This window comes from Asticcacaulis sp. P4_H10 (assembly GCF_056400965.1).
Window position 1 is genome coordinate 225,855 of record NZ_JBFUKH010000002.1, and the last position, 112,897, is coordinate 338,751.

Here is a 112,897-nt window from a genome sequence, read left to right on the forward strand (position 1 = left end):
AAGGGTTCTTGCGCACGTTCGAGGATTTGATGTCGAACAGGCTCAAGATCTCGCACAGCTCCGGCTGAAGACCGAAGGTCTGGCGGATAGCGTTGATTTCGGCGTGGCCATGCGAGGGCGGCAATGGCACCGGATGCGGCATGATGCGCAGGCGCGCATTGAGATCATCGCGCCCGGCGACGGTAAAGGTTCGGGCTACGGCGTCATGGACAAAGCGGCTGGGGACCCAGATTTCGTGGAGGTAATCGGCTGCGAACACCCAGCTTTTCGGCGCTTTCGGCGTCTCCCACGCCCAAAAGCCGATGCGATAGCGATCAGCCCAGCTTTTAGGGTCGTGCGCCAGAAAGGCAACAAGCGCTTCGGCGGGGTTGGCGTGAATGTACCAGACGCCGCCCTGGCCCGGCAGCGCCATGCCCCCCTGGACAAAGCGCTTAAAGGCCGGGCGCAAGTCATATTCGCTGAATGTGTAACCGGCTGCCTTAAACGCCGTCGCCGATAGCCGTCCTGCCCGTCCTATGCCCAGGCTGTCGTTCAGAAAGCCCGAGATGACGAAATCACCGGAATGGATGGTCGCGTTCCCGGCCTTGATCCACGAGCGGCTGCGCCATTTGGCCAAGTGCTCAAGGGCGCCGTGGATAAGGGGCAGTCGAATGCGAAGGGGAAGGCGCCTGAGGCTCATGCGAGGTCCGGATCAGTTTGCGCCGAACCTATAGCAAAAAGAGTGCAGCTTTAAAGCCCCAGCCACTTGCGGCGTTGCGTCCAGTAAGATTGAAAACGGTCAGCCTGAATGTCGTTTTCAAACGTCACGACCTTGACCTGCTCCGCGCCGCGCGTATCGGCCCGAACGGAAATGGCATCGGCTTCGCTTAACGCAGAGGCTTCAACGAATTTGAAAAAGGCTCCGAAGAAAGCTTCCTGCTCCGACGCCGAGTTTACGTTGAATTCTACACTGACCACGCTACACCTCTTTAATTTCCCAGCGACCTTAAGGCCCGATAGCCCTGGCGGTCGATGTGAAGCCCGCGTCGATAATGTCAAGTTTTGACAAAAGTGTGCACTGCACCATGGGAAGTGAAGCGCAAATCCAGGCGCGAGTCAAAAGATTAAACGATTTTATGGTGTCCAGCCTCAACCGGTGTGACGTGATTGTCGCAAAAATGCAAAAATCACCCGCATTCCGGTAACGGCCGGAGCTTTTTTGCCATTATGAAACAGGTGCTTAAGACCCTGTGCCAGAGGCCGTAAAACGGCGTCAATTCGCGCTAAGCAACCTTCACGGGGCTGTTCGATTCGACTTTGGCGTCCGGTTGTAACAATTTTTTGATGTTGCGGGCGGCCTGGCGGATGCGGTGTTCATTCTCAACCAGGCCGATACGGACATAGCCTTCGCCATATTCGCCGAAACCGAGACCGGGTGCGACGGCGACGTGCGCCTCCTCGATCAGCAGCTTGGCGAATTCGATTGAGCCCATGTGCTCGAACTTCGGCGGAATCTTGGCCCACGCGAACATCGACGCCGGTGGTGGCGGAATGTCCCAGCCGGCACGCTTCATCGACTCGATCAGCACGTCGCGGCGCGACTTGTAGGTGGCGCGGATGTCATCGACATTGTCCTGCGGACCGTTGAGCGCGGCGGCGGCGGCGACCTGGATCGGCGCGAAGCCACCATAGTCGAGATAAGACTTTACGCGCGCCAGTGCGGCGCAGATTTGGGCATTGCCTACAACCATGCCAATACGCCAGCCGGCCATGGCGTAGGTCTTGGACAGCGAATTGATCTCGACCGAGCGCTCAATGGCGCCTTCGACCTGCAGAATGGAGGGCGGCGGGTTGTTGTCGAAATAAATCTCTGAATAGGCAATGTCGGAGAGCACGAGAAGATCGTGCTTTTTCGCCAGCTTGATGACCTCCTTGTAGAAGTTGAGATCGACCCACTGCGCGGTCGGGTTCGACGGATAGGAGACGATCATGATCGACGGCGTAGGCACGGAATGCTTCACGGCCTTGTCGATGCCCGACAGGTATTGCTCGGGGGACAGGGCCGGGACATGGCGGATAACGCCGCCGGCCATCAGGAAGCCGAAGGCGTGGATAGGATAGGCCGGGTTCGGGCAGATGACCGTGTCGCCCGGCGCCGTGATCGCCATGGCGAGATTGGCGAAGCCCTCCTTGGAGCCGAGCGTGGCGACGACTTCGGTGTCGGGGTTCAGTTTGACGCCGTAGCGGCGATCATAATAGCCGGCCATGGCCTTGCGCAGGCCCTGGACGCCTTTTGACACCGAATAGCCGTGCGTCTTGGGCTTCTGGACTGTCTCGATCAGCTTGTCGACGATGTGCGGTGCCGTCGCCATATCGGGATTGCCCATGCCGAAGTCGATCACGTCAACGCCTTCGCCACGCAGGCGGGCCTTGACCTTGTTGACCTCTTCGAAAACGTAGGGGGGCAGGCGGCGGATACGGTAAAAGTCGCGCATGGGATGGCTGTCTGGGAATGATGAACAAAACAGGAGTTGCTGGCATATTGCCTATGTTTTGTCGTTTGTCATCCCGAGAAGTTTATTTTTTTCGGAAATTTTTGCGCCAATCGGTAAAAATTCTAATCTTCGACCAGATTGCGAAGTCGCGCCAGACGGGCATCCCAATGGCGCGACAGTGCATCGAGGCTGCGCCGGGCACGGTCAAGCGTCGACGCTTCCAGTTGCCACAGTGTCGTCCGGCCGATGCGCTGACGCCTTGCCAGGCCGGCCTTTTCAAGGACCTGGAGATGTTTGGTCACAGCCTGACGCGTCATCGCCGTGCCGGTGCTGAGGTGCACGATGGGTGACGGTCCTTCGGCGATCAGACGTGCGATCAGCGTCAGGCGCGTTTCGTCGCCAAGGGCGGCGAAGACTTCGGCGGGTTCAGCGGGCAAGCCACGCCTCCACCATATGGATTTGGGCCTCCCAGCCGCCTTCATTGGCCGTAAAGGCCTGGGCCTGGCGCTCCGGCGGCAACTGGCTGAAACCGGACTCGGTTATGGTCAACCGCGTGCCGCCGTCTGCAGGTTCGACGGCAAAGGTCACCAGGGTCTCGGCCTCTCCCGAATAGTCCTTGCCTTCATCGACGGCATAAGGGTGCCAGCGGAAAGAAAACAGGATTTGCGGCTCTATCCGTTCGATGACGATGTTAAAGGGAAAGCCCTCATATGGTTTTTGCATCTCGGCAATTTCGTCGTTAACGACGGTCGGTGTCATCTTGCCGGCGATCGGCTGGCCCGTGACGAACGGGCCGTCGAAACGGCAGCCGAACCACTGGCCAAACTCCGATGAATCCGCGATCGCTCGCCAGACGCGGTCCTGGGAAGCCTTAAGATTTATGGTTTTGACAATAGCATCGGGTATCTGATCCATGGCAACCTCCAAGTTGCATAATGTGCCAATCGCCCACAAAAAGCAACTAAAAAGTTGCTAAAAATTGCGAGTCTAGGAAATGGTAGGCGAACGGCCTATGGTGTTGTCATCGTTCGCCAATGAGATTCGCACCTGACATGAAACTGCTGCCGCCCGTGCTTGTTGGCATACTTGCCGTTGCCATGTTCGCCAGCCGCGTCTGGTTTCCGGGCGTTGTCCTGTTCGGGCCGCCGTGGGTCAATATCGGCCTGCTGGGCATTGTCGGTGGCCTTTACATGTCCGTGACAGCCGCCAGCCAGTTCCGGCAAGCTCATACCAACCTTATGGCGTTCAATGACCCGGATGTGCTGGTGACGGATGGATGGTTCAAGATAAGCCGCAACCCGATATATCTTGGCTTTGCGCTGTTCCTGACAGGCATTGCGATCGGCACAGGCGGGCTTATCCCGCTGATCCTGGCGGCGCTCTTTATTGTTATTGCCGACCGCTGGTATATCCGACAGGAAGAAGCGGCCATGCAGCGCGTTTTCGGTGCGGCCTATGAGGACTACTGCCGCACGACGAGACGCTGGCTCTAAAGCTACTCCACCGTCACCGACTTGGCGAGGTTACGCGGCTGATCGACATCGGTGCCCTTGTGGACGGCGGTGTGGTAGGCCAGAAGCTGGATCGGCACCGAATAGATCAGCGGCGCAATAAACGGATCGCAGGCCGGATTGCGGATGACCTTCAATGTCTTGGCAGCGTCACCCGACAGGGCGGGCACTTTTTCAGGGATGTCGGTGATCATGATGACGCGGCCGCCGCGCGCGGCGACTTCCTGGACATTCGACGCCGTCTTCTCAAACAGCTCATCATCGGGTGCGATGACCACGACTGGCGTGTTTTCGTCGATCAAGGCGATCGGCCCGTGCTTCAGCTCGCCGGCGGCATAGCCTTCGGCGTGGATATAGCTGATTTCCTTGAGCTTCAGTGCACCTTCCAGCGCCAGCGGATACATGGCCCCGCGACCGAGATAGATGACGTCACGCGCCTTGGACAGGTCATAGGTCATGCGCGTGATTTCAGAATCCATCTTCAGCGCTTCAGCGATCAGGCCTGGCGCTTCCAGAAGCGTGCGCACCAGATGCGCCTCTTCGTGCGCGGTGATCTTGCCGCGCTGACGGGCGGCGGAGATGCAAAGCGCCAGAAGCGCCGACAGTTGCGAGGTAAAGGCCTTGGTCGAGGCGACGCCGATTTCGGGTCCGGCGTGGGTTGGCCACAGGATATCGGCTTCACGCGCCATGGTCGAGGAGTGGACGTTGACGAGTGCGGCCGTCTTCAGGCCTTGCGACTGGCACCAGCGCAGCGCCGCCAGGGTGTCGGCGGTTTCGCCCGACTGCGACACGGCAACGGCCAGCGTGCCGGGCGTGACGGCCGGGCTGCGATAGCGGAATTCGGACGCGACTTCGACGTCGACTGGCAAACCCGCCAGCTTTTCAAAGGCATAGCGCGCGATTGAGCCGGCATAGTAGGCGGTGCCGCAAGCGATAATCTGGATGCGGGCGACCTGACCAAAGTCGATGACCGCCTTGATGTCCTCGCGCACGCTGGCGGCAACGGGATCGAGATAGGCTGACAGGGTTCGCTGGCAGCTTTCCGGCTGTTCATGGACTTCCTTTTCCATGAAGTGGCGATAGGCGCCTTTTTCGACCAATGCCGCAGACGCTGATACGTGGGTCAGGGGGCGGTTGACCAGCGCGCCCTTGGCGTCAAACACCTGGGCGCCGCCGCGTGTAACGAGGGTCCAGTCACCTTCTTCGAGATAGGTGACGCGCTGGGTGAACGGGCCGACCGCAAGCGCATCACTCCCCAGGAACATCTCCCCGTCGTCACCCCAGCCGACGACCAGCGGCGAGCCGCGCCGCGCGCCCAACAAGAGTTCATCCTCGCCCTTGATCAGGATGGCCAGGGCGTAGGCGCCGTGCAGGCGATCGAGTACCCTTTTGAAAGCGTCCTTGGGGGCTGCGCCGGGGTCGAGCGCCTCATCGAGCAGATGTGCGATGACTTCGGTATCGGTATCCGAGGCGAATTCGCGGCCCTTGGCCTTCAATTCGCTTTTCAGCTCGGCGAAGTTTTCGATGATTCCGTTGTGGACGACAGCGACGCGGCCTGCGCTGTGGGGGTGGGCATTGCGTACGCTCGGTGCACCGTGGGTCGCCCAGCGCGTATGGCCGATGCCGACGTGACCGGCGATCGGTTCCTTGTCGATAACGGCTTCGAGGTTACGGATCTTGCCTTCGGCGCGGCGGCGTTCTGGACCACTTGGCGTCTGAACAGCGATGCCGGCGGAGTCATAGCCGCGGTACTCCAGACGCCGTAGCGATTCCAGCAGGCGAGGCGCAGCGTCCGAATTGCCGATAATGCCGATAATGCCGCACATATGGTCTTGTCCCCGCAGTCTTCAAAAAAAGCGTATCCTCCATAACAGAGAACCCGTGAGGGAGGCGTAAATTGCCGTGACAAAAGATTACATAGCGGCGGTTAAAACCTTATGGAAAATCGCTTGTTAAGACTTGCGCCGTAACATTGGGAACGAAGATGTGAGTGGCGGGGGCAGGGCGCGGGTTTATAACCGGGCGGCACGGTTTTCGCATCGAAACCGCTAATACCAATTTCACCAGCAGAGTGCGAATGAGCTCAAGAAAGTACTTCGGCACCGACGGCATCCGTGGCCGCGCCAATGCCTTCCCCATGACCGCCGAAGTCGCCTATCGCGTCGGCATGGCTGCCGGCAAGATGTTCATGTCCGAGACCGATCGCCGCCACCTGGTCGTCATCGGCAAGGATACGCGCCTGTCAGGCTATATGATCGAGCCGGCGCTTGTGGCAGGTTTCACCAGTGTTGGTATGGATGTGCGCCTGTTCGGGCCGCTGCCGACGCCGGGTGTCGCCATGATGACGCGGTCGATGCGCGCTGATCTGGGCGTGATGATCTCGGCCTCGCACAACCCCTATGCCGACAACGGCATCAAGCTGTTCGGCCCCGATGGCTACAAGCTGTCGGACGAGGTCGAGCTGGCCATCGAGGCGCGCATGGACGGCAATATCCTGGAAGGCGTTGCCGAAGCGCACAAGCTGGGCCGTGTCCAGCGTTTGGATGACGCCCAGGCGCGCTATATCGAAATCGCCAAGGCCAGCTTCCCGCGTACCCTGACGCTCAACGGCCTGCGCATCGTGCTCGATTGCGCCAATGGCGCCGCCTATAAGGTCGCGCCGCTGGCGCTTTACGAACTGGGCGCCGAGGTTTTTTCGCTGGGTGTCACGCCTGACGGCATAAACATCAACGAAAAGTGTGGATCGACCCAGCCCCAGGCCATGGCCGAGAAGGTCAAGGAACTGCGCGCCGATATCGGCATCGCGCTGGATGGCGACGCCGACCGCGTGGTGATCTGCGATGAAAACGGCCAGATTGTCGATGGCGACCAGATCATGGCGATCATCGCTGGTAACCTGGCCAAGAAGGGCTTGCTCAAGGGCGGCGGGGTCGTCGCAACCGTGATGTCAAATCTCGGACTTGAACGCTTTCTTAACGGTATTAAATTGAAATTGGAGCGTACCAAGGTTGGCGACCGTTACGTCATGGAGCGCATGCGCGAAGGCGGCTTCAACCTGGGTGGCGAACAGTCCGGACACGTCATATTGATGGACCACGCCACGACTGGAGATGGCCTTATGGCCGCTTTACAGGTATTGGCGGTTCTGGTCGAATCCGGTAAGACTATGTCGCAGCTGGGCCGTCAATTCGAGACGGTTCCGCAGATACTTAAAAACGTCCGTTTCACCGGCGCAAGTCCTCTGGACACTGACGCTGTGAAGCAGGCGATACGGGAGGGCGAAGAGATGCTCAAAGGGTCCGGCCGCGTGCTGGTCCGGCCTTCGGGTACCGAGCCTCTCATCCGGGTCATGGCCGAAGGCGATGACGAAAAACAGGTCAAGGCGGTTGTGAACCAGATTGCCGAAGCCATGAAAGCCTAAAAGCCCGCCAACCGACGTCGGGCCAGCGTAGACGGACCAAGCGTATGAGTTTCGAGCCCCAAAAGCCGGTGTCACTGTCGCGGCGCGCTGCCGTGGGTGTACTCCTGGCAGGTCTGACCGGAAGCGCCGCCACGCATCATATGATGACCAGTGGCGGCCGCAAATATGCAACCTTCGCGCCCCAGTCCAAACCTGAGGTTCATCTTACGCCTCGTCATGAGTGGCCGTCGGTCGACGCCCTGGCGCAGAACATCGTCGATCAAAAGGTGTCGCCTGCCGTCAGCGTCTCGGTGATGCGCGCCGGCGAACTGCTTTATTCCAAGGGGTTCGGCGTCACGGATTTTGACTCCGGCAACCCGGCCAGTGGCCGCAGCGGCTTCCGCATCGCCTCGATCTCCAAGCAATTTACGGCCGCCGCCGTCATGGTGCTGGCCGAAGCTGGCGCGCTATCGGTCGATGATCCGCTGTCGCGTTTCCTGCCGGCATTTCCGCGCGCCGCCGATATCACCCTGCGCCAGATGATGAGCCATACTGCCGGTCTGGGCGACTATATCAATGGCAAGTCCGAAGACCAGCTGGTCGAGGCGCGCATGCGCGACTTCTCGTCCGACGAACTGCTGCGCATTATCGAAACGACCAGCCGCCCGCTGTACAAGGCGCAACCCGGCGCACGTTGGGCCTATTCCAACAGCGGTTTCGCGCTGCTGGGCATCGTGGTCGAGCGCTTATCGGGGCAGTCACTCGGCAACTTCTCGAAAAAGCACCTGTTCGATCGCGCCGGCATGACCCAGACGGCGATTGATGCGACCTGCCAGGCGTCCGAAGGCTGCCACGGCTACCGCAACAACTTCCGCAGCCCGCATGGCTTCGACCGGGCGCAGGCCCTGGCGCCCAGCTTTATCGGCGGTGCAGGCGCAATCCGTTCGACGACGGAGGACCTGGTGCTGTGGCACGATGCGCTTCTGAGCGGCAAGGTGCTGAAGCCTGAGAGCGTGCAGGCCATGCTGACCCCGGCGGTGTTGAAGAACGGCCAGCCGGCGCTGGAGCGCGGCGGATCCGAGCCGTTGGAATACGGGTTCGGGCTCGGTCTGGGCCGTTATGAGAATTCACCGTTCGCGGCCCATGGCGGGCGGGTCAATGGCTTTACCGGCCACCTGCGCAGCCTGACGGGTGAGAAGCTGAGCGTGGCCATCCTGTACAATTGCGACTGCACGGGTGCCGCCACCTTTACCGGCATGCATAAGCGGCTGCGGGCCGAAGCGTTCAAGCAGGGTATCCTGGCGTAAAGTGGGGTCGCGAACCATTATAGTTTAAAGGTAGCTATGCCACCACGTCTTGTGCGCTGCGCGGTGTTTCGCGTAGGCGCTGGATATCGGGTAGAGAATAGCCAGTGCCGTCAGCCACACCAGATAGGTTTGCCAGAGGGTCAGGCCCCAACCGTCCTTGATCAGGCGGCTCGGATCGCTGAGATGTCCAAAGAAGTGTTCGGCCGGAAAACCCATGGCGATACCGATGATCAGCCCCAGGCCGTGCGCGACATAGACATGCAGCAGATAGGTCAGGAGCGGTGTCCGTCCGAAAGCCAGCAGCGGCGTCATAATGATTTTGGATGCGTGTTGCAGAGCCAGCCCGATCAGAGTTGAAATCCCAAGCGTGATCAGCACGTAATGTAGCGACGGCGGATATTTGGTCACGTCCATGATCGCCATCCAGGTCCGGTCCGGATTGGCCGGAACTGCCCACAGGCTGCCATTGCCATAGAAATTCGGCAGGCGCAGAACAAGGAACAGGGCAATGAAGGCAACGGCGCCAACGGCTAAGGTTCGCGTACGCCTTTCCGCTGGCAGGAGATAGATCCAGCCCAGCCCATATCCCAGGCACATGACGCCGAACCACGGAATGACGGGGTAGGGGATAAAACCGCCAGGTACCTGGCCCGGCTGCATCATCAGCGTCCACACAAGTCCCCAGTCACCAAGCCCAGACGCCTGGATGCCGTCGAGCAGGTTATGGCCGGCGACGATCGCGACGCCGGTCAGAAGGACGGCCGGTCGCGGCAACCAGACCATGCCGGCCATAAAAATCATGCTGACGCCGATGGCCCAGATGACCTGGAGGAAGATGCCGGGGGCGAAGTCGAAGCCGAAATTGACGACCGTCAGTTCAAGGAAGACGAGCCACAGGCCGCGCGTCAGCAGAAAACGCGACAGCGGCCAGCCGGTCTTTCCCTTAGTTGACTGCAGGAAGATCGACACACCCGACAGGAAGACGAAGGTAGGTGCACACAGATGGGTGATCCAGCGCGTGGCGTAAAGCGCCGGCGTCGTGGTTTTCGGATCGAGCGGATTGCCCGTCATGCCTGTCAGGTGGACGAAATCGCGTGTGTGGTCGAGCACCATCAGCACGATGACCAACCCCCGCAGGGCATCGACGAAATCAAGCCGCGCGGCTGTCGTGCTTAGCGGTGTGTCGGCTGATGGTGTTGTCATGACGCGCTCCCCGAATGGGCGAGCGTAATACGTTGTTATCCGAGTTGTAAAGCTTCTGGGGTGTGGGGCCTGTGGCCCCGCAAACCTTTATTTCAAAGAAAAACCCTCGCCTTTTTAGGGCGAGGGTTTTTCTTTGAAGGGAAGACTTGGGGTCCCAGACCCCAAACACCATAAGTTTTACGCCTGGGTATTCACGGTCTCGCCAGCGGCTTCACCGGCATCGCCGTCGTAGCCGTTCTTCGCCGGTTGCGCGCCAGCGGACTTTGCCGCAACCGCCACCATTGCCGGGCGGATAACGCGGCCGAACAGCTCGTAGCCGGCCTGCATGACCATGATGATACCGCCGCCCTGAACGTCCTCCGAGGGCTGTTCCATAACGGCCTGATGCAGGTTCGGGTCGAACTTGTCGCCCTTCATCGGCGCGATCTTCTTGACGCCGTTCTTTTCGAACGCACCGGCCAGTTCCTTTTCGGTCATGTCGATGCCTGCGACGAAGTTCTTGAAAGCCGGATCGGTGATCTCATTCGGCGCCGACGCCAGGGCACGTTGCAGCACGTCGGCGACGTTGAGCAGGCTGGTGGCGAAACGCTGGATGCCGAAAGCGCGGGCGTCGTTGGACTCACGCTCGGCGCGGCGCTTGGTGTTCTCGGCTTCGGCCGCGTATCGCAGGGCCTGCTCCTTGAGCGCGACGTTTTCCGCCTGCAGCTCTTCGAGCGCCTTGTTGAGAAGCTCCGTGGCGTCCGCTTCCAGGTCGCCGGTTTCAGGAGTTTCCGTCTGTTCACTCATATCGCATAGGTCCTTAAACGTTCAGCCGCCTTAGTCGAGCAGGCGGCCCAGAATCTTGGCTGTGTAGTCCACAAGTGGGATGATGCGTGCATAATTCAACCGGGCCGGGCCGATGATGCCGATAGCGCCGACCACCTTGGGCCCGCTGCCACGACCGTCACTCATCATGTAGGGCGCTGCAATAACAGCCGAACCCGACAAAGAAAACAGTTTCGACTCGGCGCCGATGAAAATTCTTACCCCCTGAGCGTCACGAACGTCATCGAGCAGGTCGATCAGCTCTTCTTTTTGCTCGAGATCGTCGAAAAGCAGGCGAACGCGTTCCAGGTCTTCCTGAGTTTCAGCACCGCCCAGCAGATTGGCACGGCCGCGGACGATCAAAGAGCGCTTTTCCTTGTCACCGCCTGACCAGACGGCCAAACCCGCCTCGATCAGCGTCGCGGCGGCTTCGTCGAGCATCTGGCGTTCCTGGTCGAGCTCGGTCTTCAGCGTTACACGCGCCTCTGCGAGGGTGCGGCCTTTCAGATGGACATTCAGATAGTTGGACGCCTGTTGCAGCACGGACGGGGTCATCCCGCCCTGCAGAGGCATCAGGCGGTTTTCGACCCGGCCGTCGTCATAGACTATGACCGCAAGGGCCTGATCCGAGCTTAAACTGATGAATTCGACGTGCTTGACGCCAGCCTCAAACACCGGGGTCATGACCAGGCCGGCACCTCCGGCCAAACCCGACAACAGATTTCCGGCCTGGTGCAGCGCTGCGTCGAAGGTATTACCTTTTGCCGTCAGGCGGGTTTCGATGTCACGCTTGGCCTCTTCGCTAAGATCGCCGATTTCCAGCAGGCCGTCGACAAACAGGCGCAGGCCCTGGTGGGTTGGCAACCGCCCGGCCGAGGTGTGTGGCGCGGAGAGAAGACCCAGCGCCGACAGGTCCTGCATGGTATTGCGGATGGAGGCCGGCGACAGATGGACGCCGCCCTTGGACAGGGTGCGCGAGCCGACGGGTTCACCGGTCTCCAGGTAGGTTTCCACCACGTGGCGGAAGATGTCGCGTGCCCGCGCGTCGAGCTCGCTCAACGGCGCGGTCGAATTCATCAGGCCGGACATGTGGGGAGAAAGTGTCATTGCGGCGATTGTAGCAAATCAACGGCCACAGCCAAGGGGGATGTGCGATTATGAAAAATCGGGGGCGCCTTTGGCTTAGCGCTGCAACATAAACACCAGCGGAATATCCAGCCGTTTGCGCCAGTCGGTTTCGGAGTGCTTGGTGTTCTCAAAAATCTCGGCCTTGAAGTCGCGGCCTTTAGTCCAGCCCGCCGCCGGAAAGATGGGCGTGATCGCCGCTTCGTAAGGCGTGAATTCGGCGTCGAGCTCCAGCGTCCCCTGGTCGGTATAGATGCGGTCGCGGCCGGGCTTCAGCTTCGAGGTCTTTAGCCACATGGCCCAGGCCGTGCGCAGGACAGCGGTATCGGCCTTGATGTGCGCATCGTCCATGGCCCACGACGCCATCAGCCACGGCATGGACAAGGATGCCGATGCTCCGAATACGGACGGATATTCGCCGTGGGCATAGAGCGCGATATGCCCGCCCATGCTCGATCCCATGATGGCGGTATGTGCCGCGTCGGTCAGGGTCGGGTACTTGCCATCGACAAAAGGCTTCAGCTCGGTGACGACGAACTGCAGGAAGTTATCGGAGTTCGGTTCCTTGCCGTCCTCGAATGCGCGCACGCGGGCCTGGTAGTCCTTGGGCAGCAGGCGATAGACGCGCTCTGGCATATATTCGCGCGTGCGCTCATTTATATTGTCGATCCCAACAACGATGGTCGGTGGTATGCGCCCGTCCTTAATCAGCTTCGGCACGGTGTCGGCCACACCCCAGTCGGCGCCGCTATAGGGGCTGGGCGTATAGAGGTTCTGGCCATCCAGCATGTAGAGGACGGCGCAGCGCGTCGCCTCCTGGCATTCGTCGGGCACAAACACCGTCACATCGCGTGGTTCGACGTGCTTTGACGCAAAGGCCGGAAGCTTGTCGAGCCGCGGCTCTGCCGCTGCCGGGAAGGCGAGCAGCAGGGCCACGAACAGGATGCGCTTCATCATTATTTCTTGGCCTTGCCGGCGACGAAACGGATCGCCATGCCGCCGCCGGGCGCCAGGCGGATCTTCAGCGTTTCGCCAGCCATGACCGTCTTGCTTTCGATGACGATATCGAAGCGGGCGTCGCCGGTCATGCCGGCATTGGGACCGTCGCGATAGATCTGCGCTGTATAGCTGCGGTTGGCGTCGAGGAAGTTCAACGGCACTTCGACGTCACGCGCATTTTCATCGGTGACCGCGCCGACATACCAGTTGTCGGAGGCGCGGTCCTTGCGCGCGATCGTCGCGAAATCACCGACCTCGCCATTGAGCATGATCGACTGTTCCCAGTCGACTGGCACGTCCTTGATGAACTGGAAGGGCTTCGGATACTTGGCGTAGTTGCTGGGCAGGTCGGCCGCCATCTGGATCGGCGAATAGATGACGACGTAGAGCGCGAGTTGCTTGGCCTGGGTCGAGGCGATCGGTCGGCCCTGCCCTTGCAGTGACAGGATGCCCGGCGTGAAGTCCATCGGTCCGGTCAGCATGCGCGTGAAGACCAGGTTCGCTTCGTGCTCGGGCGGGTTCTGCGGATCGCCCCAGGCATTATACTCCATACCGCGCTGGCCTTCGCGCGATACCCAGTTCGGATAGGTGCGGCGCAGGCCCGTGTCCTTGATCGGCTCGTGGGTGTCGATGGCGATGTGATATTTGGCTGCCGTCTGCACGTTGAGCAGGTAGTGGCGGACCATTTCCTGGCTGTCGTTCCAGGCAAAGCGGATGCTGCCGTCGGGCGCCTTGACCTTGGCGCCGCCGGCATCGGCGACGTAACCGGTCTTGACCGAGTCGACACCGTATTTTTCGTACAGCTTGAAGCCGTCTTCCATCTGCGGTTCGTAGACGACGGTATTGCCCGAGGTCTCGTGGTGGCCGACCAGATGGACGCCCTTTTTCAGACCATAGGCCGACAGGGCGGCCAGGTCGAAATCGGGATAGGACTGGGTGAACGAGAAGTCGTCGCCGCGCGCGAACCAGTCTTCCCAGCCCTTGTTCCAGCCTTCGACCAGAACGCCGCGGAAGCCGTTCTTGGCGGCGAAGTCCATGTGCATCCTGGTGTTGTCGTTATTAGCGGCGTGGCGCGGGCCGTATTCCCAGGTGCCGGTGTTCAGGTGCATCTGCCACCAGATGCCGACATATTTGTACGGCTTGACCCACGACACGTCGCCCAGCTTGTTGGGCTCGTTGAGGTTCAGGATCAGGTCGGACGAATTGTAGAGCTTGGCCGCCGAATCCGTGATCTGGATGGTCCGCCACGGCGTCGGGAAGGGCGCGTCGCGCACGACCGGTGCGCCGAGGGCCGACGGCGCCAGGCGGGTTTTCAGGCGCTGGCCGTCGACGCGGCGCAGCCAGTAGGCGGCGTAGTCGACAAGAGCCGCTTCGTGGAAGGAGATATAAAGACCCTTATCCGTCTTTAGCGTCATCGGCGACTGGGCCTCGGCGACCTGGTTCAGCGGCGTCTTCTGGTAGACATATTCCTCGCGGTTCCACTCACCGGCGACGTTCCACCAGGCGGTCGCGGGATCGGCGACGGCGAACTCGGTCAGCTCGTCCATGATCTCGAGCTTTTTCAGCTGCGGCTGGTCGGGGAATTCGTAGCGAAAGCCGACACCATCGTCATAGATGCGGAAGACGACCGTCATCTTGCGGTCCTGCCACTTCTTCTGCACGACATCGACGCGTAGTTCTGTGTAGCGGTTCTTGACGATGCGGCGCTCGCCCCAGGGCAGCTCCCAGGTCTCATCATGCGAAGTGATGGCGCTGGTCTCATAGCTGAAATAGCGGTCGAGCTTGGGGGCATTGGCCAGGATCAGGCCCAGGCGCGACGGCTCGATGACCATGTGGCCGTTGCGCGTCACCTGATAGGACAGGTTGCCGTCGCCGCTCAGCAGCATATCGACGTGCAGGACCTTGTCGGGCGAGTCCGCACCGGCGATCGACTGGTATTTTGGCGCCGCCTGCGAACTTTGCGAAACGTCGGCGGCGGCGGCATCCTGCGCCAGCGCGCCACCGGCGCTTAAGCTCAGGGCAAGCGAGATGGCGATCGCCGAGGGACGAATAAGGGCCTGCATGGTGTTTCCTCTGGGTGTGTGTGCACACGCTTGATGTCAGGCTTAAGTTGGGTTCCCGTGCCGCTTAAGCTGGACGTGAATGTAACGCCGCGACGACTGGCTGGAAACAGGCTGAATACGTATTCACGCCACCCAGCCCCCAATTTTTGCAAAGCCATGTCCAGTAAATTAAAGGATTTGAAGGCCATTTTTTGCACCGGCTGCAAAAAAATCCATCTCAAGAATACGTATACCGTGAGACTCGGTGCCCGGCTTGCGTCATGATGCTGTCAACGAAGTGTTAAGCCTCGAGGCGGCGCCAAAAGCGGCCGGAGGTCAGGGAATTGGTGTGAGGAAGACCGTGTCCATGCTGCGCACAAAATCTGGCGTTATCGGTGTGTCGTGTGCGGCGCTGGCCTTCGCCTTGTCTATGCCTGCAGTGGCGGCCGAAGAGTTCTTCGGCGATCACAATCCGACCATCGCCTCCACTGGACCCGCGACCAATGGGCCTGCCGTGGCGTCGCCATGGTCGAACGCCATGAAGCAAGGTATTGGCGCGTCCTACGAGGCTTACAAGGATTACAAGTATTCGGACACGGCTACGACCGGCACGGTGTCGAAGGTGTGGTTCTCGCTGGCCGAGGGTATCATCACCGAAACCATGTTCGGCCGCATCGACCAGGCGCAAATCCGCGAGTTGAAGTTTGCGGTTACGGGTAAGGGTTGGACCGCCTTTGAGGGCGCTGACACGACCTCGCACATCGCCTATATCCATACCGATGCCGCCGGCCGGCCTTTGTCGCCCGCCTATCGCGTAACGACGACCGACAAACAGGGCCGTTTTGTCATTATCAAGGACGTGCTGACCGATCCGGATCATCAGTCGCTGGTCCTGCGCGTAACGGTCAAGGCGCTCAAGGGCCCGGTCACGCCGTATCTCATTCTCGACCCGTCGGTCGCCAATACCTCGGGCGACGACGAAGGCGCCGCCAATGTCGATGCCCTGACCGCCTGGCAAGGCAAGGCCGCGATCGTGCTGCGCAGCAATCTGCCGTTCAAAAAAGCCAGCGTCGGCTACACCGGCGTGTCGGACAATATCGCGGAACTGACCAAGGGCCAGGCCCTGGGGAAGCTCAACAGCAGCCTGAAGGACGGTAAGGGTAATATCCTGATGGTCGCCCAGCTGGCGACCGTCATCAAGGCTGCCACGCAGGATTTCGCCCTTGGTTTTGGTGCGTCTTCGCAGGCCGCCGGGGCCGAAGCCTCGGCCACGCTGAAGACCGGCTACGCCAAGGTCCTGGCGAAGTTCAATGCCGACTGGCAGGGCTATCTCAACGGTTTGGGCGACCTCAAGAGCCTGGTGCCGCTGACCGGCGACAATGGCAAGCTGCTGTATGCCAGTGCCATTGCCCTGAAGGTCCAGGAAGACCGCACCTATGCCGGCGCGTTGATCGCCTCGCTGTCCAATCCGTGGGGCGATGCGCTGAAGACCGACGTGTCGCACACTGGCTACAAGGCGGTCTGGCCGCGCGACTTCTATCAGGTCGCCATGGCGCTGGCCGCCTTGGGCGACAAGCAGACTCCGGTCGCCGCCTATCGCTACCTGCCGACCGTTCAGGTCACGGCTAAGATGAAGGGCAATACCGGTGTCACCGGCTGGTTCCTGCAAAAGACTCACGTCGACGGCACGCTGGAATGGGTCGGCGTTCAGCTCGACCAGACCGCCATGCCGATCCTGTTGGGCGCGCGCCTGGAAGCCATGGGCCTGATCCAAAAGGGCGAACTGCTGTCGTCCTACACCACCATGCTCAAACCGGCCGCCGACTTCCTGTCGAACGGCGGCAAGATCGGGCTCGACTGGAACAGCGCGACGATTGCCCCGCCCTACGCCCAGCAGGAACGCTGGGAAGAGCAGGAGGGCCATTCGCCTTCGACGACCGCCGCGATCATCGCCGGTCTGGTTGCTGCGTCCGATATCGCCACCCAGGCCGGTGACAGCGCCAGCGCCCAGCTCTACGCCGCCAAGGCCGACGAATATTCGCAGAGGCTGGACCAGCGCCTGCTGACCACGACCGGCAAGGTGCGCGGCGAGGACAAGCCGGCGACCTATTACCTGCGCATTTCGCGCTCGGAAGACGCCAATAATCCGGGTGTGCTCGATGAACGCAACGGCCTGAAGGGCCTGCGCGCCGACCTGATGGTCGATGGCGGCTTCCTCGAACTGGTGCGCTATGGCGTACGACCGGCCAATGACAGCAAGATCACCGGCTCGCTGGCCGTGCTCGATGACCAGACCCTGCCGGACAATCTGCGTGTCCGTTACGATTTCAAGTTCGGCGACCTGACAGTCCCCGGTTTCCGCCGTTATGGCAATGATGGCTACGGCGACAAGACCTCGGGCGGAGACTATGGCGACATGACCCCGGACCAGCGCGGCCGGGTGTGGCCGATTTTTACCGGTGAGCGCGGCCACTACGAGCTGGCGGCCGATGCCCTCAAGCCCGGCGGCGCCACCGATGCCGACGTCCAGGCGATCCGCGCCACCTATGTGCGCGGCATGGAGGCCTTCGCCAATGAAGGCCTGATGCTGCCGGAACAGGTCTTCGACGCTGTGGGCTCGCCGGGGCCGCACGACTATGTCGTCGGTGAAGGCACGGATAGCGCCACGCCGCTGGCATGGAGCCACGCCGAATATGTGAAACTCTTGCGCAGTTTGCGTGACAAGGCGGTCTGGGACAGGAACCCGGAAACCTTCGCGCGTTTCGTTCAGGTCAAGGAATAGGTCTCAACCCTTTGACCCAACTAAGCCCTCGCCGTGTCTCCCGCGGCGAGGGCTTTTTCTTGTCAGATTATACTAAAGCATTTGATTCATGAATTAAACAAAAGAGCACTTCAGATTGTAGAGGCGTTGCGATCCTATTTTCAAATTATTCAAAATTATGGTAAATGCCGACGTACGTTCTGCTCGCGATTCTTTCGTTAAGCACAGTTAGGCCCAACGGGGGCAATACCGCCCTTAATGGAGAAGTCCAATGACTGAACGTAAAATCGGACGAGACGCTGGCAATGGCCAGTTTATCCCCGTGAAGGAAGCTCAACGCCGCCAAAAAACAGCGGTCGTTGAGACAATAAAGGTTCCTGCTAAGCGCAAGCGTAAGTAGGTCTTGGGGCGTTGTTGTGGTGTCGAGCCTGGCAACGCCTTTCCTTCTATTAAAGTTAATGATCTCAAAATATTAAAAATTGCTTAATGCGAATTTTGCTATCTCATTTTGAAAAGCACAAAGGCGCAGAAGGCACGGCGGTCTTTTGTATCTGCAGATTCAAAATTACGGATTGCATTTACAACAGTGGTTATATCGTTAATCACTTCCGATTTAGTGAATTTCGAGTGTGGGTCATAGTCGGCGGAATGACGCTTTGCTTGCATGGTAACAAAGGTATTTGCAAAGTCTTCAATAGGTTTTGGAAATTTTGAAATCATCTTTTGATTTCGGCAGGCGTCATTGGCCGAGAGATGAGCTAAAGCTCTGTAGGTTTGCTGCCACGCCTTTTTACTTTTGGTCGCGTTCTCTCCGCCGATCATTAGATCAGCACAAGATCGAGCTAATCTATGGAACATTGCATAGTAAGCAGTGCTTAGAGCGCGCCTTAAGTTGGCCTGAGAGGGTTTGACCTTGCCACTAGATACTAGCAGATTGGCTGTGGCGATTAAATCAAGCGGCCGCAATGCCGATTTTCTTTGCATCGGATTGAGAAACAAACCGGAAAATGGGAAACCCACTTTCGTTAGTTTCAGCCAAACGTGACCTAGTGTGTCTTACTATGCCAAGCGTTTTGTCAGGGTCCAAAATGCCCTTCGGTGCTTCGTATATGACCGTAACGCTGTATATCGCCTGATCGAAATCATCGAAGTCATCCGATACAGTGACATCCAATATGTGTACCGTCTCGCTTGCGAAGCGGTCTCTTACAGTGCTCTCAATAATGCGCTTAATGGCATCGTTCATAACATTCATCGTGCCAGCCCCCGGTTAACGCTCCTTTAATATAGCATTAACGACTCGTTTATGGGACTCCGTTCCTGCATATTGTCAACATAAATTGATAAATAAACACTACGGAAGATAACCTCCCTATAACGCCCTGCTCTGTCCCAAGAATGGCCCTCCAGCAAAATTTGCATTTATCCGAATCGTCTATTATAATGGATAAATGAGCAATTCTATAGACGGCACAAGCGAGCGCATCGCGCGGCGTATCCGGCTGGAGCGCGAAGCGCGCGGTTGGTCGCTGGCCGATCTGGCGACGCGCTCGGGCGTTGCCAAGGCAAGCATTTCTAAAATAGAGCGCGGCGAAATGAGTCCTACCGCCGTCCTGCTGGTCAAGCTGTCGGCGGCCTTTGATCTGACCCTGGCCGGGCTGCTGCTGCGCGCTGAAGGCAACGGCGGGCGGGTGTCGCGCGCCGCTGATCAGCCTTTGTGGACCGACCCCGAAACCGGCTATGTCCGCCGCCAGGTTTTTGTCCGTCCCGACCATCCGGTCGAAGTCGTGCGCGTCGAAATGCCGGCGGGCAAAAGCGTAACGCTGCCAGCCTCCTCCTACGCCCGGATTCGCCAGGCCGTGTGGGTCATGGAAGGCGAAATGGTCATTACCGAAGGCGGTGAGCGTTTCGAGCTGAAGTCCGGCGATTGCCTGGGTTTTGGAACACCTGCCGACACCACCTTCGCCAACGAAAGCGATAGTGTCTGCGCCTATGCCGTCGTGCTGGCGCGAAGCTAGGGAGAGGACCATGGATATTCGCACCCTCGGGACCACGCTTCCTATCCGCGAAGCCTTAAGCGAAATCCTCGTCGAAGTCGTGGCGGACGGCGGTTCGGTCAGCTTCATGCACCCGCTGGCGGTTGACGCGGCGGCGCGCTTCTGGAACCTGTCGCTAGCGGCGGCGGAACGCGGCGAGCGTATTGTTCTGGGCCTTTTCGAGGATGAGGTCCTGGCGGGGACGGTGACGCTGCTGCTTGATTGTCCGCCCAATCAGCCGCACCGGGCCGAAATCGCAAAGCTGATGGTCCGACCCAGCCATCGCGGACGTGGTTACGCACGGGCCTTGCTGATCGAAGCCGAGGCGCGCGCGATTGCCGCCGACCGGACGTTATTGGTGCTCGATACTGCCACCGATGGCGGCGCCATGGGGCTTTATGAAAGTCTGGGCTTTGTTCCGGCGGGCGTCATTCCCGATTACGCATTGAAACCGCACGGCGGTTTCACGGGTACGATGATCTACTGGAAACGTATCGGCGTATAAGCTTCTTCGGCATTTCAGAGTCTTATTGGTTTTTTATTCCGATCCATGTCAATTCTGCCTTCCGCGGGTACCAGTCAGGTAACGACTACTCGCACTACGGGGACCGGACGTCCAATATGGATTTTGTAACTCAGGACGATGCGCAGACAGCCAGGCGTTACTTGGCGGCCATCGTCGATTCTTCCGATGATGCCATTATTTCGAAGACGCTCGACGGTGTCATCACCTCCTGGAACTCTGCAGCAGAGCGGATATTCGGCTATTCGGCAGAAGAGGCGGTCGGCAGAAACATCTCGCTGATCATCCCGAAGAACCGGCGAGACGAGGAATATGTTATAATCGGCAAGGTCCGCGCCGGCGAGCGCATCGATCACTTCGAAACGGTCCGTTGCGCCCGGAACGGCACGCAGGTCGATGTCTCGCTGACGATCTCGCCGATCCGCGATGATGATGGCAATGTTATCGGCGCGTCGAACGTCGCCCGCGATATCCGTCTCTCGAAATCCGCCGAGCGAACCAGCGCCTACCTCGCCGCCATCGTCGAGTCGTCGGACGACGTCATCGTTTCCAAGAATCTCGACGGCGTCATCACCTCGTGGAATGCCGCCGCCGAGCGCGTTTTTGGCTACACGCCGGAAGAGGCGATCGGCAAGCACATCACGCTGATTATCCCGCCCGACAAGATCGAGGAAGAATACGGCATCCTCGCCAAGGTCAAGTCGGGCCAGCGCGTCGAACACTTCGAGACCGTGCGCCGCGCCAAGGACGGCGACCTGGTCGACATATCTGTGACTGTATCGCCGATCCTCGACTCGAGGGGCCGGATCATCGGCGCTTCCAAGGTTGCCCGCGATATCGGCGAACGCAAGCGCACCCAGGCCTTGCTTGAGGACAGCAATCGCCGGCGCGACGAGTTCATGGCCAATATGAGCCACGAACTGCGCACGCCGCTGAATGCGGTTATCGGCCTGGCGCACATCCTGTCGAAGTCGGAGCGGCTGAACCCGCGGGAACAGCAGTGCGTCAGCATGATCCGCCAAAGCGGTGACACGCTGCTGGCGCTGATCAACAACCTGCTTGACTATTCCAAGGCCGAAACCGGTTCGCTGCAACTCGAAGCCATAGAGTTTAACCTGCCGGAAGCCGTCGAAAAGACCGTGATGATGCTCGACGCCGAGGTGAAGTCGAAAGGGCTGGAGCTAGGTCTGTCCTACGACGGGCCGTTGCGCGAATACTACATCGGCGATCCCTTGCGCTTGCAGCAGATCGTGACCAACCTCGTCGCCAATGCCATCAAGTTCACGGAAAAGGGCCGCATCGACGTCACCGTAGCCCTGAAGGCCGAGGAGGCGGACCAGTCGTGCCTGGCCTTGTCGGTGGGGGATACCGGTGTCGGCATTGCGCCCGATAAGGTCGATCTCATCTTCGACAAGTTCATGCAGGCCGACGCGTCCGTGGCACGCTCGCACGGTGGGTCGGGGCTGGGCCTGTCGATCTGCAAGGCGCTGGCCGAAGCCATGGGCGGGACCATATCGGTTGAAAGCACACCGGGCCTGGGCTCGACCTTTACCGTCAATATCTGCCTGGCCCACAGCGGACGCGATGAACGGATAAATGAAGATACGGACGCGTATGATGGCCATCGCAATGTGCTGGTGGTCGAGGATTTCGAGCCGAACGTGCTGGTGGTGTCGAGCGTGCTCGACGAGCTGGGCTACAGTTACGACGTGGCGACCAATGGCATGGAAGGCGTGCGTCGGGTCGAACGCGGCGCTTATGATCTGATCCTGATGGACGTCCAGATGCCGGGTATGGACGGGTTCGAAAGCACCCGCCGTATTCGCCAGATGGAGTCGGAGCGCGGCACCCACCGCACGCCGATCGTCGCCATGACTGCCCACGTCTTCGACCGCGACAAGCACAAGTGCCTTGAAGCCGGGATGGACGATTTTATCCCAAAGCCGTTCGATCCGAAACAGCTCGAAAGTGTACTGTCGCGGCTGATCACGCAGTTGCATTAGGGTCTTTCCGACCTAGTGCAGGGTAAATTCGCCATCCACGGCCCGCCACTCGCCGGGCTTGATCAGCTTTTGGTGAGCGTAACGCACCGAATGCAGCGGGCCGTCGAGATTGGTATGCCAATAATCAAGGAACTTCTTCAGCGCCGGAAAATCCGGGGCGATATCATAGTCCTGCCAGACATAGGTCTGAAGCACGGACCGGAAATCGGGCATGTGGTATAGGATATGAGCGGTGGTAAGTCCGTAGCCCATCATCTGGAGCTGGAATTCTGGAGAAACACGCATTTTGACTTGACTCCTTATAGACAAAAAGCGTACCGCGTTTCAGCCGATTTTCAATAAAATTATATGTAAATACAATATATTAGCAGCAATGCGCGATGAGTGCTGCCAAGGGCTGACAAACCTAATTGCGCCGTTCCTATTATCATTCTATTCCTTTTGAAACGATCTCGAAGAGGGCCACCATGTCACGCTTCCATTTTGCCGCAACCCTGCTTGCCGGCGTCCTGTCTGTGAATCCCGCTTTCGCCGCCACCAAGACCGATGCCGATGTTGACGCCCTGCTGAAGGCGCTGCCGCTGGCCGAAGCCTCGGCAACCGCGATCGCGGCGCGCTGCGACGGCATCTACACGCTCTCGAATCGCGCCAAGACCGAGCTTGAGGCGCGTAAAGGGGCCGCGACCCTGAAGGACGACTTTGCCGCCTTTGACACCCTGCTGCTGGGCCTGGGCGACGGCTTCAACGAGATGTACCTGATCTCGCAGACTTCGACCTCGAAAGAGGCGCGTGATGCTGCCGAAGCCTGCATTCCGAAACTGTCGGACCTGTCGACCGCCATTTCGCTGTCGCGGCCGATCTATGATCGCCTGGCCGGCATCCCGACCAAGGGGCTCGACGACAAGACGGCCTTCACGCTCAAGAAGATGCTGACCAACTACAAGCTGTCGGGCGTCGACAAGGACGATGCGACGCGGGCCAAGGTCACGGCTTTGCAGACCGAGATCACCCAGATCGGCCTGAAGTTCGCCGCCAATATCCGTGACGACAAGGGTGACATCAAGCTTAAGCCGGAAGACCTGGCCGGATTGCCGCAAGACTATATCGACGCGCACAAGCCGGCCGCCGATGGCTTTGTCCATCTGACCTACGACTATCCGGACGTCTTCCCGGTTCTTGATTTTGCCAGCAAGCGCGACACGCGCAAAACCGTCCTGACCGGCTTCCGCAACCGCGCCTGGCCCGCCAATGAGACGGTGCTGAAGTCCTTGCTCGAAAAGCGTTATGAACTGGCGCAAACCCTCGGCTATCCGGACTATTCGACGCTGATCACCGCCGACAAGATGATCGGCAACCCTGGGCGTGCCGCCCAGTTCCTTGATGACGTCAATGTCGCTGCCAAGCCCGGCGCCGAGGCCGATTATGCCGAGCTGCTGGCCTTCGCCAAGACGGTCGATCCGTCGATCACCAGCCTGCAATCCTACGACAATGCCTATCTGTCGAACCTGTTGCGCAAGCAGAAATATGCGGTCGATGCCGCCGAAGTCCGCCAGTTCTTTACCTACGACAAGGCGCGCGCCGGTATTTTTGGCCTGATCAGCGACCTGTTCGGTGCGGAGTTCAAGCCGTGGGATACGCCGGTGTGGGACAAGAGCGTTTCGGCCTGGGAGCTGTACGATAAGAAAACCGGCAAGCTGGTCGGCCGCTTCTATCTCGACATGCACCCGCGTGAGGGCAAGTACAACCACGCCGCCCAGTTCCCGATCCGCACCGGCATCGAGGGCCGTCAGGTGCCGGTTGGCGCGCTGATCTGCAACTTCCCGGGCACGGGCCCAATGGACCACGACGACGTCGTGACCTTCCTGCATGAGTTTGGCCACCTGATTCACGCGCTGTATTCCGGCCATACCCAATATGGCGCGCAGTCTATGGGCAACCTGCAATGGGACTTCATCGAGGCGCCGTCGCAGCTGCTCGAAGAATGGACCTGGGACTACGACACGCTGAAGACGTTCGCGTCCAACCCGAAGGGTGAGGCGATCCCGCAGGACCTGGTTGCCAAGATGAACGCCGGCCGCCGCTTCGGCGAACCCGGCATGTGGAAGCGCCAGCTCGGCCTCGCCGCTGTGTCGCTCAACTACTATAACCGCAAGCCCGACTTCGATCTCGACAGCATGTACGACCAGCAGACGGCGCGCTATTCGCAGTTCCCGCCGCTGGAAGGCGCGCACGACTATGCCAGCTTCGGTCACCTCGATGGCTATTCCTCGATCTACTATACCTACGTCTGGTCTAAGGCGATCGCGCTCGATCTCTTCACCGAGTTCGACAAGGCGGGCATGCGTAATCCGGAGGTTGCCGGCCGCTATCGCAAGCTGGTGCTGGAACCCGGCGGTTCGCAGGACGCCAATGTGCTGATCCAGAACTTCCTGGGCCGGCCCTTGAGCCTCGACGCCTTCAAGACAGAATTGCAGAAGAAATAAACTGTCCTTCTCACTGAAAACTTACGATAAATCTGGGCACATGGCGGCATCCGGCAACGCGCAAAGGATGCCCGCCATGCCCCTTCTCATCATCGTTCGTTTCTGGCTGTCACTGCTGTCCTGGGCTATCCTCGGCGCCGTGGCCTATCTCCTGTGGACCTGGTATCAGGGTGACGAGGTCCTGAGACCCGACGGTCTCCTGGCAACCGTCCGCGAAGACTGGCGGCTATGGACGGGCCTCGGTCTTCTGGCCTGGTCGTTCCTGGGTGGCTTCATCGTCCGGCCGTTTCTGGCTAAGTCTGACCGCAAGCCGCTTGAGCCCCACCGCGGTGAGGGTGAGATTATCGACGGCGAGGGTGGTGCGAAGCTCTATGTCGAGCAGATTGGCCCCAAGGACGCGCCTTGTTTGGTCCTGACCCATGGGTGGGGCCTCGACAGCACCATTTGGGCCTATGCCAAGCGCGAGCTGTCGGAGACCTTCCGCATTGTTGTCTGGGACCTGCCCGGCATGGGGCGTTCGCGCGCGGGACCGGATGGTGTTCATCTGTCGGCCTTTGCCGAGGATCTGGCACGTGTCATCGACTATGCAGGTGCGCGCAAGGTCGTGGTGGCGGGCCACAGCATCGGCGGCATGACGGTCCAGACCCTGGCGCGCGATAACCCGGCCTTTTTCAAGGATCGCGTTGCCGGCGTCGTGCTGATCAACACCACCTATACCAATCCGTTGAAGACCATGATTTTAAGTGGGCTGATGCAGGCCCTGCGTCCGCTGATCGTCGCACAGCTGCACCTGACCGCATGGCTTGAGCCGCTGGCCTTTATCGGCGCCTGGCAGAGCTATCTCAATGGAACGTCTCACATTGCCAACCGCCTGGGCTTTGGCCCGCACGTCACCCACAGCCAGCTTGAGTATGTCACGCTGCTGATTACACGCAATTCGCAGCGTGCCCAGGCCCTGGGCAACCTTTCGATGATTCACTGGGACGCCACGGGCGCGCTGAAAGGCATCGATGCACCTGTGCTGGTGCTGGGCGGTGAGGACGATATTGTTACCAAGTCCGAAGCCAGCCGTGCGATTGCCGCGACAACGCCCAATGCCGGCCTCGAAATCATCGGGGAGGTCAATCATATGGGCTTTATCGAACGGTCCGAAGCCTATAACCGCGCGATCGCTGCCTTCGCGGCCGTGGTACTCAAGCCTTCGGCTGGCCCAAAGGCACAGAATGACCTGCCCCAGCGCCATCCGGTAACGGTCTGAATGGTCTTGACGCCGCGACCGAGAGGTGCGGCTTCAGATGAAGGGCGGCGGCCGGCGACGTATCGGCTGCGCCTTGACGATCGAGGTACTCGTTTCCGCTTTTTCGGCCAGCCCGTCCAGAATTGTATCCAGGTGCGCCATGGAGCGGACGTAGAGCCGAGCGACAAAGCAGTCATCGCCCGTCACCTTGTCGCACTCGCCGAATTCAGCGATGTCGGTGATGGCTTGTTGCACGACATAAAGCTTGCCCGGCAATGGACGAATGCGCACGATGGCCTGGAGGGGATAGCCGAGGATTTCCGGGTCAATCTCAAGCGTAAAGCCGCGAATGACGCCGCGTTCCTCCAGCCGTCGGACGCGTTCCGATACGCTGGGCGCAGAAAGGCCGACCTGTGCCGCCAATTCTTTCATCGGCAGCCGGGAGTCATTGGTAAGCGCCGTCAGGATGCGCCGGTCGTAATCATCAAGCATTTTTAAAACAATGGGTATGAGCCATATTGCCTTACATATGAAGGCAAATACAAGGTATAGCCTTTTTCATATCATGGATTGGCCACTGAGGCCATGGCATTATAAGTCTCTAAACCCCGGAGCTTATGATGGACGAGAGATCACGCGGCGCGGTCGAAATGACGGCGGCCATGGCCATTTCAGGGACGATCGGCTGGTTTGTGCTGGAAACCGGCCGGCCCGTCATGGAGGTTGTTTTCTGGCGTTGCCTTTTTGGAGCCGTCGTCCTGACTGCGGCCTGCGCCATGCTGGGGCTGTTTCGCGGCCTGACCTGGCGGACATTTGGACTGTCGATCTTGGGCGGACTGGCTCTGGTGGCGAACTGGCTGTTGCTGTTCGAGTCTTACAAACATGCGTCCATCGCCGTGGCCACGGCCTTGTATAATACCCAGCCCTTCATGCTGATCGCGCTGGGCGCAGTTGTCTTCGCTGAAAAACTGACCGTTAACAAGGTGGCGTGGCTGGCCATCGCATTTGCCGGTGTGGTGCTGATTGCCCAGTCGAAGGCGGGCGGCGGCGCGGGGGACCAATACGGGCCGGGTATCGCCATGGCGCTAGGCGCTGCCTTCTTCTACGCCATTGCCAGCATCACCACCAAGCTGCTGAAGGGCACGCCGCCACACCTGATCGCACTCATCCAGGTGGGGGTCGGCCTTGTCGCCATGGCGCCGTTCATGCAGTCGAACGCATTGCCCACGGATGGCCGGACGTGGAGCCTGCTGATTGCCATTGGGGTCATCCATACCGGATTTGTCTATATTCTTCTCTACGGCGCGATCCAGAAGCTGCCGACACACATTACCGGTGCCTTGTCCTTCATTTATCCGGTGGTCGCGATCGCCGTGGATTTTCTGGCCTATGGCCGCAGGCTGGAGGTGGCACAGATCATAGGCGGCGCCGCCATCCTGACGGCTGCGGCCGGCATGACGCTGGGCTGGCGGCTGTGGAAGACCCGTCAGCCGCTTAACGACACGATTTGAAATCTTTTCATTTTCATCCAGCCCACGGCGATTCCTTTTCAGAGATAGGAAGATGGCCATACCCCTGGTGTCCCTGCAATTTTTAGGGACATTACCCCTTGCGGGGCCGTGTGGCTTACCCATATCCGCTGTGGTCCGGAAGACGCCGCCAAGGCAGCGCATCTGGAAAAAGTGCAACTTTTCATCTCAACGGGGATGGACAAGGGCGGTGCTTTCTTAATAAGGCTGCCCAACGAGTCTCGGTAACGAGACATATCGACGTCCATTCGCCTTAAACGGAGTAGATTTAAGACCCATGGCTAAAATCATCGGCATCGACCTTGGTACGACCAATTCCTGCGTCGCCGTCATGGACGGCAAGAACCCGAAGGTCATCGAAAACGCCGAGGGCGTTCGCACCACGCCTTCGGTTGTCGCCATCGCCAGCGATTCAGAACGCCTGATCGGTCAGCCGGCCAAGCGCCAGGCTGTGACCAATCCTTCCAATACCTTCTTCGCCATCAAGCGCCTGATCGGCCGCACGTACAATGATCCGATGGTCCAGAAGGACAAGGGCATGGTCCCTTACGAAATCTCCAAGGGTCCCTCGGGCGACGCCTGGGTCAAGTCCCACGGCAAGGACTACTCGCCGCAGCAGATTTCGGCCTTCATCCTGCAAAAGCTGAAGGAAGACGCCGAAGCCTATCTCGGTGAAACCGTCACGCAGGCCGTCATCACGGTTCCGGCCTACTTCAACGACGCCCAGCGTCAGGCGACCAAGGACGCCGGCAAGATCGCCGGTCTGGAAGTCCTGCGCATCATCAACGAGCCAACTGCGGCTGCCCTGGCCTATGGCCTCGACAAGAACGACGGCAAGAAGATCGCCGTCTACGACCTCGGCGGCGGCACCTTCGACGTCTCGGTCCTGGAAATCGGCGACGGCGTCTTCGAAGTGAAGTCGACCAACGGCGACACCTTCCTGGGCGGTGAAGACTTCGACATGCGCATCGTCGATTACCTCGCCGATGAGTTCAAGAAGGAAAACGGTGTCGATCTGCGCTCCGACAAGCTGGCCCTGCAACGCCTTCGCGAAGAAGCAGAAAAGGCCAAGAAGGAACTGTCGACGACGGCTCAGTACGACCTGAACCTGCCGTTCATCTCGATGAATGCCTCGGGCCCACTGCACCTGAACCTCAAGCTGACCCGCGCCAAGCTGGAAAGCCTGGTCGAAGACCTGATCGCCAAGACGATCGGCCCCTGCCAGCAGGCACTCAAGGACGCCGGCCTCAAGGCTTCGGACATCGATGAAGTCGTCCTGGTCGGCGGCATGACGCGTATGCCCAAGGTCGCTGACGCCGTGAAAACCTTCTTCGGCCGCGAACCGCACAAGGGCGTCAACCCGGATGAAGTCGTGGCGCTGGGCGCCGCCATCCAGGCCGGCGTTCTGCAAGGCGACGTCAAGGACGTCCTGTTGCTCGACGTCACCCCTCTGACGCTCGGCATCGAAACGCTGGGTGGCGTGTTCACCCCGCTGATCGAACGCAACACCACCATCCCGACCAAGAAGTCGCAGGTCTTCTCGACCGCCGATGACAACCAGTCGGCCGTGACGATTCGCTGCTTCCAGGGCGAGCGCCCGATGGCCAGTGACAACAAGCTGCTGGGTCAGTTCGACCTGGTCGGTATCCCGCCGGCGCCGCGTGGCGTGCCGCAGATCGAAGTCACCTTCGACATCGACGCCAACGGCATCGTCAACGTCCACGCCAAGGACAAGGCGACCAACAAGGAACACTCGATCCGTATCCAGGCCAATGGCGGCCTGTCGGACGCCGACATCGAACAAATGGTCAAGGACGCCGAAGCCAATAAGGGCGAAGACGAGAAGCGCAAGGCGCTGATCGAAGCCCGCAACCAGGCCGACGCTATGATCCACTCGACCGAAAAGTCGCTGAAGGAATTCGGTGACAAGGTCTCGGCAGCGGACAAGACCGCGATCGAAACCGCCCTTGCTGACCTTAAGGCAGCCAAGGACGGCGAGGACGCCGATGACATCCGCGCCAAGTCCCAGACCCTGATCCAGGCTTCGATGAAGCTCGGTGAGGCCATGTACGGCCAGGGCGGCGACGATGCTGACGGCGGCGCTGAGGACTCGAAGGCCGAGGACGACAACGTCGTCGACGCCGAGTTCGAAGAAGTCGACGACGGCCCCAAGAAGAGCGCCTAAGAGGCCTCGTCATGAACGCCAGGAATTCCTCTTCGGAGATGTATCGGGCGTTCGCACATGATGCCAATGCGGCGGCAAGGTTTGACTCCTTGTCGCCGCTGCATCAAAACCTATATCCGACATTGAAAACGACCACGACACCAGGGCGCGCGAAACCCTTTGCGGCCGCAGTGGGAATGTCATCGGGGCGAGTAGCATGAACAAGCGTTGTTATTACGAAGTGCTGGAAGTCGAGCGTAGCGCCGACGACGCAGTCCTGAAATCGGCCTTCCGCAAGAAGGCGATGCAGCATCACCCCGACCGCAACCAGGGTGACGATCAGGCCGAGACGCGTTTCAAGGAAGTCAACGAAGCCTATGGCGTCCTTTCGGACCCGCAAAAGCGCGCGGCCTATGACCGCTTCGGTCATGCCGGCATGAACGGCCAGTCGGCCGGCGGCGGCTTTGGCGGCGGGGCGCAAGGCTTCTCCAACGTCGAAGACATCTTCTCCGAAATGTTCGGCGACATCTTTGGCCAGCAGCGCCGGCCAAACGGGCCGCAACGCGGCGCCGATGTCCGCTTCGATTATGAAATCACGCTGGAACAGGCCTATAAGGGCGCCGACGTCGAAATCACCGTCCCCACCACCCTGACCTGCGAAGCCTGTAGCGGTACCGGCGCCAAGCCCGGCACCCGTCCCCAGGCGTGCGGCACCTGCGCCGGCCATGGCCGCGTGCGCACCTCCAACGGCTTCTTTGCCGTCGAGCGCACCTGCCCGACCTGTAATGGCCAGGGCCAGATCATCAAGGACGTCTGCGACAGCTGTAAGGGCCACGGCCAGATTCGTAAGAACAAGACGCTCAATGTCCGCATCCCCGCTGGTGTCGATGATGGTGCGCGCATCCTGCTCAAGGGCGAAGGCCAGGCCGGTGCCAAGGGTGGACCCAAGGGCGATCTCTATATCTTCCTCGGTGTCGCCGAACACGACATCTTCGAGCGCGATGGCCTTGACCTGCATTGCTCTATCCCCGTGCCGATGTCGACGGCCGTGCTGGGCGGCGACATGGAAGTGCCGTGCCTGATGGGCGGTGACAATTGCGATGGTCAGTGCAAGCTGGACGTTGCCATTCCCGAAGGCGCCCAGACCGGCCACAAGGTCAAGATCAAGGGCCGCGGCATGCCGGGTCTCAATTCGCGGCAGAAGGGCGACCTGATCGTCGAGCTGTTCGTCGAGACGCCCAGGCACCTGACGGCGCGCCAGAAGGAGCTGATGAAGGAATTCTCGGCCATCTGTGAAGAAAAGTCCTACGCCCAGAGCCAGGGCTTCGTTCACAAGGCCAAGCGCTTCTGGGACGATATCACCGGCGCCGCTGCTCAGTAGCAGGCAGGGTCGGCAGGGCCACGGGCCCTGCACCCGGAATCGCTACGGAGCAATGTGCGAAAAGTGTGCAGCGGTTTTCGCTTAACATTGCGACCAAGCAAATATGGTTACAACACCCGCCGGTACCTCACCGGCGGGTGTTGTTTTGTTTGACCTGAGGGCGTTCACATCCTATCGGACTACGAAACTTCGTAAGGACTGACTATGACCGCGCCGACGCTTCGCTTTGCCGTCAATGGATACAAGGGCCGTATGGGCCAGGCCATCCTGCGTGTGCTGGAAGAAGGCAAACACGCCGTCGCGTCGAAGTTCGACAAGGGCGAGCATCCCAACCTGATCAAGGCCGACTGCGTCATCGATTTCTCGACTCCTGAGGCCTCGCTTGCCCTGCTGGAAGCCTGCGCCAATGAAGGCCTGAGCCGTCCGCGTCCGCTGGTCCATGTCATCGGCTCGACCGGCTTTACGAACGAACAGCTGGCGCGCATTCCGCAATATGCCGACCAGGTCATCATCATCCGTTCGGGCAACTTTTCGCTGGGCATCAACCTGTTGGCGGGCCTCCTGAAGCAGGCCAGCGCCCGTCTGGCGGCCGAAGACTGGGATATCGAAATCCTGGAAGGCCATCACAAGCGCAAGGTGGATGCGCCGTCCGGCACCGCCCTGATGCTGGGGGAGGCGGCTGCCTATGGCCGGGGCATCAAGCTCGACGACGCCAAGGTCGTGGCGCGCGACGGCATCACCGGTGCGCGCGAGACTGGCACGATCGGCTTTTCGGTGATCCGCGCCGGCGGCATTGTCGGCGAACACTCGGCCATACTGGCGTCGGAAGACGAGATTCTGACCCTGTCGCATTCGGCACGCGATCGCACCCTGTTCGCCCGCGGTGCCGTCCAGGCGGCGATCTGGGGCCGCAAGCAGACGGCGGGGCTCTATGACATGCAGGACGTGCTAGGCTTCTGACACAGAAAAGCCGCCTGCAATGCAAGCGGCTTTTTAAATACAGATATTTAGACTCTAGGCTTTCTTGGCCTGGAATTTCATGGCGGTCTTCGTCGTGCCAACGACACCGACGACGCCGTAGGCAAACACGTACATCATGATGACCTGAACGATGGCCGACAGATGGCGGAAGTCGGGAATGTGCAACGGGTCACCGGTCAGGCGCGGCAGGAAGATGCTTACGGCATAGGCGCCCAAGACGGTCAGCAATGCTTTCAGTGCCAGACTGTCGTTCTTCTGCTGAAACAGCCCGATGATCAGGCCGATGATCAGGACCAGTAAGAGATTTACTGCCGCCAGTGCGTCTTGAAGGCCGTCGCCAAGCGACAGGATGAAATTCCAGATATCGTTCATGAGCTACCCTCTCAAGGTTCATGTCAATTCGCGGATCGGATCGAACCGCCTGGCTCGCTCCACAGATTAATTCCTATTCACCATAAATAATGATTCAATGCGGTTGTCTATGTTCGCCGAACGCAGTTATGGCGCGTGGCGGGTCAGACCACGCGCCAGGCGCGATAGCCGCATTGAAAAGGTTCAGGATTTCGAAGCGATGATAACGGGAATGAGCGGACGGCTCAGGTTCACCGGCATGAACAGCGCCTTGATCTTTTCGCACAGCCAGATGAGGGCCCAAGCGACGGCGAACAGGACAACGATCTGGATCTCGGTTTCCATCTGCATGAGGTCGGGCCAGATCGGCTCGGCGCCGTAGATGGTAGGCCACACGGCAACAATCAGCATGGCGGGGATAACGGCGAATAGCGCCTTCAGCCAGCTCAATCCTCGCGGCAGGGCAAAGCCGATAAACAGACTCAATAGCAGCGCGGGCACAAGGTTGAGGCCGATCAACGCCGCAGCGGTGGAATCCACGATAGCCCAGAGAAATTGTACAAACTCGCCCATAATAAAAATCTTTCAAAAGCGCCGCTGCTTATTGATATCTTTGGTGCAGGCGACGGTAAGCAAACCCGACATCTCCATTTACGTCCGGTTACCTGAATTCCCCTTTAGGCTGATGTTCATTCCATGTTCATCTTGGGGGCCGGGTTCGGCCATCAGGGGAATTTCACGATAAGAAATCGATATGGATAGGTCAGATTGAAAGACTGGGGCGCTTCGGTGTTGCCGTAAATTGAAATAATGTGGTTATGTGATCACAGATGCGTGTGGCGCGCGAGCTCTATTCGCTCATTAGGCGAGCGAGTTGGTATAAATAAACCGCTTCGGCTCTGACAAACGGAAGCGGCCTAAGGAATTTAAAACGAAAAAGGATCAGCGGCCCGTTGAGCCGAATCCGCCGTCGCCGCGCCCGGTTTCATCGAGCAACTCCTCTGCCTTCCAGGCAATACGAGCATGACGCGCGACGACCATCTGAGCAATCCGGTCACCGCGATTGATGACGAAGTCTTCCGAACCCAGATTGATCAGGATGACGCCAACCTCACCGCGATAGTCGGAGTCGATCGTGCCCGGCGAATTGAGGCAGGTGATGCCGAATTTCAACGCCAGGCCCGAGCGTGGGCGAACCTGGACTTCATAGCCTTGCGGCACGGCGATCTTCAGGCCGGTTGGCACGAGCGCGCGGCCCAGCGGCTTCAGCGTCAGGGTTTCACCCTCGGGGATCGCCGCGCGCAGGTCCAGACCGGCAGAACCCTCGGTCTCATAGGCAGGCAGGGCCAGACCGGCTGCGTGCGGCAATTGCACGACGTGGGCGGTGACTTCGGGTTCGGCGGTCGGGATGACATGGGCGTTCATTGGCAAAGCTCGCGGCTATTCGGCTGTTCGGGATTCGCCCTCCCCATTCATGGGAGGGGGGACCGCCGTCAGGCGGTGGGCGGGGCCAACACGATCAGCCACAACTCCGAATGTTGGAGTTTGAAACGCCCGGCGGTCACCCCGCCCACCATTTGCTTCGCAAATGGTCCCCCCTCCCCGCAAGCAGGGAGGGCGTAGTTTGGCGATATCATTCCATGAAATGGCGCGCCGCTACAGCGCCCATTGGAAAAGTTAACAGCTAACTGAGGCGCCTGTGGATATAGTCGGCCAGGAAGCTCGCGACATCCGCCTTGGTCTCGCCGGATACGGGCGTAAAGCCATCGAGATCGACCAAGGTCACCGAATTGCGCGCTGAGCCGAACACGCCTTCGGATACATCGTTGGCGATAATGGCGTCGCAACCCTTCGACGCCAGCTTGGCCTTGGCGTAATCTTCAAGCGTGTTGGTCTCGGCCGCGAAACCGATAACCAGACGCGGGCGCATCTCAAGGTGTTTGGATACGGATTCGAGAATGTCAGGGTTCTTAACGAAGGTGACCGACAGCTCGGGTTCAGCCGTCTTCTTCTGCTTTTCGGCAGCCGCCTCCTTGGGCCGCCAGTCGGCGACGGCCGCCACAGCCACAAAGACATCGCATGGCAGGGCAGCATGGACGGCATCGAACATCTGCTGGGCGGTCTCGACATCGATGCGCTTGACGCCCGGCGGCACAGGCAGGGCAACCGGTCCCGACACCAAAGTCACGTCGGCGCCTTCGCGCGCCAGCCGGTCAGCAATGGCATAGCCCTGCTTGCCCGACGAGCGGTTGGTCAGGCCACGCACGGGATCGAGCGGCTCGAATGTCGGCCCGGCGGTGAGCACAATCTTCTTGCCCTTGAGGCGCTGATTGGCGGCCAGATGTTCCTGAATGGCTGCGAAAATGGATTCCGGCTCGCTCATCCGCCCGAGACCGAATTCACCGCAAGCCATGTCGCCCTCATCTGGGCCGACAAACAATACGCCGTCGGCGGTCAGCTGGGCCAGGTTGCGCTGGGTCGCGGCGTGGTGCCACATGCGGACATTCATCGCCGGTGCCATCAGCACAGGCTTGTCGGTCGCCAGAAGAAGGGTCGTGGCGAGGTCATTTGCCTGACCGTGCGCGGCCTTGGCCATCAGGTCGGCGGTGGCGGGCGCAACCACGACCAGGTCGGCCTGGCGCGACAGCATGATGTGGCCCATCTCGGCCTCGACGGTCAGATCGAACAGGTCGGAATAGACGGTATCGCCGGACAGGGCCGCGGCAGTCAGCGGCGTGACAAAGGCTTCTGCCGCCTTGGTCAGGACGACGCGGACATTCAGGCCGGCCTTTTTGATCAGGCGGATCAGCTCCAGCGATTTGTAGGCCGCGATGCCGCCGCCGATGATCAGGAGAATGCGCTTGGGCTCGGTCATACCATGTCTTTCTCTTGGCCTTTCCGCTTAGGGCGGTGTGTGCCATAGATAAGGCGTAGGGGGCAAGGATGACAGGCGGTTACAAAAGGTTCTTATTGATCGCCGCACTGTTGGGCCTGGCGGCCTGCGATGCCGGACCGTCAGCCGTGCTCAAGGACGGCGAAGGCAAGGCGGCCTCATCGCCTGTCGCGGCAGCACCCGTTGAGGTCGAAGCCCCTCAGTCCGTATCGGCGCCGGAACAGTCGACGGAACCTGAGTCTACACACCAAAATGCCGGCGCGCCCAATTTCGGCAAGTCCCTGCCGATCGCAGCCGACCATGCGGTCGTCACGGCGACGCATTACGGTGACTGGCCGCTATGGTCGTCAAACCGCAAATATTCGACCGAAGAAAACGCCCGCTATCACTTCGAACGCCACGGGGCGGAATTCGGCTCGAAATCGTTCGAAGACCACATGGCCATGGTCCATGGCTTTATCCATGCGCCGCCGCCGGGCACGCAAACACTCAAGCGCAACAATGGCGACACGCTGTTCTACGATCCGAAGGGTAATGTTTTTGCGGTCATGACGAAAAAGGGCGCGCCGCGCACCATGTTCCGGCCGGATGACGGCGTGGCCTATTGGAACCGGCAGAAGATCATCGAGTCCGAGCGCCGGACGACCCGCGACGATTGACTACCGGACCGCCAGCCAGATCATCATCGCCAGCGACAGGATCGACGTCGCCAGCGCAATATAGCCGATGGTGCGGCTGTGGCGCAGCTCTGCGCGCATATTGTCATTACCGGTCGTAATCACCGTCTCGGTCGCGGGCTCATCCAGCTTGCGAATCAGTTTTTCCAGCAGGCGCCTGGCCTCGGTGATCGGCGACAGTTCGCGCGAAATCCAGGCACGGACCACAGGACGGGCAGCTTCCCACAGATTGTGTTCGGGATAGATGCGGCGCGCCACGCCCTCGACGCTGACCATGGTCTTTTGCAGCAGCACCAGTTCTGGCCGCAGGTGCATATCGAACTGAGCGGTAATTTCGAAAAGCTGGGTCAGAAGCCGGCCCATCGACACCTCGGTTGCCTTTTGCCCAAGGACCGGCTCACCGACGGCGCGCAAGGCCTGGGCGAAGCTATCGACATTGTGCGTGCGCGGCACATAGCCGGCTTCGAAATGGACCTCGGCGACGCGTTTGTAATCGCGCTGCAGGAAGCCCCACAGCATTTCGGCGAGGTAGCGCCGCTCCTGCGGACGCAGGCGGCCGATAATGCCGAAGTCGATGGCGATCAAACGCGCGGGCGCCGCAACGAACAGGTTGCCTTCGTGCAGGTCGGCGTGGAAGACCCCGTGGTCGAGCGCCTGCGACAGGAAGGCGCGGATCAGGTTATCGGCCGTTTCCTTGTGGTCCAGCCCCGGCAAGGCCAGGGCTTCCGGCTTGGACAGGGGCGTGCCGTCTGCCCATTCGAGCACGATCACCCGGCGCGACACCTGATGCCAGACGACCTTGGGGGCGCGCATATAGGGCGTGGCGTTGATGATCTTGCCGATCTCGTCACACGCCGAGGCTTCGAGGCGCAGGTCGAGTTCGAGCATCAGCGACTGCGCCACCGTCGCGACAAAGGCCTCGGGCTCCAGCCGCCGCGTCATGCTGACGAAGCGGTGGATCAGGCTGGCCGACAAGGTCAGCATGGCGATGTCGGCCGCGATGACCTCTTCGATGCCGGGGCGCAGGATCTTGACCGCGACCTTGCGGCCGTCGCGCAGGACGGCGCGATGAGCCTGGGCGATCGACGCAGCGCCCAGCACTTCGCCAAACTCGCTGAAGATCTCGCCCAAGGGCTTGCCTAGCGCCTCTTCGACCGACTCTACCGCAACCTTGTGCGAGAAGGCCGGCAGGCGGTCCTTGAGGTGGCTCAGGTCCTCGATAAAGGTCTTGCCGAAGATGTCACCACGCGTCGACAACACCTGGCCGAGCTTGATAAAGGCCGGTCCCAGTTCCTGAAGCGCCAGGGCATAACGCTCGCCCGGCCTTAGACTGCTGCGGCGGCTGAACAATGCACGTAGGAGCCCGGCGAAGAAGCGCGGAAATGGTGGCAGGAGCGGTGACAGTTCCTTGGGCACAAGGGCGTCATGGCGCAGCAGGACAAGGCCCGTGCGGAACATGCGCATCCATGAAGCGAAACTGGCCATCCGATCTTGCGAGCGCTTTACGCCCAGCCCTCATGCAGGGCGCAGATGCCCCCGGAGAAGTTGGTGTAACGGGCGTTGCGGAAGCCGGCCGTGGTCATCATGTCCTTCAGCGTCTCCTGATTGGGGAAGCGCTGGATGCTTTCGACCAGGTACTGATAGCTGTCGCGGTCGCCGGCGACCAGCTCGCCCATCCACGGGATGACCTTGAAGCTGTAGGTCTCGTAGATCTTGGCGATGGGCGTCGTGGTCGGGTGCGAGAATTCGAGGCAGAAGAAGCGGCCGCCCGGCTTGAGGACGCGGCGGGCTTCGTTGAGCGCCACCTGGACGTCGGCGACATTGCGGATGCCGAAGCTGATGATATAGGCGTCAACAGAGCCATCGTCGATGGCGAGGTTCATAGCGTCGCCGACCGACCAGCTCAATTCCGGCTCCGTGCCCTTTTCGCGGCCGGCCAGGATCATTTGTTCGTTATAGTCGATGACGCGGATTTCGACGTCCTTGGCATCATAGCCGCGGCCTTGACGGCGGGCCTTGGCGGCGCGCGCCATCTTCGCCAGGCGACGAGCGATGTCACCCGTGCCGCCGGCAACGTCGAGGATCACTTCGCCCGGCTGTGGATTGAGCCGCGCGCAGGCGGCGTCCTTCCAGACGTGGTGGACGCCCAGCGACATGACGTCATTCATCAGGTCGTATTTGGGGGCAACGCGCGCGAAGACCTCGGCGACGCGCGACACCTTTTCGCGCGGGTCGAGGTCCCGGAAACCGAAGGGGGAGGTTGCGGTATCGGACATGGCCGTTGTTCTAACGGCAAAAGGTTTAGAATGGAATACGTTTCGCGCACTGCGTCATGTGACCCAGCGTCGCGCCACCTGTTCCTAATCCGCCTTGTCCGAAGCGCGGCGGAACGGCCCGCGGTATTCGGGGTTGTTCCTGCGGCGCCTATCGGGACCGATATAGGTGCTCGATTTCACCCAGCCACGCTCGTTATTGATGACGCTGCGCATGCGGTCGATCAAAGCCTTGGCGGTGAGCGGCTTGGCGATGATCTCATTGACCCCGGCGTCGCGTGCCTCAAGCACGTGGCGGCGGTCGGTGTGACCGGTCATCATGATGATGGGCACGTAAGGGTGCGGGCTGTCCGAACCCTTGCGCAGCAGTTTGGTGAATTCGAGGCCGTCGAGCTGTTCCATCATCAGGTCGAGGATGATGACATCCGGGCGCCAGTCGCGCACGATTTCGAGCGCCTCGATGCCATCCGAAGCTTCGCGGATCAGGGTAATACCCATGGAACGCAGCATGGTACAGACGATCACCCGCATATAGTGATTATCGTCGACCACGAGCACCATGACGCGTGCGAACTTGCTCAAGAGGCTTCCCAGCTCCGGCGGAGAAAATGGCTTTAAATTATAGGGGATGAGACCCATCCCCGCCTATTTAATGCGACCCTTCTATCTTATTTGCCACAAACGTAAAACAAAGATTGATTCTCAATCCATTCCGCGCTTCTCTCAAAGAAGTTAAGGCGTTGAGGGGCGGCTTGACCCGTGCCCTACAGGCAGGGACATTTTCCATGATCGACTGGCAAAACAGAACGCTCATCGCGAGCGCGGCGGCGGTGCTGATTTCGGGCTTCTGTGTCGGTTTTCTCGCGGCGAAAGCCACCGATGGCATATCGGGCAAGACCGAGTCTGCCGCCGTCGCCGAGGCCCCAGGCAAGCCGGCGACAGGTTTGTTCGGCAAGGTGCGTGACAAGAATGCCCGCCGCGCCGGCCGTCGTGACTATGAATTCAGCACCTGGCAACAGTCGATCGATACGTCGGGCCCGACGCCGAAAGCCTGCGTCCAGTTCACCCAGGCGCTCGATCCGTCCAAGTCGTATGGCGATTATGTCGTTGTCAGCCCGGCTCTGCCGTCGGCGCCGGCCGTTTCGGTCAAGGACGACACCCTGTGTGTCGCGGGCATAGGCTTTGTCGATCGCCGCATTACGCTGCTTAAAGGCCTGCCAGGCAAGGGTTCGGAAAAGCTGAAGGCCAATGAGGACTTCGATTTCGATTTCGGCGAAAAGCCACCCTATGTCGGCTTCAAGGGCAATGGCGTCATCCTGCCACGCGAGGAAGCCGACGGCGTCGCGATCGAAACCGTCAATGTGTCGGCGTTGAGTGTCGAAGTCTGGCATGTCTCCGACCGCAATCTGGTGCGCAAGAGCGTGTCCGCGCCTGATCCGACGCCTGAAGGCGATTACGACTATTCATGGGGCGAGGACTCCGCCGACGATATCGGCGTCAAGATCTGGACCGGCAAGATGGCGGTCAAGACGGGCAATGGCGAACGCGTCACAACCGTCTTCCCGCTGGGCGCCGTGCTGAAAACGATGAAGCCCGGTGCTTACGTCGTCAAGGTGCGCGATGGCTCGGGCGGCCGCGACAAGAAGGTCGACGACCAGCCAGCCCAGGCGCGGCGCTGGATTCTCTATACCGACATGGCGATGACGACCTACAAGAGCCCGAACGGGCTGGATGTCGTGGTGCGGTCGCTGAAATCCGCCAAAGCTATCAGCGGCGTCAAGGTCGACCTGGTGGCGTCGAACGGCGACATCCTGGCCGAAACGCGCTCCGGCGTTGACGGCCGCGCCAGCTTCGGCGGCGCGCTGCTGAAGGGCACTGACGCCCTGACGGCCAAGATGATCATGGCCTATGGACCGAACGACGATTACACGGCGGTCGATGTCCAGCGCACGCCGATGGACCTGACGCAACATGGCGTCGGTGGCCGTCAGGACGAGGCCGAAGTGACCGATGGCCGGGCCAATGCCCAGGGCGTCGATGGCTTCATGTACACCGATCGTGGCATCTATCGTCCCGGCGAAACCGTGCGCCTGGTCGCCCTGATGCGCGACAATGAAGGCAAGGCCGTCAAGGACCGAAAGGGCGCCCTGATCGTCACACGGCCGTCGGGCGTCGAGGCCTTCCGCTTCCGCTTCGACAAGACGCAGGACGGCTTTGCCGGCGCCAGCATCGTGCTGCCGAAGACCGCACCGCGCGGCCAGTGGCAGGCCCGACTGGAGATGGACGGCCTGGAAGGCGCTGCCGGTTCAGCCAGCTTCGCCGTCGAGGACTTCGCACCTCAGCGTCTTGGTGTTGATGTCACGGCCGACAGCCAAAGACCGCTGCTGTCGCTGACCGAACAGCGTCCGGTGCGCGTCAATGCGCGTTACCTCTATGGTGCAGTCGGTTCGGACCTGCAGGTGACCGGCGAGGCCCGTATCAGCCAGGACGCCGAGCCCTTCCCGGCCTTCAAGGACTTTACCTTCGGCGATTCCGCCAAGCCCTACGAAGAAAAGTACGTCGATCTGCCGTCGGCGACGACGGACGGCCAGGGCAATGCCCTGTTCCCGTTCAACGCCGCCCTGGCCGGCGAAACCTCGCAGCCCCTGATCGTCCAGTTGACCGCTTCGGTCTTCGAACCTGGTGGCCGTCCGGTCAAGGAAGGCCAGACGCTGAAGATCAAGCCGGCGCCGCTCTATCTCGGTGTCAAGGTCGACCAGAAGGAGGCCCGGTCGTGGCGCGATACGCCACAGGTCGCGCTCAATGTCATCGGCGTGACGCCGCAGGGCCAGAAGACGGCCGTCAAGGGCGCGGTGGTCAAGCTGATCGCCGAGCACTGGGATTATGACTGGTATATCGCCAATGGCCGCTGGCAGTGGCGCTCGACGCACCGCGATGCCGTCGTCCTGACCAAGACCGTCGATCTCAATGCCAATACCGGCTTTACCCTGCAACGCGGGCTGGACTGGGGTGATTACCGTCTTGAGGTCGAGGTGCCGGGCAAGGCGCGCAGTTCGGTGCGCTTCGCTTCGGGCTGGGGCACGTCGCAAAAAGGGTCTGACGCACCGGATATGGTGCGTCTGTCAACCGGCGGCCGCAAGTTCAATCAGGGCGACACGGTCGAACTGACGCTGAAGGCGCCCTATAAGGGCGAGGCGCAGATCGCCGTCGCCACCGACCGCATCATCGAGATGAAGACGGTCAGCATCGGCGAAAACGGCACCAGCGTCCGCCTGAAGACGTCGGCGGCTTGGGGTGGGGGCGCCTATGTGCTGGTGTCGGTCATCCAGCCGCGCGATCCAGTCGAGTCGTCGAAGCCGCGCCGCGCTGTCGGTCTGATTTACGTGCCGCTCGACGCCAAGTCGCGCAAGCTCGAGATCCAGCTGCCGGGCGGCGATACGCCGTTCAAGCCGCAGGTCGGCAAGGATGGCAAGCCATTCATCGAAGTGCCGGTGCATATCAAGGGCGCCAAGCTGGGCGACAGCGCCAAGGTGTCTCTGGCCGTCGTAGATCAGGGCATCCTCAACCTGACCAAGTTCAAGACGCCGGACCCGGTCGGCTGGTACTTCGGCAAGCGTGCCCTGGGCGTGGACTATAATGACGACTATGGCCGCCTGCTCGATCCGAATCTGGCCGCGGCCGCCGACACTTTCGGCGCTGACTCGATCGGTGGCGAAGGCCTGACGACGACGCCGATCCGGACCGTCGCCCTGTGGTCGGGTGTCATCGACACCGGCCTCGACGGCCGGGCCGTGGTGCGCCTGCCGATCTCGAAGTTCAACGGCGAGCTGCGCGTCATGGCGGTGGCCTGGACGGATGAGGCTGTCGGCTCCAGCCAGCAGAAGCTGGTGGTGCGCGAACCCGTCGTCATGGACCTGGCCCTGCCGCGCTTCCTCAATCCGGGCGACAAGGCGTTTGCGACCCTGGAACTGAACAATGTCGATGGCAAGCCCGGCATCTACAAGGCCATCATCAAGGGCCTGCAAGGGCTAGCGCTGGCATTCGAAAAGGCCTTCAACCTCGGCAAGGGCCAGAAGGTCATCGAAGCCGTGGCGATGAACGCGCCGAACACGACCGGCATTTCGACGGTTAATATCGCGCTCAATGGCCAGGGCTACGACTTCCAGGATTCGTTCCAGATCCAGACCCGCAACGGCTGGGGTCCGCAGACGCGGGTGTCGGTCGAACAGCAAGCGGTCAATGCCGTCTACACACCGAACACATCGCTGCTGGCCGGCCTGCAGCCTGGCTCGGCGACGGTCGAGGTCAGCTATTCGCCCTTCCGCAATGTCGATCCGGGTCCGATCGCGGCCGCGCTCAACAAATATCCTTACGGCTGCACCGAGCAGGTGACGTCGGCGGCGATGCCGTGGCTCTATGCCGACGAATCGATGGTCGGCAAGGCCCGCGCGCGGCCGTCCGCAGGAGCGCTCAAGATCGCCGTGCAGAAGCTGCTGGACCGTCAGGCTCAGGACGGCGCGTTTGGCCTGTGGCGCGTCGGTGACGGCGATGCCGACGGCTTTATCGGCGCCTATGCCACCGATTTTCTGCTGGAGGCCCGCGCGCGCGGCGCCTATGTGCCGCAGGAGGCGATCGACAAGGCCATGAACGCCATGCGCGACCTGTCGAAGCCGCAGGGCTACACCTCGGTCAATTACCGCCTGAGCGTGCCGGACTACTGGTACTATAGCGGCATATCGGGTGAGCAACTGACCAAGCAGATGCGCAGCCGGGCGTCGGCCTATGCGCTGTACGTCATGGCCAAGGGCAAGTCGGGCGACCTGGCCCGCCTGCGCTGGTACCGTGACGTCCAGTTCAATGAGGAACAGTCGCCGCTGGCGCGTGCCCAGGTGGCGGCCGCCCTCGGCATGATGGGCGATCGCGCCCGGTCCCGTCAGGCCTTCCGCCAGGCGATCGAAAAGATCGGCTATACGGATCACTACGACTGGTATCAGTCGCCGCTGCGTGACCTGGCCGGTATCATCGCGCTCGCCTATGAATCGGGTAATGGCGACATTGGCGCCACGCTGATCCCGCGTCTCGAAACCTCTATGAAGAGCCCGGCCCAACTCAACACGATCGAGCAGGCTTACATCCTCAAGGCGGCGTCCTACATGCTGAAATCGGCTGGCAAGACCCGGATCGACGCCAATGGCGTGTCGACCCTGCCGGGCAGTGCGAACGTCCAGCGCTTCGGCGTGACCAGGTTCGCCGGTGCGCAATTCAAGAACACTGGCTCGGGTCCGATCTGGCGGACGGTGACGGTCATAGGTACGCCAGTGGCGCCTCCGGGCGCGGTATCCAGTGGCCTCAGCCTGTCGAAGACTTTCTTCACGTTGGGGGGGCAGCGTATCGACCCGTCGCAGCTGCGTCAGGGCGACCGCGTCATTGTGGTGATTTCGGGCGGTAGTGACAAAGCGGAAACGCGGCCGATCGTGATCGACGATCCGCTGCCGGCCGGCTTTGAGATCGACTCGACCCTGACCAGCGAAGACACCGCCAACGGACCGTTCAGCTTTGTCGGCCAGCTGTCCGGAGCCAAGGCCCAGGAAGCCCGCGATGACCGTTATGTCGCGGCGCTGGATGTGTCGTCAGACCACAGTTTCAACGTAGCCTATATCGCGCGCGCCGTGACGCCGGGGGACTATTACCTGCCGGGCGCGGAAGCGAAAGACTTCTACCGGACGGACACGTTCGGCAGGACGAATGGTGGTCGCGTAGTGATTTCGGGAAGGTAAGACGTGGGGCCTCAGGCCCCACACCCCGGTACTTGACTGAGTGTGAACAGTCTTATTAGCCAATAGAAAAGGGCCCGCTTCGGAGGCCCCTTTTTATTGGCTATCAGGATTATTCGTACCCGGACAAACATATGGGGTGCGGGGTCTGCGACCCCGCGACTTAACCCGCCCAAGGCATGGCGATGCCAGCTCAAACGCAAAACGGACGGGAGAGCCGGGCACAATGGTCTCTGACCATAGCCAGAACGCAAAACGGAGACCATTGGGGGGCAATGGTCTCCGTCGCATGCCACCGGTTTCGAGGGGGGGGATGATCCCGGTGACGAACTTGTAGGCCCAGTCTACGTCGAAGTAGAAAACGACTCGTTAATACGAGTCACCGCCTTGACCCTCTAAGTAAACCTTTCTGTTCGTAAGGCAAGTGTGCAGTGCAAAAAAATTGATCACACTTACTTGAACAGCTTAGCCCAGTTGGGCTTGGTGCGGTTTTTCCACGCGCCGCGGTGGTAGGCATCGGAGCCGATCAGCGGCACAACAGTTGTCGCTTCAGCGAAAACCATCTGCTCGTAGGTGGTCGAAACCTTGCCCCACGACGCCGCTTCCTTGAGCGTTGATGACGAACACGCACCATCGCGCACATCTGCGACGGTGATCTGTACGGCGTACTTGTGCATGTCGGCTTCGACACCAAGGATTTCGGCGCAAACGACCGTGTCCTGGGCGAAGTTCTTGGGCACACCGCCGCCGACCATGAACAGTCCGGTGGTGCCGGCAGCGATCTTGATATCCGTCAGTTCACGGAAGTCCGCCACGGCGTCGATCATCAGGTAGGGCTTGCCTTCCTTGATGCGTTCCTTCTGGTGCTTGACCAGGCCGAAACCGGCCGACGAGTCGACAAAGGCCGGGCAGAAGATCGGCACGCCTTCCTCAAAGGCGGTCTGGATCAGCGAGCCAGGCTTCTTGGCATTGCCTTCCGACAGCCACTTGCCCATTTCCCAGATGAATTCGCGCGAGGAATAGCCGCGCGGCTCAAGACGGTTGCAGATCTCGAGGATCGTGTGGTCGCACGCCTGCAGCTCTTCTTCGTCGATATAGGTGTCGTAGATGCGGTCGATATAGTTGTCGCGCAGGACGTTGTCATCGACGGGGCCGGCAGCCTGGTAGTGCTTGAAGCCGAGCGCTTCGAAGAAGTCCATGTCGACGATCGAAGCGCCGGTAGCGACGACGGCGTCGATCATGCCGAACTTCACCATGTCACGATAGACGTGCATGCAGCCGCCAGCCGAGGTCGAACCGGCCAGGATGAGCCATGGCGAGCAGGTTGTGTCTTCCAGCGCCATGTTGAAGATGTCGGCGGCGCGGGCGGTGTCGCGCGACGAGAACGACATCTTGCGCATCGAATCGATGATCGGACGGGCGTCGTAGGAGGTGATGTCAACGTGCTCGACGGTTTCGGCGAGCAGGCTGGCCTTCATGTTGGATTGCGGCTTGGTTTCAGCGTTCATCTCTTGATCCTTTGAGAAGAGGAAAAGGTGGACGCCCGTCATTTCCCCTTGACCCCCCAGACGGTGCGATGGGGAGGGTATTGGTGTGTCCCGAGGCTTAGCCGCCGGAAATCGCGGCTCCTATAGCGGATAGGGGCCGCCTTGGCAAACAAAGGTTTTGTAAAGGGGGTCAGGCTTTCGCCTTGACCCGCTTCTTACCGCGCTTGCCGCCCTTGGGACGGTTCAGGCGCACGACCTTGTTGTCGTCGGCTTCCATAAGGCCGCGCGGATTGTTGATCGAGCGCGGACCCAGGCCGAACAGCGACGCCATCGGCGCATCGTCCAGGAAGACGGTTTCCGTCTCGCCATAGCCGTTGAAACGCGTGCCCATGGTGACGCCATAGGCGCCCAGCATGCCGATTTCGACGTAATCGCCTTCTTCAACGTCGGCCGGCAGCCAGAACGGGCCGGGCATCGAGTCGATCGAGTCGCAGGTCGGACCATAGAAGCGGAAGGGCTTCAACGTGTCCGACTCAGCGTCGTCCTGGCGGTGCAGGCGCACGGGGAAGGGCCACTTGGCGTGGGTCGCGTCGAACAGGTTACCGTAGGAGCCGTCATTGAGGTACAGGGCGTCACCCTTGCGCAGCTCGACCTTGGTCAGGACCGAGGTCGATTCCGCCACAAGTGCGCGGCCGGGCTCGGCCCAAAGCTGGGTTTCCTCATGCACCTTCATTTCGTCAAAGGCGCGGTTGATGACGTCCATATATTCGGACAGGGCCGGCGGGACCATGCCCGGATAGACTGACGGGAAGCCGCCGCCGACATCGACGACGTCGGCAAAGACGCCGGCGCGGACGAGCGAACGCGAAGCTGCGGCCATGGCGGCAGCATAGGCGGTCGGGCGCATGCACTGCGAACCGACGTGGAAGGACACGCCCATCAGGCCCGATGTAGCCTGACGCGTCGCCATCAGCAGCGACGGGGCTTCGTGGCTCTGGGCGCCGAACTTGTTGGTCAGGGGCAGGTTGGAGCCTTCGCCCGAAGTCGCCAGGCGCACGATCAGGTTCAGGTCCTTGGCATTGCCGGTGGCTTGCAGAATCTTGGCCAGCTCTTCGTGTGTATCGAGGCTGAAGGTGCGGACGCCATAATCGAAATAGGCCTGGGCGATGGCGACACGGCTCTTGACCGGGTGCATAAAGGCCAGTCGTGCCGAAGGCAGGGTCGAACGGACCAGTTGGACTTCGTTGAGCGATGCGACGTCGAACGAGCGCACGCCAGCGGCCCAAAGCGTTTCAAGCACCCACGGCGAAGGGTTCGCCTTGACTGCGTAGAACAAATCGCCTTTGAAATTGGCCTGGAACCATTGCGCCGCAACAGTTACGGGCGCACGACGCACGAGGGCGACGGGACGTTCCGGTGGCTGCTTGCGGACCAGGTCCAGGGCGGAAGTGTATTGATCCACTTCGGTACCCCGATTGATAGTGTTAAACCCAGACCGGCGTTAGCAGCGTTGCATAAGCCTCATGCCAAAAAGTGGACACCACTTTTTGGGTGAACATGAGGCGAACTTTTGGAACTCTAGGGGTCCGCCGGAAGAAGGCCACATATAGGACTATTATCTTCCATGTAAAGAGCCAATTTGCGCCTGTAACTATCGTTGATTTTCAATTGTCAGACATAAGGGTTGAGGCGCGCAGCTATCTGGCCTAGTCTCCCGGAAAAACAGGGAGAACGAGACATGCGTACGGTATTGACGGCTGTGATGGCGGGGCTGATGCTGGCGGGAGCGGCCGTGGCGGCTGAACCGGGCAAGACATGGCCAAAGACGTGGACTGCCGATAATGGCAATGGCACCTTCACCAATCCCTTGTTCTACGACGAATTTTCCGATCCCGACATAATCCGTGTCGGCGATGACTACTACATGGCCGGCACGACCATGCACGCCATGCCGGGCGTGCCGCTCTTGCATTCAAAAGACTTGGTCAACTGGACCTTCATGTCCTACGCGCTCGACAAGCTGGATCTGGGACCGCAGTTCCGGCTGGAGGATGGCAAGTCGATCTACGGCCAGGGCATCTGGGCGCCATGCCTCCGCTATCACAACGGCACCTTCTATATCTTCAGCAATGTCAACGGCCAGAAGACGCAGCTGTTTACCGCCACGGATCCCAAGGGGCCATGGACGCGGCAGGAGATGAAGCAGTCTTTCCACGATCTCTCCGTGCTGTTCGAGGATGACGGCAAGGCCTATGCCATCTGGGGCTATCAGGGCATCAAGATGGTGCAGTTGACCGACGACCTGCTGGACGCCGTGCCCGGTACCGAGCGCGAGATTATCCCCGCCAGCGCCGGCATGGGCGAGGGCCTGCATTTCTACAAGTTCAATGGCAAGTACTTCATCACCTCGGCCTGGTACGAAGGCCGGATGCGCATGCCAGCGGCCCGCGCCGACAGCATCAACGGTCCTTACGAGGTCAACAAGGCGATCAGCATCGATGAGGATTTCGGTTTGATGCAAGGCAATCGCCTGGCCGACATCTGGGGCCGAAGCGATACAGGGCCATTTAAGATCAACCCGCCCAATCCCGCTCCCGACGGCCGCATGTCCCTGCACCAGGGCGGTCTCGTCCAGGGCCAAAACGGCGAGTGGTGGGGCTTTTCGATGATGGACTATAACTCCGTCGGGCGTCTGACCAGCCTGTCACCGATCACCTGGAAGGACGGCTGGCCTTATTTCGGCCTGCCGGGCAATCTGGGCCGGACGCCGCGCACCTGGGTCAAGCCCGCGTCGAAAACACCGCAGGCGCCGCACGCTCCCTATGAACGCAGTGATGACTTTTCAGGCAGCAGCCTGAAGGCGGTCTGGCAATGGAACCACGTGCCGGTTAATGAACAATGGTCGCTGACGGCGCGGCCGGGCTATCTGCGGCTGAATACCCTGCCGTCGGATAATTTCTGGCAGGCGCGTAACACGCTGACCCAGCGCGCCATCGGCCCGCAGTCGCAGCCGACCGTGGTGCTAGATGTATCGGGTCTGAAGGACGGCGATGTGGCGGGTTTGGCGCTGCTGAACCGGCCCTATACCTGGATTGGCGTCGAGAAAACGGCGAAGGGGCTTTCGGTCACGCAGTTCGATCAGACGAGCGGCAAGACGCTACGCGCGCCGTTGAAAGGTACGCGCGTGTGGCTGCGCGCCGACGCCGATTTCCTGAAAGAAAAGGCGCAGCTGTCGTGGTCCAATAATGGGAAGATCTTTACCCCGATGGGGCCGGAATTCACGATGGCCTTCCAGCTCAAGACCTTCCAGGGCGTGCGCTACAGCCTGTTTGCCTATAACGCTTCGGGCGCAACGGGCGGCCATGCCGATTTCGACGCCATTACGGTCCATGAAGCACATCCGAACGGACTGATGCGGCCGATTCCGCTCGGCAAGACGATCACCCTGACCTCCTATGGCGCCAAGACCGGCCTGTCGGCGGCAGCGACCAAGGGTACGCCTGGAACCTATGCGATCGAAGACATGGGACTCGGCCGCGTTGCGCTGAAAACCGGCGGCAAGTACGTCACGGTCGCTGCGGATGCCGGTGTCGGCCTGTCCGCCGGCAAGCCCGGTACGGCCCAGAGCTTCCAGTGGATCGAAACGCCCTATGGCGAGCTGGTGCTAATGTCGCTAGCGACGAACCGCTTCCTGCGCATCGACCCCGCGACGGGCGTGGTTATGGCCGACAGCCCGGGACCGCAGTCCGACGGTAAGGACGGCGTGCGCTTTATCTGGAAATAGGTCGCGTACAAAAGACCTGTAACAGACAATCGGCGGCGGGTTTTCGACACATCCTGTTGCGAAGCCAGACACCTTGGGTTATCGAGGCGTAACGCGTTTCAAAGCGTGTGACGCAGGTTTTTCAGGAAAGCGGTCATGGTACAGTTGGTCACGGTTTTCGGTGGTTCGGGCTTTGTCGGCAAACAGGTCGTGCGAGCACTCGCCAAACAGGGCTGGCGCGTTCGCGTCGCCGTCCGCCGTGCCGTCGAAGCCTATGACCTCAAGCCCGCCGGCGATGTTGGCCAGATTCAGGTCACGCGTTGCGATATCCGCAAGGAATCCGAGATCGCCAAGGCGCTGGAAGGCGCCGATGCCTGCGTCAACCTGGTCGGTGTCATGTATCAGAAGGGCGGCCAGAGCTTTGACGCCATTCACCGCGCCGCCGCGAGCTGTATCGCTGCGGCCTGTGCGACGCGCGGCATTCGCAACCTGGTGCAGATGTCGGCGCTTGGCGCCAAGCCTGACGCGGCGTCGAGCTATTATGCCTCGAAGGGCCGGGGCGAAGAGGTCGTGCGCCGTCATGTCCCGACGGCCGTCGTCCTGCGCCCGTCGGTGATCTTCGGCAATGGCGACAGCTTCTTCACCATGCTGGCGACGCAGGTCAAGCTGTTCCCGGTCCTGCCGGCGATCGATGGCGCTCATACGAAATTTCAGCCGGTCTACGTCGCCGATGTCGCGGCAGCCGTGGCGCGCACGCTCGGCAACGAAAACGCCTATGGCCAGACCTACGAGCTGGGCGGCCCTGAAGTCTTCGCCTTCAAGGACCTGCTGCGCTATGTCGGCAATGAAGTGATGAGCCCGCGCCCGCTGGTTTATCTGCCGGGCTTCGCCGCCAGCCTGATCGGTGTCGGTGGCGATATCCTGGGGGCGATTACGCCGCTGACGCCGTTCCTGACCTCGGACCAGGTGCTTATGCTGCAAACCGATAATACGGTCGCCAAGGGCGCCAAGGGTTTCCGTGATCTGGATATCGCGCCGACCGCGGTCGAATCGATCGTGCCGACCTATCTGTGGCGCTTCCGCAAAAACGGCCAGTTCGCGGTTCCGGCATAAAGCTTATAGACCCCAAACCCAGAAACCGAAGCTACGCCCGCTTCGGCTTCCGCCGCGTCAGGTGCCGCAACCGGTTCCACAGTTTTGTCTTCGCCGGCTCCGGATAGGGCTGCAGATTGCGGATGAACTCCTCCGCGCACGCCCGCCAGGAAAACTTCTCGGCATAGGCACGCACCGCCGCACGGTCGAGCTTCAGCGCTTCCTCGATGGCGATTTTCAGGTCGTCATTAATCGCGCCGGCATTAGACCCCGGAATCAGGTCGATCGGACCGTGCGCGGGAAAGGCGGCCACAGGCGTGCCCGCCGCCATGGCCTCGATGATCACCAGCCCGAAGGTGTCGGTCAGCGACGGAAACACGAAGACGTCGGAATCGCAGTAGTATCGCGCCAGTTCCTCGCCGAAACGCGGACCCGCAAATACCACGTCCGGATACTTGACCCGGAGTTCCTCCAGTTGCGGGCCGCCGCCGACAATAACCTTGGTGCCGGGTACGTCGAGCGACAGGAAGGCCTCGATATTCTTTTCGACCGCGACCCGGCCGACATAGGTCATGATCGGGCGCGGCAGGTCGCCATTGATCGGCTCCAGTCCCGGCCGGAACATGACGGTGTCGACGCCGCGCGTCCACGGTGAGATATTGCGGAAACCGCGTGATTCCAGATCGTTCTGAAGCGTCGGTGTCGCCACCATTACCCGCCCCGACGGCCGGTGAAACCAGCGCATGATCGAATAGCCGACGCTCAGGGGGATGGGCAGGCGGGCCGAGACATATTCCGGGAACTTGGTATGATAGCTGGTCGTGAAGGGCAGTTTCCATTCCTGGCAGACCCGGCGCGCCGCAAAGCCGACCGGCCCTTCGGTGGCGATATGGATGGCATCCGGCTCGTAGTCCTGGATGATCTCACGCACCTCTTCGTAACAGCCCAGCGCCAGCTTGACCTCCGGATAGTCCGGCCAGGAAATCGTCTTGAACTGGTTATAGTCGACGATCTTGAACGCGTGGCCCAGCTTCTCGCACTCTTCGATCGTGCGTTTAAGCGTCGTTACAACGCCATTGACCTGGGGTTCCCACGCATCGGTGGCCAGCAAGATACGCAAAGTGTATGCCTTGGATAAGGTTAGTTCCGCCGGTCTGGATCGTGCTGCGTTTTGAAGGAAACGCAGCACGATCCAGACTTCTTAGTGTTCGCATGCTTGGTCCGAAAAACCGGTTTCCACTTTTTCGGAGCATGCTCTAAATGCCCTATTTCCTTCCGGCTTGGCAAGTCCGCGTATGCGTGATGCGTCCAGGTCACCCTAACCCTTTCCGCAAAGGGACTGGACGCCGTGCAAACGGTCGCCTCCTGGCAGCAATTTTTGCACTGCACAAAATGACAGTTGCGTCGAAATTATATAATTATCACAGCTGTTATGCTTGCCTTAGCCTCCAAATGCCTTTATTTTAAAGGAAGGGGTCGCGCTTCCTTGCCACGGGAAATGAGCGGGCTAAGGAAAATCTGTATGAGCGATCGACAAAAGCCTGCGCAAGTGCGTGATAGCAGTCCCTCCAAGGATACCCCGAAGTCACGCCGCACGCGGATCCAGATCCTCGAAACCTCCATGCGCCTGTTCGCCGAACTGGGTTATGACCGCGCCGGTAATGCCGCCATCGCCGAAGCCTGCGGGTTAACGCGCGGGGCCATGCTTTACCACTTCCCCACGCGCGAGGACCTTGTCGAAGCCGCGGCGTGGCACATCCAGGCCGCGCGGGAAGCCGCCTTCGAAGCCGAAGCCAAGAAGCTGAAGCCCGGCCAGGATGCGCTTGACGGGGCAATCGACGCCTACTGGCGCCTGCTCAGCTCGGTGCCGTTCGCTGCGTTCCTGGCGCTGGAACGCGCCGCACGCCAGGACGCGGACGTCGCCAGGTCGATCCGTCCTGCGCAGGAAGCTTTCGACCGCGGCGCCATGGGCAATGCCACGCCGGGCTTTATCATGGCCGGCAGCGACGCCCGTTTCCAGGCCAGCCGCGACCTGGCCCGCTTCGCACTCGACGGCATGCATCGCGCCGCCCTGACCTACGAACAGGATGGGCGCGTCGAAGCTGTGCTCACGGTGATCAAGCGCGCCGTTCATATGCTGAACCGCAAGGGCGATATTACCGATCTCTGGCACGACTAAAGCGTGATAAGCTATACGTACGGTCGAAGTTTACCTTACGCGCTTGTGATCGCCACGCGGCTTCGCAACCCACCGGCCAGGGACTATAGATGACGGGTTAACGTCGCCATGGAGCCCGCCATGAAGTCCCGTTCGCGTATCTCTCTGACAACATTATGCGTCGTCCTCACCGCTTGTGGCGGCGGCGGATCGGGCAGTGGCGGTTCCGGCGGTGGGGGAAGTGGTGGTGGCTCCGCAACGCCAGTCATCAGTTCCGCGGCCAGTGCTACGGCAGCCGAAAACGCGACAGGTACAGTCTATACGGTGGCGGCGACCGATGCCGATAGCAGTACCTTGACCTACGGACTGGGTGCCGGCGGTGACGCGGCCGATTTCACCATCAATGCGACGACCGGCGCCGTCAGCTTTGCAAGGGGCCCGAACTTCGAATGGCCGGCGGACGCCAATCGCGACAATGTCTATGACCTGACGGTGACCGCGTCGGACGGCACCCACACCGCATCGCGCGCCATCATCATCACGGTTGAAAACCGGGCCGGACGCGTTTCGACGCGGCGCATAGGCCAGGCTTTCTCAGCCCCGGTGTTCGTGTTCGGCCGTGGTGATGGCTCGGACCGCATTCTGGTCGTCGAGAAGGGCGGCCTGATCAAGGTCCATGACCCGGTGACCGGCGTAACCGAAGCGGGCGCCTTCCTCGATATCCGCAGCGACATCTCGACCGACGGCGAACGCGGGCTTCTGGGCGCAGTCCTGGCGCCCGACTTCGCCACCAGCGGCATCCTGTATGTCTGTGTCACGGCAAAGGATGGCGCGGTGCAGATCCGCAAATTCACCGTCACTGGTGGCGCGACCACGGGCACCGGCGACATTATCCTGTCCGTTCCGCATGCGACAGCCAACAACCACAATGGCGGCTGGATCGGCTTTGATGCCGCCGGCAATCTCGTCCTGGCGGTGGGTGATGGCGGCGGCGCCGGCGACCCCGAAGGCGATGCGCAGAATACCAACTCGTTGCTGGGCAAGATTCTGCGTATCGATCCGCGCACGGATGCCTATCCGGCGGACGCCAACCGTGACTACGCCATTCCCGCCGGCAATCCGTTTGCGTCGGGCAGCGGCGGCGTACCGGAGGTCTGGCACTGGGGCGTGCGCAATCCGTTCCGCAACAGCTTCGACAAGACGACTGGCAACTTCTATATCGGGGATGTCGGTCAGGGCGCGATGGAAGAGGTCAACCTGGCGCGTCCATCCGATCCGGGCCTGAACTATGGCTGGAATATCCGTGAAGGCACCTTGCCCTACAGCGCCGGATCGACGGTGGGCCTGACGGAACCTGTGATCGCCTATGCGCAAGGGGCGGGGCCTTTGCAGGGACGCACCGTGATCGGCGGCTACGTCTATCGCGGTCCGGTGGTCGCCCTGCGCGGCCAGTATGTCTTTGGTGACTACATCAATCGCCGCCTGTGGTCCCTTGCGGCGTCATCGATTGCACAGGGAACGACACTGACTGGCGCACAGTTCACCGACCGGACCTCGGCTTTCGTGCCGGGCGCCGGCGCGATTGGTGCGATGAGCAGCTTCGGAGAAGATGATATGTCGAACCTGTACATCATCGACTACGACGGTGAGATTTTCCTGGTGGACGAGGTCGAAGAGGCACCGTAAGGCAACGCATCCAGTTTTCGGCGAGAAAAGTCATGCGTCATTGTCTGCGTTCCAAAATTCACAACGCCTACGTCACCGAAGCCAATCTGGCCTATATCGGCTCGATCACGATCGACGAGGCACTGATGGACGCCGTTGGCCTGTGGGAGGGCGAGCGCGTGCTGGTCGTGTCCAACACCTCGGGCCACCGGCTGGAGACCTATGTCATCAAGGGTGAGCGCGATTCGGGCGTCATCGCGATGAATGGCGCGGCCGCGCACCTGATCAGCGAATCCGAGCAGATCATCATCATGGGGTTTGAGCTCACCGATACACCGATTATCCCCAGTGTCGTGCTGGTTGACCGTCACAACAGGCTTGACCGCTACCTGTCCGAAGGTCCTGCCCAAACGGTGTCATGATTCTTTCACAGGAATCGTGATTCAGGCGAAATTTTGTGCATCGCGTCCAAGCCCTTGAGACGTTTGGAAAAAGCGAAAATTTAAGCTTCCATTAACTAAAAACTTCGTTTCAAGCCATTGACGAAGCAGGCTGATTTGCCCCCATATATCGACATGTGGGGTTGTTGAGACACTACATGTAGTTATTAACAGGCAGGTAAGATTATGTCAGTGAGCGATGCAGCTAAGCGTGAAACGACGGCCTACAAGGCGGGGACTGTGGTTCGACCTAAGGCAAGACCGGAATTCAAGCTGGTGCGCAAGGTTGCTACCGATCCCTCGCGTGACGCGCTGCTGACGGACTTCGGCAAGACGACCCTGGACGACCGCTACCTGCTGCCCGGCGAATCCTATCAGGACATGTTTGCCCGCGTTGCCACGACTTATGCTGACGACGCCGACCACGCCCAGCGCGTCTACGACTACATTTCCCGCCTGTGGTTCATGCCGGCGACGCCGGTCCTGTCGAACGGAGGCGCGGCACGCGGCCTGCCGATCTCGTGCTTCCTGAACGCTGTGCCCGACAACCTGGAAGGCATTGTCGGCACCTGGAATGAAAACGTCGCCCTGGCCTCGAACGGCGGCGGCATCGGCACCTACTGGGGCAGCGTCCGTTCGATCGGCGAAAAGGTAAAGGGCGCCGGCCAGACTTCGGGCATCATCCCCTTTATCCGCGTTATGGACTCGCTGACCCTGGCGATCAGCCAAGGTTCGCTGCGCCGCGGTTCGGCTGCGGTTTATATCGATGTCTTCCATCCGGAAATCGAAGAGTTCCTCGAAATCCGCAAGCCGTCGGGTGACTTCAACCGCAAGTCCCTGAACCTGCACCACGGCATCGCCATCACCGACGAATTCATGGAAGCCGTTCGTGACGGCGCGCCGTTCGGCCTGCGCTCGCCCAAGAACGACGAAATCATCAAATACATTGACGCCCGTTCGCTGTGGCAGAAGATCCTGGAAATCCGCCTGCAGACCGGCGAGCCCTACCTGATCTTTTCCGACACTGTGAACCGCGCCATGCCGTTGCACCAGCGCGAACTGGGCCTGAAGGTCCGCCAGTCGAACCTGTGCTCGGAAATCATGCTGCATACCGGCCCGGATCACCGTGGCCAGGACCGCACCGCCGTCTGCTGCCTGTCGTCGGTCAACGCCGAGACCTTCCTGGAATGGCGCAATGAGCCGATGTTCATCGAGGACGTCATGCGCTTCCTGGACAATGTTCTGGAAGACTTCATCCAGACCGCGCCGAACGCGATGGATGCCGCTGTTTATTCAGCGATGTGCGAACGCTCGGTCGGCCTCGGCCTGATGGGCTTCCACTCGTTCCTGCAAAGCCAGGGCGTGGCGTTTGAATCGGCTATGGCCAAGTCGTGGAACATGCGCCTGTTCAAGCACCTGCGCCGCGAAGCCGACAAGGCCTCGGTCATGCTGGCCCACGAGCGTGGCGCCTGCAAGGACGCCGAAGAGCGCGGCGTCATGGAACGCTTCTCGCACAAGCTGGCCATCGCGCCGACGGCTTCGATCTCGATCATCTGTGGCGGGACCTCTGCCGGTATCGAGCCGATCCCGGCCAACATCTATACGCACAAGACCCTGTCGGGTTCCTTCGCCGTCAAGAACCCTTATCTGGTCGACCTGCTGGAGCAAAAGGGCCAGGACGTCTCGGAAATCTGGGACTCGATCGTCCAGCATGAAGGCTCGGTCCAGCACCTCGACTTCCTGACGCAAGATGAGAAGGACCTGTTCAAGACGGCTTTCGAAATCGACCAGCGCTGGGTCGTTGAACTGGCCGCAGACCGTACGCCGGAAATCTGCCAGTCGCAGTCGCTGAACATTTTCCTGCCGGGTGATGTCGACAAGTGGGACCTGCACATGCTGCATTTCACCGCGTGGGAGCAGGGCCTGAAGTCGCTCTACTATCTCCGCTCCAAGTCGGTCCAGCGTGCTTCGCACGCCGGCGCGGAAGACAAGGAAGTGGTCGAGAAGATGGAAACCCCGCGCACGGATTACGAAGAGTGCCTGGCGTGCCAGTAAAAGCGATTTAGCGTTAAGGAATACAAGGGCGTGGCGCTGAAAAAGCCCACGCCTTTCTTACTTTTGACGTGCCATAATCTCACCGCATCCCGATCCTTGCGAGGCTAGGGTTTTTGTTCGTGAACAGGTTAGACACAGGAGTGGGTACCCATGTCGCTGTCTCCCCGGGCCCGTGCAGCGGCCAGCAAGCTCAAGACGTTCAGCGCCGATGACGTCCAGTCCATCTCGGAAATGATCAAGCACGAGGTCAGTCACGCAACCGACCTGGTGGCTGAACGCGCCCGTCAGGCCGAGGCGCGCATTCGTCAGTTGACGGAATATGCCGGTGACGATCTTGGGCGGCTGAACCGCACGGCGACACAGCGCATTCGCGAACATCCGCTGCAATCAAGCCTGCTGGCTCTTGGCCTGGGGCTGGTGATCGGCATGTTGCTGGCGGCGGCCAGGCGCTAACTCTATTTCTTGTCGGTTGTCGCCTTGTCCGAAATGACGGGCGCGTCTGGCTGCTTCTTCTGGGTGTCGCTGATGCGGATGAAGACCGGGCCCAGGATGACCAGGAACAGCACCGGTAGGAAGAAGATGATCATCGGTACGGTCAACTGCGCCGGCAGGGCGGCGGCTTTCTTTTCGGCGGCGGCCAGGCGCAGTTCGCGGTTTTCCTTGGCCATGACGCGGAGCGCGGTGCCGAGCGGGGTACCGTACTTTTCGGCCTGGATCATGGCCGTACACACGGCCTTGATGCCGGGGTGGGCCGTCCGTTTGGCGAGACCTTCATAGGCCTGGCGGCGCTCGGGCAGGTAGCTCAGTTCGGCCACCAGCAGTGACAGCTCTTCCGCCAGCTCGATGGAGGAAGGCCCCAGTTCGGCGCTGACCTTCTGGAGCGCGGCTTCGATCGACATGCCGGCCTCGACGCAGATCAGCATCAGGTCGAGTGCATCGGGGAAGGCCGACACAATCGATTCCCGACGCTTCGCTGCCATGTTGGAAATATACATGTTGGGCGCGTAATACCCTGCCACGAACGCGCCGACAGCGATCAGAAACTTGATGTTCATTTCAAGCTTCACGACGTTCAGAACAAACAGATACAATACCGCCAGCAGGCCAAAGACGAAAGGCGTCGACAGGCGGAAGAAATAGAAGGTCGAAATCGGCTTGGGGCCGCGGAAACCGGCGGTTGCCAGCTTTTCGACGACCTTTGGATCCTCCAGGAGGGTCTTGAGGTTCAGTTTTTCGACCAGCGCCTTATAGGGGCTGGTGTCCTGATGGCGCAGCGAACTGCCGCCCGACGACACGTTCTGGCGCGACATGCGGCGCAGCTCTTCACGGCGTTGCCCGACCGCCTTCATGCGCTTCTCGAACTGCTCGTCGACGACCATGCCCTTCATCAGCGTCATGACCGATATGGCAGCCAGTGCCGCCACGCCCCCTGCGATCAGGGTCGACGGGTTCATGATGAATTGTGCGACGTCCGTAAGCCCCATGATGATCACCTACATTTTAAAGTTGATCATCTTGCGCATCGCAAGGATGCCAAGCGTCATCCACACGATGCCACCCAGCAGCATGAGCTGGCCGCGCGGATCGGTGAACATCGGGACGAGGTATTCCGGCCGGGTGAGGGTGATCATGGTGCCGACGGCGGGCGGCAGCGAGCCGATGATGCTGGCCGAAGCGATGGCTTCCGATGACAGGGCCTTGATCTTTTCACGCATCAGCTTGCGCGCACGCAGGACAGCCGACAGGTTGCCGAGCGCTTCGGCCAGGTTGCCGCCGGTCTTGGACTGAATGGCGATGACGATGGTGAAAAAGCGCAATTCCGGTGACTGGATGGTCTCGCTCATCTTTTCCAATCCACCTTCCAGCGACATGCCGACGCCGACGTTTTCAATCAGGCGCTGGAATTCCGGACCCAGCGGTGCGGTGCTTTCCTTGGCGACGATCTTCAGGCCGTCATTGACCGGCAGGCCCGACTTGATGCCGCGGACGATGATGTCCATGGCATTGGGAAATTCCTCGGTGAACTTCTTGAGGCGCCCTGCGGCAATGAAACTCAGGATCCAGCGCGGCACGCCGTAGCCGAAGGCGAAGGCGGCGCCCGCGCTGATGAGCAGCTTGAGCATGATCTGCATCTTAAGCAGCAGGACCGGGACCAGGAAGGCGACGCCGCCCAATATGGCGCTGTAGATCATGAACTGCATGATGTTCGGCGTCAGACCGGCATAGAGCATGCGGGCACGCAGGGTCAGGCGCTTCTTGCGCTCCTGCTTTTCCGCGGCCTTGAGCTGCTCGCTGATCTGCTTGCGGCGTTCTTCGGGCGTCTTGGCGGCGCCCTTCTGACGCTTGGCGCGTGTTGCCTGGCGCGTGCCGATGGCGGCGGCGCGCTTGGTCAGGGCCGGCGAGCTCGACGGTCCGCTGGTGAACACAAAACCGAGACTGGCCAGAATGATAAAGCCCAGGAAGGCAACGGCAATCGTCATTAGCATGGCGCTAACGCTCCGCCGTCTGAGCGCGAGCATGGCGCTAACGCTTCGCTCCTTGAACGCGAAAACGATTGAGCCTTACGCGTACGCTTACTCCGCGGCATCGAGCGCCTCCGCGAGTTCGCGTTCGAGGCCGTAATACTTGGCGCGGTCCCAGAAGCGCGGGCGGCCGATGCCTGTCGAACGGTGGCGGCCGATGATCTTGCCTTCCTTGTTTTCCCCTTCGATCTCGTAGAGGAAAAGGTCCTGGGTAATGATGACATCGCCTTCCAGGCCGAGCACTTCGGTAACGTGGGTGATGCGGCGCGAACCGTCGCGCAGGCGGGCAGCCTGGATGATGAGGTCGATCGAACCGACGATCATTTCGCGGATGGTCTTCGACGGCAGGCCGTAGCCGCCCATGGTGATCATGGATTCGAGACGCGAGACGGCTTCACGCGGGCTGTTGGCGTGGAGTGTACCCATCGAGCCGTCGTGGCCAGTATTCATGGCCTGGAGCAGGTCGAACGCTTCAGGGCCCCGGACTTCACCGACGATGATGCGTTCAGGGCGCATACGCAGACAGTTCTTGACCAGGTCGCGCATGTTGATCATGCCCTGGCCTTCGAGGTTGGGGGGGCGGGTTTCCAGGCGGACGACGTGTGGCTGCTGAAGCTGCAGTTCGGCGGCGTCTTCGCAGGTCACGACGCGTTCGGTCGGATCGATGAAGGCGGTCATGGTGTTGAGCAGGGTCGTCTTGCCCGAGCCAGTACCGCCAGAGATCAGGACGTTGCAGCGCGATGCTCCGATAACGCCCAGCACGCGTGCGCCTTCCGGACTGATGGAGCCGAACTCCACCAGGTTGCGCATGGTCAGCTTGTCTTTTTTGAACTTCCGGATGGTCAGGGTCGGACCGTCAAGCGACAGTGGCGGCGCGATAACGTTAACGCGCGACCCGTCCGGCAGACGGGCGTCGCAGATCGGCGAGCTTTCGTCGACGCGGCGGCCGACCTGGCTGACGATGCGCTGACAGATGTTCATCAGCTGCTGGTTGTCGCGGAAACGGACATTGGTCAGCTGGACCTTGCCGTTGACTTCGATGAAGACCCGGTGGGCGCCGTTGACCATGATGTCGGCAATGTCATCGCGCGCCAGCAAAGGTTCAAGCGGGCCATAGCCGAGGACGTCGTTGATGATGTCCTGGACCAGGTTGTCCTGTTCCGACACCGACATCGACACGTTCTTGATCGCGACCAGTTCGGCGACGATGTCGCGTATTTCCTCGGACGCCGCCTTGTGATCGAGCGAAGCCAGCTGGCTCAGGTCGATCGTGTTCAGCAGGGCGTTGAAGATGGCGGTCTTGGTCGCGTGGTAATAGTCGGACTGCTCGCGGACGATCTCGGTGACCGCCTGCGCCTTGTTCATCTGCTCGAGACCGGCGGCCAGCTTGGCTTTCGCGGCGGCAGGGGCTGCGCCCCCGACACGTTTTTCCTGGTTCAGTTCAGGGAGGGGCGCTGCCGTGGCGTCAGGCTTTGCCTTGGCGTCAAGCGCCTGCGGGCGCGTTGCCGTGTCGTTCCCCGACGCGGCAGGAGGTGGCCCGGCATTGCTAAGAGCCTGGGGCTTGGCTGCCGGTGACGCCACGGCTTCACGCGCGGCTGCGACGGCCGACGAAGCCGGGCTGGCTGCCGCCGGTGCGGGCGCGGCGGGCCTCTTGTCCTGATCGGTCGGTCGTTTGCCAAACACTGAGCTTGTGCCCTTACTTCTTGAACAGGGATTGCAGGAAGGACTTCTTCGGCTTGACCTCCGGCGTACGGCCGGTGATGAGCGCAGTCAACTGGGTCAGAGCCTCGCCGACCTTGGAAGCCGCGCCGACCTCAGCGATCATCTGGCCGTTGTTCGACGCCTGGCCGAACAGCTTGGCGTCGAACGGGATCAGGCAACAGGGTTCCAGACCCAGGGCCGCGGTAAAGTCCTTGACGGGGATTTCCGGACGGCCGGGCACTTCCATCTGGTTCAGGACGAGGCGGGGCGCCTGGTCGTTGGGACGGGCGGCCTTGAGCAGGTCGATGATGTTCTTGGCGTTGCGCAACGAAGCCAGGTCAGGCGTGGCGACGATGACGACGTCGTCGGCAGCGATCAGGTTCTGCCTGAGCCACGGCGTCCAGACGTGAGGCAGGTCCATGACAATGAAGGGCGCGGCCGAGCGGACCTTGCGCGTGACCTCGTCATAGGCCTCGGTATCGGCGGTGAAGTCCTGGTCGAGCGTGGCCGGCGCCGAGAACAGCGACAGGCGCTCCGAACACTTGATCAGCATGCGGTCGAGCAGGACGGAATCGAGGCGTTCGGGCTCATTGAGCGCATCGGCGACGCCCTGGAGCGGGTCCTGGTTGAAATCGAGCCCGGCCGTGCCGAACGGCAGGTCATAGTCAACGATGACCGTATTGGCCTGCATGGCTTCGGCCAGGTTATAGGCAAAGTTGTGGGCGATCGACGACGAACCAGCGCCGCCGCGTGCGCCGACAAAGGCGATGGCGCGGCCGACGAACGGCGTTTCGGGGTCGTTGTACAGCGAGGCTACGGTCTTGATGAGTTGCAGCGGCGAAACCGGTGCGACCATGTATTCCGACACGCCCTGGCGCATCAGTTCGCGATACAGCGAAATGTCGTTGGTCTGCCCGACGACGACGACCTTGGTATTGGCGTCACAGACTTCGGCCAGTTGCGCCAGCTGATCCAGCATGTCGCGGCCGCGCGCATTGCTCTCGACGAACAACAGCGACGGGGTTGGCTCGCTGCGATAGGTATCGACGGCTTCCATGATGCCGCCGCGCTTGACGACGCACTGGGCGCGGGTCATGCGGCGATCCAGCGAGGCCGTGTCGCAGGCCTGCACACTGTCTTCGGAGTCGGGGAAGAAGTGGATGGCGATGCGCGGGATCGAGATGGCGCCGATATCGTCGTCGCCGCCCAGGGCATAGCCTGGCGCCTGCGGCTGGGGTGTCACGCCAGCGAAGGCCTGGCGCGTCGTATGCGGTACGGGTTCAAGATCGTCGTCGAAAGGATCGCGCGTGACGGGGCCGTCGTCATACGGCGTTTCCAGCGCCGGATCGATCTCGGGCGTGCCGAAGCCGTCGCCGCTCTCCTTGAAGTCCGCGCTCTTAAAGTCAGAGGCCTTGTAATCGGTGACGAATTCGTCGTCGATGTCATCGATGCTGTCAAAGGGATCGTTCAACTTGGCCGGATTAGGCATGTCATCGCTCGTTTTGGCATCGCTATGTAGGGCGATCTGGGGGACTGCACGCATTGTTACGCTACTCATGTACGCACTGACTTAAGATTACTGGACGGCGTCGGAAATCGTGCCCTGCGCCTGATCGTCCTTGGCCGACGACGTGACTTCACCCTTGCGGTATTTGGCGAGGGTTTCCGACTTGCGCAGGGCGTCGGACGAAGTCGCCCGCGCCGCGCGATCGATGTCGCGCGGATCTGCGATCTGTGCAGCCAGGTTGGAGTTTACGGCGCAGCCGAAATTGGCATAGGTGTCGTTCGACCGGGTCGCCGTCAGGTTTTCCCAGGTCTGGTTGCAGGCGTAGACGACCGAGCGGGAGAAGGTCATGTTGACCGTGACGATGTCCGCCGGCTGTTCGGGCTTGCTGGTCTGACTGAGTGATTCGGCGGGCACGTCGTGCCGGGCCAGGTAGTCGCCGATCACGCGGCCGGCCGCCACGGCGCCCGGTTCCCCGGCGGTGACGATATCGACATCGACCGAGTCGCCGCGCGTCCAGCTGGCGTCGTCAGCCACCTGATCGAGCGCGCGGCGCTGGTTTTCAGACAGGCCGCCCGGATTGACGCGGAACGAGACGGTGCGCACCTGGCGTTCGGCCATCAAAGGATACTGGTCGGTCGGCAGGGCGGGGCGCTCGGCAGTGGTGTCGGACTGGCCAGTCGTGGCGCAGGCGCCAAGTGCCATCAGGGGTGCCAGGAGGGCAAGAAGACGGACGGGAGAATGGGTCATGATGCGTCCTATTCGATCACGTAGCCGACTGGGGCGGAGTAGGCGGGCGGCGTGTCAGTGTCGGAGGCCACTTCGCCGTTGCGCGCCTTGATGACCTTGTTGACCCGGCCCATGAAGACGGCCTGAAGGTCGTGCGCGACGTGCAGGTTATCGGCAGGCGTCTGATAGTCCCCCGGCGCGCCGGGCTGAACGATATATGGCGTGACGATGATGACCAGCTCGGTCTCCTCGTTCAGGAAGTCGCGCGAGCGGAACAGAGTGCCCAGGATAGGCAGCGACACCAGGCCCGGCAGGGCGTCCACCGACTGCTTGTATTTTTGCTGCAGCAGGCCTGCGATCATCATCGACGATCCCGACTGCATTTCGACCGTGTCCTCGGCGCGGCGCACCGACAGGGCCGGCAGCGTCAGGGTCGAGTTCAGTTGCAGGGCGCCCAGGTTCGACAGTTCGGAGACCTCGGTGGAGATCTTCAGCGATACGCGGCCCGACGACAGGACAACCGGGGTAAAGCCGAGGCCGACACCGAAAGGCTTGAAGTCGACCGTGACACGGCCCTGATTGTCCTGGGCGACCGGAACGGGGAACTCGCCGCCGACCAGGAACTTGGCGGCTTCACCCGACACCGAGGTCAGGTTTGGTTCGGCCAGCGTACGGACCAGGCCAACGCGTTCGAACGCATTGACGTTGGATTCGATCGACAGGCCCAGAGGACGCGAATCCTCGTAGCCGATGGAGCCTCCGCCCAGGAGCTTGTTGTTGACGCCGTAGGTCGTGTTCGTCGCCATGCCGAAGCGCACGCCGTTGGAATTGGTGACGCTGAGCAGGTGGTCGAATCCGAGCTGCTTGATCGTGTTGCGGTTGATCTCGACGATGCGGACCTTGAGTGTCACCTGGTCCTTGCCGGCGATGCTGATCAGGTTGACCACGTCCTCCGGCTTGCCGGCGAAGCCCTGCGCCAGGCGGAAGATCTGGTCGGCTTCGGCGTTGTTGCGCGCCATGCCGCTGAGCACGACCTTGCCGGCCAGGCTCTGGACCTCAACCTTGCTGTCGGGGAAGAGGCGGGTGACGGCGTCGGCCAGGTGATCGGTCGACGTGTCGACGCGGATCTGGAGGTTGAGGATCTGGCGGCCCGAAGCGTCGAAGAAGATGGCGTCGCTCTGGCCGGCGTCGACGCCCAGGACGAAGATGCGGCGCGGCGTCCGCAGCACGGCGTCGGCGACGGCCGGGTTAGACACGAAGACATCGGCGGCGTCGGCAGGCAGGTCGATGACCGCCGAGCGGCCCTTGGGCAGGTTCAGGATCTGCGACTTGACCGCGGTGCTTTGCATGCCCTTCACGCTTGCCTTGCCAGGGCCTGTGTCAGGCGCGGCATGCGCAGCGATCGGTACGGCAGAGGCCGCCAGGACGGCGGCAAGGACCAGCGAGGCGGCCGGGAGTTTTTTCGGGTTCATCGCGTCACCAGCACATCTGAGGACTGACCGTTTCGGAAGATACGGACGCTGCCGTCGCCGCCAGTCGGAAGGGCGGTTACGATCCCGGACGGGCCGGATGCGTCGGCATAGGAGCGCAGCATCAGAGAGAGCGTGCCGGATGCCTTGGCCAGCACCAGCGCCTGGCCATCGACAGGTGCGACCTCCAGGGTGGCGGTGGCCCCGATCAGGTTCTGCTTCTCCTCGGTATTGACCTGCTGGTCGATAGCGAGGACGCGGATATTGCGCAGCACCGGCTGGACGCTGTCCACCGTGCCGCTGCCGCCGGCGCGGGGCGTCTGATGGGTCACCAGGATATCGACACGGTCGCCTGGCAGGATGAAGCCGCCGGCTGTGTTGTCAACGCTGACCGGGACGGCGACGGCGCGCATGCCGGGCGCCAGCATGACAGCCATGAAGCCACCTTGGTCGGCGCGGACGACCTTGGCTTCGATGATCGGTTCATTGGCCAGGATATCTTCGCGGGCCACCGAGCCGACCAGGGCCGTCTTGGCATTGGGACCCAGGGTCCGCTTGGCGGCTGCGGCGATATCGTTGCCGGCTTGCTGCGCCTTGCTGGCCGCGTCTTCGCTGCCATTAGCCGGTGTGCTCACGGATGCGGGCTCAGGCGCCGGCGCGACGGGCTGGTCGGTAATATAGGCAGGGGTGACCATGGTGGCGGGCCAGTCCTGCCAGCGAAGGTCGCCTTCGGCGATATGCTCGCCGGCCTTGATGTTGCGATTGGCGACCAGGACATGCGCGGAGGCGACGGCCGCGGGTGCGGGCGCCGCTGGCGTGGCGGTGGCTTCGGTCGTCGCCTTGCCGCCGATCATGCCGCGAACGAGAAAGAACAGCAGGATACCGGCAATGGCTGCTATGCCCAGTACGACGTATCGTGACGTCTTCATTGCACCCGATTCCCCAAAAGCGCTGGCCCTCGGACCGGCGGGACGCGCCGGCCGGGAGGGAGGTTGTGAATTTTCAGGACATTGTTGGCTTAAGGTTAGTTAACGTTCACCTAAGGAAATCGAAACGGTCTGCTTTTTCGTCGATTCCGGGCTTTTTCGCCGCTGTGCCGGAACTAGGCCAGTTTCAGCAACAGCGGTAGCAAGTCGCTGTGCTGCATGGCCAATAGACCACCGGCGCAGATCGCGACACCGTAGGGAATGTCGCCCTTTTCCTGAAGGTGGCGGCCGAGATTGGCCGGCAGCACGCCGGCATAATGGCCGTACAGCTTGCGCGCACTGAGCAGTATCAGGGTCAGGGCGCCGCCGGCCAGGGCGGTATAGATTAACAGGGCAATGAAGCCGTCCAGTCCCAGCCACAGGGCCGCAGCGGCAATCAGCTTGGCGTCGCCGCCGCCCATCAGGCGGAAGGCGAACAGGACGATGCCGAGCACGAGACCAGCCAGCCCCAGGCCAAGATGCATGGCCCAGCCTTCCCAGCCCAGGCCCGTCAGCAGAGCCACCGGCACGAAGGCCAGGGCCAGGCCGATATTCAGCCGGTTTGGAATGGTCATCGACTCGATGTCGCTCTTCGCCGCCCAGCACAGGCAGAAAGGATAGGCGAGCGCGAAGAGGAGCGGGATCAGCACGGGCGAGGTCTTTCCATGTTCAATCAGTCGGGTAAATCTAGCCAAGGCCGATTAAGGAAGGCCTTACGGCGGGGATTTTCATACAAAAAAGCCGCGGAGGACCCCGCGGCTCGGACAGATACTCTGGATAAGGGATCTTAGCTTGTGGCACCGCTGATCGCATCACCGATCTTCTTGTACAGGCCGCCCATGCTGTCACCGTAGGAGTACAGGGCGGTCACGATGGCGAGAAACAGCAGGCCGCAAATCAAAGCGTATTCGATTGCTGTCGCGCCTCTGTCATCATTTAAAAAACGCTTCAGCATGGGACGACCGATGATTTGCAATAAGGGATGCGCGCTCCATCGGGAGCGCGCATTATTGTAAGCCGACTTAGTCGACGGCGTCGTTGACCTTGGTGAAGGTCGCCGAGAGATTGGTGCCGACCGAAGTCACGATCGTGATGATGGCAACGGCGATCAGGGCGGCAATCAGACCATACTCAATGGCCGTAGCGCCAGATTCGTTTTGAGCAAACCTGTTCAGAAACTTGGTCATAACTGTCTCCTTGGACGATTAGATAAAATGTAGGCAGGTGAGCCGTTGCCAAAGACCGTTCCGGTCGACTACGCGGCACGTAGCTCTCCGCATCAGGTAACCAATGCACTAACCAAAAATGCGCGCTGCCTTCCGGAAGCGCGCATTCTTACGGGTCGTATTAGTCGACGGCGTTGTTCACCTTGGTGAAGGTCGCCGACAGGTTGGTGCCGACCGAGGTCACGATCGTGATGATGGCAACGGCGATCAGGGCGGCGATCAGGCCGTATTCAATAGCAGTGGCGCCCGATTGGTCTTGAGCGAAGGTCTTGAAGAACTTGGTCATGGGAAACTCCTGGAAGGGATTGTCAGATTAGGTTGGCAAGTGAGCCGTATTTTGCATCGGGTTGGACCGGCTTGACGGCTCATTTGCTCCCGAACACGAGATCACAATAAGAAACCATGATTAAGGCCAAGTAAACAATCAGGTTTTTATAAAAATAATCTATGGTAAATATATATTTACTGTAAATTCCAATTAAGGTTAACTACGATTAACGACGGTGAAAATTGAAATATATGAGAAATTTTTTCCTTAATATTGCATTTAGCAATTTTAAAGATTTATTGATTACCCTGTTTCCTAACGCGCTCCTCATGCCTGTATGGTCAGGATAGGGGTGAAAGCAGCGCCAGCGCGCGTGTCGGCAATACATAAAGAGTTCTGTCATGATCCGGAATGGAAGACATATCCTGGCGGTTGCCCTTGTCGCGGCGGCGGGTTTTACAGCGACGGCGGCCGTTGCGGGTCAGCGCCTCGTCGTCGAAAAGAACCACACGGTCCGGGTCTCGCTGAATGCGCCGGCGTCTTCGGTCATTGTTGGCAATCCTGAGATTGCTGATGTCAATGTCGTTGATTCCCGCACCGTCTATATTCTGGGTAAGGGCTTCGGCAACAGTTCGGTCACGATCACCGGCCGCGACGGCCGCGCCCTGTTTGACGGAGAAGTCGCCGTAACGGCGGTGCGCCAGGGCGCTATTACCGTCTATAAGGGCCTGAAGCCCAGCCTGATGGTCTGCACCAATGTCTGCATCGCCGAGGACGTCAATAACGGCAATACCTCGACCCCGGGCGCTTCCGTGGCGGCGCCCGTTCCCGCGCCCTAGGCCCCACAGCGGCGCAGGCTGCGCGTAAAAGCTGCCGGGACTTAACGGACTGTTGACCCAGGTGCTGTAGGATCGTCCTACCTTAGGCACAGGGATCGGACCGGGATATGGTGGCGAAGATACGCGCGCTGCGTTGGATTGCGCAGCTTGGCGAGGGGGTGAGGGACCGTCGGGGTTCCGCGGCGGTTGAATTCGCCATGATCGCTTTCCCGCTTATTTTCATGATCCTGTGCTGTTTCGAGCTGGCCCTGATCGTACTTTTATCGGTGACCCTGGATAATGCTACCGACCTGGCGTCACGTCAGATTCGCACAGGCATCCTGACCCAGGCCAATTCCACCGCGGCCATTTTTCGTCAGAAGATCTGCGCCAACATGACCTGGCTGTCCGGAACCTGTGAGGCCAGCCTCCAGGTCGACGTCCAGACCTATGACAGTTTCGCCCAGGTTCCGAAGACCGACCTCATCAAGAACGGTCAGTTCGATTCCGCCAACTTCGCCTATGTCATCGGCAAGGGCAGCAAAATCCAGATGGTGCGCGCCTATTACGAGTGGCCGATGTTCACGCCGTTCCTTGAGGCAGGCATGACGACGCTCAGCAACAAGAATGCGGTGATCAGCGCCAAGGTCGTCTTCAGAAACGAGCCGTTCTAATGGGTATTCTCAACCGTCTTGCCAATTGCGTTCGCCTGCGCGGCTTTGCCAAAGACCGCCGGGGCGTGTCTGCCGTCGAATTTGCGCTCATCGCGCCAATTCTCATCATGACCTATCTCGGCCTGGCCGAATTGACGCTGAGCATGATGGCGGGGCGCCGCACCTCGCACCTTGCCGCCACGATAGGTGACCTGGCGGCGCAGTCGGAAACCCTGACCAATGCCAATGTCACCGATCTGTGGGAGATCGGCACCAGCATGTTGCAGCCCTTTGAGACCGGCACCAAGCTAAGGGTGCGCCTGACCTGTGTAACCATGGGCGCGGACAAGATTGCGCGTGTCGACTGGAGTGACGGGCACAATATCGCCGACTATGCCGATGGCAAGCAAATCACGTCGATTACCACAGACCAGATTGCCGCCAAGGAAAGCCTGATCATGACGGAAGTCGAATACGACTTCGTCTCGCCGCTCGGCAAGTTGCTGCCCGGTGAAAAGACCTTCAAGGACACCTTTTATCACCATCCGCGCAACGGCACTGCCGTTGTCCGTAAGGCGTCCTAAAGACTAATTTTGGCGCCTTCGAGGACGCGGCGGATCAGGGACAGCTTGGTTTCCGTTTCGATGCGTTCGGCCTTAGGGTCGCTGTCGGCGACTATACCGCCGCCCGCCGCCGCGCGGACATGCCACCTGTGTGCCTCGTCGCGTTCGAAGGCCAGGGTGCGGATCAGGACGCTTGAATCCATCGCCCCGCCCGCGTCGACGGTAAACAGCGCGCCGCAATAGGGCCCGCGCGCCGCCTCCATTTCATGAATGACCTTCATCGCCTGCACCTTGGGCGCGCCTGAGATCGAGCCCGCCGGCAGGGTTGCCGCCAGGACGTCGGCCGCGGTCTTTCCGGCCGCCAGCTGGGCCGTGACGGTCGAGACGAGGTGGTGGACATTGGCGTAGGATTCCAAGGCATGGAGCGCCGGCACAGCGACGCTGCCGGTCTCGGCGACCTTCGACAAGTCGTGCCGCATCAGGTCGACGATCATCAGGTTTTCTGCGCGGTCTTTGATGCTGACCTGGAGTTCGGCAGCGAATGCGTGATCTTCGCGCTCGGTTTGGCCGCGCGGGCGTGTTCCCTTGATTGGCCGTGTTTCGAGCAAGCCATCTGCGTCGAGGCGAATGAAGCGCTCCGGGCTGTTTGACACGATGGCGCGCTCGCCCAGGTTCACAAACGCACCAAACGGGGCCGCTCCCTGCGCGTGCAGAGCCGCTGCGACATCGCCCGGCGAGACCTCATTGCGCAACCGTCCGCTCCAGCCGCGCGCCAGATTGGCCTGGAACAGGTCGCCGGCATGAATCTGCCGGACGAGGGCCGCGACCTTGTCCTCATGGACACCGTCGGGCGTTTCAAGCCGCAGGGGGGCGTCGGTAAGCGGGGCTACCGGCGCTGGCTTTGACGCGGTTGCGTGATAAAGCGTGATCAGGCGGTCACGGATGGCGTCGGCTTCGCTCTGGCTGGACCCCCGGCCGATCACCAGCCCCTGACCGGTCGTGTGATCGATACTTATGAGGCCGGGATAGAGCCGCACCACCAGTTCGGGCCACGCGCCGCGCCCTTCGATGCGGAACGGCCGCCGCGCCATGCGCTCAAGTCGTGGCCCCAGTTCGAAAGCCGCCAGGCCGAGCAGTCCGCCTGTAAACGGCGGCAGGCCAGGCACCGTTTCGCCTTGCTGTACAAAGGCCGTCGCGGCGCGCAGCACCTGTGCTGCGTCTGCGGTATCATCATAGGCCAGGACGGCTTCGGCCGCCGGCTCCGCCATCAGGTAGCTGTAACGCCCTCGCGCGCCCCCGTCGGAAACCAGTGCTGCGGACCCGGTGTGTTCGTACCACGACGCCAAGCACAGCTCAGCCAGGTTCACACTTAGCGAACACGTACTGATAAACGGTATGTGAGCCGAAAAGGGCAACATTCACAGCAACTTGATTCGATTGCAAACGCTTGCGGGCGCAAAGTAAGATCAGGAATTAGGCACGGTTTTCACTATCTGCCGAGCGTGAAAATGGCGCCGCGAAACCTATGGATGGAGGTCCATTGATCCTATCGGAGCGGCTTGCCAAGAGGCAAACCGCTCCTTTTTTTATCTGCCACGCCTATATTACCGGAAAGGTGGCTCCTCAAAGGCCCTGAGCTTGCGCGAATGCAGCCGTGTGCCGAAGTCGCGCAGGATGCCGACCGTCTCGATGCCGATGTCTATATGTTCGCGGATGGCGCGCTCATAGAACAGGTTGGCCTGGCCCGGCAGCTTTAGTTCACCGTGCAAAGGTTTGTCCGAGACGCATAAAAGCGTGCCGTAGGGAACGCGGAAGCGGTAGCCTTGGGCGGCCAGGGTGGCGCTTTCCATATCGATGGCGACGGCGCGCGATAACGAAAAGCGCAAGGAGCTTGCAGAATAGCGCAGTTCCCAGTTGCGGTCGTCGGTGGTGACGACCGTGCCTGTGCGCAGTCGCTTCTTCAGACCGTCGCCGTCCTCACCGGTGATGCGTACGGCGGCCTGATGCAGGGCCTGCTGGACTTCGGCGATAGCGGGAATGGGGATTTCGCGCGGCAGCACGTCGTCCAGCACGTGGTCATCGCGCAGATAGGCGTGGGCCAGCACATAGTCGCCGATGCTCTGTGAAGGACGCAGGCCGCCGCAGTGGCCGATCATCAGCCAGGCGTGCGGGCGCATGACCGCCAGATGGTCGGTGATGTTCTTGGCATTGGAGGGGCCGACGCCGATATTGACCAGGGTGATCCCCTGACGGTCCTTGCCCAGCAAGTGATAGGCGGGCATCTGATGCTTGCGCCAGGTCGAATTGGCGATCAGTTCCTCGGGGTTCGGCGTGTCCTTGGTGACGATGAAATTGCCGCAGCACGAAAGCGCCGTATAGGGGCTGTCGGGCTTCTTCAGCTGTTCCAGGGCATAGGTGACGAAGACATCGACATAGCGATTATAGTTCGTCATCAGGATGTAGCTTTGGGTATGTTCGGCCGGCGTGCCCGTATAGTGCTTGAGGCGGGCCAGCGAGAAGTCGGTGCGCAGGCCGTCGAACAGGGCCAGCGGACGATTGCCTTCGTCATCCATGACTTCCAAGCCGTCGGCGACCTCATTACCGATCAGCGCCAACTCGGTGGCCGGGAAGTGACGCGCCAGGTCCAGGGCCGACACAGCGTTGAGATCCAGCCCCGCGCCGTCGAGCACGTAGGGGTAGGGGATTTCTTGGTCCGACAGGCCGACGCTGACCTCGGCGCCATAGTCGGCGATCATCAGGCCCAGTTGTTCTTCGATATAGGCGCCATACAGGTCCGGACGGGTGACCGAAGACGCGTAGGTACCGGGGCGCGAAAAGCGGGCAAAGGCGCGGTTGACCTGGGGGTGGCGATGGGCGGCAGCGATGACGTCGTCTTCGGCATCGTGGAGGCCGCGCCAGACAACGGTCAGTTTCGGATAGCAGTAACGGCCGGCGTCGCGCATGGCGCGGGCGGGTTTGACACGGTTGGTCAGATAGGCCTGCAGGTCTTCCTGAAGTGCTGAGACCGAACGGTCATAGATTTGCTTCAGCTGGTCGACAGCTTCGGCGGCGGTCAAAGGCGCGGCCGGTTGGGTATCATTCAATTTTGTGGGTTTGTTCATGGCGATACCTAGCACAGCTTGGCTATCGCCGCTATCGGCGCAATGTGAATTTTTGTTTCGCGCGATAACAGGTTTAAAAGTTGTCGTCGGGGTTCATGCTTTGGTGAAGGATACGCACAATAACCAGATCATCCGCTGCTTCATGCTTATAGAAGATCGTATGGGATTGAGAAAAACTACGGAAATGACCTGGGCGCATGTCATCGACGGTCATGCCGATTTTAATCCCTGCCGCTAAATCTTCACAGGCCGTCAGGAGTTGGTCAACATAGCGCTCTGCTTGATCAACCGACCACTGACGCGCGGTGTAAAGCCAGATATCACTTAGATCGTCTTTGGCAGCCGACGAAATGACAAGACGCTTCAACCTTTAAAAGTCCTGCGCATTTCGCTTAAGAATGCGGACTTGTCGAAGTCCCGAATACGTCCAGAGGTGTCGCCCTTCTCTAGGGCCGCCTTTAAGGCTCGGACCTTGCTTTCACGTTCCTCAAGGAGCCGGAGGCCAGCATTGACCACATCGCTCGGTGACGCAAAATGACCGGCATCAATTTGTGCATCGATGAACTCCGCCGCCTGATCGTCAATGGCCAATGATGTATGTCGTGTCATAAAGCCAAGGTACGTTCAAATAGCAAAAAACTCAAGACATCGGCCGGAGGTCGAGCGCCTGGAACAGGTGGGCGTCGCTGCCGCGTTCCGGGTTGGGTGTGGTCAGCAGCTGATTGCCGACAAAGATCGAATTGGCGCCCGACATAAAGCACAGGGCCTGAAGCTCATCGCTCATCTCATTGCGGCCGGCGCTGAGGCGCACCATGGCCTTGGGGCAGACGATACGCGCCACGGCGACCGTGCGGACGAATTCGATGCCCGAAATGCCGCCGTCGCGCGCGGCCTTTTCGCCCAACGGCGTGCCGGTCACCGCGACCAGGTTGTTGATCGGCAGGCTGTCGGGATGGTTCGGCAAGGTGGCCAGCTGATGCAGGAACGACACCCGGTCTTCGCGTGCTTCGCCCATGCCGACAATGCCGCCGCAGCAGGTCTTCATGCCGGCATCGGCCACGGCCTGGAGCGTATCGAGGCGCTCGGCATAGGTCCGCGTCGTGACGACCTTGTCGTAATATTCCGGCGAGGTGTCGAGGTTGTGGTTGTAATAGTCGAGGCCGGCGTCTTTCAGTGCCGTCGCCTGATCGGGACGCAGCATGCCCAGCGTCGCACAGGTTTCCAGCCCCAGCGCCTTGACGCCGCTGATCATCTCGCTGAGGGCGGGCAGGTCGCGGTCCTTCAGGTCGCGCCACGCCGCGCCCATGCAGAAGCGTTGCGCACCGCCGTCTTTTGCGGCCTGGGCGGCGGCCAGAACCTGATCGGCCAGCATCAGCTTGGAGGCCTTCAAACCTGTATCGAAATGTGCCGATTGCGAGCAGTAGCCACAGTTTTCGGCGCAGCCGCCGGTCTTGACCGACAAAAGCTGCGACAGCTGGACTTCGCTGGGGTCGAAGGATTGCCGGTGTACGGTGGCGGCGCGGAAGACCAGCTCCATGAACGGCAGGTCGAACAGGGCGGCGATCTCGGCCTGGGTCCAGTCGTGCCGCACCGTAGCAAAGGTCTGGGATGTATCGGCCATGTCATAACTCCGCGTCAGGAGACATGCCTTAGCGGCATCGGCAGGTATGGTCAAATGCACCGGATTGTTCTAATGCGCATGAAATAATCTGGGGATCGAAACTTCGCATGACCGCATCCGACACCAAGCCGCTCAATTCGCCGTTCAAGGTTCTGCTGGCCAGCCTGATCGGCACGACGATCGAATTCTTCGACTTCTACGTCTATGCCACGGCGGCTGTGCTGGTCTTCCCGACGCTGTTCTTCCCGTCGAGCGATGCGACCTCGGCCTTGCTTCAGTCGTTTGCCACCTTCTCGATCGCGTTTTTTGCCCGCCCGATCGGCGCCATGGTCTTCGGCCATTTCGGTGACGTCATCGGGCGCAAGGCGACCCTGGTCGCAGCATTGCTGACCATGGGGATTTCGACCGTTATCATTGGTCTTCTACCGTCCTATGCGCAGATCGGTGTCGCTGCGCCCGCACTTCTGGCGCTTTGCCGCTTTGGGCAAGGGCTGGGCCTGGGTGGGGAATGGGGTGGCGCGGTGCTGCTGGCGACTGAGAACGCGCCTCCGGGCAAGCGGTCGTGGTACGGCATGTTCCCGCAACTGGGCGCTCCGGTAGGCCTGCTCCTGTCGTCGGGCGCCTTCTGGGTCCTGCTGCAGAACATCTCGCAGGAAGATTTCCTGAGCTGGGGCTGGCGCGTGCCCTTCCTGGCCTCGATCGTATTGATCGTGATTGGCCTGTGGGTCCGTTTCTCGATCACCGAGACGCCGGAATTCCAGGCGGCCAAGGACAAGGAAGAGCGCGTCAAGGTGCCGCTGGCGCGCATCTTTGCCCACCACAAGCGCAGCCTGCTGCTCGGCAGCTTTGTCGGCCTGGTCACCTTCGTGCTCTTCTATATCGGCAGCGCCTGGCTTCTGTCGTTCAACGTCAAGACCCGCCACATCCCCTTCCTGGAAGCGCTGGAAATCCAGATCCTGGGCTCGGTCGCATTCGGCCTGTTCATCCCGATCTCGGCCAAGCTGGCGGAAAAGTTCGGCCGTCGTCAGGTGCTGATCGCCACGACGGTGCTGATCGGCCTGTTTTCGTTCAGCCTGCCGGTCCTGCTCGGCGGGGCGGACAGTGCCATCTTCGTCTTTTCGGCCTTGGCCATGGCCTTGATGGGCCTGACCTATGGCCTGATCGGCACGGCGTTGGCGGCACCGTTTCCGACCGAGGTGCGCTATACCGGTTCCAGCCTGACCTTCAACTTCGCCGGTATCTTTGGCGCCTCGCTTGCGCCCTATGCGGCGACCTGGCTCTACAGCAATTATGGCGCGTCGCACGTCGGCTACTACCTGCTGGCGGCCGCCGCGATCACCCTCTTGTGCATCCTTTTGTCGGGCAAGGACGAGGTTTAGCCGACCCCTGCGAGAAAAGGCTGTCCCGCCAGTGCCTGAAAGAAGACCAGGACGGTCAGGGCGACGCCGGCGATCGTTCCCGTTACCAGCGCGAACCAGCGCCAGAAGGCCGGCAAGGGCGAGACCAGCGCCGCCAGCAAGGGCAGGACCTGCATGAAGTGCAGGCCAAAGAAGTGGGCAACGCGCAGGTCGCCACCTTCGCGGTTCCAGCCAAGCACCGGGAAGTGCCCGCCCTCGGCGCCGACGACATGGCCTGTCGGGTAGGACGCCATCATGCCGGCGAATGTGCCGCCGAGCAAAAAGGACAGGGCAAGCCCCAGCACCACAGCCGCCACATAGTCCGGCCGCAAACCGGGCGCTGGCCTGCGCGCGACCTCCCAGGCTATGAGGGGCAGGGCGGCAATCGCGACGATAATGGCCATACCCATGAGGGTGTACATCAGCGATGACATTGGTGTTGCCGTGTTGAAGTGCGAATGCGTGCCGTGCGCCGCCTGCCAGGTGATCCAGAACAGCTCGAACGACAGCATCAGCACCGTGCTCCAGACGGCGAACTGCATAAGCGGCTGTTTGCGGCGGTCTTCACGGACATAGCCGAAGACCCAGGCGAGCGTCAGGCTGTAGACCGCGATCGACAGGAAGAACTTGGCCGGCTTTACCCAGATATTGACGCCGTCGAGCATACGGGTGTCGATCATTTGCAGGCCGAGCATCACGCCGAAGCCGAGCAGCATAAGAGCGCCATAACCTGCCAGAAGCGGTTGGCGTTGGAACAGGATCGCCAACATGCCAGCCTTTACCTGCCCTTGCGCCCCCCGAATGAACATGTAGGCGGCAAAGCCCACCGGACCGAACATGAAGGTCAGGAACAGGCACGGCAGGAGCAGGACGCCGGGTATGCCCCGCTGCCTGCCGTCATCGACAATCCACGCGCCGACGAACAGGTCAAAGGCCAGATAGTGCAGCCATCCGGCCGTCAGCACTTCGTCGTTCAGGAACAGGGCGCGGACCTGAGCAATTGACGAATACCCGCCGCCTTGCTGAAAGGCTTCTGCGCCGGCTGCCATGAGAACACTGTAGGCCATGGCGAACAGGACTGGGATGCCGAGGCGAACGGCAGGGACAACGCGTTGCCGCAATTGCGCGCTGAAGGACGAGGCACTCAGCGCCAGCCAACCCACCATCGCAATCATGTTGCCATAGCCAAATGCCATTTCCGTCATATCGTCTCCCCCTTGCCCTTCATTTGAACAGTGTATAGATTGCGATATGAGCGACAAACTAAACAGTGTCAAGTTGAATCTTGACGGCGTTAACATTGACGCGCCCAAGACTTATCACCATGGCGATCTGAAAGAGGCGTTGATCGCCGCTGGTGAGAGCATCTTGGCCGAGCGCGGTGTCGAAGGCTTTTCGCTGCGTGAGGCCGCGCGCCGTGCCGGGGTTTCGCCGGCCGCGCCCGCACACCATTTCGGTGACGCCCGGGGCCTCCTGACGGCCATTGCGACGCGCGGGTTTGAAGGTCTGATTGCGGCCTTGCGGGCGGCGAACCAGATGGACGGCGACCGCCGGGCGCGCATGCTGGCTCAGGGGCGGGCCTATGTGCGTTACGCCCTTGAGCAACCTGCGCGCTTCGACCTGATGTGGCGCTATGAAGCGCTGAACCTCGATGATCCGGCTCATCGCGCCTCCGGTTTTGAGGCCTTCTCGTTATTGCACGAGGTCGTAACGGGCGCGTCGGCAGAGGACTGTGACCCGGCAAACGGTCCGGGATTACCCATCAATCCGCGCGTGGCGGCCGTTTGGTCTCTGGTCCATGGCTTTGCGCAACTGGCGCGGCAAGGCAGTTTCAACGCGGAGGCGCCGGGACTGCTCGAAGGCGTTCTGGAGAGTGTGGTCATATAAAGATATCTTTATATCTTTATTGCATCGGTAACGACCAGCGGGTATAACCGCGCAAATTAATTTGCGCGGAACCCATCCCATGTCAGACTTCATTGTAAAAGACCTCAGCCTTGCCCCTTGGGGCCGCAAGGAGCTGGACATTGCCGAGGGCGAAATGCCGGGCCTGATGGCGACCCGCGCCGAGTTCGGCAAGCAGCAGGTTTTGAAGGGCGCGCGCATTGCCGGCTCGCTGCACATGACCATCCAGACGGGTGTGCTGATCGAAACCCTGCAGGCGCTCGGCGCCGAAGTCCGCTGGGCGTCGTGCAACATCTTCTCGACCCAGGACCACGCTGCTGCCGCCATCGCCGAACGCGGCACGCCGGTCTTCGCCATCAAGGGCGAAACCCTGGAAGAATACTGGGACTATGCCCACAAGATCTTCGAATGGCACGACGGTGGCTATCCGAACCTGATCCTCGATGACGGCGGCGACGCGACCCTGCTGTGTGTCCTCGGCCCCAAGGCTGAAAAGGACGCCTCGCTGTTAGAGAACCCAACCAACGAGGAAGAAGAAGCGCTCTACAAGGTCATGAAGCGCTACATCAAGGAAAAGCCCGGCTTCTATTCGGCGATCCGCGATGCCATCAAGGGCGTGTCGGAAGAAACGACGACGGGCGTGCACCGCTTGTACGCCATGGCGCAGAAGGGCGACCTGCCCTTCCCGGCGATCAACGTCAATGACAGCGTGACCAAGTCGAAGTTCGACAACCTGTATGGTTGCCGCGAATCGCTGGTCGACGCCATTCGCCGCGCCACCGACGTCATGCTGGCCGGCAAGGTCGCGGTTGTGCTGGGTTACGGCGACGTCGGCAAGGGTTCGGCGGCTTCGCTGCGCAATGGCGGCGCCCGCGTTATCGTCACCGAAATCGACCCGATCTGTGCCCTTCAGGCCGCGATGGAAGGCTATGAAGTCCGCACGGTCGAGGAAGTCGCTGCCTATGCCGACATCTTCGTCACCGCAACAGGCAACAAGGACGTGCTGCGCCTGGAACACATGCGCGAGATGAAGCACAACGCCATCGTCTGCAACATCGGTCACTTCGACTCGGAAATCCAGATCGCTGCTCTGCGTAACCTCAAGTGGGACGAGATCAAGCCGCAGGTCCACCACGTCGAGTTCGCCGATGGCAAGAAGATCATCATCCTGTCGGAAGGGCGCCTGGTCAATCTCGGCAACGCCACGGGCCACCCCAGCTTCGTCATGTCGGCCAGCTTCACCAACCAGACCCTGGCGCAGATCGAACTGTGGACCAATGGCAAGTCGTACGAGAACCAGGTCTACACCCTGCCCAAGCGTCTCGACGAAAAGGTCGCCTTGCTGCACCTCGACAAGCTGGGCGCCAAGCTGACCACGCTCAATGCCGAGCAGGCCGATTATATCGGCGTGCCGGTGGCAGGTCCGTTCAAGCCGGAACACTATCGCTACTAAGGCTCCCCCGCCTCAAAGCAAAAGCGGCGCATCCCAGGATGCGCCGCTTTTTTTATTTGAAGTCCGCCGGGATGTCCCCGCCGCGTTCGTCCAGTTGGTGCATGGTCGCCCGAAGCAGGGTGGCATCACTGGCATTTCCTGCCATGCCGAGTTCGGCGGCCAGCGCTTCCCGGGTTTCCGATGACGGATCGATCCCGCACAGCGTCAGCAGGTCGTCAACTGACTGCCGCCAGTTGAGGTCACGGCCTTCCATGGCGTTGGCGTAGTCAAGGATGGCCTCGACATCGACCCGGTCCATAAGCGGCACCAGCGGTGGCGCGCCCAATGGCGCCGACATGCTGCCGGCGGGCTCAAGGGCTGTGGGCGCGATAACAGGCGGCGGCGTTTCCTGACCCAGTGTCGGGGCCTCATCGCGATGGCTGAAGATGAAATCCTCGATGGCTTCGAAGACGGTCGCGTAAAAGGTGGCCATATTTCGCTCCCTAAGCTCAATCCTTGAGATTGGCGGGCACCTGACCACCAGACTTTTCTAGTTCGCGCATTACCGCCTTGTGCAGCCAGATGTTCATCGTGGCGGAATCATTCATGTCGCCGTTGTAGCCAAGTTCCTGCGCTAGCTCCTTGCGGTTCTGCAGGCTGGAATCGATGCCGCAAAGCTTCATCAGGTCGACGATCGACTGGCGCCAGTTGAGCGTCTGGCCGGCTTCGCGCGCTTCCTGGTCGAGGATGGCCTCGATATCGACGCGTTCCTGCACTTCGGCGACAGTGGGTTGGGCGGCCGGCGCAGGTTGGGTCTGCGCAGTCGGAGCGGCAGGACTCGGCGTCGCCTGGGCTTGTCCGGACTTGCCGACGGTGATGAACTTCTTGCCGAAAAGAAAGTCCTTGATTGAACTGAAGACACCCATTGTGAAGCTCCCAATTTTTGAGCCCACCCCGTTGGATGATTAGTCGCGCAATTCACCATAAAATTACGATAGCGACTTGCCGTGCAGGCGTTTGTGAAATGCGGGCACGGTCTCGCTGGCCATACGATCGGCCATCTCGCGCACGCGGCTTTCGGCGGTGCTGATCATGTCCGGGATAAGTCCGGCTTCGGGCAGGTTCTTCCAGTATTTCTTCGGCATATGTGTTTGCATCGACTTCACCTTCAGCCGTGCCGGATTGAAGATATTGGCGAAGTAGGTCCGCCACAGCTCGTCCGTTTCATCGCTCAGGTCGGGACGTGCGGCAGGTTCATCATCGGTATGGAGGTGTTCGCCGTCCCACGACGCCGTGCCTTTCGGCGTCGCGATCGCCCAGTCCATATCGCCGAAACGTCGCTGGAAAAAGGGTGCGGTGGTTTCGATGATAAAGTGGTCGGGTTCGAACCAGGCGACGAAGGCGCGCCGGGTGGTGTCAGAGGGCACCTCCTTGAAGCGCACAAAGGCAGTCATCTTGTGTTTGTCGCGATGGACGGATTTGACCATCATGCGGGCGCGCGACACGTCGGGATCAGAAGGGATTTCCAGCAGGGCTTTTTCCGTTTGCAGCCGCCAGAGCAGACGATAGGCGAGGGGGAAGCGGGCAGGGTCACTGTGGCAGATAAGCTGTTCGGCCAGGTCGATAAAGGCGGGGGGTACGGTAACTACCGTGGCCCCGCCCACCGCTACGCGGTCCCCCCTCCCCATGTTGCCTGCCGGCGAGGCTGGGGAGGGCGAAGAAAACAAATCATCAGCTGTTTCCACCCTGGTCCATTCGATGTCGTGCGGCAGCGTGCCCTGGTGCAGCAAGTCGCGAGCAGCCGCGCGCCATTCACCAAAATCACCTCGGCCGCGCAGGATGATTTTCATAGCAGTTCCAGTTGCCGCGGCTTGGGCATCATCATCTCGCGCAGGTCGCTGCGGTCGATCAGCTTGACCGGTGTCCAGCCGGAGGCAGTGACAAAGGGCTGGACCTTCTTCACCGACACTTTCAGCCGTTTCAGATCGTCCAGACCCATCCGCTTGTGCGCCCGGCCGCAGAGGATGGCATCGACTGTCTTGACGCCAAAGCCCGGCACGCGCAGTAGCATTTCGCGCTCGGCCTTATTGATATCGACAGGAAACCGGTCGCGATTGGCGAGCGCCCAGGACAGTTTTGGATCAATGGTCAGGTCGAGCATGCCGTCGGGCTGCGACGCTGTGATTTCCCCGATGCCAAAGCCATAGAAGCGATAGAGCCAGTCCGCCTGATAGAGGCGGTGTTCGCGCATCAGGGGCGGCTTGATCAGCGGCAGTGCCTTCGATGCATCCGGGATCGGGCTGAAAGCGGAATAGTAGACGCGGCGCAGAGCGTAGCTGCCGTAAAGATTGGCGCTGGTGCCCAAGATGGTAGCGTCGCTGGCCTGATCGGCGCCGATGATCATCTGGGTGCTTTGGCCGGCCGGCGCGAAGGTCTTACGACGTTTGGTGTAGGTCAGTTCGGATGCCGCATCGATCTTGCCTTTGAGCTCGCCCATCGAGCGGCGGATATTCGCCGGGTGTTTCTGGGGGGCAAAGGCTTCGACCCCGGCATCGGTCGGCAGTTCGATATTGATCGAGAGGCGATCGGCGTAGAGACCGGCCTCTTCGATCAGGGCCGCGGACGCTTCCGGGATAGTCTTGAGGTGGATATAGCCGCGAAAGCCATGCGTCACACGCAGGTCGCGGGCGATCCGGACCATCTGCTCCATGGTGTAGTCGGAATTGCGGATAATGCCCGACGACAGGAACAGGCCTTCGATATAGTTGCGGCGATAGAATTCGAGCGTCAGCCAGACGACTTCGGCTGGTGTGAAACGGGCGCGTTCGATATTGCTCGATGACCGGTTGATGCAGTATGCGCAGTCATAGATGCAGAAATTGGTCATCAGGATCTTGAGCAGCGATATGCACCGTCCGTCCGGCGCATAGGCGTGGCAGATGCCGGACCCTTCGGTCGAACCAATGCCGCCCGCGCTGGAATCGCGCTTCGTGGTTCCGGAAGACGCGCAACTGGCGTCGTACTTGGCAGCGTCGGAAAGAATGGCCAGCCGCTCTTTAATACTCTTTTTCATAACAAGTTCATGTTATGTTCTTTTGATGGGGCGGTCAATATAAATCCCCCTCTCCCCTTTTAAGGGGAGAGGGTAGGGGTGAGGGGTAAATGGCCGTAGATAGGTGTGTGGAATCGACCGTGACCCCTCATCCGGTCGAGCAAGCTCGCCCACCTTCTCCCCTCAGGTGGGGAGAAGGGAATTGTTACTTCGGCTTTTTAAAGCGCAACGTCATGCGATCCGACTCGCCAATGGCATCGAACTTGGCGCGTTCGGCGTCGGTCAGGACCTTGGCACCTTCACTGCTCTTGCGGATCGGCGGCAGGGTCCAGACACCAAACGGATGGTCGCGCGTATCCTTGGGGTTCGCGTTGATTTCCGACTTGCCGTCGAGCACGAAGCCGGCCTTTTTCGCCGCTTCGATGACGTAGGACTCGGGAACATAACCGGTGCCCGCCTTGGGATCGGAGCCTTCCGGCGCGCGGTGCTGTTCGACCGCCAGGATACCGCCGGGCTTGAGCGCCTTGTAGAAGGCGCCCATGAAGTTATCGGTCGTTTCGCCCTGGCGTGACCAGTTGTGATAAGCGCGGGCCACCAGGACCATGTCAGCCGAGTTGGCGGGCAGCGAGGTGAAGTCATCGCCGGCCAGCTTATAGGCCTTGACCTCGCCAAAGATCGACTTGTCAGAGACTTCTTTCCAGAAATTGGCGTCGGAGGTGTTACCCATGGCGGCGGCATAGGTGCCACCTGTTGTCTTGGCGTAGGGCGCCAGGATTTCCGTCCACCAGCCGCGGGCGCCCGGGCTGATTTCGAGGATGGTCATGCCGGGCTTCAGGCCCCAGAAGGTCAGGGCTTCGACCGGGTGGCGCTGGCTGTCGCGCGCCTTGTTCTCAGGGGCGCGCCAGGAACCGGCGACGGCGTCCTGCAACGCCTTGTCTTTTGCGATGGCGGGTGCGCAGGCCATCAGGCTCATGCCGATCACTGCCGATAAAACGGTACGCCGAACCAAGGTCATTGCGGTCTCTCCCATGTTGGATGGCCACCAGTCAGCCGGTTTGCAAATCAAAGTCAATCGCGGTTACATTAACGTTATGACAGATACGGACATGGTCGTGGTTTCCGTCGCCTGCGGGTCGGAAATCGAAGCAAATAATCTGGCGGCGTTGCTGATCGGCCAGCGATTGGCGGCGTGCGTGCAGAGTCATGCCATGGTCAGCACCTATAGCTGGCAGGGCAAGGTCGAGACGGCACCAGAAATCATGCTGACGATAAAGACGCTGGCGTCAAAGCTGACAGCGCTGGAAGCCCTGGTGAGACAGCATCACAGCTATGACGTACCGGAAATCATCGCGGTTCCGTTTGTCTGGGCGTCGGAAGACTATGCCCGGTGGTTGCGCGAATGTCTGGAGTAGCCCGCGAGGCCGTCCCGGCCGAGGAACGATGAGGCGCCGAAGCGGCCCCGCAAGGCATGTGGCACCATTGGTAGCGATGACATGGCGTGATTTGCGATAGGATTACAACGGTCGAAGATGCTGGCGCGAAACGGCGATTGAAGAGACTCTTCGCGCGCGATAGAGATGATGTCACATCGTTAAAAAGGTTGGATCATGATTGAGATCGGCGGCGTTTGTCCGGAAACATTTTCCCGCGTTAAAGACGCGTTCGCCGAGAACTTCAGCAATGGCCCGAGCGGGCTGACCGAACGCGGCGCGCGCTTTTCGGCTGTGGTCGGCGGCGAAACCGTCCTCGATATCTGGGCCGGATCGGCCGACCGCGAAGGTTTGAAGCCGTTTGATGACAAGACGTTGACGCCGATCTTTTCGACGGGCAAGGCGGTCATGGCGACCTTGGTTGCGCGGTTGGTCGAACGCGGCAAGGTCGATTACGAAACACCTGTCGCCCACTACTGGCCGGAGTTCGGTCAGGCGGGCAAGTCGCGTATTACTGTCGGCCAGCTGATCTCGCACCAGGGCGGCCTGCCGGGCTTTGTGCCGGCGAAAGATCCGTCGATCTGGTTCGACGTCCAGGCGACGCTTGATGCCCTGTGCGCGCAGGAGCCGCTGTGGTCGCCGGGCCAGGGCTCTGGCTATCATCCGGTTACCGGCGGCTACCTGATCAATGAACTGCACCGCCGCGTTGATGGGCGGACGCTCGGCACCGCATTGCGCGACGATTTCGCTGTGAAGTATGGTCTCGACCTGATGATCGGCACGCCTGACAGCGAGGCGCAGCGCATCGCCGCCCTGCAAAAGCCATCGTCCCCGCCCGATCTCGGCGCGATCGACAAGATCAAGCAGGCGGCTTTCCTCGACAAGGGCTCGGCACCTGGCGGTCGTGGCTCGGAAGACTGGCGTCGCATGGAAATTCCGTCGGCCAATGCTCACGGCACGGCCCTGGCCCTGGCCCGGTTCCTAGGGATCGTCGCCAGCGGTGGTTCGATGGGTAGCGATCGCATCCTGTCGGTCAATACGCTCGGCAGTGCGACACGCGAACGCATCTATGGCCAGGACCGCGTCTTGCCCTTCCGGCTGAGCTGGGGTGCGGGCTTCTTGCGCAATCGCGGTATTCACATCTATGGCCCGAATGAGCGGGCCTTAGGCCACTCGGGCTGGGGCGGCTCGTGCGTCATGGCCGATCCCGATCGCAAGCTTTCGGCGGCCTATGTCATGAACCGCCAGTCGTCCTACCTGATCGGCGACCCGCGCGCCGTGAAGCTGATCGACGCGCTGTATCAGTGTTTGTAAGGCAAGAGGCCCCGCCCACCATTTGCTGAGCAAATGGTGGGCGGGGCCTCTTGCTCCCCTACCCCTCAACAACCTTCACCGCTATCAGCCGCCGCCATGCGCCAAAAGCAAAGACCGCCGCGCCACCCCAGATAAACAGGAACGACACGCCCCTCAGCCAGGTGAAGGGCTCGCCTTGCGCCAGGCCGATGGAAAACGAAATGGTCGGCGCGATGAACTGGATAAAGCCCATGGTCGATAGCGGCAGTCGGCGCGCCACGAAGCTGAAGAGCGTCAGCGGCAGCACGGTGATCGGTCCCGTCAGGACAAACCAGATCGCGTTTGTCGGCGCGGTGAACAGGTGACCACCGCCTGAACTTTCCAGCCAGATCAGGTAGATCAGGCCAGGAATGAACAGGAAGACGCACTCAACCGCCAGGCCCGACAGGGCATTGACCGGCAACTGCTTGCGGATGATGCCATAGGTAGCGAAACTGACAGCCAGGCTGAGCGCCACGTAGGGGATGTGACCCAGCGCCAGGGTCTGAACCAGCACGCCGATGACGGCGCCACCAATGGCGGTCTTACCCCAGTTATCCAGCCGTTCCTTAAAGAACACGGCGCCGACGGCCATGTTGAGCAACGGGTTGAGGTAGTAGCCGAGTGAAGACTCGATCGTGTGGCCATTGGTGACAGCCCAGACGAAGATGCCCCAGTTCAGTCCGACCATCAGGCCCGAGATCAGCAGCCAAAACAGCAGCTTGGGCTGGCGCAGGATCGCCAACAGTTCCGGGAGCTGTTTGGTGCCGACGACCAGTCCAACCGCCCACAGCAGCGCCCACACCGAACGGTGCGCGATGATTTCGAACGATCCGGCGCCGAAGCCATGGATCGGGATGTAGAAGAGCGGCGCGAACCCCCAGATGGCGTAACACAGGACAGCCAGGGTGATGGGCGATGACAGCGGCGACGTTGCGCCGGTGGTCTGAATGGACATTGAATTGCTCAAAAGAAAAAGGCTGGCGGACCACGGTCCGCCAGCCTTTAAGGGTCTGATCTGGTGGCCGTTTTAGGCGGCGACCGTAGCGATAACACCACGTTCGTCGAGAAGCTGTGCGATCTGCACGGCATTGAGCGCCGCGCCCTTTCGCAGGTTGTCCGAGACGCACCAAAGCGAAATGCCATAAGGCACCGTTGTGTCGTTGCGGAGGCGCGATACGTAGGTGTCGAATTCGCCGACGCATTCGATCGGGCTGATATAGCCACCGTCTTCGCGCTTATCGACAACGGCGACCCCAGGAGCCTCTCGCAGGATTTCGCGGGCCAGATGCTCGTCCATCGGGCTTTCGAACTGGATATTGATCGATTCCGAGTGACCGACGAATACCGGCACGCGCACACAGGTCGGCACGACGTCGATCGTCGGGTCGAGGATCTTGTGCGTCTCGACGATCATCTTCCACTCTTCCTTGGTGTAGCCGTCTTCCATGAAGACGTCGATGTGCGGAATGACGTTGAAAGCGATCTGCTTGGTGAACTTCTTGGGTGTCTTGTCGCCCATGCCGTAGATGGCCTTGGTCTGGTCCCACAGCTCATCCATGCCCGCCTTGCCGGCGCCGGCAACCGACTGATAGGTCGAGACAACAACGCGCTTGATCTGCGCGGCGTCGTGCAGTGGCTTCAGGACCGTGACCATCTGGATGGTCGAACAGTTCGGATTGGCGATGATGTTCTTCTTCTTGCATTCCCAGATGGCGTCCGGGTTGACTTCCGGCACGATCAGCGGAACGTCCGAGTGCATGCGCCAGGCCGACGAGTTGTCGATGACGATGGGGCCAAGCGCGCCGATCTTTTCCGACCACGCCTTGGAGACATCGCCGCCCGCGCTCATCAGCACGATGTCGACCTTGGAGAAATCGAACTTTTCGATGTCCTGGCATTTCAGGGTTTTTGTGCCGAAGGAAATCTCGACGCCCTGGGATTTACGCGAAGCGACCGCGTAGATCTCCGAGACCGGAAAGTTCACTTCTTCGAGGATCGTCATAATCTCACGACCCACGGCGCCGGTGGCGCCAACAACGGCGACCCGATAACCCATAGCGTTGCTCCAGGAACTGATAATAACGGCAGTATCGCCGCGTCCGCGGCAAATGGCGTTTTTTGCCCGAATTTACAAGTCAAAATGACTAAACGGGTAGATTAGGCGGGATTTTTACGCGGAATGGCGTTTATCGCGCTGCGCGCAACACACCCTGAAGTCCCTGGCCGTTGGCAGTCTTCATCACCTGGTCGAGCGCGCCGAACAGCGCATCCGACGTAAAGGGCTTCATCAGGTGGCCGTCACCACCGGCGTCAAAGGCGTCGTCAACCGCGATATCGGTTTCGCCGCCAAGGAAGAGGATGGGGGTGTAGCAAAGGTTGAAGCCGCCTTCCATCTGGCGGATTTCGCGCGCGGTCTGAAGCCCTGACATCTCGGGCATTTCAACGTCCATCAGCACGGCGTCGTATTCAGCGATCTGATAAGCTTCCAGCGCTTCCGGGCCGGAGGCGGCGAAATCGACGTCTATGCCGGTTGTCGCAAGCATCAGGTCGATCATGCGGCGCTGAATGGCATTATCTTCTACGCACAGAAGCTTCACAGGTGTCCTCACTGTATTGACGGGCAGGAACGCGTCCGTAACCGCGTTATATTATCTTCGGCTTAGCAGGGGGTTAATATCCCCTTACCCGCCCTATATCTTCATGTCCGCAGTCAGAAATCGCAGTCATTGTAGCGATTTATCCGTTATGAGTGCATAAGGCGGGGATGCGATACGACGTTATTATTATCGGCGTGGGGCCGGCGGGCCTGAGCTGCGCCATCTGGCTGAAGCAACTGGGTGTCGAGGCCTTGCTACTAGAGGCTTCCGGCATTGCAGGTGGACTCCAGACGCGCTCGCCCTATCAGAACCTGTGGATTCCCGGTGTGCAGGGCAAGACCGGCCAGCAGGTCGCGGCATCTCTCGTGCGACACGCGACCGATGTGGGCGCTGAGCTGCGGCTCAACGCGCCGGTTCTGTCGGTAGCCGAAGGCTTTGTGGTGACGACCGCGCAGGAGGTTTTGTCAGCGCGCTTTGTCGTGGTTGCGACCGGCTCGATGCCGCGAACGGGCGGGTTTGTTTCGGCGGCCAATGTCGCCATTGGCCCTGGCGAGCCCATGGAAGCTCTGGACGTTGCAGGCAAGTCTGTCGCTATCCTCGGCGGTGGCGACAATGCCTTCGATCAGGCCAAGTTTGTCCGGGGCCGTGGTGGGCAGGTCACAGTCTTTTCGCGAGGCGAACCGCGTGCGCAAAAGCTGCTGCAGACCGGTATTCCCGATGTGCCGGTCGTGATCGGGCCTTATGACGCCCGGCAAGAGGACATGACGGTCAATGGCCAGCGCTTCGATGCTTTTGGGGTGCAATACGGCTTCGAAGCGGTGGTACCGGCTGGCCTCGATATCCGGGGCGAGGATGGTTATGTCACGGTTGATCGCTTCGGTGAAACGCGCGTGCCGGGCGTCTTTGCCTGTGGCGAGGTGACGGACTTCTGGCACCCGTGTGTGGCGACCTCCGCCGCTCATGGCGTGCAGGTTGCCAAGCAGGTCAGCAAACGACTGCTCGGTTAACTTATGGCCGAAATCCCACACGCGGCTTCACAATTACGCACCCGCAGCATTTTTTAACGCGATCTTTCGATAAATCCGCTAGAAGGCTTGCCATGTAATCCTTAGGTGGGGCGATGGCCGCAAACGGCCGCGCGTAGCGTCAGAGACACATGGGTATCCGCACCGAGTACAAACGCCTGATCAAGTCGGGCGAGATCACGGCTGACCCTGCCCAGAAGGCGGGGATCGAGGCGTTGGTGCGGCTTGAGCGCCAGATCTGTCAGACCCATACTTGGTGGCGTATCCTGTTCGGCATGCGCCCGCGCATTTACGGCCTCTACCTGTGGGGCCCGCCCGGCCGCGGCAAGTCCATGATGATGGACCTGTTCTGCCGCTTTGCCCGCGAACCGAAAAAGCGCCGCGTTCACTTCCACGCCTTCATGTCCGAAGTCCATCACCTGATCCGCAAGTGGCGCGAAAGCGACGTTGCGACGCGTAAAGCTGTGTTCGGCATGCACAAGGGTGACGATCCGGTCGCCCCGGTCGCCAAGGTCATCGCCGAGCGTTCGCGCCTGCTGTGCTTCGATGAGCTTCAGGTCACCGATATCGCCGATGCCATGATCATCGGCCGGCTGTTCCAGGCGCTATTCGAACGCCGCGTCGTGCTGGTCGCGACATCGAACCGTGCACCGGACGATCTCTATAAGAACGGCCTGAACCGCGACCTGTTCGTGCCGTTCATCGACATGATCAAGACGCGCTGTACGATGGTCGAAGTCGCTGGCCCGCGCGATTTCCGCATGGATCGCCTGCGCGGACACCAGACCTATTTCTTCCCGTCGACCAGCCCGGAACAGGTCGCCGGATTCAACGGCCTGTGGACCGACATGACAAGGCTCAACACCGAAATGGAAGCGGTGCTGACGGTCAATGAGCGCAAGCTGACCTTCAAACGCGCCGCCGGGCCGCTGCTGCGCGCGACCTTCTCGGAACTGTGTGGCGTCTACAACGGTCCGGCCGACTATCTCGAAATCGCCGAACGCTTTACGACGGTGTTTATCGAGAATGTGCCGGTCCTGGGGCCGCACAACCGCAACGAAGCCCGCCGTTTCGTCACCTTGATCGACGCACTGTACGAAGCCTCGGCCAAGACGGTCATCCTGGCGGAAGCCGAACCGGCTAAGCTTTATCCGGCGGGCGATGGCGCATTTGAGTTTGAACGCACCGTGTCGCGACTCGAAGAAATGCGCTCCGAGGACTACCTCAACCGGCGCTAAGTTCGAGGATCACCTGCGCTTGTTCCAGATGCAGGCGTTCGACCATCTCGCCATTGACCGACAGCACACCATCGTCCGAGCCTTCAAAGGCCGCAACCACGGCCTGAGCCCATGCAATCTCGGTCTCCGAAGGCGAAAATGCCCGGTTGGCCCCCGCGATCTGGCTGGGGTGGATCAATGTCTTACCGTCAAAGCCTAAACTGCGGCCCTGATCGCATTCGGCGGCAAAACCAACTTCATCCGTATGCTGATTATATACCCCATCCAGCACGATCAGGTCGTTCGCCCGGGCGTGCAGAACGATTTGCGACAGTGCGGTGACAATGTCCTGCCGCGCCGCCATGGGCCGGGTCCGCAGGCCCTTGCGCAGGTCGTTAGGACCGGCGATGAGGCCTTTCAGCCCGATGGCAGAAGCAACTTCAGCCAGATTGACGACGCCGCGTGGCGTTTCGATCATCGCCCACAGGCTCGTATCGCGTGGCAGGGCGTCGCGCACGGCATGAATAGCTTCCGGCGCTTCGACCTTGGGCACGACGATGCCGGTGATCGTTCGGGCGCGTATGCAGTGGCTCAGGGCATCGATGGTCGCCGCCAGATGGCGGGGATCGATCCGCACCAGAATCTGTCCGGCCTGAAATCCGCCGGCCTCCAGCGTCGCCACCAGTCCGGCCAGGGCACTGGCCCAGCCATCGGGCCCGACGGCGTCTTCTAGGTCGAAGATCAGCGCGTCGCTGTTGAGGGCGGCCGCCTTGGCCAGAGCCTTCGCATTGCCGCAGGGCACGAACAGAGTGGAGCGGTACCGCGCGGTGCGCATGACTAACCCTTTGGACTTATTGCTTATAAGGATCGCCGCTCTCACAATACCTCTTGTAAGAACAACGGGTCGCCATCATATTGACGTTTAGACGGACTATCAGGCTTTATCGTCTGAGATGTGTCCGGACAAGATTTAACGGGGAATAACCTCAATGGCTGACTACGATAGTCAAATCGCACAGGGCCGCGGCTCTGTAAAAACCGATACCAAGGATACCTCGGTTGACTTGGGTATGCGCAACTTCCTGCTCGGCATCTACCAGAAGATGGCGCTGGGCCTGGTTGTTACCGGCCTGATGGCGTGGGCAGTAGCCAATTCGCCGGCCCTGCTGCAACTGCTCTATAACATCACGCCGGACGGCCGCGTTCGCGGCTACACCATGCTCGGCTGGATTTTCGCGTTCGCGCCGATGGGTCTGAGCTTCGCTTCGGGCATGTTCATGAACCGCCTGAACGCAGCGGTCGCCGGCAGCTTCTACTGGGTGTTCGTCGCCGTCATGGGCGTGTCGCTGTCGTCGATCTTCCTGCTCTATACGGGTATGTCGATCGCCAATATCTTCTTCATCACCGCCGCCACCTTCGGCGTGGTAAGCTTGGTCGGCTATACGACCAAGCGCGATCTGTCGGGCATGAAGGGCTTCCTGATGGCCGCCGTTCTCGGCATCATCATCGCCGGCCTGGCCAATGCCTTCATCTTCAAGAGCGGCATGATGCAGATGGCGATCTCGGCTATCGGCGTCCTGGTCTTCTCGGCCCTGATCGCCTGGCAGACCCAGTCGCTGAAGCAGATGTACTACGAAGTCGGCGAAGTCGGCCAGCAGAAGCGTGCAGCCCTGACCTATATCGGCGCCCTGTCACTGTATGTGAACTTCATCAACCTGTTCATCAGCCTGCTGCAACTCTTCGGTGGCCGCCGCTAAGTGGACCGATTAAGTTAGAATGTAAGAAACCCCGGAAGGCGACTTCCGGGGTTTTTCTTGCCTTTCTTCTGTCGCCAGGGCGGGGAGAAGGCATTAAAAAGGGAGCCCGTGAAGGCTCCCTTTTGCATTTAGTGTTCCTGAAAGCTTAAACGCCCATGCCTTGCTTGGTCGCTTCAGCGCGCTTCTTGAGCAGTTCGTCGAAAGCGCCCCAGACGCCCTGTTCGCCAGTCCACTGGCCCTTGGTGGCAGCCTTGGAATATTCCGTGGCGCGGGCTTCAAAGAAGTTGGCGTGTTCGACGCCCGACAGCAGGACTTGCAGCCATGGCAGCGGGTTTTCCTTCACGCCACCGAACACTTCCGGCAGGTCGAGCTGACGCAGGCGCCAGTCGGCGATGTAGCGGATATAGGCCTTGATATCGTCAGGCGTCATGCCCTGGACCGGACCCATTTCGAAGGCCAGGTCGATGAACTTGTCTTCCATGTTCACGACAGTCTTGCAGCAGTCGATGATGTCGTCGGCGACCGACTTGGTGACGGCCTTCGTTTCCTTGTTGAAGGCGTGGTAGAGCTTGATGATGCCTTCGCAGTGGAGGCTTTCGTCACGCACCGACCACGACACGATCTGGCCCATGCCCTTCATCTTGTTGAAGCGCGGGAAGTTCATCAGCATGGCGAACGAGGCGAACAGCTGCAGACCTTCGGTAAAGCCGCCGAACATGGCGAGCGTCCGGCAGACATCGGCTTCGGTATCGACGCCGAACGTGCCCATATAGTCGTGCTTGTCCCGCATGGCCTGGTAGTCCATGAACGCGCCGAATTCCGATTCCGGCATGCCGATCGTTTCGAGTAGCAGGGCATAGGCGGCGATATGGACGGTTTCCATGTTCGCGAAGGCCGACATCATCATCTTGATTTCGGTCGGCTTGAAGACGCGCGAATAGCGTTCCAGATAGTTGTCCTGGACCTCGATGTCCGACTGAGTAAAGAAGCGGAAGATCTGCGTCAGTAGGTTACGCTCACTGTCGGTCAGCTTGGTCGCCCAGTCCTTGCAGTCTTCGCCCAGCGGCACTTCTTCCGGGATCCAGTGGACCTGCTGCTGCTTGCGCCAGAATTCGAAGGCCCACGGATAGCGGAAAGGCTTGTAGGAATGGCTGGGGGTCAGGAGACCGGCCTTGGACTGCGACAAAATCAGAGAGCTCATTTTACCATTCCCGAATCGAGGTTACGCGCCACGTGGCAGGGTCATATTCACCACAGCTAGTGGTTAATGACCAGTAAACATCTACATCTTGTGTATCGTTTTTGGGGATATTTTTCGCCAGCCTTTCCCGCGTGGGAATCAGGGCGTGACGAACCAAAAGGTTAACGGGATCGCAAGGGAGAGTCGAGGGGGGATTAAACGCAATTCGCCCTCCTTTTAGGAGGGCGAAGACGATGGTACAAGCTACGTCGCGTTACGGGTCCAGGGTCGTTACGACCCTGGTTAGCTGCCCGACGCCTTCAGCGAATCCCACGATCGGGTCAAGGGCGTCGTCGACGGCTTGGCCTGCTGGCTTTGCAGCCAGGCGAGGTTGGCGTCGGCCTGGGCGGGCGGCAGGTCCTGGCGCAGCAGCTTTTCGGCCTCGGCCAGATTGCCGGACAGGCCAAGTACCAGGGCCAGATTCTGACGAACCTGCATAGTGGCGTCACGCTGGGCCACAGCCGTGCGCAGCAGGGTTTCCGCGCCGGGCAGATCTCCAGCCTCGGCCTTGGACATGGCGATATTGGTCAGGACCGACGGATTGTTGGGCGACAGCTTGAGCGCGGCCGCCCACGCTATTTGCGCGTCTTCCGGGCGCCGTGTCTGGTCGTAGGCGACGCCCAGCAGCGAATAGGCCTGCCAGGTATTGGGCTTCAGCTCAATGATGTGTTTCAGCGGTTCGATGGCATAGAAGGCATTGCCGGCGGCGATATGCGACTTGCCGGCAGCCATCAGGACCTGGACATTGTCGGGCGAGAACAGCAGGATCTTCTGGGCCGTGTCGGCGGCTTCGGCATTGTTGCCGATGGCCCGCTGGGCGTTGGACAGGTAGAGGCCGATCTCGGCATTGGTCGGATCGCGGCTGAACTGCAGCGCGAAGAAGGCCGCCTGGGCCAGCGGGTCGGAGCGCAGTACCTTTTCGATATCGGCCTTGCTCGCCTTGCGGAAGCTGTCGGTCTGGACGGCGGGCGCCATATTGGTCATTAGGCCGGCCGGCTTATCTTTCTTGCCGAAAAGACCCGCCGAAGCCGGGGCAGCGGCGACCAGAACAGCTGAGGCCAGAATAGCGGGGGTCGACCAGAACAGAAGGCGGTTACGCATGGATACCTCTTGGGTAAAGCTGCGTTAAGGATTCAGAGACAGGCATGAATTTAAGGTTAAGGCCCCAATCAATTGTTAACGCAGGCTGTGCGACAGTCGTGCATTCGCCAGGGCACGAGGCGTTTGATTCGAAGCGCCATCATGCTCCAGGCTTTTGTTTTGTCGCGATATTCAGCCAGAAACCGCTGCGCATTTTTTGGCATATCGCTTAGCGGAGATTCATATGCCCAAGCCCCTGCCCGGCAAGGCCGTCAAGCTCGAACCCACCATCCATGCCCTGTTCGAGGATGAGGTCGACGGCGCGCTGGCGGCGCTGAAGCCGGCACAGTCGGCGTTTCTCACGGCACGCAAGTTTACCGGCAAGGCGGCCAGTCTGGTGGTGCTGCCGGGCGATGGCGGCAAGGGGGAGGGCAGCGTCATGCAGGCCTTTTTCGGCCTGGGCGCGCGCGGCGACTATTCCCCCCTGACCTTTCGCGCCCTTGCTTCGCAACTGCCGGCCATACGCTGGGCGCTGAAGGCCGACGAAGGCCTCGACCGTCACGCTATCCACGCTGCCTGGCATCAGGGCGCCTATCGTTTCGATCGCTACAAGTCTGGCGATCCGAAGGAGGTCGCGACGCTGGACGACAGCGATGTCCTCGACACCGGCGCTCTGGAAGCAGAGGTCCGCGTCCATAGTTTTGTTCGCGACCTTGTCAATACGCCCGCCAATGACATGGGGCCGGCCGATATCGCCGACGCCGCCTTTGCGCTGTCGTTGCGGCATGGCGCCGAGTTCAATGTCACCATCGGCGATGAACTGCTGACGGAAAACTATCCCGCCATCCACGCCGTCGGCCGCGCCGCCGCTGACGACCGCGCCCCGCGCTTCATCGAGCTGAGCTGGCAGGGGCCGGGACCGGCGACGCCGACCATAGTGCTGGTCGGTAAGGGCGTCGCTTTCGACACCGGCGGGCTGAACATCAAGACCGCCGGCATGGGGCTGATGAAGAAGGATATGGGCGGGGCGGCCCACGCCCTGGCTCTGGGTGACTGGATCATGAGCTGCCGCTTGCCGGTGCGTCTGCACATCCTGATCGCCGCCGTCGAAAATTCCATCTCCGGTTCCGCCATGCGGCCGGGCGATATCCTGGCGTCGCGCGCGGGGCTGAGCATCGAAATGGGCAATAGCGACGCCGAAGGCCGTTTGATCCTGGCCGACGCCTTGACGCGTGCTGGCGAGCTGGAGCCCGACCTGACGATCGACTTCGCCACCCTGACCGGCGCGGCCCGCGTCGCCCTGGGCCCCGAAGTCATCCCCTTCTACTGCGACGACGAAGACATTGCCCGCCGCCTGGAGGTCTGCGCCCTGGCGCACAATGATCCGATCTGGCGGATGCCCTTGTGGCCGGGTTACAAGGACGCGCTCGACAGCGATATCGCCGACATCCGCAACGATCCGGCGGCCTGGGCCCAGGCGGGATCGGTGACGGCCGCCATGTTCCTGCAACGCTTCGCGCCCAAGACCGGCGCCTGGGTGCATTTCGATATCTATGCGTGGAACCCGCGCGGCCGGGCTGGCTGGCCGGTCGGCGCTGAGGCGCAAGGGCTGCGTGCCGTTTACCACCTGATCGGTGGTCTCTGATCGGGTGTATGCAACGCTCGCGCAATTAACCAAAAAGAATTTATTTAATTGCGCTGAGTGCGTTTTTATTGTACGACAAATGCGACATTGTTCGTGACGCTATTGGATCTGGCCGACCGTGATGTCTCCCAAATAAACTTGGCGCCGCCGTTATCGTTTCCTGGTCGGCGCCGTTGTCCGTAGTCCTCAACCGGATCGGGCAAGGTTCAGCCCCGGCGTCGTTTTGACGCCGGGGCTTTTTTCTGGCCTGCGCGCAAGGTGCGTGCGGTCACGCTTCGGTAAGGTCCATTACCAATGAATTAAAGGGTTTGCGGCGATAAAACCTTCCGTTTAGCCTCGCTGTTAACGTCACCTTTGCATCCGTCTGTTAGGCTCACCACATAATAAGTTCATCTGGTCAGCTGATCAGTCGGATGTAAACCGGATGAGCGCCCCGCATAACCGATGCAAAAGGCACCGTTTGTAATGACCGAGATGAGTGGCGAACCTTTCGACAAGCGTATCACGCCCTATAAGGACGGCGTAACCGATCAGGCACATGAAGGCGTGATCCGGGCCCGATCCTATGTCGCCGGTGAAGTCCTGAGCTGCTACGACGCCAAGGCGCCGATCCTGGCCCAGCCGGAACACGGCTCCGAGCAATGGGATCAGCTGCTTCTGGGTGAGCGCTTCAAGGTTATCGAGCGCAAGCACGACTTCTATTGGGGGCAGGCCCTGCGCGACGGCTATGTCGGCTATGTGCCGGTCTCGGCCTTCCGCAACGACTGGTACCTGCCGACCCACTACGTCTCCACCCTGCGCACCTATGTATTCGTTGCGCCGAACGTCAAGGCTTCGATCCTGACGGCGATCAGCCTGAATGCCCTGGTCAGTGTCACGCGCTTCGAGAATGGCTTTGCCTATATCAACGACATGGGCTGGGTGTTCGCGAGCCACCTGTCGACGTTTGAGGCTTTTGCCGATGATTTCGTCGGTGTCGCCGAAAGCTATATCAATGCGCCCTATCAGTGGGGCGGCCGCGAAAGCATCGGCCTCGACTGCTCGGGCCTGCTGCAACAGGCGCTCTATGCCTCGGGTTATGGCTGCCCGCGCGATTCGGACATGCAGGCCAAGCTGGGTGTCGGCCTCGACATCCGCACCGACCTTGACGGCCTGGCGCGCGGCGACCTGGTCTTCTGGAAGGGCCACGTCGCCATCATGGTCGACGAAGAGAACATTATCCACGCCAATGCCCACCATATGAAGGTGGCCGTCGAGCCCCTGGCCGCGGCTGTCAACCGCATCGACGCCTGCGGCTCGGGCATGCCGACGGCTTTCCGCCGCCTGTAAACTCAAGGGTGATATTAAAAACGAAAAACCCCGCCGGCAGAACCGGCGGGGTTTTTCGTATGCGTTTTGGGAGCGCCTTAGTGTGCGGCGGCGGCAGGGGCCGGAGCCGCTGCGGTCGGCGCAGCCGGCTGAGGCGTTGCAGCCGCGGCAGCCGGGGCTGCACCTGCGGTTTCCGCCGGAGCGGCAGCTGCGCCAGGAGCGCGCGAGGGATCCGGCGCGGGGATGGCGTAACCGGCCGAACCCATGGTGTGCAGATAGGCGATCAGGTTGATACGCTCTTCCGGCTTCTTGACGCCGGCAAAGGTCATCTTGGTGCCCTTGACCCACTTCGGCGGTGCGCCGAGGAAGCCGTAAAGCTGGTCGTAGGTCCAGTTTGGCGCTTCACCCTTGTGCGCCACCATGGCGTCCGAATAGGCGAAGCTGCCGTGCGATGCGGTCGGACGGCCGACGACGCCCCACAGGTTCGGGCCGGTCATGTCCGGGCCGCCTTGCGTGTCGGTGTGACAGCTCATGCACTTCTTGAAGACGGCTTCACCGGCGGCGACGTCGGCGGCCGGAAGGACCGTGCCCCAGTCGGGCGGGGTGTCAGCGGCAGGGCCACCGCCACCGGCTTCTTCGACCTCGGCGACTTCGATGTGATAGCCAGGCTTCTTCGGCGCATGCGTGTCGTAGATCATGTCCGACCCGATTTTCACGCCCATGATGACCAGACCGGTCGCCAGGACCGCGCCCATAATCTTGTTTACTGTAAGGTCGCCGCTCATATCGCCTGGGATACCCTATAAAATTGAAATCGCAGCGCCCGAACGGGGTCCGGTACGCATCTGCTTGCGTTTGGCTCTCTGACACGCTACCGCCAAATTCGCAAGCGGGCATTTGTCCCGGAAAGGCCATTTTTGGCCTTCCCGGGACAAATCGCCGCATCTTTTTCGCTCAAGCGCCGCGAGGCTCCTCGCACGCGCTCGGGCGCGCAGTCGCGCTTGCCAAATGCTCCCCGCATTTGGAGGCCTAACCCATTAAGGAAATCCAGAGTCATGACTTCGCCGACACCACGCAAGATCGCCTATCAGGGCGAGCCGGGGGCATTCAGCCATCAGGCCATCAAGCGTTGGTTTGGCGACTTTACCGCCGCGCCCTATCCGACCTTCGAAGCGGCCTTTGCCGCCGTCACCTCGGGCGAATGCGAAATGGGCATGATTCCCATCGAGAATTCCGTCGCCGGCCGCGTGTCGGACGTCCATCACCTGCTGCCGCATTCGGGCCTCAAGATCATCGGCGAACGCTTTCTGCCGATCGAAATGAATCTGATGGCGCCTCCGGGCACCAAGCTGTCTGACGTCAAGGTCGCCGCCTCGCACGCCATGGCCCTGCTTCAATGCCGCAATTCCTTGCGCGAACTGGGCATCACCGCCGAAGTCTTTCACGACACCGCCGGTGCGGCGCGCGCCCTGTCGCAGTCGCGTGAGCCCGGTCGCGCCGCCATTGCACCGGAAGTCGCCGCTGAACTCTATGGTCTGGAGATATTGAAGCGCAACATGGAAGACGCGCGCCACAACACGACGCGCTTCCTGGTGCTGACGACCGAAGACCGCGTGACGCCGCCCCAGATGGAGGTGGAATGCATGACCAGTTTTGTCTTCCGGGTTCGCAATGTCGCGGCCTCGCTCTATAAGGCGCTGGGCGGCTTCGCGACTAACGGCGTCAACATGACCAAGCTGGAAAGCTATATCGAAAACGGCGTCTTCGCCTCGACCTTCTTCTACTGCGACGTTGAAGGCCGCCCCAGCGATCCAGGCCTCGCCCGTGCCTTGGAGGAGTTGCAGTTCTTCGCCACGAAGCTGGAAATTCTCGGCACCTACCCGCTCGATCCATTCCGCCGCACCGACGCGCAGCGCCTATGACTCCCGAAGATCGTATCGTCGCGCTCGAGGAAATGGTGGCGCATCAGGCGAAGACCATCGACGAACTGTCCGACCAGTTGTCTGAACAGTGGAAGGTGGTGGATCGCATGAAGCGTGTCTTGGAACTCCTTGGCGAGCGATTGGTGGGCATGGAAGAGCGGACAAGCGAAGCCGCGCCCGTTACTCGGCCACCGCATTACTGACCCCGAACAATGTTATGTGCGGTGCAAACGTTTCGCACCGGCACACACAATCACCTTTTGTTTCCCCAAGGACACACAAGACACTTTTGCACAGGCTGGCCTTGCGTCGGCCACATTCGGCGGCCATATCCTTCGCAATCGCACAAATTCCCGATTGTGCGTGCCGAGCCCGTCTGAACATGTCCGAGAACGCCCAAACCACGACCCGTCTAGCCTCACTCCGTGGCATTGCGCCCGAACCGGAAAACGAGAAGCTGTCGGATGTCCTGAAGCGACTGGCCAACCGGCCGGGCGAGGGCGCGATTGCGATTTCTGACCTGCTCTACGCCATGCGCGACCGCGCCATCGCGGCCCTGCTCTTCGTCTTCGCCCTGCCGATCGCCCTGCCCATGCCGCCGGGCGCCTCGGCCGTCCTCGGCCTGCCGCTGATCTTCCTGGCGCTGCAACTGGCGCTGGGCAAGGAACCGTGGCTACCGAAATTTATCACCAGGCAATCGATGCCCAAGGCGACCTTCAAGGTCATGGTCGACAAGATCGTGCCGTGGCAGATGCGCGCCGAGCGTTTACTGAAGCCGCGCCTGTCTTTTATGACGGGCGTGACGTTTGAACGGGTTGCCGGTTGGGTCTGCCTGCTGATGGCCGTAATCCTGTTCCTGCCGATCCCGCTCGGCAATATGTTGCCGGCCTTCACCATCTGTGTGTTTGCGTTGGGTCTGCTGGAAAAGGACGGGGCGTGGATCATCACCGGTTTCGTCTCGGCGATTGCGTCCTGCGTGCTGGTGTCGGGTGTGGTCGCGGCGACGGTTGCCGCCATCGTCTTCATTGTGAAGCAGGCGCTCGGGATTTTCTAAGCTTACTGGATTTTTCCGGTTTTCGTCGCCGCCTGATAGACGCTGTCGACCGACTGCGGAACGATGGGGCCTGCCAGCTTGTCGCTGATCGTGCCGTCCGGCATGACGATAAATGTCTCGGGCACACCGGTAATCCCCATCTGCACCCCGATGCGCGCGTCCGGATCGCTCAGCGTCCGCACATACGGGTTTTCATGCTGATTGAGGAAGTTGCGGGTGTCCTGAGGCTGGTCCTTCCAGGCAATGCCGATGATCGGTACGCCCTTGTCTTTCAGCGCCAGCAATTGCGGATTTTCGGCGACGCACGGCACGCACCACGACGCAAAGATATTGACGACGATGGGGCGGTCGTAGCTGGCCGCCAGCGTCTTCAGGTCTTGCAAACTGCCGTCGTCGAGATCAGCCAGGGTTTGCGTCGGCACCGACTTGCCGATCATCTCGCGCGGTTCGTATGTCGGCTTCTTGTGAAAATTGAACCAGCCGAGCACGGCCAGCAGGCCTGCCAGTACGATCAGCGGCAACAGCGCCAGAACGCGTTTCACTTTTTCGTCTCCGCCACGGCCGCTTGAAGCGCTGCCAGTTGCTTCTGGCGGTCTGCGTGGGCGCGCAGGGTCAATACGACAAGGCCGATCAGTCCCAGCGCGGTGGCGCCGTAGGCACCCCAGACGAAGAACACGTACTTACCCATGTCGAGATCGAGATGCATCAGTTGAGACTCAGGCGGGCGCGCAGGGCGCGGTATTTGCGATTGAGGATTTCGGAGTCGAGCCGGATCAGGAACAGCCACAGCATCAGGAACAGGTAGGCTAGGCCCATGACATAGAGCGGCCAGCGCATTGAGGCTTCGATGGTCGGCCCGCCCTTGACGAAGATCGACGCGCCCTGGTGCAGGCTGTTCCACCATTCGACGGAAAACTTGATGACCGGCAGGTTGATCAGGCCGACCAGGGCCAGGATTGCGGTGGATTTGGCGGCGCGCTGTTCGTCCTCGATCGAGGCGTGCAGGGCGATATAACCGATGTAAAACAGGAACAGCACCAGCACCGATGTCATGCGGCCGTCCCATTGCCACCACGTGCCCCACATCGGCTTGCCCCACAGCGAGCCAGTGAGCAGGGCCAGCGCTGTGAAGACCGCACCGATCGGCGCGATGGCCTTGGCGGCGGCATCGGCCAGGGCGTGGCGGAAAATCAGGCCGAAGAAGCTGGCGATGCCCATAATGGTATAAGCCGCCAGCGACATCCAGGCGGCCGGTACGTGGATATACATGATGCGGACGGTGTCGCCCTGCTGGTAGTCTTCGGGCGACAGGAAGCTGAGCGCCAGGCCCCAGACAAGAAGCGCTGCCGCGACGATGCCCAGCCATGGTCGCACGGGTCGTGCGACGGACGAGAAACGCTCCGGATTGGCCAGCCAGTTGATCATGGTTGCGACATAAGGCGGAATTGGCTTTCCGGCAAGAGCGTCAGTTCAGCGCACTGCGTAGGGCGGCGCCCATGGCTACGGGTGTGAGGGCGAGCGCGAAGAGTGCGTAGGCGGCGAGGAAAGCCAGGGCCTGCCAGGGAGAGCTGTTTGTCTGGACGGCCTGCATCAGTCCGGCACCAAAGATCACCGGCGGGACATAGAAGGGCAGGACCAGCAGCGCCATCAGGACTCCGCCCTTGCGTGTGCCGAGAGAGAGCGCGGCACCCATACCGCCGATCAGGGCGAAGCTTAACGAGCCGAGCAGCGCTGAGATGAGCGCCATCATCGACATGGCGACCGGTGCGCCGAGGATGATCATCACCATGGGCGTCAACAGCGACAGGATCACGCCTGTGCCAAGCCATTGGCTGAGGCATTTCAACAGCGCGATCAGTTCCAGCGGCAATGGCCCCAGCCGCAAGACATCGAACACGGCGTCTTCATAATCGCGCTCGAACAGGCGCTCGAGTGACAGGAGGCTAGATAGCGCCAGGCATAGCCAGGTCAGCCCGGCGGCAATGCGGCTGAGCACCGCCTGGTCGGGGCCGAGGCTTAACGGGATCATCGCCATCAAAGTCAGGTAGAAACCGATCGCCAGCAAGGGGCCCCCGCCGCGTGTAAGCGACAGGCCGAGGTCACGTTTTAGGAGCGCAAAGGCGGCTTGGGTGAGGGAAGGGGTCATGCACTCACCCTTTCACCTGACGTATTCAATGGGAAGGAACCTCTTCGCCCTCCCTGCTTGCGGGGAGGGGGGACCATTGGCGGAGCCAATGGTGGGCGGGGCCTCTTTCTATCAAATTGGCAGGCGGTAGACGTACCTAATGGCCAGCTTCTTAGCCCGTCGTCCGTGGGGCAGGCCCCGCCCACCATCTGCTCCGCCGATGGTCCCCCCTCCCCATAAATGGGGAGGGCGAAGTGTGCATAAGTATTGTTAGACCACAAACGCCGCCTCCTGCTGTTCGCGGGTGGGGCGGGTCAGGCGCAGCTCTCGGGTTTTGAACGGTAAAGGGTCATGCACGGCGGCGACCAGCATACCGCCGTCTGCCAGGTGCGCCTGCATCAACCCGGCCAGCAAGGCGCGATGATCGGCATCCAGCGGCGCCATCGGCTCATCCAGCAGCCATAATTCCCGCTTCGCCATCAGCAACCGCGCACACGACAACCGCCGCTTCTGCCCGGCAGACAGGTAGCGTGTTTCCAGATCCAGCAATGTCTCTAAACGCAATACTGCAATGGCCGCCGCAGGCTCCCCGCCAAGGAACTTCGCCTGAAACTCCAGCTCCTGCTTGACCGTTCGCGACGGCGACAAGGCATCATGATGACCCAGCACGTGGATGTTTCGCGACCGCACATCCTCCGACTCAAGCTGCGTCCCATTCTCAACAAAGCGGATGTGCCCGGCAAACGCTTGCGAAAATCCCGCCAGGGTCCGCAAAAGCGTGGTCTTTCCGACACCGTTTTCGCCGGTCAGGCTGATGCCCTCGCCCGGCGCCAACCCAAAATCCAAGTTTGAAATCAGCAGGTTATAGCCCTTGCGCAAGGCCAGCCCTTCTACCTGCAATTCCATAACCATAAAAATAACCTCGTCGAACGTAAGGCTTCATAGACGAAAAGGAATAGAAAGTTTAGAAGGCAATTTGCCGCCAACGGAAAGGTTGCAGCGCAACGTCGAGACCCTGTGCGTCCTTCGTTACAAGCGCGCCCCCTCCGGACATATGAACCGCCATCGGGGCGGTTGGCGGCCTACGCGGAAAGGACACGCATTCATGTCTTCAGTTGACAGCTTCAAGTCAAAGGCCGAGCTGAAAGTCGGCGATAAAACCTACACCTACTACGATCTCAAGGCGGCCGAAGCCAACGGCCTCACCAATGCCGGGCAACTGCCGGCCAGCCTGAAGGTCCTGCTTGAAAACCTGTTGCGCAACGAAGACGGCGTGTCCGTCGGCAAGGACGATATCGCCGCCCTGGCCGCCTGGACCAAGAACAAGGGCTCGGTCGAGCATGAAATCAGCTTCCGCCCCGCGCGCGTGCTGATGCAGGACTTCACCGGCGTGCCGGCGGTCGTCGACCTGGCCGCCATGCGCGACGCCATGGTGAAGCTGGGCGCCGACCCTGCAAAGATCAACCCGCTGAGCCCTGTCGACCTAGTCATCGACCACTCGGTCATGGTCGATTATTTCGGCAAGGGCGACAGCTTCGGCAAGAACGTCGACCGCGAATACGAACGCAATATGGAGCGCTACAACTTCCTGCGTTGGGGCTCGTCGGCCTTCAACAACTTCCGCGTCGTGCCTCCCGGCACCGGCATCTGCCACCAGGTGAACCTGGAATATCTGGCGCAAACCGTGTGGACCAATGTCGCTGACGGCGGCGAAGTCGCCTATCCGGACACGGTCGTCGGCACCGACTCGCACACCACCATGATCAACGGCCTGGCCGTCCTCGGCTGGGGCGTCGGTGGCATCGAAGCCGAAGCCGCCATGCTGGGTCAGCCTATCCCGATGCTGATCCCCGAAGTCATCGGCTTCAAGCTGACCGGCACCCTGCCGGAAGACGTCACCGCCACCGACCTGGTCCTGACCATCACGCAGATGCTGCGCAAGAAGGGCGTCGTCGGCAAGTTCGTCGAATATTACGGCGAAGGCCTGACCCACCTCAGCCTCGAAGACCAGGCGACCATCGCCAACATGGCCCCGGAATACGGCGCCACCTGCGGCTTCTTCCCGGTCTCCCAGGCCACGATCGACTTCCTGGCCAAGTCCGGCCGTACGCCTGAACGCGTTGCCCTGGTCGAAGCCTACGCCAAGGCGCAAGGCCTGTGGTTCGATCCGGCCCATGAGCCGATCTTCACCGACACGCTGGAACTCGACATCTCGACCGTCGAGCCCTCGCTGGCAGGCCCCAAGCGTCCGCAGGACCGCGTCGCCCTGTCGAACGTCGCCGCAGAGTTCGCCGCCGCCCTGACGGGTGACTTCGGCAAGGCCGGCAAGGAAGACGAGCGCGTCGCCGTCGAAGGCGAAGCCTTCTCGGTCGGCCATGGCGACGTCGTCATCGCCGCCATCACCTCGTGCACCAATACCTCGAACCCCTCGGTCCTGATCGCCGCCGGCCTGCTGGCCCGCAACGCCGTCGCCAAGGGCCTGAAGGTCAAGCCGTGGGTCAAAACCTCGCTGGCGCCGGGCTCGCAGGTCGTCACCGACTACCTCAACTCCGCCGGCCTGACCAAGGACCTCGACGCCCTGGGCTTCAACCTGGTCGGCTATGGCTGCACCACCTGCATCGGTAACTCCGGCCCGCTGCCGGACGCCATCTCGGCCGCCATCAATTCGGGCGACCTGGTCGCCTCGGCCGTCCTGTCTGGCAACCGCAATTTCGAAGGCCGTGTCTCGCCGGACGTCCGCGCCAACTACCTGGCCTCGCCGCCGCTGGTTGTCGCCTACGCCCTGGCCGGCTCGACCAAGATCGACCTGCGCGAACAGGCGCTGGGCCTCGACAGCGATGGTCAGCCGGTCTTCCTGAAGGACATCTGGCCGACCAAGGCCGAGATCGCCGAACTGCAGGAAAAGCACGTCACCAACGACATGTTCACCGCCCGCTATTCGGACGTCTTCAAGGGCGACGAGCACTGGCAGGCGATCGCCGTTTCGGGCGGCCAGACCTACGGCTGGGACGGAAACTCGACCTACGTCGCCAACCCGCCGTACTTCGAAGGCATGACGATGACGCCGGACAAGGTGACCGACATCGTCGAAGCCCGCGTCCTGGGCATCTTCGGCGACTCGATCACGACCGACCACATCTCGCCCGCCGGCAACATCAAGAAGACGGCCCCGGCCGGCATCTACCTGTCGGACCACAATGTGCCGGTGTCGGAGTTCAACTCCTACGGCGCACGCCGCGGCCACCACGAAGTCATGATGCGTGGCACCTTCGCCAACATCCGCATCCGCAACAAGGTGACGCCGGAAATCGAAGGCGGCGTGACCAAGCACTTCCCGTCGGGCGAAGTCATGTCGATCTACGATGCCTCCATGCGCTACCAGAAGGAAGGCCGTAACATGGTCATCTTCGCGGGCAAGGAATACGGCACGGGCTCGTCGCGCGACTGGGCCGCCAAGGGCACCAAGCTCCTGGGCGTCCGCGCCGTCATCGCTGAGTCGTTCGAGCGCATCCACCGTTCGAACCTGGTCGGCATGGGCGTCCTGCCGTTGCAGTTCAAGGTCGAAGGCTGGGCCAAGCTGGGCCTGACCGGTGAGGAAATCGTCACCATCCGCGGCCTGGAAAATGTCAGCCCGCGTCAGGACCTGATCGTCGAGCTGTTCCGCGCTTCGGACGGCAAGGTCGCCCGCTTCCCGGTCCGTTGCCGCATCGATACGCCGACCGAGCTGGAATACTACAAGAACGGCGGCGTCATGCCGTACGTCCTGCGCAACCTGGCACGCGGCAGCGATGTCGCCGAGGCTGCGGAGTAAGCGTCAACTGATAAAAGAAAAGGCCTCCGGTTCTAAAGACCGGAGGCCTTTTCTTTTTATGCAGGGGCCGCAGGCCCCTGCACCCCGATACATGGAGCGCGCATGACACGTCCACAGATCGTAGCCATAACCGGTGGTGTCGCCACTTTCTTTGCCGTGGTGTGTAATCTCGCCACGGGCGCAGACATGTCTGCGAACCGCACCCTGTCCTATGCTGCCACTATCGCGGCCGTCATTGCGATAGGCTGCGGGGCATATCTGGTGCGCAAAGGCACGGCGTGGCGTTATATCAGCATGGCTTTGCTCGGGCCGGGCCTGTTCGTCCTTGTCGATGCCGGTGTGCGTACCTTTCTGTTTCTGACGCGTTAAACCTTACTCCTCCCCATGAAATGGGGAGGGGGACCGCGACCCGGAGGGGCGTGGTGGTGGGGGCCTCTTCCTTTCCAATCCAGCCGGAAAACATCATGACCAGACCTGAAATGCCGATCGTCTTCTACAGCTTCCCGGTGTCGGGCCACGCCCACCGCGTCGAGCTGTTGCTGCGCGCACTCGACCTGCCGTTCGAACGGATCGACGTCGACCTGGCCAACAAGGCGCAGAAGACCAGCGAGTTCATGACCCTCAATCCGTTCGGTCAGGTGCCGGTCATTGATGACGACGGCACGGTCATCTGGGATTCGGGCGCCATCCTGGTCTATCTCTGCCTGAAGTACGACGCAGAAGGCCTCTTCCTGCCGCGTGACCCGGCCGCAGCCGCGCAGATCACCGCTTGGCTCGGCAAGGCCGCCGGTCCGATCAATTACGGCGCGGCAACCGCCCGCCGCATGAATGTGTTCAAGGCGCCCGGCGACATCACAGTGCCGCAAGCCCTGGCGCACGACCTGCTCAAGGTCATGGACTCACACCTGGCCGATCAGGACTGGCTAGTGGGCGCCTCGGAAACCATCGCCGACTTCGCCTGCTATACCTACATCGCCCATGCCCCCGAAGGCGGCGTCGATCTGTCGGCTTACAGCCACGTCAACGCCTGGATCGCGCGCGTCGAAGCCCTGTCCTATTTCGCGCCGATGCGTCGCTCGCCCGTGGGCCTCTGGGCTGCCAGCGCCTGAACAAAAAAAACCCTTGCGACAAAGGCAAGGGCATTCAGGGTAAAGTATAGGGAGGAAACATCGCCGGCCAAAACACCTTACCTGATCCCCGGGGGCTGGGGGGGCTGTTCAGGGGAGGAACCAAGCAGAGCGTCTTGGCCGACACCTAGGATAATGGCGGCACGAAGCGGCGGCGAAAGGGCGGAAATAAGGTCATATTGCGGTGCTTTCATAACTGCCCGATAAAGGCTGTGTTCATATCCATAAAGGAAAGTGACTTGCGTGATTGCGGTATTTGAGGCCTAATTCCCCTCAGTTCCATGTTTGATTGGGGATGCCCAACTCTATGAGCGTTCAGGATTTCAGTGGCGCCTACCAGAACCCGCAACCGACCAAAGGGCCGGTCTTTTTCGAGCGCAAGGAACTGGAACTGATCCTGCGATTATATGGACGCAAGGTAGCGTCCGGCGACTGGCGCGACTATTCCATCGATAGCGGAAATGAAGCCGTCGCCTTCTGCGTCTTCCGCCGCACCTCCGAAGCGCCGCTCTATCGTATCGAAAAGCGTCCGGCCCTGGCGCGCAAGCAGGGCGCCTTTGCCATCTATAATCAAGCGGGGCTGGTGCTGAAGCGCGGCCGCGAACTGGCCCTGGTTCTGGCGGTGCTGGACAAGACCAAATTCGACATAGTCTAAGCCTGACGAGACGATATCTTCCGTTCTTACACGGATCTTATCGCACCATGAGCTATGCACGCTGCGTCCTTACCTCCAACAGGCTATTGTGTCAGAACTACCGAAGACCCCACTTTGGGACACCCGGTAGGACGAAGAGGCCAGGAAACGACTGCGCAGGTTATTACGCGCACCGTTGTCCTGGCCTTCCTATTTCCAACGCCGGTCATGTCCGCGAAAGCCTTCCGTCCTTCCTATCTTGATTTCAACAAGACCGCTTATGCCTGGAAGCCGGATATCGATTATCGGCGGCATCCCGAAGACTATCGCGTCGGCAAGGGTGAACAGGGCGTTCTGGTCGTCGAGCCGTACAAGAGTGAGATGACGCCGCACTGGCGGTTCCGCACACCAGATATTGCGCAGGCGTCGGCGGACACGCTCTTTGCCATGTTCCTCGACTACCTGAAAAACGACGACTTTGTCGGCGCCGATACGGCGCGCAAGTTCTTGCAGATGGGTTACACGCGCGCCCGGCGCTATGCCAACTACAAGGGCGGCCGCAAATACGATCGCGATAAGGACTACGCCCAAAAGGAACGCGGCACCGGCGATCCAGTAAAGGCCGAAAGCGCGCGCATCTTCTATGATCTGTGGCGCAAGGCAGAATCCGACCCCGATTATGCCACGCGCAAAGCGGCCTGGAAGGCGCAATACGGCTGATCCTTCGTGACAGGTTCTGGCGCTCCGAAGGATATGGCTCTATGTAAAAGCCGTTCCTTTGAGAAGCAGACGATTCCCATGCCCGACACCACGACCGCCACCGATGGCAAACCAAAGCGCCTCGTCCTGATCGACGGGTCGGGCTATATTTTTCGCGCCTATCACGGCCTGCCGCCGCTGACGCGTAAATCGGATGGCCTGCCGGTTGGCGCCATCTCCGGCTTCTGCAACATGTTGTACAAGCTGATCAAGGAGAACCGGGGTGACGACGCGCCGTCACACCTGGCGGTTATTTTCGACGCCGGTTCACACACCTTCCGCAATGACATGTACGATCAGTACAAGGCGCACCGTCCGCCCCCGCCAGAAGACCTGATCCCGCAGTTTCCGCTGATCCGGGACGCGACGCGTGCCTTTGGCCTGCCGGCGATCGAACTGGCGGGCTATGAAGCCGACGACCTGATCTGCACCTACGCCCATATCGCCAAGGCGCAGGGCTTCAAGGTCACCATCGTCTCGTCGGACAAGGACCTGATGCAGCTGGTCGACGACGACGTGACCATGCTCGATCCGGTCAAGTCGACCATCGTCGGCCGTGAAGAAGTCATTGAAAAGTTCGGCGTGCCGCCGGAGCTGGTGGTCGACGCCCAGGCCCTGATTGGCGACTCGGCCGACAATGTGCCGGGTGCGCCGGGCATCGGCGTCAAGACGGCTGCGCAGTTGCTGATCGAATACGGCAATCTCGACGGCATCCTGGAACGCGCCCACGAGATCAAGCAGGAGAAACGTCGCCAGACCCTGATCGATTTCAAGGACCAAATCCTGCTGTCGCGCGAACTGGTGCGGCTGCGCTGCGATACGCCCGACCCGCATCCGCTTGACGACTTCGTGCTGAAGCAGCCGGAACCGGACATGCTGACGGCGTTCCTGACCGTGATGGAGTTCTCGTCCCTCGCCAAGCGCGTCGGCGGCACTCTGTCCAACACCCTGGAACTCACGACCGCGATTTCGCAGATCCCGACCGCGCCGATCCTGCGCCCGCTCTACGGTGTCAAACACACGGCAGAAGAGGCCGCCAAGCAGCCTTTCGATCTCGATGCCTATGAATGTGTCCAGACGATCGAGGCGCTTGAGGTTTGGGTAGCGCGCGCCATGCACGCCCAGATCGTCGCTGTCGATACCGAGACGGACGCCCTGTCGGCGTCGCATTCCAAGCTGGTCGGTGTGTCGCTGTCGACCGCGCCCAACTGCGCTTGTTATATCCCGCTGGGTCACGCAGCCGAAGGGCTCGATTTCGGCGATGAACTGAAGCAGATTCCGCTCGACGACGCCCTGCGCGTGCTCAAGCCGCTTCTGGAAAACCGCAATATCCTCAAGGTCGGCCAGAACATCAAATACGACCTCAGCGTCCTGCACCGTTACGGCATCGATGTGGCGCCGCTCGACGACACCATGCTGCTGTCTTACGTCCTCGAAGGCGGCATGCACGGCCACGGCATGGACGAACTGTCGGAAATGCACCTGGGGCACACACCGATCACCTTCAAGGACGTCGCCGGCTCCGGCAAGAAGGCCAAGAGCTTTCGTCACGTCGAGTTGAAGGAGGCGACGCGCTACGCCGCCGAAGACGCCGATGTGACGCTGCGCCTGTGGAATCTGCTCAAGCCGCGCCTGCAACGCGAACGCATGACAACCGTCTATGAGACGCTGGAACGCAACATGCCTGCCGTTCTGTCCGATATGGAACTGGCCGGCATCCGCATCGACCCGGACATCCTGCGCAATCTCAGCCAGGATTTCGGCACGCGCATGAACGCCATCGAACAGGAGGCGCAGGCCCTGCTCGGCCGGCCGTTCAATATCGGCAGCCCGCAGCAGCTGGGTCAGATCTTCTTCGATGAAATGAAGCTGCCGGGCGGCAAGAAGACCGCGTCCGGACAATGGGCGACCGACGTCAAGGTGCTGGAAGAGCTGGCCGAGCAGAACGTGCCGCTGGCCAAGATGGTGCTCGACTATCGCCAGATGTCGAAGCTGAAGGGCACCTATACCGACAACCTGGTCGAATATGCCGATGCGGAAACGCGCCGCATCCACACCAGCTTTCATCTGGCGGCGACGCCGACCGGGCGCCTGTCGTCTAATGAACCGAACCTGCAAAATATCCCGATCCGCACCGCCGAGGGCCGCAAGATCCGCGCCGCCTTTGTCGCCAAGCCGGGCCATAAGCTGATCAGCGCCGACTATTCGCAGATCGAATTGCGCATCCTGGCCCACATCGGCGACATTCCGCAGTTGAAGGAGGCTTTCACGCGCGGCGATGACATCCACGCCATGACGGCGTCGGAAATGTTCAATGTGCCGATGGCGGAAATGACCTCGGAAATCCGCCGGCGCGCCAAGGCGATCAATTTCGGCATCATCTACGGCATCTCGGCCTTCGGCCTGTCGAACCAGTTGGGTATCGAACGCGGGGAGGCGGGTCGTTATATCGAAACCTATTTCGACCGATTCCCGGGCATCAAGGCCTATATGGACAGCGCCCGCGACTATGTCCGCGCCAATGGCTATGTCGTGACGCTGTTTGGCCGCAAGATCCATATTCCGGAAATCAACGGCAAGGGTGCGCTGAAATCCTTTGCCGAACGCGCCGCCATCAACGCGCCGATCCAGGGTACGGCCGCCGACATCATCCGCCGCGCCATGATGCGCATGCCGGATGCTCTGACCCAGGCAGGTTTCACGACAAAGATGCTGCTTCAGGTCCACGACGAACTGATCTTTGAGGCGCCCGATGCCGAGGTCGACGCCGTCATGCCGCTGATCAAGGACGTGATGTCGCAGGCGTCATTCCCGGCCGTCGACTTCAGCGTGCCGCTTGTCGTCGAAGCCAACGCGGCATTGAATTGGGACGAGGCGCACTGATGAAATTCACGACAAAGTCCCTCGCTAAGGCTCGGGTACTTTGATCGTGTGGGAGGCAAGCTTGGATATAGATGCGTCAGAAATGCTAGCCGCTTGCCAGGACTATCTTGGCTTTGTCGTAGCTTCAGAGCGTGCCGGCGAAACACCTAAGATGCGCAACGTGGAATTGGCTCGCAAACTTGATAACCTTGCGTGGGTGATTCATGCTCTGACACTTCCGGAGGGTGACCTCCAGGTCGATCCGGCGGAAGGCGAACCAGTTGTAGACGACGAACATGTCTACCAACTTATTTCTGCTGGCTTCCCCGATCTCGGCTGGTACCCCGTTGTTTACCCGTCAGATTTTGCAGACCCGGCTGAGGTGCTGACGGGAGATGCCATTGACGACCTGAGAGACATCTATCTCGACTTGAATGCCTTCGTATGGACATACGAAAACGTCTCAAAATACTGGGCCGTCCACGGCGTTCAGGCTATGTATCGGGTTCATTGGGGAAAGCACCTAAGAGACGTGCAATCCTATCTCCACTCGGTTATTTACGTCTCATGATCGTCAAGAACCTCAACCACATAAACATCCAGACCCGCGACATGGCGGGAACCATCGCCTTTTACAATGACCTTCTGGGGCTGGAGGCGCGGGTCGCGCCCGAGCGTGACCCGGCGCTGCGGGAGTGGCTCTACGACAGCCGCAATATGGCGGTCATTCACCTCAACCTGTTCGGTACCGACAATACCGTGCCGCGTGACGTCCAGCCGGGAGCGCCCACCGGCGCCATCCACCACGTGGCGTTTGAGTGCGAAGGCTTCGATGAGATGATCGACCGCCTGAAGTCGCGCAATCTGCCGTTCGAACGGGCCGATATACCCTCCATCGGCCTGCGCCAGGTCTTCGTCACCGATCCGAACAATGTCCTGCTCGAACTGAATTTCCGCGATCCTGTGTAAGAACCGCGTGTCGCCCACGCCTGGAATATTAAAAGTTGTGCGGCGCAACCATTAATGGAAACGCCGTATCACTTTTTTACAAGCGCCCTCAGGCATTTAGCCATTCAACGACCTGGCTCTTGGTGTGCATACGCTCAATGCGGCCCTTGAGTTCATTGGCAATCAGGACGGTATTGTGGCCGTTGTGACGCCTGAACAGCATATCGGCGAAGCGTTCGAACATCTCGACATCCGCCGGGCGCAAGCGCACGTGAACCCGTACCAGTTGCTTGATGGCCGCGCAGGCTGCATCGGGGCCGGTCAGCCTCAAATGCAGACGTCTGAAGACGAGATCGATGGTCTGATCCAGCATGGTTGCTCTCCTTTTTGCTGCGGCGCAATATTCGTAGAAGAGCGCATATAAAAAGGCGATGTGAGCGTGACGGTAAATCGTCCGGTAACCCTACTGCTCGTCTTCCGCGCGAAAGGCGGAGGTAACCTTAGTGTCGGCGGTAAACAGGTAGACCAGCAACGACACGAAGATGCAGCCGGTGACGTACCAGTAGAAGGCGGTTTCCATCCCCTGGGCCTTCAGGCCCAGCGCGACATACTCCGCCGATCCGCCAAACAGCGACACGGCAATGGCGTAAGGCAGGGCGACGCCCAACGCCCGGACGTGCGATGGAAACAGTTCGGCCTTCACCACGGCATTGATCGAGGTATAGCCGCTGACGATCACCAATGCCGCCATGATCAGCGCAAAGCCGGTCCAGAAGTCGCTGGTGCCGGACAGGAGGGTCATCAATGGCACGGTCAGCAGTGTTCCCAATATGCCGAAACCGATCAGCAAGGGCCGGCGTCCGACGCGGTCGGACAGGGCGCCGAACAGGGGTTGCAGGCACATATAGATGAACAGGCACAAAGCCGACACGGCGGTCGCAGCCTCCTTCGTCCAGCCGGCGGTGTTGACCAGGAATTTCTGCATGTAGGTCGTGTAGGTGTAGAAGGCGACCGTACCGCCAAGCGTAAGGCCGACAACCTGAAGCGACTGCCAGGGGTGGTCACGGACCAGCGCCCAGACGCTGCCTTTTTGGGCATTGACGGTCTTCTGGAAGGATTCCGTTTCTTCCATATGGGTGCGGATAAACATGGCGACGACCGCCAGGCCGGCACCAATGACAAAGGGAATGCGCCAGCCCCAGTCTTCGAGCTGTTCCGAGGTCAGCAGGAATTTTTGCAGCAAAATCAGCACGCCGAGTGCGATCAGCTGTCCCATGATCAGGGTGACGTACTGGAAGCTGGACCAGAAGCCGCGATTCTGGTGTCCGGCCATTTCCGACAGATAGGTGGCGCTGGCGCCGTATTCGCCGCCGACGCTCAACCCTTGCAGCAGACGCGCCAGCAAAAGCAGGATGGGTGAGAAGATGCCGATTGTCTCATAGGCCGGTGTCACGGCGATGATCAGCGATCCGGCGCACATCAA

Annotated in this window: 106 protein-coding genes (2 of these 106 only partly in view); 46 read left to right on the forward strand and 60 right to left on the reverse strand. The window is 60.7% G+C overall.

Annotated features, from left to right (window positions below; all coding sequences use genetic code 11):
* The 5 genes from AC1DON_RS05165 to AC1DON_RS05185 all read right to left on the reverse strand — a co-directional run.
* Positions 1–616, reverse strand: the 5' portion of a protein-coding gene (locus AC1DON_RS05165; RefSeq protein ID WP_476933681.1) for a glycosyltransferase. It extends 569 nt beyond the left edge of the window; only the first 616 of its 1,185 coding nucleotides appear in the window; its start codon is at positions 614–616; the stop codon falls past the left edge of the window.
* 113 nt (positions 617–729) lie between these two features.
* Positions 730–957, reverse strand: a complete 228-nt coding sequence (locus AC1DON_RS05170) for a hypothetical protein (RefSeq protein ID WP_476933682.1) — start codon at positions 955–957, stop codon at positions 730–732.
* 305 nt (positions 958–1,262) lie between these two features.
* Positions 1,263–2,474, reverse strand: a complete 1,212-nt coding sequence (locus tag AC1DON_RS05175; protein WP_476933683.1) for an LL-diaminopimelate aminotransferase — start codon at positions 2,472–2,474, stop codon at positions 1,263–1,265.
* A 122-nt stretch (positions 2,475–2,596) separates the two neighbouring features.
* A complete protein-coding gene (locus AC1DON_RS05180; protein ID WP_476933684.1) occupies positions 2,597–2,911 on the reverse strand; it encodes an ArsR/SmtB family transcription factor in 315 nt (104 codons plus the stop codon).
* Positions 2,901–3,389: an SRPBCC family protein gene (locus AC1DON_RS05185; RefSeq protein WP_476933685.1), complete on the reverse strand. Its 489-nt coding sequence runs from the start codon at positions 3,387–3,389 to the stop codon at positions 2,901–2,903. The genes AC1DON_RS05180 and AC1DON_RS05185 overlap by 11 nt, the downstream gene beginning before the upstream one ends.
* Positions 3,390–3,526: 137 nt before the next feature.
* Between AC1DON_RS05185 and AC1DON_RS05190 the strand changes: the two genes are divergently transcribed.
* The gene (locus AC1DON_RS05190) at positions 3,527–3,967 is read left to right on the forward strand and encodes a methyltransferase family protein (RefSeq protein WP_476933686.1); all 441 of its coding nucleotides are present in this window, start codon (positions 3,527–3,529) and stop codon (positions 3,965–3,967) included.
* 2 nt (positions 3,968–3,969) lie between these two features.
* Here the strand turns inward: AC1DON_RS05190 and glmS are convergent, their stop codons facing one another.
* Positions 3,970–5,811, reverse strand: a complete 1,842-nt coding sequence (gene glmS, locus AC1DON_RS05195) for a glutamine--fructose-6-phosphate transaminase (isomerizing) (RefSeq protein ID WP_476933687.1) — start codon at positions 5,809–5,811, stop codon at positions 3,970–3,972.
* A gap of 251 nt (positions 5,812–6,062) precedes the next feature.
* Between glmS and glmM the strand changes: the two genes are divergently transcribed.
* On the forward strand, positions 6,063–7,406 hold the full coding sequence (glmM, locus tag AC1DON_RS05200) for a phosphoglucosamine mutase (RefSeq protein WP_476933688.1): 1,344 nt from the start codon (positions 6,063–6,065) through the stop codon (positions 7,404–7,406).
* 44 nt (positions 7,407–7,450) lie between these two features.
* Positions 7,451–8,692 (forward strand): serine hydrolase domain-containing protein, encoded by a 1,242-nt coding sequence (locus AC1DON_RS05205; protein ID WP_476933689.1) that lies wholly within the window; start codon positions 7,451–7,453, stop codon positions 8,690–8,692.
* Between the two features lie 24 nt (positions 8,693–8,716).
* Here the strand turns inward: AC1DON_RS05205 and AC1DON_RS05210 are convergent, their stop codons facing one another.
* From AC1DON_RS05210 to AC1DON_RS05230, 5 genes are all read right to left on the reverse strand, one after another.
* On the reverse strand, positions 8,717–9,895 hold the full coding sequence (locus AC1DON_RS05210; RefSeq protein ID WP_476933690.1) for an acetyltransferase domain-containing protein: 1,179 nt from the start codon (positions 9,893–9,895) through the stop codon (positions 8,717–8,719).
* 177 nt (positions 9,896–10,072) lie between these two features.
* Positions 10,073–10,681 (reverse strand): nucleotide exchange factor GrpE, encoded by a 609-nt coding sequence (gene grpE / locus AC1DON_RS05215; protein WP_476933691.1) that lies wholly within the window; start codon positions 10,679–10,681, stop codon positions 10,073–10,075.
* Between the two features lie 30 nt (positions 10,682–10,711).
* The gene (gene hrcA / locus AC1DON_RS05220) at positions 10,712–11,806 is read right to left on the reverse strand and encodes a heat-inducible transcriptional repressor HrcA (RefSeq protein WP_476933692.1); all 1,095 of its coding nucleotides are present in this window, start codon (positions 11,804–11,806) and stop codon (positions 10,712–10,714) included.
* 75 nt (positions 11,807–11,881) lie between these two features.
* A complete protein-coding gene (locus tag AC1DON_RS05225; protein ID WP_476933693.1) occupies positions 11,882–12,781 on the reverse strand; it encodes an alpha/beta hydrolase in 900 nt (299 codons plus the stop codon).
* Positions 12,781–14,886, reverse strand: a complete 2,106-nt coding sequence (locus AC1DON_RS05230; protein WP_476933694.1) for a glycoside hydrolase family 97 protein — start codon at positions 14,884–14,886, stop codon at positions 12,781–12,783. Before AC1DON_RS05230 ends, AC1DON_RS05225 begins: the two co-directional genes overlap by 1 nt.
* A 346-nt stretch (positions 14,887–15,232) precedes the next feature.
* Between AC1DON_RS05230 and AC1DON_RS05235 the strand changes: the two genes are divergently transcribed.
* A complete protein-coding gene (locus tag AC1DON_RS05235) occupies positions 15,233–17,647 on the forward strand; it encodes a glucan 1,4-alpha-glucosidase (protein ID WP_476933695.1) in 2,415 nt (804 codons plus the stop codon).
* Between the two features lie 477 nt (positions 17,648–18,124).
* Here the strand turns inward: AC1DON_RS05235 and AC1DON_RS05240 are convergent, their stop codons facing one another.
* A complete protein-coding gene (locus AC1DON_RS05240; protein ID WP_476933696.1) occupies positions 18,125–18,646 on the reverse strand; it encodes a hypothetical protein in 522 nt (173 codons plus the stop codon).
* A gap of 431 nt (positions 18,647–19,077) precedes the next feature.
* Between AC1DON_RS05240 and AC1DON_RS05245 the strand changes: the two genes are divergently transcribed.
* From AC1DON_RS05245 to AC1DON_RS05255, 3 genes are all read left to right on the forward strand, one after another.
* Positions 19,078–19,644 (forward strand): helix-turn-helix domain-containing protein, encoded by a 567-nt coding sequence (locus AC1DON_RS05245; protein WP_476933697.1) that lies wholly within the window; start codon positions 19,078–19,080, stop codon positions 19,642–19,644.
* A 10-nt stretch (positions 19,645–19,654) separates the two neighbouring features.
* The gene (locus tag AC1DON_RS05250; RefSeq protein ID WP_476933698.1) at positions 19,655–20,167 is read left to right on the forward strand and encodes a GNAT family N-acetyltransferase; all 513 of its coding nucleotides are present in this window, start codon (positions 19,655–19,657) and stop codon (positions 20,165–20,167) included.
* 116 nt (positions 20,168–20,283) lie between these two features.
* Positions 20,284–22,188, forward strand: a complete 1,905-nt coding sequence (locus AC1DON_RS05255) for a PAS domain-containing hybrid sensor histidine kinase/response regulator (RefSeq protein WP_476933699.1) — start codon at positions 20,284–20,286, stop codon at positions 22,186–22,188.
* A gap of 12 nt (positions 22,189–22,200) precedes the next feature.
* Here the strand turns inward: AC1DON_RS05255 and AC1DON_RS05260 are convergent, their stop codons facing one another.
* Complete coding sequence (locus AC1DON_RS05260) at positions 22,201–22,473, reverse strand: usg protein (protein ID WP_476933700.1); 273 nt, start codon at positions 22,471–22,473, stop codon at positions 22,201–22,203.
* Between the two features lie 182 nt (positions 22,474–22,655).
* Here AC1DON_RS05260 and AC1DON_RS05265 point away from each other — a divergent pair, with 182 nt between their 5' ends.
* Entirely contained in the window at positions 22,656–24,671 is a 2,016-nt protein-coding gene (locus AC1DON_RS05265) for a M3 family metallopeptidase (protein WP_476933701.1), read from the forward strand.
* Positions 24,672–24,747: 76 nt separating this feature from the next.
* A complete protein-coding gene (locus tag AC1DON_RS05270; RefSeq protein ID WP_476933702.1) occupies positions 24,748–25,929 on the forward strand; it encodes an alpha/beta fold hydrolase in 1,182 nt (393 codons plus the stop codon).
* 33 nt (positions 25,930–25,962) lie between these two features.
* Here AC1DON_RS05270 and AC1DON_RS05275 read toward each other — a convergent pair whose 3' ends face one another.
* Positions 25,963–26,400: an Lrp/AsnC family transcriptional regulator gene (locus AC1DON_RS05275; RefSeq protein WP_476933703.1), complete on the reverse strand. Its 438-nt coding sequence runs from the start codon at positions 26,398–26,400 to the stop codon at positions 25,963–25,965.
* 128 nt (positions 26,401–26,528) lie between these two features.
* Between AC1DON_RS05275 and AC1DON_RS05280 the strand changes: the two genes are divergently transcribed.
* The 4 genes from AC1DON_RS05280 to dapB all read left to right on the forward strand — a co-directional run bounded on the left by AC1DON_RS05280 (position 26,529) and on the right by dapB (position 31,942).
* Positions 26,529–27,419 (forward strand): DMT family transporter, encoded by an 891-nt coding sequence (locus tag AC1DON_RS05280; RefSeq protein WP_476933704.1) that lies wholly within the window; start codon positions 26,529–26,531, stop codon positions 27,417–27,419.
* Positions 27,420–27,714: 295 nt separating this feature from the next.
* The gene (gene dnaK, locus AC1DON_RS05285; RefSeq protein ID WP_476933705.1) at positions 27,715–29,622 is read left to right on the forward strand and encodes a molecular chaperone DnaK; all 1,908 of its coding nucleotides are present in this window, start codon (positions 27,715–27,717) and stop codon (positions 29,620–29,622) included.
* A 196-nt stretch (positions 29,623–29,818) separates the two neighbouring features.
* Entirely contained in the window at positions 29,819–30,982 is a 1,164-nt protein-coding gene (gene dnaJ / locus AC1DON_RS05290) for a molecular chaperone DnaJ (protein WP_476933706.1), read from the forward strand.
* 204 nt (positions 30,983–31,186) lie between these two features.
* Positions 31,187–31,942: a 4-hydroxy-tetrahydrodipicolinate reductase gene (gene dapB / locus AC1DON_RS05295; protein ID WP_476933707.1), complete on the forward strand. Its 756-nt coding sequence runs from the start codon at positions 31,187–31,189 to the stop codon at positions 31,940–31,942.
* Positions 31,943–31,996: 54 nt separating this feature from the next.
* Here the strand turns inward: dapB and AC1DON_RS05300 are convergent, their stop codons facing one another.
* The 4 genes from AC1DON_RS05300 to coaBC form a co-directional block, all read right to left on the reverse strand.
* Entirely contained in the window at positions 31,997–32,335 is a 339-nt protein-coding gene (locus AC1DON_RS05300; RefSeq protein WP_476933708.1) for a hypothetical protein, read from the reverse strand.
* Positions 32,336–32,518: 183 nt separating this feature from the next.
* On the reverse strand, positions 32,519–32,887 hold the full coding sequence (locus tag AC1DON_RS05305; protein WP_476933709.1) for a hypothetical protein: 369 nt from the start codon (positions 32,885–32,887) through the stop codon (positions 32,519–32,521).
* A gap of 369 nt (positions 32,888–33,256) precedes the next feature.
* Positions 33,257–33,739 (reverse strand): dUTP diphosphatase, encoded by a 483-nt coding sequence (dut, locus tag AC1DON_RS05310; RefSeq protein WP_476933710.1) that lies wholly within the window; start codon positions 33,737–33,739, stop codon positions 33,257–33,259.
* 259 nt (positions 33,740–33,998) lie between these two features.
* Complete coding sequence (gene coaBC, locus AC1DON_RS05315) at positions 33,999–35,189, reverse strand: bifunctional phosphopantothenoylcysteine decarboxylase/phosphopantothenate--cysteine ligase CoaBC (protein WP_476933711.1); 1,191 nt, start codon at positions 35,187–35,189, stop codon at positions 33,999–34,001.
* Between the two features lie 95 nt (positions 35,190–35,284).
* Between coaBC and AC1DON_RS05320 the strand changes: the two genes are divergently transcribed.
* The gene (locus AC1DON_RS05320) at positions 35,285–35,866 is read left to right on the forward strand and encodes a hypothetical protein (RefSeq protein ID WP_476933712.1); all 582 of its coding nucleotides are present in this window, start codon (positions 35,285–35,287) and stop codon (positions 35,864–35,866) included.
* Here the strand turns inward: AC1DON_RS05320 and ubiB are convergent, their stop codons facing one another.
* From ubiB to AC1DON_RS05335, 3 genes are all read right to left on the reverse strand, one after another.
* Complete coding sequence (gene ubiB / locus AC1DON_RS05325) at positions 35,867–37,369, reverse strand: 2-polyprenylphenol 6-hydroxylase (protein WP_476933713.1); 1,503 nt, start codon at positions 37,367–37,369, stop codon at positions 35,867–35,869.
* 17 nt (positions 37,370–37,386) lie between these two features.
* A complete protein-coding gene (ubiE, locus tag AC1DON_RS05330) occupies positions 37,387–38,160 on the reverse strand; it encodes a bifunctional demethylmenaquinone methyltransferase/2-methoxy-6-polyprenyl-1,4-benzoquinol methylase UbiE (RefSeq protein ID WP_476933714.1) in 774 nt (257 codons plus the stop codon).
* An 84-nt stretch (positions 38,161–38,244) separates the two neighbouring features.
* Entirely contained in the window at positions 38,245–38,739 is a 495-nt protein-coding gene (locus AC1DON_RS05335) for a response regulator (RefSeq protein ID WP_476933715.1), read from the reverse strand.
* A gap of 203 nt (positions 38,740–38,942) precedes the next feature.
* Between AC1DON_RS05335 and AC1DON_RS05340 the strand changes: the two genes are divergently transcribed.
* Positions 38,943–43,934: an alpha-2-macroglobulin family protein gene (locus AC1DON_RS05340; RefSeq protein ID WP_476933716.1), complete on the forward strand. Its 4,992-nt coding sequence runs from the start codon at positions 38,943–38,945 to the stop codon at positions 43,932–43,934.
* A 449-nt stretch (positions 43,935–44,383) separates the two neighbouring features.
* Here AC1DON_RS05340 and AC1DON_RS05345 read toward each other — a convergent pair whose 3' ends face one another.
* Positions 44,384–45,439: a 1,9-bis(guanidino)-5-aza-nonane synthase gene (locus AC1DON_RS05345; protein WP_476933717.1), complete on the reverse strand. Its 1,056-nt coding sequence runs from the start codon at positions 45,437–45,439 to the stop codon at positions 44,384–44,386.
* A gap of 169 nt (positions 45,440–45,608) precedes the next feature.
* Positions 45,609–46,880 (reverse strand): type III PLP-dependent enzyme, encoded by a 1,272-nt coding sequence (locus tag AC1DON_RS05350; RefSeq protein ID WP_476933718.1) that lies wholly within the window; start codon positions 46,878–46,880, stop codon positions 45,609–45,611.
* Between the two features lie 276 nt (positions 46,881–47,156).
* Between AC1DON_RS05350 and AC1DON_RS05355 the strand changes: the two genes are divergently transcribed.
* On the forward strand, positions 47,157–49,202 hold the full coding sequence (locus tag AC1DON_RS05355; RefSeq protein WP_476933719.1) for a family 43 glycosylhydrolase: 2,046 nt from the start codon (positions 47,157–47,159) through the stop codon (positions 49,200–49,202).
* Between the two features lie 135 nt (positions 49,203–49,337).
* Positions 49,338–50,294: a complex I NDUFA9 subunit family protein gene (locus AC1DON_RS05360; protein WP_476933720.1), complete on the forward strand. Its 957-nt coding sequence runs from the start codon at positions 49,338–49,340 to the stop codon at positions 50,292–50,294.
* 31 nt (positions 50,295–50,325) lie between these two features.
* Here AC1DON_RS05360 and AC1DON_RS05365 read toward each other — a convergent pair whose 3' ends face one another.
* Entirely contained in the window at positions 50,326–51,393 is a 1,068-nt protein-coding gene (locus AC1DON_RS05365) for a glycosyltransferase family 4 protein (RefSeq protein ID WP_476933721.1), read from the reverse strand.
* Between the two features lie 402 nt (positions 51,394–51,795).
* On the opposite strand from AC1DON_RS05365, the gene AC1DON_RS05370 reads away from it, so the two are divergent.
* The 5 genes from AC1DON_RS05370 to AC1DON_RS05390 all read left to right on the forward strand — a co-directional run bounded on the left by AC1DON_RS05370 (position 51,796) and on the right by AC1DON_RS05390 (position 57,044).
* A complete protein-coding gene (locus tag AC1DON_RS05370; RefSeq protein WP_476933722.1) occupies positions 51,796–52,452 on the forward strand; it encodes a TetR/AcrR family transcriptional regulator in 657 nt (218 codons plus the stop codon).
* Positions 52,453–52,572: 120 nt separating this feature from the next.
* Positions 52,573–54,117: a PQQ-dependent sugar dehydrogenase gene (locus AC1DON_RS05375; RefSeq protein ID WP_476933723.1), complete on the forward strand. Its 1,545-nt coding sequence runs from the start codon at positions 52,573–52,575 to the stop codon at positions 54,115–54,117.
* Positions 54,118–54,149: 32 nt separating this feature from the next.
* The gene (gene panD, locus AC1DON_RS05380) at positions 54,150–54,518 is read left to right on the forward strand and encodes an aspartate 1-decarboxylase (RefSeq protein WP_476933724.1); all 369 of its coding nucleotides are present in this window, start codon (positions 54,150–54,152) and stop codon (positions 54,516–54,518) included.
* 204 nt (positions 54,519–54,722) lie between these two features.
* Positions 54,723–56,591 carry a ribonucleoside-diphosphate reductase subunit alpha gene (locus tag AC1DON_RS05385; protein WP_476933725.1) on the forward strand — a complete coding sequence of 623 codons (1,869 nt, stop codon included), beginning with the start codon at positions 54,723–54,725 and terminating at the stop codon, positions 56,589–56,591.
* A gap of 150 nt (positions 56,592–56,741) precedes the next feature.
* Complete coding sequence (locus AC1DON_RS05390) at positions 56,742–57,044, forward strand: glycine zipper domain-containing protein (protein WP_476933726.1); 303 nt, start codon at positions 56,742–56,744, stop codon at positions 57,042–57,044.
* Between the two features lie 2 nt (positions 57,045–57,046).
* On the opposite strand, the gene AC1DON_RS05395 is transcribed toward AC1DON_RS05390, so the two are convergent.
* From AC1DON_RS05395 to AC1DON_RS05445, 11 genes are all read right to left on the reverse strand, one after another.
* Positions 57,047–58,075 carry a type II secretion system F family protein gene (locus tag AC1DON_RS05395; protein WP_476933727.1) on the reverse strand — a complete coding sequence of 343 codons (1,029 nt, stop codon included), beginning with the start codon at positions 58,073–58,075 and terminating at the stop codon, positions 57,047–57,049.
* A 9-nt stretch (positions 58,076–58,084) separates the two neighbouring features.
* Positions 58,085–59,077: a type II secretion system F family protein gene (locus tag AC1DON_RS05400; protein ID WP_476933728.1), complete on the reverse strand. Its 993-nt coding sequence runs from the start codon at positions 59,075–59,077 to the stop codon at positions 58,085–58,087.
* An 87-nt stretch (positions 59,078–59,164) separates the two neighbouring features.
* Positions 59,165–60,796: a CpaF family protein gene (locus tag AC1DON_RS05405; RefSeq protein ID WP_476933729.1), complete on the reverse strand. Its 1,632-nt coding sequence runs from the start codon at positions 60,794–60,796 to the stop codon at positions 59,165–59,167.
* A 13-nt stretch (positions 60,797–60,809) separates the two neighbouring features.
* On the reverse strand, positions 60,810–62,303 hold the full coding sequence (locus AC1DON_RS05410; protein ID WP_476933929.1) for a CpaE/TadZ family protein: 1,494 nt from the start codon (positions 62,301–62,303) through the stop codon (positions 60,810–60,812).
* 87 nt (positions 62,304–62,390) lie between these two features.
* The gene (locus tag AC1DON_RS05415; RefSeq protein WP_476933730.1) at positions 62,391–63,068 is read right to left on the reverse strand and encodes a CpaD family pilus assembly protein; all 678 of its coding nucleotides are present in this window, start codon (positions 63,066–63,068) and stop codon (positions 62,391–62,393) included.
* An 8-nt stretch (positions 63,069–63,076) separates the two neighbouring features.
* Positions 63,077–64,519 carry a type II and III secretion system protein family protein gene (locus tag AC1DON_RS05420; RefSeq protein WP_476933731.1) on the reverse strand — a complete coding sequence of 481 codons (1,443 nt, stop codon included), beginning with the start codon at positions 64,517–64,519 and terminating at the stop codon, positions 63,077–63,079.
* A complete protein-coding gene (gene cpaB / locus AC1DON_RS05425; RefSeq protein WP_476933732.1) occupies positions 64,516–65,445 on the reverse strand; it encodes a Flp pilus assembly protein CpaB in 930 nt (309 codons plus the stop codon). The genes AC1DON_RS05420 and cpaB overlap by 4 nt, the downstream gene beginning before the upstream one ends.
* A 173-nt stretch (positions 65,446–65,618) precedes the next feature.
* Entirely contained in the window at positions 65,619–66,131 is a 513-nt protein-coding gene (locus AC1DON_RS05430) for an A24 family peptidase (protein ID WP_476933733.1), read from the reverse strand.
* Positions 66,132–66,268: 137 nt separating this feature from the next.
* Positions 66,269–66,436, reverse strand: coding sequence for a Flp family type IVb pilin (locus AC1DON_RS05435; protein WP_476933734.1), 168 nt, complete (start codon positions 66,434–66,436; stop codon positions 66,269–66,271).
* A 67-nt stretch (positions 66,437–66,503) separates the two neighbouring features.
* Complete coding sequence (locus AC1DON_RS05440) at positions 66,504–66,668, reverse strand: Flp family type IVb pilin (protein WP_476933735.1); 165 nt, start codon at positions 66,666–66,668, stop codon at positions 66,504–66,506.
* 160 nt (positions 66,669–66,828) lie between these two features.
* Positions 66,829–66,993 (reverse strand): Flp family type IVb pilin, encoded by a 165-nt coding sequence (locus AC1DON_RS05445; protein WP_476933736.1) that lies wholly within the window; start codon positions 66,991–66,993, stop codon positions 66,829–66,831.
* Positions 66,994–67,376: 383 nt separating this feature from the next.
* Between AC1DON_RS05445 and AC1DON_RS05450 the strand changes: the two genes are divergently transcribed.
* The 3 genes from AC1DON_RS05450 to AC1DON_RS05460 all read left to right on the forward strand — a co-directional run bounded on the left by AC1DON_RS05450 (position 67,377) and on the right by AC1DON_RS05460 (position 69,030).
* Positions 67,377–67,814, forward strand: coding sequence for a pilus assembly protein N-terminal domain-containing protein (locus AC1DON_RS05450; protein ID WP_476933737.1), 438 nt, complete (start codon positions 67,377–67,379; stop codon positions 67,812–67,814).
* Positions 67,815–67,921: 107 nt separating this feature from the next.
* The gene (locus AC1DON_RS05455) at positions 67,922–68,467 is read left to right on the forward strand and encodes a TadE/TadG family type IV pilus assembly protein (RefSeq protein WP_476933738.1); all 546 of its coding nucleotides are present in this window, start codon (positions 67,922–67,924) and stop codon (positions 68,465–68,467) included.
* On the forward strand, positions 68,467–69,030 hold the full coding sequence (locus AC1DON_RS05460; protein WP_476933739.1) for a TadE/TadG family type IV pilus assembly protein: 564 nt from the start codon (positions 68,467–68,469) through the stop codon (positions 69,028–69,030). The genes AC1DON_RS05455 and AC1DON_RS05460 overlap by 1 nt, the downstream gene beginning before the upstream one ends.
* On the opposite strand, the gene AC1DON_RS05465 is transcribed toward AC1DON_RS05460, so the two are convergent.
* The 5 genes from AC1DON_RS05465 to bioB form a co-directional block, all read right to left on the reverse strand.
* On the reverse strand, positions 69,027–70,376 hold the full coding sequence (locus AC1DON_RS05465; protein WP_476933740.1) for an anthranilate synthase component I family protein: 1,350 nt from the start codon (positions 70,374–70,376) through the stop codon (positions 69,027–69,029). The genes AC1DON_RS05460 and AC1DON_RS05465 overlap by 4 nt on opposite strands.
* Positions 70,377–70,613: 237 nt before the next feature.
* Positions 70,614–72,131, reverse strand: a complete 1,518-nt coding sequence (locus tag AC1DON_RS05470) for an AMP nucleosidase (protein WP_476933741.1) — start codon at positions 72,129–72,131, stop codon at positions 70,614–70,616.
* A gap of 73 nt (positions 72,132–72,204) precedes the next feature.
* Entirely contained in the window at positions 72,205–72,498 is a 294-nt protein-coding gene (locus AC1DON_RS05475) for a type II toxin-antitoxin system RelE/ParE family toxin (protein ID WP_476933742.1), read from the reverse strand.
* Complete coding sequence (locus AC1DON_RS05480; RefSeq protein ID WP_476933743.1) at positions 72,495–72,740, reverse strand: type II toxin-antitoxin system ParD family antitoxin; 246 nt, start codon at positions 72,738–72,740, stop codon at positions 72,495–72,497. Before AC1DON_RS05480 ends, AC1DON_RS05475 begins: the two co-directional genes overlap by 4 nt.
* A 31-nt stretch (positions 72,741–72,771) precedes the next feature.
* Positions 72,772–73,752 carry a biotin synthase BioB gene (bioB, locus tag AC1DON_RS05485; protein ID WP_476933744.1) on the reverse strand — a complete coding sequence of 327 codons (981 nt, stop codon included), beginning with the start codon at positions 73,750–73,752 and terminating at the stop codon, positions 72,772–72,774.
* Positions 73,753–73,859: 107 nt separating this feature from the next.
* Between bioB and AC1DON_RS05490 the strand changes: the two genes are divergently transcribed.
* A complete protein-coding gene (locus AC1DON_RS05490) occupies positions 73,860–75,131 on the forward strand; it encodes an MFS transporter (RefSeq protein WP_476933745.1) in 1,272 nt (423 codons plus the stop codon).
* Here AC1DON_RS05490 and AC1DON_RS05495 read toward each other — a convergent pair.
* A complete protein-coding gene (locus AC1DON_RS05495) occupies positions 75,128–76,354 on the reverse strand; it encodes an ABA4-like family protein (protein WP_476933746.1) in 1,227 nt (408 codons plus the stop codon). The genes AC1DON_RS05490 and AC1DON_RS05495 overlap by 4 nt on opposite strands.
* Before the next feature lie 46 nt (positions 76,355–76,400).
* Here AC1DON_RS05495 and AC1DON_RS05500 point away from each other — a divergent pair, with 46 nt between their 5' ends.
* Together AC1DON_RS05500 and ahcY are read left to right on the forward strand one after the other, a co-directional pair.
* Positions 76,401–77,036 (forward strand): TetR/AcrR family transcriptional regulator, encoded by a 636-nt coding sequence (locus AC1DON_RS05500; RefSeq protein ID WP_476933747.1) that lies wholly within the window; start codon positions 76,401–76,403, stop codon positions 77,034–77,036.
* 79 nt (positions 77,037–77,115) lie between these two features.
* Entirely contained in the window at positions 77,116–78,507 is a 1,392-nt protein-coding gene (gene ahcY, locus AC1DON_RS05505; protein ID WP_476933748.1) for an adenosylhomocysteinase, read from the forward strand.
* Between the two features lie 52 nt (positions 78,508–78,559).
* On the opposite strand, the gene AC1DON_RS05510 is transcribed toward ahcY, so the two are convergent.
* The 5 genes from AC1DON_RS05510 to AC1DON_RS05530 form a co-directional block, all read right to left on the reverse strand.
* Positions 78,560–78,979 (reverse strand): DUF3597 family protein, encoded by a 420-nt coding sequence (locus AC1DON_RS05510; protein ID WP_476933749.1) that lies wholly within the window; start codon positions 78,977–78,979, stop codon positions 78,560–78,562.
* 16 nt (positions 78,980–78,995) lie between these two features.
* Positions 78,996–79,412 (reverse strand): DUF3597 domain-containing protein, encoded by a 417-nt coding sequence (locus AC1DON_RS05515; RefSeq protein ID WP_476933750.1) that lies wholly within the window; start codon positions 79,410–79,412, stop codon positions 78,996–78,998.
* Positions 79,413–79,475: 63 nt separating this feature from the next.
* On the reverse strand, positions 79,476–80,336 hold the full coding sequence (locus AC1DON_RS05520; RefSeq protein WP_476933751.1) for a TIGR03915 family putative DNA repair protein: 861 nt from the start codon (positions 80,334–80,336) through the stop codon (positions 79,476–79,478).
* A complete protein-coding gene (locus AC1DON_RS05525) occupies positions 80,333–81,559 on the reverse strand; it encodes a putative DNA modification/repair radical SAM protein (protein ID WP_476933752.1) in 1,227 nt (408 codons plus the stop codon). The genes AC1DON_RS05520 and AC1DON_RS05525 overlap by 4 nt, the downstream gene beginning before the upstream one ends.
* A 184-nt stretch (positions 81,560–81,743) precedes the next feature.
* On the reverse strand, positions 81,744–82,511 hold the full coding sequence (locus AC1DON_RS05530; RefSeq protein ID WP_476933753.1) for a class I SAM-dependent methyltransferase: 768 nt from the start codon (positions 82,509–82,511) through the stop codon (positions 81,744–81,746).
* Here AC1DON_RS05530 and cutA point away from each other — a divergent pair.
* Complete coding sequence (cutA, locus tag AC1DON_RS05535) at positions 82,510–82,950, forward strand: divalent-cation tolerance protein CutA (protein WP_476933754.1); 441 nt, start codon at positions 82,510–82,512, stop codon at positions 82,948–82,950. The two genes, AC1DON_RS05530 and cutA, sit on opposite strands and share 2 nt — an antisense overlap.
* Positions 82,951–83,145: 195 nt before the next feature.
* Complete coding sequence (locus AC1DON_RS05540; protein ID WP_476933755.1) at positions 83,146–84,282, forward strand: serine hydrolase domain-containing protein; 1,137 nt, start codon at positions 83,146–83,148, stop codon at positions 84,280–84,282.
* A gap of 58 nt (positions 84,283–84,340) precedes the next feature.
* Here the strand turns inward: AC1DON_RS05540 and rarD are convergent, their stop codons facing one another.
* The 3 genes from rarD to AC1DON_RS05555 all read right to left on the reverse strand — a co-directional run bounded on the left by rarD (position 84,341) and on the right by AC1DON_RS05555 (position 86,900).
* Entirely contained in the window at positions 84,341–85,258 is a 918-nt protein-coding gene (rarD, locus tag AC1DON_RS05545) for an EamA family transporter RarD (RefSeq protein WP_476933756.1), read from the reverse strand.
* A gap of 72 nt (positions 85,259–85,330) precedes the next feature.
* Positions 85,331–86,359, reverse strand: a complete 1,029-nt coding sequence (locus AC1DON_RS05550; RefSeq protein WP_476933757.1) for an aspartate-semialdehyde dehydrogenase — start codon at positions 86,357–86,359, stop codon at positions 85,331–85,333.
* 130 nt (positions 86,360–86,489) lie between these two features.
* Positions 86,490–86,900 carry a response regulator gene (locus AC1DON_RS05555; RefSeq protein ID WP_476933758.1) on the reverse strand — a complete coding sequence of 137 codons (411 nt, stop codon included), beginning with the start codon at positions 86,898–86,900 and terminating at the stop codon, positions 86,490–86,492.
* A 167-nt stretch (positions 86,901–87,067) separates the two neighbouring features.
* Between AC1DON_RS05555 and AC1DON_RS05560 the strand changes: the two genes are divergently transcribed.
* Both AC1DON_RS05560 and zapE read left to right on the forward strand, forming a co-directional pair.
* Positions 87,068–87,907 carry an NAD(P)/FAD-dependent oxidoreductase gene (locus tag AC1DON_RS05560; RefSeq protein WP_476933759.1) on the forward strand — a complete coding sequence of 280 codons (840 nt, stop codon included), beginning with the start codon at positions 87,068–87,070 and terminating at the stop codon, positions 87,905–87,907.
* 149 nt (positions 87,908–88,056) lie between these two features.
* The gene (gene zapE / locus AC1DON_RS05565) at positions 88,057–89,163 is read left to right on the forward strand and encodes a cell division protein ZapE (protein ID WP_476933760.1); all 1,107 of its coding nucleotides are present in this window, start codon (positions 88,057–88,059) and stop codon (positions 89,161–89,163) included.
* Here the strand turns inward: zapE and AC1DON_RS05570 are convergent.
* Positions 89,150–89,977 carry an HpcH/HpaI aldolase/citrate lyase family protein gene (locus AC1DON_RS05570; RefSeq protein WP_476933761.1) on the reverse strand — a complete coding sequence of 276 codons (828 nt, stop codon included), beginning with the start codon at positions 89,975–89,977 and terminating at the stop codon, positions 89,150–89,152. The two genes, zapE and AC1DON_RS05570, sit on opposite strands and share 14 nt — an antisense overlap.
* A 154-nt stretch (positions 89,978–90,131) precedes the next feature.
* Here AC1DON_RS05570 and AC1DON_RS05575 point away from each other — a divergent pair, with 154 nt between their 5' ends.
* Positions 90,132–90,899 (forward strand): Bax inhibitor-1/YccA family protein, encoded by a 768-nt coding sequence (locus AC1DON_RS05575; RefSeq protein WP_476933762.1) that lies wholly within the window; start codon positions 90,132–90,134, stop codon positions 90,897–90,899.
* Positions 90,900–91,044: 145 nt separating this feature from the next.
* Here the strand turns inward: AC1DON_RS05575 and AC1DON_RS05580 are convergent, their stop codons facing one another.
* Both AC1DON_RS05580 and AC1DON_RS05585 read right to left on the reverse strand, forming a co-directional pair.
* Positions 91,045–92,100, reverse strand: a complete 1,056-nt coding sequence (locus tag AC1DON_RS05580) for a ribonucleotide-diphosphate reductase subunit beta (protein ID WP_476933763.1) — start codon at positions 92,098–92,100, stop codon at positions 91,045–91,047.
* 282 nt (positions 92,101–92,382) lie between these two features.
* Positions 92,383–93,240 carry a tetratricopeptide repeat protein gene (locus AC1DON_RS05585; protein WP_476933764.1) on the reverse strand — a complete coding sequence of 286 codons (858 nt, stop codon included), beginning with the start codon at positions 93,238–93,240 and terminating at the stop codon, positions 92,383–92,385.
* A gap of 223 nt (positions 93,241–93,463) precedes the next feature.
* Here AC1DON_RS05585 and AC1DON_RS05590 point away from each other — a divergent pair, with 223 nt between their 5' ends.
* Both AC1DON_RS05590 and AC1DON_RS05595 read left to right on the forward strand, forming a co-directional pair.
* Positions 93,464–94,864: a leucyl aminopeptidase family protein gene (locus tag AC1DON_RS05590; protein WP_476933765.1), complete on the forward strand. Its 1,401-nt coding sequence runs from the start codon at positions 93,464–93,466 to the stop codon at positions 94,862–94,864.
* 465 nt (positions 94,865–95,329) lie between these two features.
* The gene (locus AC1DON_RS05595; protein WP_476933766.1) at positions 95,330–96,193 is read left to right on the forward strand and encodes a C40 family peptidase; all 864 of its coding nucleotides are present in this window, start codon (positions 95,330–95,332) and stop codon (positions 96,191–96,193) included.
* A gap of 77 nt (positions 96,194–96,270) precedes the next feature.
* On the opposite strand, the gene AC1DON_RS05600 is transcribed toward AC1DON_RS05595, so the two are convergent.
* Positions 96,271–96,957 carry a c-type cytochrome gene (locus AC1DON_RS05600; RefSeq protein WP_476933767.1) on the reverse strand — a complete coding sequence of 229 codons (687 nt, stop codon included), beginning with the start codon at positions 96,955–96,957 and terminating at the stop codon, positions 96,271–96,273.
* 270 nt (positions 96,958–97,227) lie between these two features.
* Here AC1DON_RS05600 and AC1DON_RS05605 point away from each other — a divergent pair, with 270 nt between their 5' ends.
* The 3 genes from AC1DON_RS05605 to AC1DON_RS05615 all read left to right on the forward strand — a co-directional run bounded on the left by AC1DON_RS05605 (position 97,228) and on the right by AC1DON_RS05615 (position 99,148).
* Positions 97,228–98,094: a prephenate dehydratase gene (locus AC1DON_RS05605; protein ID WP_476933768.1), complete on the forward strand. Its 867-nt coding sequence runs from the start codon at positions 97,228–97,230 to the stop codon at positions 98,092–98,094.
* Positions 98,091–98,297, forward strand: coding sequence for a SlyX family protein (locus AC1DON_RS05610; RefSeq protein ID WP_476933769.1), 207 nt, complete (start codon positions 98,091–98,093; stop codon positions 98,295–98,297). Before AC1DON_RS05605 ends, AC1DON_RS05610 begins: the two co-directional genes overlap by 4 nt.
* A gap of 179 nt (positions 98,298–98,476) precedes the next feature.
* Positions 98,477–99,148, forward strand: a complete 672-nt coding sequence (locus tag AC1DON_RS05615; RefSeq protein ID WP_476933770.1) for an exopolysaccharide biosynthesis protein — start codon at positions 98,477–98,479, stop codon at positions 99,146–99,148.
* A 2-nt stretch (positions 99,149–99,150) separates the two neighbouring features.
* Here AC1DON_RS05615 and AC1DON_RS05620 read toward each other — a convergent pair whose 3' ends face one another.
* The 5 genes from AC1DON_RS05620 to ccmA form a co-directional block, all read right to left on the reverse strand.
* The gene (locus AC1DON_RS05620) at positions 99,151–99,690 is read right to left on the reverse strand and encodes a redoxin family protein (protein WP_476933771.1); all 540 of its coding nucleotides are present in this window, start codon (positions 99,688–99,690) and stop codon (positions 99,151–99,153) included.
* A complete protein-coding gene (gene ccmD / locus AC1DON_RS05625) occupies positions 99,687–99,854 on the reverse strand; it encodes a heme exporter protein CcmD (protein ID WP_476933772.1) in 168 nt (55 codons plus the stop codon). Before ccmD ends, AC1DON_RS05620 begins: the two co-directional genes overlap by 4 nt.
* Positions 99,854–100,573: a heme ABC transporter permease gene (locus AC1DON_RS05630; protein ID WP_476933773.1), complete on the reverse strand. Its 720-nt coding sequence runs from the start codon at positions 100,571–100,573 to the stop codon at positions 99,854–99,856. The genes ccmD and AC1DON_RS05630 overlap by 1 nt, the downstream gene beginning before the upstream one ends.
* A 40-nt stretch (positions 100,574–100,613) precedes the next feature.
* The gene (gene ccmB, locus AC1DON_RS05635) at positions 100,614–101,294 is read right to left on the reverse strand and encodes a heme exporter protein CcmB (protein WP_476933774.1); all 681 of its coding nucleotides are present in this window, start codon (positions 101,292–101,294) and stop codon (positions 100,614–100,616) included.
* Positions 101,295–101,543: 249 nt separating this feature from the next.
* Positions 101,544–102,185, reverse strand: a complete 642-nt coding sequence (ccmA, locus tag AC1DON_RS05640) for a heme ABC exporter ATP-binding protein CcmA (RefSeq protein ID WP_476933775.1) — start codon at positions 102,183–102,185, stop codon at positions 101,544–101,546.
* Between the two features lie 193 nt (positions 102,186–102,378).
* Between ccmA and acnA the strand changes: the two genes are divergently transcribed.
* The 8 genes from acnA (at position 102,379) to AC1DON_RS05680 (ending at position 111,435) form a co-directional block, all read left to right on the forward strand.
* Positions 102,379–105,084 carry an aconitate hydratase AcnA gene (acnA, locus tag AC1DON_RS05645; protein ID WP_476933776.1) on the forward strand — a complete coding sequence of 902 codons (2,706 nt, stop codon included), beginning with the start codon at positions 102,379–102,381 and terminating at the stop codon, positions 105,082–105,084.
* Positions 105,085–105,186: 102 nt separating this feature from the next.
* Complete coding sequence (locus tag AC1DON_RS05650; RefSeq protein ID WP_476933777.1) at positions 105,187–105,453, forward strand: hypothetical protein; 267 nt, start codon at positions 105,187–105,189, stop codon at positions 105,451–105,453.
* Between the two features lie 95 nt (positions 105,454–105,548).
* Positions 105,549–106,193 carry a glutathione S-transferase family protein gene (locus AC1DON_RS05655; protein WP_476933778.1) on the forward strand — a complete coding sequence of 215 codons (645 nt, stop codon included), beginning with the start codon at positions 105,549–105,551 and terminating at the stop codon, positions 106,191–106,193.
* A 325-nt stretch (positions 106,194–106,518) separates the two neighbouring features.
* Positions 106,519–106,866 (forward strand): DUF2794 domain-containing protein, encoded by a 348-nt coding sequence (locus AC1DON_RS05660; RefSeq protein ID WP_476933779.1) that lies wholly within the window; start codon positions 106,519–106,521, stop codon positions 106,864–106,866.
* A gap of 207 nt (positions 106,867–107,073) precedes the next feature.
* The gene (locus tag AC1DON_RS05665; protein WP_476933780.1) at positions 107,074–107,565 is read left to right on the forward strand and encodes a DUF4385 domain-containing protein; all 492 of its coding nucleotides are present in this window, start codon (positions 107,074–107,076) and stop codon (positions 107,563–107,565) included.
* 78 nt (positions 107,566–107,643) lie between these two features.
* Positions 107,644–110,487, forward strand: coding sequence for a DNA polymerase I (gene polA, locus AC1DON_RS05670; RefSeq protein ID WP_476933781.1), 2,844 nt, complete (start codon positions 107,644–107,646; stop codon positions 110,485–110,487).
* 61 nt (positions 110,488–110,548) lie between these two features.
* The gene (locus tag AC1DON_RS05675; RefSeq protein ID WP_476933782.1) at positions 110,549–111,037 is read left to right on the forward strand and encodes a DUF5063 domain-containing protein; all 489 of its coding nucleotides are present in this window, start codon (positions 110,549–110,551) and stop codon (positions 111,035–111,037) included.
* Positions 111,034–111,435: a VOC family protein gene (locus AC1DON_RS05680; protein WP_476933783.1), complete on the forward strand. Its 402-nt coding sequence runs from the start codon at positions 111,034–111,036 to the stop codon at positions 111,433–111,435. The genes AC1DON_RS05675 and AC1DON_RS05680 overlap by 4 nt, the downstream gene beginning before the upstream one ends.
* An 88-nt stretch (positions 111,436–111,523) precedes the next feature.
* On the opposite strand, the gene AC1DON_RS05685 is transcribed toward AC1DON_RS05680, so the two are convergent.
* Both AC1DON_RS05685 and AC1DON_RS05690 read right to left on the reverse strand, forming a co-directional pair.
* A complete protein-coding gene (locus tag AC1DON_RS05685; protein ID WP_476933784.1) occupies positions 111,524–111,787 on the reverse strand; it encodes a hypothetical protein in 264 nt (87 codons plus the stop codon).
* A gap of 90 nt (positions 111,788–111,877) precedes the next feature.
* Positions 111,878–112,897 carry the 3' portion of an MFS transporter gene (locus AC1DON_RS05690; RefSeq protein ID WP_476933785.1) on the reverse strand. 261 nt of this gene lie beyond the right edge of the window, so only the last 1,020 of its 1,281 coding nucleotides appear in the window; the start codon falls outside the window, past its right edge; its stop codon occupies positions 111,878–111,880.

Coding starts and splice junctions, on each gene's coding strand:
- AC1DON_RS05305 (WP_476933709.1), bottom strand. CDS start 32,887: ATGGGCGAGTTTGTACAATTTCTCTGGGCTATCGTGGATTCCACCGCT.
- AC1DON_RS05360 (WP_476933720.1), top strand. CDS start 49,338: ATGGTACAGTTGGTCACGGTTTTCGGTGGTTCGGGCTTTGTCGGCAAA.
- AC1DON_RS05650 (WP_476933777.1), top strand. CDS start 105,187: ATGACACGTCCACAGATCGTAGCCATAACCGGTGGTGTCGCCACTTTC.
- AC1DON_RS05510 (WP_476933749.1), bottom strand. CDS start 78,979: ATGGCCACCTTTTACGCGACCGTCTTCGAAGCCATCGAGGATTTCATC.
- hrcA (WP_476933692.1), bottom strand. CDS start 11,806: ATGACACTTTCTCCCCACATGTCCGGCCTGATGAATTCGACCGCGCCG.
- AC1DON_RS05470 (WP_476933741.1), bottom strand. CDS start 72,131: ATGAACAAACCCACAAAATTGAATGATACCCAACCGGCCGCGCCTTTG.
- AC1DON_RS05185 (WP_476933685.1), bottom strand. CDS start 3,389: ATGGATCAGATACCCGATGCTATTGTCAAAACCATAAATCTTAAGGCT.
- AC1DON_RS05525 (WP_476933752.1), bottom strand. CDS start 81,559: ATGAAAAAGAGTATTAAAGAGCGGCTGGCCATTCTTTCCGACGCTGCC.
- AC1DON_RS05340 (WP_476933716.1), top strand. CDS start 38,943: ATGATCGACTGGCAAAACAGAACGCTCATCGCGAGCGCGGCGGCGGTG.
- AC1DON_RS05445 (WP_476933736.1), bottom strand. CDS start 66,993: ATGACCAAGTTCTTCAAGACCTTCGCTCAAGACCAATCGGGCGCCACT.
- AC1DON_RS05400 (WP_476933728.1), bottom strand. CDS start 59,077: ATGCTAATGACGATTGCCGTTGCCTTCCTGGGCTTTATCATTCTGGCC.
- AC1DON_RS05275 (WP_476933703.1), bottom strand. CDS start 26,400: ATGCTTGATGATTACGACCGGCGCATCCTGACGGCGCTTACCAATGAC.
- AC1DON_RS05420 (WP_476933731.1), bottom strand. CDS start 64,519: ATGAACCCGAAAAAACTCCCGGCCGCCTCGCTGGTCCTTGCCGCCGTC.
- AC1DON_RS05515 (WP_476933750.1), bottom strand. CDS start 79,412: ATGGGTGTCTTCAGTTCAATCAAGGACTTTCTTTTCGGCAAGAAGTTC.
- AC1DON_RS05685 (WP_476933784.1), bottom strand. CDS start 111,787: ATGCTGGATCAGACCATCGATCTCGTCTTCAGACGTCTGCATTTGAGG.
- cpaB (WP_476933732.1), bottom strand. CDS start 65,445: ATGAAGACGTCACGATACGTCGTACTGGGCATAGCAGCCATTGCCGGT.
- ccmA (WP_476933775.1), bottom strand. CDS start 102,185: ATGGTTATGGAATTGCAGGTAGAAGGGCTGGCCTTGCGCAAGGGCTAT.
- AC1DON_RS05460 (WP_476933739.1), top strand. CDS start 68,467: ATGGGTATTCTCAACCGTCTTGCCAATTGCGTTCGCCTGCGCGGCTTT.
- AC1DON_RS05265 (WP_476933701.1), top strand. CDS start 22,656: ATGTCACGCTTCCATTTTGCCGCAACCCTGCTTGCCGGCGTCCTGTCT.
- AC1DON_RS05610 (WP_476933769.1), top strand. CDS start 98,091: ATGACTCCCGAAGATCGTATCGTCGCGCTCGAGGAAATGGTGGCGCAT.
- ccmD (WP_476933772.1), bottom strand. CDS start 99,854: ATGCATCTCGATCTCGACATGGGTAAGTACGTGTTCTTCGTCTGGGGT.
- AC1DON_RS05440 (WP_476933735.1), bottom strand. CDS start 66,668: ATGACCAAGTTTCTGAACAGGTTTGCTCAAAACGAATCTGGCGCTACG.
- AC1DON_RS05530 (WP_476933753.1), bottom strand. CDS start 82,511: ATGAGCCTGATGGCCTGCGCACCCGCCATCGCAAAAGACAAGGCGTTG.
- AC1DON_RS05595 (WP_476933766.1), top strand. CDS start 95,330: ATGACCGAGATGAGTGGCGAACCTTTCGACAAGCGTATCACGCCCTAT.
- AC1DON_RS05495 (WP_476933746.1), bottom strand. CDS start 76,354: ATGACGGAAATGGCATTTGGCTATGGCAACATGATTGCGATGGTGGGT.
- ubiE (WP_476933714.1), bottom strand. CDS start 38,160: ATGTCCGATACCGCAACCTCCCCCTTCGGTTTCCGGGACCTCGACCCG.
- AC1DON_RS05540 (WP_476933755.1), top strand. CDS start 83,146: ATGATTGAGATCGGCGGCGTTTGTCCGGAAACATTTTCCCGCGTTAAA.
- AC1DON_RS05245 (WP_476933697.1), top strand. CDS start 19,078: ATGAGCAATTCTATAGACGGCACAAGCGAGCGCATCGCGCGGCGTATC.
- AC1DON_RS05655 (WP_476933778.1), top strand. CDS start 105,549: ATGACCAGACCTGAAATGCCGATCGTCTTCTACAGCTTCCCGGTGTCG.
- AC1DON_RS05630 (WP_476933773.1), bottom strand. CDS start 100,573: ATGATCAACTGGCTGGCCAATCCGGAGCGTTTCTCGTCCGTCGCACGA.
- AC1DON_RS05575 (WP_476933762.1), top strand. CDS start 90,132: ATGGCTGACTACGATAGTCAAATCGCACAGGGCCGCGGCTCTGTAAAA.
- AC1DON_RS05250 (WP_476933698.1), top strand. CDS start 19,655: ATGGATATTCGCACCCTCGGGACCACGCTTCCTATCCGCGAAGCCTTA.
- AC1DON_RS05260 (WP_476933700.1), bottom strand. CDS start 22,473: ATGCGTGTTTCTCCAGAATTCCAGCTCCAGATGATGGGCTACGGACTT.
- AC1DON_RS05385 (WP_476933725.1), top strand. CDS start 54,723: ATGTCAGTGAGCGATGCAGCTAAGCGTGAAACGACGGCCTACAAGGCG.
- AC1DON_RS05410 (WP_476933929.1), bottom strand. CDS start 62,303: ATGCCTAATCCGGCCAAGTTGAACGATCCCTTTGACAGCATCGATGAC.
- dnaK (WP_476933705.1), top strand. CDS start 27,715: ATGGCTAAAATCATCGGCATCGACCTTGGTACGACCAATTCCTGCGTC.
- AC1DON_RS05190 (WP_476933686.1), top strand. CDS start 3,527: ATGAAACTGCTGCCGCCCGTGCTTGTTGGCATACTTGCCGTTGCCATG.
- AC1DON_RS05560 (WP_476933759.1), top strand. CDS start 87,068: ATGCGATACGACGTTATTATTATCGGCGTGGGGCCGGCGGGCCTGAGC.
- bioB (WP_476933744.1), bottom strand. CDS start 73,752: ATGGCCGATACATCCCAGACCTTTGCTACGGTGCGGCACGACTGGACC.
- AC1DON_RS05680 (WP_476933783.1), top strand. CDS start 111,034: ATGATCGTCAAGAACCTCAACCACATAAACATCCAGACCCGCGACATG.
- ubiB (WP_476933713.1), bottom strand. CDS start 37,369: ATGGCCAGTTTCGCTTCATGGATGCGCATGTTCCGCACGGGCCTTGTC.
- AC1DON_RS05370 (WP_476933722.1), top strand. CDS start 51,796: ATGAGCGATCGACAAAAGCCTGCGCAAGTGCGTGATAGCAGTCCCTCC.
- AC1DON_RS05355 (WP_476933719.1), top strand. CDS start 47,157: ATGCGTACGGTATTGACGGCTGTGATGGCGGGGCTGATGCTGGCGGGA.
- AC1DON_RS05590 (WP_476933765.1), top strand. CDS start 93,464: ATGCCCAAGCCCCTGCCCGGCAAGGCCGTCAAGCTCGAACCCACCATC.
- glmS (WP_476933687.1), bottom strand. CDS start 5,811: ATGTGCGGCATTATCGGCATTATCGGCAATTCGGACGCTGCGCCTCGC.
- ccmB (WP_476933774.1), bottom strand. CDS start 101,294: ATGACCCCTTCCCTCACCCAAGCCGCCTTTGCGCTCCTAAAACGTGAC.
- AC1DON_RS05280 (WP_476933704.1), top strand. CDS start 26,529: ATGGACGAGAGATCACGCGGCGCGGTCGAAATGACGGCGGCCATGGCC.
- AC1DON_RS05480 (WP_476933743.1), bottom strand. CDS start 72,740: ATGACACGACATACATCATTGGCCATTGACGATCAGGCGGCGGAGTTC.
- AC1DON_RS05665 (WP_476933780.1), top strand. CDS start 107,074: ATGTCCGCGAAAGCCTTCCGTCCTTCCTATCTTGATTTCAACAAGACC.
- polA (WP_476933781.1), top strand. CDS start 107,644: ATGCCCGACACCACGACCGCCACCGATGGCAAACCAAAGCGCCTCGTC.
- grpE (WP_476933691.1), bottom strand. CDS start 10,681: ATGAGTGAACAGACGGAAACTCCTGAAACCGGCGACCTGGAAGCGGAC.
- AC1DON_RS05395 (WP_476933727.1), bottom strand. CDS start 58,075: ATGGGGCTTACGGACGTCGCACAATTCATCATGAACCCGTCGACCCTG.
- AC1DON_RS05490 (WP_476933745.1), top strand. CDS start 73,860: ATGACCGCATCCGACACCAAGCCGCTCAATTCGCCGTTCAAGGTTCTG.
- AC1DON_RS05390 (WP_476933726.1), top strand. CDS start 56,742: ATGTCGCTGTCTCCCCGGGCCCGTGCAGCGGCCAGCAAGCTCAAGACG.
- AC1DON_RS05600 (WP_476933767.1), bottom strand. CDS start 96,957: ATGAGCGGCGACCTTACAGTAAACAAGATTATGGGCGCGGTCCTGGCG.
- AC1DON_RS05605 (WP_476933768.1), top strand. CDS start 97,228: ATGACTTCGCCGACACCACGCAAGATCGCCTATCAGGGCGAGCCGGGG.
- dnaJ (WP_476933706.1), top strand. CDS start 29,819: ATGAACAAGCGTTGTTATTACGAAGTGCTGGAAGTCGAGCGTAGCGCC.
- AC1DON_RS05580 (WP_476933763.1), bottom strand. CDS start 92,100: ATGAGCTCTCTGATTTTGTCGCAGTCCAAGGCCGGTCTCCTGACCCCC.
- AC1DON_RS05375 (WP_476933723.1), top strand. CDS start 52,573: ATGAAGTCCCGTTCGCGTATCTCTCTGACAACATTATGCGTCGTCCTC.
- ahcY (WP_476933748.1), top strand. CDS start 77,116: ATGTCAGACTTCATTGTAAAAGACCTCAGCCTTGCCCCTTGGGGCCGC.
- AC1DON_RS05550 (WP_476933757.1), bottom strand. CDS start 86,359: ATGGGTTATCGGGTCGCCGTTGTTGGCGCCACCGGCGCCGTGGGTCGT.
- AC1DON_RS05450 (WP_476933737.1), top strand. CDS start 67,377: ATGATCCGGAATGGAAGACATATCCTGGCGGTTGCCCTTGTCGCGGCG.
- AC1DON_RS05500 (WP_476933747.1), top strand. CDS start 76,401: ATGAGCGACAAACTAAACAGTGTCAAGTTGAATCTTGACGGCGTTAAC.
- AC1DON_RS05570 (WP_476933761.1), bottom strand. CDS start 89,977: ATGCGCACCGCGCGGTACCGCTCCACTCTGTTCGTGCCCTGCGGCAAT.
- AC1DON_RS05175 (WP_476933683.1), bottom strand. CDS start 2,474: ATGCGCGACTTTTACCGTATCCGCCGCCTGCCCCCCTACGTTTTCGAA.
- AC1DON_RS05225 (WP_476933693.1), bottom strand. CDS start 12,781: ATGATGAAGCGCATCCTGTTCGTGGCCCTGCTGCTCGCCTTCCCGGCA.
- AC1DON_RS05585 (WP_476933764.1), bottom strand. CDS start 93,240: ATGCGTAACCGCCTTCTGTTCTGGTCGACCCCCGCTATTCTGGCCTCA.
- AC1DON_RS05205 (WP_476933689.1), top strand. CDS start 7,451: ATGAGTTTCGAGCCCCAAAAGCCGGTGTCACTGTCGCGGCGCGCTGCC.
- AC1DON_RS05660 (WP_476933779.1), top strand. CDS start 106,519: ATGAGCGTTCAGGATTTCAGTGGCGCCTACCAGAACCCGCAACCGACC.
- acnA (WP_476933776.1), top strand. CDS start 102,379: ATGTCTTCAGTTGACAGCTTCAAGTCAAAGGCCGAGCTGAAAGTCGGC.
- AC1DON_RS05235 (WP_476933695.1), top strand. CDS start 15,233: ATGCTGCGCACAAAATCTGGCGTTATCGGTGTGTCGTGTGCGGCGCTG.
- AC1DON_RS05455 (WP_476933738.1), top strand. CDS start 67,922: ATGGTGGCGAAGATACGCGCGCTGCGTTGGATTGCGCAGCTTGGCGAG.
- zapE (WP_476933760.1), top strand. CDS start 88,057: ATGGGTATCCGCACCGAGTACAAACGCCTGATCAAGTCGGGCGAGATC.
- AC1DON_RS05345 (WP_476933717.1), bottom strand. CDS start 45,439: ATGAACGCTGAAACCAAGCCGCAATCCAACATGAAGGCCAGCCTGCTC.
- AC1DON_RS05415 (WP_476933730.1), bottom strand. CDS start 63,068: ATGACCCATTCTCCCGTCCGTCTTCTTGCCCTCCTGGCACCCCTGATG.
- dapB (WP_476933707.1), top strand. CDS start 31,187: ATGACCGCGCCGACGCTTCGCTTTGCCGTCAATGGATACAAGGGCCGT.
- cutA (WP_476933754.1), top strand. CDS start 82,510: ATGCCGATCACTGCCGATAAAACGGTACGCCGAACCAAGGTCATTGCG.
- coaBC (WP_476933711.1), bottom strand. CDS start 35,189: ATGACCGAGCCCAAGCGCATTCTCCTGATCATCGGCGGCGGCATCGCG.
- AC1DON_RS05520 (WP_476933751.1), bottom strand. CDS start 80,336: ATGAAAATCATCCTGCGCGGCCGAGGTGATTTTGGTGAATGGCGCGCG.
- glmM (WP_476933688.1), top strand. CDS start 6,063: ATGAGCTCAAGAAAGTACTTCGGCACCGACGGCATCCGTGGCCGCGCC.
- AC1DON_RS05230 (WP_476933694.1), bottom strand. CDS start 14,886: ATGCAGGCCCTTATTCGTCCCTCGGCGATCGCCATCTCGCTTGCCCTG.
- dut (WP_476933710.1), bottom strand. CDS start 33,739: ATGAACGCCCATGTCATCCCGACCGCCGAACCCGAAGTCACCGCCCAC.
- AC1DON_RS05255 (WP_476933699.1), top strand. CDS start 20,284: ATGGATTTTGTAACTCAGGACGATGCGCAGACAGCCAGGCGTTACTTG.
- AC1DON_RS05270 (WP_476933702.1), top strand. CDS start 24,748: ATGCCCCTTCTCATCATCGTTCGTTTCTGGCTGTCACTGCTGTCCTGG.
- AC1DON_RS05210 (WP_476933690.1), bottom strand. CDS start 9,895: ATGACAACACCATCAGCCGACACACCGCTAAGCACGACAGCCGCGCGG.
- AC1DON_RS05615 (WP_476933770.1), top strand. CDS start 98,477: ATGTCCGAGAACGCCCAAACCACGACCCGTCTAGCCTCACTCCGTGGC.
- AC1DON_RS05435 (WP_476933734.1), bottom strand. CDS start 66,436: ATGCTGAAGCGTTTTTTAAATGATGACAGAGGCGCGACAGCAATCGAA.
- panD (WP_476933724.1), top strand. CDS start 54,150: ATGCGTCATTGTCTGCGTTCCAAAATTCACAACGCCTACGTCACCGAA.
- rarD (WP_476933756.1), bottom strand. CDS start 85,258: ATGTCCATTCAGACCACCGGCGCAACGTCGCCGCTGTCATCGCCCATC.
- AC1DON_RS05300 (WP_476933708.1), bottom strand. CDS start 32,335: ATGAACGATATCTGGAATTTCATCCTGTCGCTTGGCGACGGCCTTCAA.